Origin of the sequence: Leisingera sp. XS_AS12, assembly GCF_041224635.1 — a bacterium.
Classification (GTDB): Bacteria; Pseudomonadota; Alphaproteobacteria; order Rhodobacterales; family Rhodobacteraceae; genus Leisingera.
Genome location: NZ_JBGFGM010000107.1, coordinates 1 through 110,710, shown reverse-complemented (window position 1 = coordinate 110,710; position 110,710 = coordinate 1). Strand labels below are relative to the sequence as shown.

Here is a 110,710-nt window from a genome sequence, read left to right as displayed (position 1 = left end):
GTCGAGATCACCACCCATGGCCATCTCGATAATATCCGTCGCGCCGGTCAGGGCCGCATAGGTCTCATTGAGCGTGTCGAGTTGCTGCTGCACCAGATCGAGCTGCTCGAGAAGCGTGTCGAGCTGGTCGGTCTGGATCCCGAAATCCTCCAGCATCTGCTGCAGTTGGCGAATTTCCTGCGCGATGTTGCGCGTGTCGACCGTGGGGACACCTTGGGCAAATAGGGGTGAGGCAACCAACAGCGCGCAAGTGGCAACGGTAGTAAGAAAGCGGATCATCGGAATGCCTCCAGATCGAATTGCATGAAGTCTTGTTCGCGGGCCTGCGCGGCCGCCATGGCCAGCTCAGTCGCGCTAAGCGGGCGGGTATGGGCGGCTTTGAGGCGCGTGCGGATCGCGATCAGGCGAGCGAGCTCGGCCCGCGCATAGGTGTTGAGCGACATGGCCGCGTGAATGTCATCTGTCTCACCAATGCGGGTGATGATGTTCTGCACGCGCAGCGCGGCTGCTTGCACTGAGACCAAGGAGTAGTCGCCATAGATCCCTGCGCCGAACGAGGTCAGGCTCATGGTGGAATCGGCGAGCAGAACTGAGTCGATGGTGCCAAGCGCATCAACGCCGCCGACGCGGGCAAGGTAGAGATTGTAGCGCTCGGGGATCACCTGAACGTAGTGCTGGGTTTCGGCAAACGGCGGCACGCCGCCGTAGCGCTGCACATTGCCGGGACCGGCATTGTAGGCCGCGAGCCCGTGAATGATGTTGCCGTCAAACATGGCAAGCATCTGCGCCAGATAACGCGCGCCACCGATGACCTGGATGTAGGGGTTTTCATAGTAGGCCGGGTAAATCCCGAGATCCTGCGCTGTGCCGGGCATGATCTGGGTCAGGCCGAATGCGCCGACCGGGGACCGTGCGCCGATTGTGAAGCGGCTTTCTTGCCAGATCAGCGCCTGCAACAGGCAACGCCATTGCTTGGGCGAGAGACCCGCCGCGCGCACGCCAGACATGTGGTGCGTTTCCTGAGCCGCGCGAATGATCAGCTCTTCAATCGATCCCGAGGCATCGCCGAACATCTGGGCTGCGCCTGGGTTTGGGTCGACCGAACCATAGAGCGTGTCTGCAGCGCTCTCAGGCGATGAACCAGCTTCCAGGCTTGCGACCAGTGCGCCTGAGTTCCCGCTGGCAAGCGTCGAGGCATCGAGAATGTCTTCTAGCGCTTGAAGTTGTTCATGTTCGAGCTCTTCGAGCTCTTCTTCTTTGGTCAGCCGATCTCGCTGCAGAGCCAGATCTTGTTCGCCCTGCTGCAGCACGCGCTCGCGCTGCAAGAACATGCCCGCATCAAAGGTCGGCACGCCTTGGGCATAGGCAAATGGCGCGGCGAGCGACACCAAGCCTGCAAAGATATGCAGGCAATGCTTACTCACCGAGACCACCAATCGGTCCGAGCAGCTCGAAATTGCAGTTACTGCGGCTGACTTCGGCAAACGAATTGAAGCATTTTGCTTCCGACGGCCGGTATTCCGCGCAGGCTGTCAGAGTCAAAAGGGTGAGGGTAAGCACGCAAAGTCTACGCATCAATCGTTCTCCAAAAATCGAGGTTCTGGCGGTAATCCGCGCCGACCAGCGCTTCGCCTTTTTCCATGCCGCCAAGGATCGTGAGGTAAGGGCCAAGGGCGCTGAGATCAGCGTCAATCACCACCGAGCCTTGATCATCGCGCACCAGCGCCAGACGGGAGTTGCTGCCGGTGCCGAGCAATACGCTGAGCTCTTTTTCAGCGAGGCCCAACATGGTGTAATCACCGGCCGAGGCGCGGATGTTGGGCAGTAGGAGCTGCGTCGGCACGGCCTCGACAATCGTCTTGCCGGTGCGGGTTTTTTCAAGCTGGCTTGCGTATTGGGTCATCATCACGACAACCGCGTTCTGTTTGCGCGCCGTGACCAGCCAGTTGCTCAGCCGGTCCGCAAAATACGGGTTGTCGAGTGCTTTCCAGGCCTCATCGATGATGATCAACGTCGGCTTGCGGTCCTCGATTACACGCTCCACCCGCCGAAACAGATAGGACAGGACCGCCATGCGTTCTTTCTCGCTTTCACTGTCGAGAATGCCGGTAAGGTCGAACCCGACGACATCACCATCGAGCGAAAAAGTATCCTCAGAGCTTTGCCCGAAAATCCAACCGTAGCGGCCGTCTGCGGTCCATTCCTGGATCCGCTCGAACAGATCCCCTTCATCCGCCCCGGCCACAAAGAGGGAGGCCAAATCCTGCCAGTTGCGCAGCGTGGCATCGCTGGCTCCGGCGTTCTGGCGCACCACTTCTTGGATGCGATTAATTTGAACTGGGCTCAGGGGCTTGTCGGAGCGATGCAAAAGGGTGGCCAACCAATCGGAGAGCCAGGCTTGCCCGCGCCCGTCGATTTCTGTGCGCAGTGGGTTGAGGCCAGTGGCTTCACCTGCCTTGATGGCGCTGTAGCGCCCGCCATTGGCGCGTACGGCCATTTCCATGCCAGCGCGATAGTCGAAGACAAACACGCGTGCGTCGCAGCGCCGGGCTTGGGTCATGAGGAAGGCTGACAACACCGACTTGCCGGAGCCAGGACGACCGAGGATCAAGGTGTGCCCACCGGTCGGCTCTTTGTCCGGCTGACCTGTCTCATGGTAGTTGAACAGGAAGCCCGAACGCTCCGGCGTCGGGAAGAGAGTGATCGGCTTGCCCCAAGGCACTTTGTGTCCGGGTTTGCCCAGTTGACCGCGATGCAGCGCTGCGAGATCAGCAAAATTCGTGTTGGTGATGGCGGCCTTGCGGCTGCGCATCTGCCCATTGCCCGGATGCTGCGCGAAATAATGCGTCCGAGTTGCAAAGCTCTCATTGACAAGATTGACGCCTTCACTGGCCGCGATGTTGCGTACCTCGGAAGCGATGGCTTCCAGCTTTTCCTCGGTCTCGGCGAAAACCGTCACCGTCATGTGATGGTCGCCAAAACTGAGGCGCTTGGATTCCAGATCGTCCAGCGCGTCTACCAGTTCTTCGGCGAGTGAAATCGCGCCGTCATCGCTGGCCTTCATTAGGCGCTGTTGGCGCTTGATCCGGCTGGCCATGATGTTGCTGTTGATCGGCGTGAAGGAGTGTGTGACCACCATGTCGACGGGCAGGTTCAGCTCATCGAACATGGTGCAGTTGGTTTTGGCCGGATAGGTCTTGATCGCAAAGCTGGTGCCAAACCGCTTTCCCGCTGTCCCGTCGTCGAGCGCAAAGCCGCGCCCCTGAAACGTGACACGCGTATTGGCCACATCATCGGCAATGACGCCAAAGCGGGAATTCGCGAAGAGCGGTCGCTCTTGGCCAATATTGAGTGCCCCGAGGAACCCGAGTAATTCGCCGCTTTCAGCGCCGAGCAGGCGCGGGTTCATCTCTGAAAATGACGATAGTAGGAACCCGACGACCTCGCTGAGCTTGCGCAATTGCTTGGCGGTCTGGTCTTTGAGCTGGGCGATCGAGTCTGAGCGTTTCAGGCGCAGCCGCGCGCCCATGGGAGGGCGTTTCAGCACCGTGAGCGTGAGTGTCTTGTCCCGCAGACCCGCCTGCGCCATGGCCACCTGCCAGCGGGTGTCCAGCGCTTGCGCAAACCCTTCCTCGCGAACCGGTGGCAAAGCAGTCTCGATCGCTTTTGAAACCTTGTGCACGTAGAAACTGTACTCCGGCCCGATCTGCGCAATGATCGCTGCAAAAAGCGCGCGGATCTTCTCCAAGTGCGCGTCATCGCTGGTCATGCTGTTGACGCCATCAAGGCGGATGCACTGGAACAGGGCATTGCCGCGCGTGCGGATCGTCACGTCATTCACGAGGCTGACATAGGGCAGCATGCTGGCCATAGGGCGCTCTTTGCGCGCCCAGTCCGGTAGCGTCGCAAGATCATCCGAGGGGTTATGGAGCATAGCTGTCCCCCGAATGGATCTTGCGGTTCGGGGTGGGCGGCGTTTCCTGCAGGGTGGTGACCATCACCTCAAGAAAGGCAGGATCCCAATCGGCCGCTTTCCAAAGTGCGGGATAGGCCAGAGCGGCGATGATGATCACCGGCCAGCTTTGGACCCAAAGAAACAGCAACACAAACCCGAAGAGCCAAACCATTGCATACATGATTGGTAAGCCGATGAGCTTTGGCGGCCGGATCAGGCCCAGGAAGAGGCGGGTTTGCGTTGCCATGCCGGATTTATGCGCCCCAGATGGCGGTCACGATGGTCGGCGCAGCTGCGATGCCTGCGATAGCGACCAGCACCCAAAGAGCCTGGCGGAAATCCAGAATGCCAAAGAGCCAGGAGAGGAACACGCCAATCAGGGCCAGGGTGCCGATCACAATGCCCAAGGGGCCGGTGATCGTGTCGACAATGCCTTGAAGAAGGTTCTGCACCGGGGAGAGATCGATGCTCTGTGCAAGGGCCGGGTTGGCAATCATCAAACTGGCCAGAGCCAGCGACAGGATCGTGCGGAGTTGTGTGTGCATCAGGAGGCTCCAGTCAGTCGGTCACGCACGGCCATGACCCGGCGCACGTGATTTTGGGTTTCTCGGTAGGGAGGGATGCCGCCATAGCGCGTGACCGCGTCTGGTCCCGCGTTATAGGCAGCGAGCGCGAGTTCGGGCGTGCCGAACTGCGCCAGCATCATCAGAAGGTAGCGGGCTGAGCCGTCGAGGTTGGCCTGCCAGTCATGCGGATCCACGCCGAGCTGCGCGGCCGTCGCGTGCATCAGCTGTCCAAGGCCAATCGCGCCTGCGGAACTGCGCGCATTTGGGCGATAGGCGCTTTCGATCTCGATATTGGCTTGGAACAGCGCCTGCCATTCGGAAACGGAGAGGCCAGCACGGCGCAGCGCGGGGTGCCCGCCATAACGATGCGCCGTGCTTTCAATGGCTGACAGGACTTCGGGGCGGGGAACGGCGCGGGCGGGTGCAGGAGGCGGAGCTTCAGGCTCAGGCACTGCAAAAACGATCAGCTCTGGCGGGTTTTCACCAATCCCGTCGACATAGCTTTGCGCAAAACCTGATTGGGGGGATTTGGTCTCCAGCTGGCCATCGGCTCGCATGGAAAGCACGAAGCCTTCGGAATAGGCCGGGGCAGCTAGGAATGCTGCGAAGACGGCAAGTGGCTTAGCCCGCGTCGTCCAACTTGTGAGAGGCGATCTTGCCTTCGAACATGGGGATCGAGACGATCGAAACACCAAGCCCGGCGAGGAAGCTGGATAAGCCGTTGATTGTCTTAAACTCTCGGGCCGCCATGTTGTTACGCGCGGTGACGAGCAGGCGACGCGTCTCGCCATCTGGCGAGACGCAATGCACGGTCCAAACTCCGGACCACTGAGCACCTGTACGTTTGGGCGTAACCCGGCACACAACATCCGCCGAATGACCCTCGGCAAGTAGTGTGCGCAGCCCGTCTTCACTGACAACATTAGGGGCGTCTTGCATCAAATTCATAGGATCGAGCCTTGCAGAATTGTGCATTGGCCCGGCAGTCCCTCATGGACTACCGAACCGATACAATATTATAATCTTGCAATCAATAGGTGCAATTTGAGTTGTTGCGCCCTTCATGCGTTGAAACAAATTTACTGCAACGGAGTGGCTGAGCCAAGATAATATGGGGCTTTTGAAACAAACATGCGTGGCTATGGTCGTTCTGAGCTGGGGATCTGCCGCGATCGCGGGCAGTTGTTTGCCGCCTGCGCCGCCGTGGATGCCGACCGATGCCGATGACGTGCAGGCCTATGCGGATCTGTTGAAGCGCGATGCGGAGGCTTATTTTGCGGATGTCGAGAATTATTTCCGTTGCCTAGATCAGCAGAGGCGAGAGGTCTTCGAGCAAGCGCGCGTGGTCAGTGGAGACTATGCGCGCGTTCTGGAATTCCTGAACGACATGAGGAAATGATACCCGTCCTCAAGTAGAGAAAACTGCCGTTCAACAAAGCTGCCGCGAAGGTCGCCAACGCGGACAAAGCCGACCTTGGATTTTAGGCCTTCGCTGACGCAGTATCCCTTCGCGCGTGCGGCGTACTTGTTGCTGCGGTGCAGTGCATTTCACTCGAACGGTCGTTCACAGATATCAGATTTTCCCGTTCCGATATCGTGCTTTCGCGGCTGCTCATTCCGATCATCCAGATGCGGACTATGCGACTCAGTTCTGCCGCGGAGATATACCCTAACCGATCGTATGATGCAGCTCAGATCGGTCGAAACGATTTTGATCTCGCGCAACGGGTCATCTCGACCTCCAAGTCGAGAGGCACCTTTGAAAGTTTGCGAGCAGAGCTATCAAGGTCGTAGCCGGTCAAGGTCAGTCGGGCTTGTCATTGGTCACAGCCAGTTCGCCAAGCGATATTTCTGGCTTCATGATGTGCAGTTTTTCCATTTCGGCAGCAGAGTGTTCCAAAGTCTCAAGGATCGTCCGAGCGGCTTGCTCGCCAATCTGTTTGCGCGCTGTCCGCGAAGTTGCGATCTTGCCGGGAAACCCTTCGATGAGACCCAAACCGTTGAAACCCGCTAGCGCGACGTCACCTGGAACGTCGATGCCTTCGGCAATGCAGTGACAGAGGCCGCCAAACGCAAGATCATCGTTTGAAAAGTAGATGCAATCAAGATCGGGCTGTCGTTTCAGAAGGTCGGCAGTCAAACGGCGACCGCAATCGACAGCTGAAAGCGCAGTCACATCGACCGGCAAATCCGATCCATCAATAATGCCGGCGAAGGCGAGTCCATGTTCGCGCAGTGCGCTTTGGAAACCTTGTTTCCGTTTCGCGGCCCTAAGGTCCTTGTCGAGGTTGCGCCCCACGTAGCCAAAGCGCCGTAAGCCTGTCTCAAACAGGGCGACAGCAATGTCATGGCCGGCCTCGCTATGCGAAAATCCGACACAGGCGTCGACAGGATGGCCGTCGATATCCATGATTTGTACGATCGGAACGCCTGCGTCTTTCAGCAGCTGGCGGGTTTCGGGTGGTTGGTCAATCCCGGTCACGATCAACCCGGCAGGGCGCCAAGACAGCATGTTTCGCAAGGTTTCGTATTCCGTTTCGGGGTCATAGTCGGTGACCCCGAAAACCGGCTGTAGCAAGGTGCCCTTCAACGCATTGGTTACCCCGGACATGACTTGGGGAAACACGATGTTTGACAGGCTGGGCACCACGACGCCGATCAGGTCGGTGTGTTTGCTCGAGAGGGAGGAGGCAAACTGATTCCCATAATAGCCTATCTCGCGCGCAGCCTGTTTTACCCTTTCAATGTTTGCCTGCGAGACGTCCTTGTCGCCACGAAGCGCGCGTGACGCTGTCATTTTACTGACACCGGCAGCGGCGGCGACGTCGGCTAAAGTTTTTCTGCTTTTCATAGGCTTGCCTTCCTTCTGTCTGCCGGCAGGTGGCCCATCGCCAGCAAAATCCGAACCTCTATTCACGCGTCTGTATCGCAAAGTCGACGTCGAAGCATTGACAGAATAGGTCGAATCGGACACTGGTATCAATACCGGTATCGGTACCGGTTGCGATACCGGTGGGTTAATCCGGGCATTGCCGTGGTTTCGGAGGAGGCCACGATCAACTGAAAATTAGCGCTATTTCGGCGCTGTGGGAGGAACCATGACACACTACACTTTCAAATCGCTCGTCCTGAGCGGCATCGCCGCCGCATCAACCCTTGTCGCGACGTCGGCGCTGGCCCAAGACTACCAATGGACGTTCCAGACATCGGCGCAGGCCGGAGACAACTTCTTTCCAATCGAAGAAGCATGGGCGGACCGCGTCAAAGAACTGTCCGACGGGCGCATCGAGATCACTGTTGTTCCGGTTGGGACCGTGGTGGCGCATAATGAAACGCTCGACGCTGTTGGTGCGGGCATCTTGCAAGGCCACATCACCGATCCGTCCTACTTCTCGGGCAAGGATCCTGCATTCGCCATGTTGGGCAACCTCGTCGGCGCATGGTCTGCACCTGAGCAGATGTTCGACTACATGGAAAACGGCGGCGGCAAAGCGCTGTTCAACGAGTTGGTAAACCCCTACGGGCTGCAGTTCCTTGGCGCCTCTGCAACGGGGGTCGAGGCCTTCTTGTCGACAGTGCCGATCTACGGTGTTGATGACCTCAAAGGCATCAAAATGCGCGCACCAGAAGGCATGGTGCAAGAAGTCTTCGCCGCAGCCGGTGCGTCGCCCGTGAACCTGCCCGGTTCCGAGGTCTACACCTCGCTGGAAAAAGGCGTGATCGACGCAGCCGACTACACCGTTTTCTCGACCAACCATGCCCAAGGCATGCACGAGTTCGCCAAATACCCGCTGTATCCCGGCTTCCACTCGATGCCTGTGATCGAAGTGTCAGTAAACAAAGACATCTATGATGGCCTGCCCGAAGATCTTCAGACCATCCTGAACGAGTCTGTTTCCGTCTTTGCGCGCGATATGGTCAGTCAGCTGGACGAGCAGAACGAGGTCGCCGTTGCAGAAGCGATGGCCGATCCAGACATCACCGTGATTAACTGGTCTGACGAAGAGCGTGCCCGGTTCCGCGGTATCGCTAAGTCGCAGTGGGCCAACTGGGCCGAGCGATCTGACATGGCTGGCAAGGCCTATGAAAGCGTTACGTCCTACCTGATCGAAGCCGGTCTTCTGGCCGAGTAAATCCACACCATGAAACGTTGCGAAGGGGCCAGAACCGGCCCCTTCGCCCCACGCATTCGCTCACGTTCCGGGAGGGGACAATGGCACAGTATGAAACGGCGATGACCGAAGCCGAAGTCGAGGCGCAGCTCGAAGCGCTCAAACGGGCGCACGACGAAGACACCGCCGGCCCCCAGAACGTTCTGGATCGCGGTATTGTCTCGCTCGGGACCGTCTTTAGTTTTCTGTTTGCACTCGCAACATTGATTTCACTGTATGAAATCGCCGCGCGGTATTTCTTCAATGCTCCCACGATCTGGGCGCATGAAACCGTGATCGCACTGATCGCCGTTTGTTACCTGTATGGCGGGATGCAATGTCTTGCCGCTGACAAACATATTCGCATCGGGCTGATCTATTTTGGCACCAGCGGCGGCACGCGCAGATTGCTGGACGTGGTCAACGGCATGCTTGCCTTGTTCTTTGCGCTCGCCATTGCCTACGCCGCCTATACCATGGTCGAAAAGTCGTGGTGGACGCCGCAGGGCGACATCCGACTTGAACGCTCGGGCTCGGCTTGGAATCCCATCACACCGGCCCTCATCAAAATGATGCTTTTGATCACGGCGATCGTCTTGGCGGTGCAATCTGTCGGCCATATCTGGACCGCATGGAAGGGCACCGGCTATCGCCAAAGCGCAGGCGAGGCGCCAAGCAAATGGGCCATCATCGGAATTGGCATCGTTTTCGTCATCCTCGCCACTGGCGGCTACCTGCTGTTTTCGCAAGGACGCGGCCTTGGCATTCAAACCGGCTCGCTGCTGCTTGTCGGCTCGATCATGGTGCTCATCTTGACGGGCATCCCGCTGGCCTTTGTCACCGGCCTGATCGCGATCCTCTTCACCATTGCATGGTTCGGCCCGTCCGGCGTGCCGCTGGTATCGAGCCGGATCTATTCCTTCGTCAATGAATACGTCCTTGTGGCCATTCCGATGTTCGTCTTGATGGCGTCGCTGCTGGACCGCTCGGGCATGGCGCGCGACCTCTACGATGCGATGCGCCTTGTGGCCGGTCGCATCAAAGGCGGTGTTGCTGTTCAAACACTGGTTGCAGCCGTGTTCCTTGCTTCCATCTCGGGCATCATCGGGGGCGAGATCGTCCTGCTGGGCCTGATCGCCTTGCCGCAAATGTTGCGGCTTGGGTACAACCGCGCGCTGGCCATTGGGACGGTCTGTGCCGGTGGGTCGCTGGGCACGATGATCCCGCCCTCCATCGTCTTGATCGTCTACGGTCTGACGGCCAGCGTCTCAATTGGCGATTTGTTTCTGGCCACCGTGACACCGGGCCTGATGCTGGCATCGTTTTACATCATCTACATTCTTATCCGCTGTTACGCGAACCCAGAGATGGGCCCGCCCATTTCGGACGAGGAGCTTAACATCCCGATGTCCGAGAAACTGCGCAAGATGCGCGGCGTGATCTTGCCCATCGGCGTCGCGGTCACCGTGTTGGGCTCGATCTATGGCGGCATCGCCTCAGTGACCGAGGCCGCGGCAATGGGCGTGGTCGGCGTGTTCGTCTCGGCCTTGATCCGCCGCGAAGTCACATGGGCCCTGATCCGCGACAGCCTGAAACAAACGCTTGAAACCTGCGGCATGATCATCTGGATCGGCCTGGGTGCGGCAGCTCTGGTGGGTGTCTACAACCTGATGGGCGGCAACCGGTTCATCGAAAGCACCATCCTCGACAGCGGGGCCTCACCCATGGTCATCGTGTTGATCATGATGGGCATCTTGATCGTGTTGGGCCTGTTCATGGATTGGATCGGCATCGCGCTTCTGACCATGCCAATCTTCGTGCCGATCATCATCAAGCTTGGCATGGACCCAGTATGGTTTGGCATCCTCTTCGCTATGAATATGCAGGTCAGCTATCTCTCGCCGCCATTTGGCCCTGCTGCCTTCTACTTAAAATCTGTCGCGCCTAAGGACATGAGTTTGTCCGAGATCTTTCGCGCGCTGATCCCCTTTATCTGCATCCAAGTCGTTGCGCTTGCTATCGTGCTGTTCTTCCCTGACGTTGCACTGTGGCTGCCGAACTGGGTGAAGGGAGGTTAAAATGACCATAGATACCAAGAACTCTACAAATGTCGCGATTATCGGCCTTGGTTCGATGGGGTATGGCATGGCCGCTTCAGCACTGCGTGGTGGGCACAAGGTCTGGGGCGTTGATATCAACCCGGACCAGATCGCCAAGTTTAAAGCCGAGGGGGGGCAAGATGCTCCTCTTTCTGAGGTCGCCGAAACGCTGGATGCCATTGCGGTGGTGGTATTGAATGCCGCCCAAACCGAAAGCGTTCTGTTCGGAGAAGACGGCATCGTTGCGAAACTGAAACCTGGCGCGGTTGTGCTGGCCTGCGCGACCGTCCCTCCGGCCTTCGCTAAAGACATGGCCACAAGGTGCGATGAACGCGGCGTTCACTATCTTGATGCGCCGATTTCCGGGGGGTCGATCAAAGCCGCCAGCGGTCAACTTTCGATTATGGCGTCCGGCTCCGTGCAGGCATTTTCTTCCGCGCGCCCGCTGCTGGACAGCATCGCCGAAACGGTTTTCGAGCTTGGTGACGAAGTTGGGGCTGGTAGCGCGATGAAAGCAGTGAACCAGCTTTTGGCTGGCGTCCATATCGCCACCATGGCTGAGGCTCTGACCTTTGGCATGACCCAAGGCGTGGCTCCTGAGAAGTTTGTTGAAGTTATCAGTAAATGCGCCGGAACCAGTTGGATGCTCGAGAACCGCGCGCCACATATCGTGGCGGGGGACTACACGCCGCATAGTTCGGTCAACATATGGCCCAAGGACCTTGGCATCGTGCTCGATATCGCAAAATCAGCACAGTTCAGCGCACCCATTACTGCGGCGGCGCTACAGCAATTCGTTGCAGCTGCCGGAATGGGACATGGGCAAGAAGACGACGCCGCAGTCGCCAAGGTGTATGCCCGCAACGCTGGATTGACCCTGCCGGGAGAGGACGCATGACCACCATCCTTGGCTGCATCGCCGATGACTTTACGGGCGCAACCGATCTTGCGGGCTTGCTCGCACGAAGTGGTGTACGCGTCTCCCTGCGCATCGGTGTTCCCGATAGCCCGCCTTCTGACACTGCCGCATTCGAAGTCATCGCACTAAAGTCTCGTACTGCACCGGTTGATGAGGCCCTCGCCGAGACCCGAGCCGCGTTGAAGTGGTTGCAGGCAGCAGGGGCGCAGAGGTTTTTCTGGAAATACTGTTCCACCTTCGACTCGACAGCGGAAGGCAATATTGGCCCCGTCGCCGAGGCGCTGATGGCCGACCTTGGCACTGACCAGACGATCTATTGTCCGGCTTTCCCCGAAAACGGGCGCGCCATCTTTATGGGCAATCTGTTTGTCGGACAGCAGCCTTTGGCAGAAAGCCCGATGAAGGATCACCCGCTGACCCCGATGCGTGACAGCAACCTGATGCGGCTTCTGCAGCCGCAGGTCACCCGCCCGGTCGGTCTGGCCGACAGGTTGACCGTGGCGCAAGGAACCGACGCCCTTCGAAATGAACTTGACCAACTCAAAGCCAAAGGCGTGGCGCATGTGGTGGTTGATGCCGTTGCCAATTCGGATCTGGGGATCATCGCCGAAGCCTGTCGTGATATGCCGCTTATGACGGGCGGAAGTGCCGTGGCTATGCCGCTTCCGGCGCTTTATTTGGCCGATGGAACCCTGTCGGCGGACGCCCGCAAGGCGGAGGCGCCTGAACTGGGGGCGGCAACGATTGTGCTGTCCGGCAGTTGCTCCGCCATGACAAACAAACAGGTGGCCGACTACACAAGTCGCGGCGTTCCGGCGTTCCAGTTGGACCCGCTGGCTTTGGCCGAGAACGGCCCGCAAAAAGCGCTTGATTGGTTGTCCAGGCAAGATCTCGACCAAGCTCCGATCATCTATGCAACAGCCAACCCGCAAAGCGTTCGCGCAGCACAGGAAAAACTGGGCGTGGCAGGTGCCGGAGAGATTGTAGAGGCCACCCTATCAGCTTGTGCTGTGGCGGCACGGGATAAAGGTGCGCGCCGTGTCATCGTTGCGGGCGGTGAGACGTCGGGGGCCGTGACCAAGGCGCTTGGTGTGACCCAGCTTGATATTGGGACAGAAATTGCACCGGGTGTCCCTTGGACCTATTGCCAGTCGGGCGGGCATCAGATTGCCCTGACTCTCAAGTCCGGCAATTTCGGGACAGAAACCTTCTTTACCTATGCCCAAGAAAAGCTGGACGCAGTATGACAAGCGAAGCAAAACTGCGCGAGCAAATCTGCCTGCTGGCAAAGTCGATGTTTGATCGCGGCCTGACCGGTGGCAGCACCGGCAACATTTCTGCCCGAACAGAAGACGGCGGGCTTCTGGTCTCCCCTACCGGGACAAGCTTCGGTAGGCTCGATCCTGGTAGACTCAGCCGATTTGACGCGATGGGAAACCACATCGACGGCGACAAGCCGACGAAGGAAATGCCACTTCACACGGCATTCTACGACACACGCAGCACGGCAGGTGCAGTGGTGCACTTACATTCCTGTCACTCGGTCGCGCTGTCGCTTATGCCGGACACCGATGAAGACAATTTCTTGCCCCCATTAACGCCTTACGGAATCATGAAGCTGGGGAAGGTCAAGTTGCTGCCGTTCTTCTTGCCCGGGGATCCGGCAATGGGGGAGGCAGTGCGTGGGCTTGCCGGTAAGCGTAGTGCGGTCATGCTGGCCAATCACGGGCCGGTTGTTGCGGGCAAGGATATCGAAGCCGCCTGCAATGCCATCGAAGAGCTCGAAGACACCGCGCGACTGGCCATGCTCACGCGTGGCATGAACCCGCGGATGCTGACACAGGCGCAGCAGCAGGCCTTGATCACAAAATTTGATGTGGAGTGGGACCAATGAGATTTTCTGCGAACTTGGGGTTTCTGTGGGCGGACCGGCCTTTGCCTGACGCGATCCATGCGGCCAAGGCAGCAGGGTTTAGCGCCGTGGAATGCCATTGGCCCTACGATGTGCCCGCCGGGGATGTGACGGCGGCCCTGCAAGAAACCGGCCTGCGCATGTTGGGGCTCAACACCCGGCGCGGGGATTTAGCGAGCGGCGAGAACGGATTGTCTGCGTTGCCCGGGCGCGACAAAGACGCGCGCGCCGCCATTGATGAGGCGATTGCCTATGCGGTCGCGATCAACACGCCCAACATTCACGTCATGGCCGGGTTTGCGGAGGGCCGCGATGCCCATGAGACCTTCGTCGAAAACCTGCGCTACGCTTGCGAAAAGGCGGCCCCCTACGGGATCACGATCCTGATCGAGCCGTTGAATAGATATGACGCACCGGGCTATTTCCTGACCACGACCGATCAAGCGCTGGCCGTGATCGCCGACGTCGGGACCACGAACCTGAAACTAATGTTTGATTGCTACCACGTGCAGCTGATGGAGGGTGACCTGACCCACCGGATCGAAGCGCTCCTGCCCTCAATTGGTCATATCCAGTTCGCCTCTGTCCCCGATCGGGGGGCTCCGGACAACGGCGAGGTCAACTACGCCCACATCTTCAGCACCATCGCGCGGCTGGGATATGACGCGCCCCTGGGAGCCGAATACAAGCCCGGCGGCGGCACGGATGCGACGCTGAGCTGGATGAACGACGCCTGACACTTGGGCGTCTGTGTCGCCCCTTCAAAGAAAAGGCCTGTACCATGAACGCCAATCAGATCACCTTTCGCGAATTTCTTTTGTCCCAGCGAAGTCAGCACCAACTGGACAAGGATCTGATCTTCCTTATGGAAGACATTGCGACCTCTTGTCGGATCATCTCTCACCAAATTCGCGGCGGGGCGTTCGCTGGCAGGCTGGGAGCTACGAAATCAACTAATGTTCAGGGGGAGACGCAAAAGCAGCTCGATGTGATCGCCAACGATGTCTTCGTACGACACTGTTCGAACTGCGGGCGCGTTGCTGCGCTGGTTTCGGAAGAGGTCGACGAGGTTTATTGGCTGAAAGACAAGCCTGAAGCCGGGGATTACCTCGTCTATTTCGACCCGCTTGATGGGTCTTCAAACCTCGACGTGAACCTCTCCGTCGGGTCGATCTTCTCGATCTCGCAACTTCCCACAGCTATTGATGCCACCGACGACCGGTCCGTGCTGCGCGCCGGCGCGGAACAGATCAGTGCCGGTTATGCGATCTATGGCCCTTCGACGGCTCTCGTCATCACGACTGGCAATGGCGTGCATGGTTTTACGCATCAGCAGGGCACCGGAGAGTTCCGCCTGACCTTCCCTGATATGGTTATCCCCGAGGCCACGGGCGAATTTGCAGTCAACGCCTCTCGTTACTCACTCTGGGATCAGCCGGTGAGGCGCTATTTCGACGAGTGCATCCAAGGTAAAAACGGCCCCCGTGAAAAGACCTTCAACATGCGCTGGACCGCTTCGATGGTCGCTGAAGTGCACCGGATCCTGATCCGTGGTGGCGTATTTCTCTATCCACGGGACGCAGGCAATAATGCCGACGGCGGCAAGCTACGCCTGATGTACGAGGCCAACCCGATGGCGTTGGTTGTCGAACAGGCAGGTGGTTCCGCGTCTACGGGAACCGAACGCATTTTGGATGTGCAACCCAACGCGCATCATCAACGTGTTCCCGTGATCCTTGGTTCGAAAGAGGAAGTAGCCGTTCTGGAGCGATATCACCGCGAGAGCTAACCACAGCCCCCTTGAGCCGCTTTCTTCAATTTTTCTGGCGCGTTGCGCCGCAATGGAGCGCTTGAAATGCCCCTGATTTCCCTTCGCCAACTTCTTGATCACGCCGCCGAGCATGACTACGGCCTCCCGGCATTTAACGTCAATAATATGGAACAGATGCTGGCCATCATGAAAGCGGCCGACAAAGCGAACAGCCCGGTCATTATGCAGGCCAGCCGTGGGGCGCGGGCATTCGCCAACGACATCGTTCTCGCACACCTTATTCGTGCTGCGATTGAGATGTATCCGCATTTGCCGATTTGCATGCACCAGGACCATGGAAATTCTCCGCAAACTTGCCTTTCGGCACTTGTGAACGGCTTTTCCTCGGTCATGATGGACGGGTCTTTGACCGATGATGGCACCACGCCTTCGGACTTCGAATACAACGTAAACGTGACAGCAAAGGTCAGCGAAATGGCCCACCTTGTCGGTGCTTCAGTAGAGGGCGAGATCGGGCATCTAGGCTCTCTGGAAACCGGCAAGGGTGAGGCGGAAGACGGTCATGGATTCGATGGAGAATTGAGTCGGGACCAGCTCGTGACGGATGCAGATGAAGCTGTAGAATTTGTGCGGCGCACCGAGGTCGACGCCCTCGCCGTCGCCATCGGGACCAGCCACGGGGCCTACAAGTTCACCCGCAAACCGGATGGCGATATCCTCGCCATGGACGCGCTCAAGTCGATCCACGCCAAACTGCCGGACACGCACCTTGTAATGCACGGCTCCTCCTCTGTTCCGCAAGAACTGCAGGACATCATCAACGAACATGGGGGTGAAATCGCCCCAACCTGGGGCGTGCCCTTGGAAGAGATAGAACTGGGCATCAAGCATGGGGTGCGCAAGGTGAACATCGACACCGACCTGCGCATGGCCCTCACCGGCGCGATCCGTAAGGTGTTTGCCGAGGACAAGGGGCAATTCGATCCCCGGAAATATCTGGCGCCGGGCGTGGAAGCCATGTCGGCGGTCTGTTTCGACCGGTTTGAACGGTTTGGCTGCGCCGGAATGGCGTCAAAAATCTCGTCCATTCCGCTCTCGGACATGGCCCAACGATACCAATCCGGAAGCATGAAACCCTCTTTAGGACGCTGAGACCTCACCCTTTCGTCTTGATCTCCATTGCCTGCTTCGGGCGCGCAACGACTGCAGGCACGCGACGAGACCATATAGTGCCGCCTATTTTTGTATCAGGATATCCACTCCGTCTGCTTACAACTAATTCGGTATTGTAGGCTGTTTTCGCAAAGAGTTTCGGTTGTCCGCCCTACTTCTAAGTACTTCAGCCGCTGCAGCGATGACCAAGCAGGCACGACGAACGGCAGATTGGTTCGCGACTTGAACTTGGTCGTTTGATATTCACTTCGCCAAGCACGAACAACCGGTGTCCCCCGCCGCTTCGCAGCAGAGAAATTTTTGCACGTGCGGAACCTTTCCTGCCGCGAGCGCATGCAGCAAGATGTCCATAGGTCTGGTATGGGCTCGCTGTCAGCTTTCGCTGCTGCGAGGTCGTAGGTCTGTTCTAAATTGGCGAACGGCGAGTGCCGTCCGCCAACATGGGTCAGATGTCGATCCGCTCAGCGATGCTCAGCGCATCTTCCAGTTCAACACCAAGGTAACGAACTGTGCTATCGACCTTCGTATGGCCAAGCAAAAGCTGCACAGCGCGAAGGTTGCCCGTTTTGCGGTAGATTTCCGAAGCCTTGGTCCGGCGGAGTGAATGAGTGCCATAGGCGCTCGGCTCCAACCCAATCGATGTCACCCAATCACGGACGAGCCGACCGTATTGCCGAGTTGAGATGTGTGGTCGATCGTGGAAACGGCTTGGAAACATGAACCGGCCAGCAAACATCTCCGGCGATTTAACCCATGCCAAGACTGAATCGCGCGTGTTTTCAGTCAGTTCGAACTGCACCGGCTTTTTGGTTTTGCTTTGGATCACCGATACCCGTTCGCGAACGCGATCTTCTTTCACTAGGTCCGTGACGATGAGTTTGACCAGATCACAACCGCGAAGTTTGCTATCAATCGCAACGTTGAACAGCGCAAGATCGCGGGGATAGCTAGCAAGTTCAAGGCGTGCGCGGATCGCCCAGACCTGTTTGGGAAGCAGCGGTCGTTTCTGTCCGATGATCCGCCCTTTGTTCCAGGCTTTGCGCTTAGGGGTGACTGCAGGAAGTTGGACTCTTGGCATAACATGCCCTCCAATCCTCCCTCCAAACCCAGACGTCAGCACCGCGCTGACGCCAAAAACATAGCATCGGATTGAATGACCGGTGTCAGAAGGAACTAATACAGGCCATCTCTGCGAGCGCATTAGGCTGCTCAGAGCCCAATCAAACCGATACTGCGCACTGCATTAATGTCTGCTATAGACAGATTGATCCGCCTGTCGCGAGCAAAAGTTAAGAACGTTTAAGGGACCTGCTACGGATGCTGAAGTTATTCAAAAATTTCAAATACATACTTCTAATGACTATTGTCGGATGCGACACGGTCGGCCCTCTGCAAAACATCGCACCCTTTCCTGATCGCCCAACTGAAATCTATACATTTCAATACACTGCCGTACGCGTCTCGGGCGTCGTTTGGGGATTTGAGCGTAACGGCAGCCCCATTATTTATGGTGGTCCTGTCGGGCTGATTTATGAAAACAGTATAGAGCCTGCTGTTATGATATCCGGGACAGGCATAGACCTTCTGACCGCCTCTGATGTGACTAACACAAACCCCGAACAAATTAATGCTTTTGCGAGGGCAGCGGTTACGTTTTGCGCCAAGGAGAGCTTTACTGTTCGAGGAAGTGGCGCTGTTAACATTTACACGGATCAAGGTGCGTTATACCTCGTCGACTTCTGTGTTCCCGAAACCTGAATATTGCGGCTTCCTGAGTAAGAGCAGCCGTTTGCCAAAAATCAACCAAGGTCAGGAAAGTCCGCAACCTGTGAATCTGCTGTTTTATAATTGCCGCGCTTAGGACGAATGGCCGGAAACGACGCTGCACCGCATCGTGGAAAGTTACGCTTGCGCAGAAAATTTGGTGCTGCGAGCGCATGCAGCAAGATGTCCATAGGTCTGGTATGGGCTCTTTCCGGCCGTTAGCTGCGTTTTCCACCAATGTCTGGTTCAGTGGTAAGCTCTGAGTTGTGTTGCGCTATAGGCTCGCCGTCATTGTGCAACGCAGCCTGCGTCTCGCCGTTGTCCCAGCGATACAGAAGGCCGATTTCTTCACCTGTTTTGATGCATGAAATACGGCCGATGGCTTCGGCCGTTGTGCGAACACTCGTAATTTCGGGCAATATCAGCCCCTCTTGTTTAATAACTCTTGTGGGTCGATTTCGAGAGCAAGTGCGATCCGCTCCAGAACATCGATTGATGCTGAATTTTTGGCGAGTTCGATCTCGCTGATATAGCTGCGATCTACATCCGCAGCCAAAGCTAGCTGTTCTTGGCTCAATCCTCTGGAATTTCTTAGATTCCGGACATTTAACCCTACTCGTTCCCGTAATTTCATGGCCTCTATTCGGCCAGATCACAAGAACCGCTCTACGGAATATATTCCACAAAACGCGCGCGAGCATCACAAACACTATGCTCGCATATGGTGTAAAGGTCGGGATTTCAGGTAGCTTAACAATAATGCAGCAATGTAGTCGAAAGGCATTTATTGATATGTGGTCCAGACTTATCAGAAATTGGAGCGCTGGAGCTGTCGTGGCTCTGCTCTCAGCTGTGGCTCCGCAGGCGGCTAAGGCCTATCAGGTTGACTGCGCCATTCTGCTTTGCCTGGCTGGTGGGTGGCCCGCGTCAGCAGAATGTGCCCATGCCCGTGCCGTGTTTATCCGTCGGATCACGCCCTGGCCGATTGAGCCGCCGTTGCAAATCTGGCGTTGTCCGATGGGTGTTTCTGAGCGTGTGCCTTTGCAAAGCACGGCCCCGAAAATCTGGGAGGCCAGCAACCAATCAGGTCAGCAGCTCGCACAAGTCATTCTGGCACAGGTAGTCGAAGGTGGTGCCGATATCGACATCAGTGGTCTGGAATTCGATTTCGTACGCTCGATTCGTGTCTGGGATGTTCGGCACTACAGCCATCGCGAACGCGGTCGCGACGATGATTGTTCTGAGAGTTACAACATGCGCCTCGGGACCTATGGCACGCAGGGCGAATTCGGCTGGCAAAGCACGACACCAGCGGCCGCCCCGCAATGGGTTCTGCCGTCACGGCGCTGTTCATCATCGAATTGGCGACGAGGAGTTGGCGTGGAATGGGAAGATCACGAGGGCAACCACGGATATGAGTGGGTGGCCTACTAGGGTTATTCGCCGATGTCTTTCATGCGTTCCGCGATATCGCCCGCAATGCGTTCATATAGCGCGGCTTGTTTGTCCCTTGGCGTCCCAGGCTTTGGGTTTCTTCGACGGATGCGTTTGGCGAGCCAGAACAGCATACGGGCCGCTGGATCGGATGTCGCATCCGGTTCTGCGGCCGGATACTTCTCCTCTAGGGCGACGACGATTTCCTGAGACAGGCTGCGCCGGTTCAGTGTGGCATGCGTTTCCAGACGCTTCTTGAGCGCGGCAGGAAGCAAGAGTTTGAATTGGACCAAGGCTTCTTCTTTCATGATTGCATGATGGACAATATTTGTCCTCAATGATATGGACATTTTATGTCCTTTTGTTGAGGTGTAAATATGAAGACAACCCAGTTCAAACTTAACCTTCCAGCGGACGTGAAAGCCTGGCTCGAAGAGGAGGCTGTGCGCAACTTACGCTCACAGGGCGCTCAGGTGGTGTCTTGTTTGCGGGCAGCCATGTCGCGGCAAGAAGCCGTGGGTGAGAGGGCTGAAAAATGAGCCCAAGCCATATTCAGCTGATTCCGACCCCAGAGCTTGCGCTTCTCTTCGGCTACAGTGAGCCGAGCGCGTCCTTCTATGACTTCTGCCGTAGGACGGGTATCGCTCCGGTGCCAGGGCGGCGCGGGTGGTATGACCCGAAACTCATTCGCGCGCGATTGGATGCTGTTCAGGGCATCAGCGCGGCAGAACGCGAGGCCACTTCGCAACCGAGCCTCGTTGCACAGCGGAGAGCGCGCCGTGCCCAGAAGTAACCTTCCCAAGGGCGTCCACCGTGTCCGGCGCAAAGTTGTGTCTGGTGTTCGCTACCATTTCTATGCCTGGCGGGGCGGCCCCAAATTTTGGGAGGGGACGGACCCGAACCCCAAAGAGCCCGAATTCTTCCATGCGTTTTCACAGTGCGGTACGCCCGTGAGCCCGGCTGAATATCTGACGACTCACTTGGTCGACGATTTTCTGTCCAGCGCGTCCTTGCCCAAGGCTGAGCGTTCAAAGGCTGATATCCGCAAATGGCTGGAGCTGTTTCGCGAAGAATTCGGTGCAGATCCTGTCGCGATGTTCGAAGAACGCGCCTCGCGGGGCGAGGTCAATAATTGGCGCAAGAAGTGGCTCCATTCGCCCAAGCAGCACGACATGGCGGGCACCCATGCGACACGCGTTCTGAATTGGGCGGTGGAAGAGGGAAAGCTGAAAGAGCATCACTGTCACAAGCTCAAGAAGCTCTACCAATCGAACCGGACTGAGATCATTTGGACGAGTGGCGACATAGCGCAGTTCAATAAGCACGCGCCGAAATGGGTGCAGAGGATCCTGACCGCAGGATGCGAAACCGGCTTGCGAGCGGCCGATCTGGTTCAGGTTAAAATGGACCAATTCGAAGACACGCCGCACGGCAAGCGCCTTCGCTTCAGGACCAGTAAGCGCGGCCAGATCGCATATATCCCGGCCACATCGGCACTTGAGAAACTGATCGCAGAGACGCCGGAGGGCCAAGATGTGCTGCTGGTATCAGAGCTTGGCAGGCCTTTGACGGCCCGTTGGGCATCGAACCAGATCACCAAGTGGCGGCGCGAAGCTCAGATCCCCCCTTGGATCGATGGCAGGGAGAAGACTCTGTCTGATACGCGCGGGACGGCGGCGACAAGATTGCTAAATGCCGATCTGTCTCTGCGCCAGATTGCGGTGCTGATGGGGTGGTCGGTTCGCTACGCGGCGCAGGTTATCGAGCATTATGCGCAGGTTAGCCCGGACGAAAGCGATGCGGTTCTGCGCAAGCTCAATCGAGCGAAATCACTGTCTCAAGACACAAAAATGTAAACGCCCCTGTAAACGCAGGGCCTCAAGCACGGCAAGGAGTGATGTAAGTGATTGTTTTTAAATGGAGGCGAGTACCGGAATCGAACCGGTGTACACGGATTTGCAATCCGCTGCGTCACCACTCCGCCAACTCGCCTTTTGCCTTATTTCTAAGGTCCTTGTGGTGTGTAGCGGGGAGTACCGTGATTCACGGCGCAGTACAAGCCTAAACATGCACAAAGCGTCGGCGTTTCATCTGCTCCTAAGCGCGTACTTGGGCAAAGCACCTCGCCAGCCGGGGCTCTCAGCGGCGGGGCATTATGAGCGCGCAGCAGGGCAAGTCGTCATGCGTCTTGGTTTTCAAGGGCGGTGCGCTCGATGGCTTTGGCAATCAGTTGCGGCACCCCGGTCAGGGCGCCGGTCACCGGCAGCACTTGGCCGGAGAAACCCGCGTCTTCCAATGCTTCGGGGATGTCCTGTCGCACGTGGTCACCGGCCTGCGCGAAAAAGGGCAGGCAAAGGCTGCCGGGGGGCAGCTGCCGTGCCGCCTCGGCGAGCCGGGGGGCCTGTTCGACATAGCCGATCGACACCGTCCAGCCGGGCAGGTGGGGCCGCAACTGCGCGGCGAAGGCCTCGGCCGCCTCGGCCGCCTTGGGACCGCGGGCGGAGCCATGGGCTGCGAGCAACAGATGCAGATCCTCTGTCGCTGGCCATGCCAGCTCTTTGGCAGACTGCAACACCGCCTGCGCGGCCAGCTGCGGCAGCGCGGGATCGAGCCCGAACGGTGACGCGACGTGGCAGGGGATGTCTGAGAGCCGCTCTGGCAACACCTTGGACGTGAACCAGCCACGGGACATGAAGAAGGGGTAAATGATCGCGCCCGGCGTCACTGTCGCTTCCAGCTGACCGGGGCTGGCGAGGGTGGCGGAGCGGACGTCCCAGTCGGGCAAAAACGCGGAAACAGCCTGCGCCACGGCTGCCAGGTCGGCCTCGGCCGGGGCGGGTGCGGAGGGCTGGCCGTGGGCGGTGATGACGGCGGTGCGCTGGGATTGGCTCACGGTCGCTTCCTTCAGGTTCGCCGGTCGACAGGCGTTGGGCAGGGCGGGTTTATCGTGATATCTGACGGGTTTGGCGGCTCGGGCGCAAGGTGAAACTCACTTTTTGGCCGTGGCGGAAAAATCCCTGTTACAAGGTGGTTGACCTTCCCGAACGCTTCCCATAAATCAGCAAATACTCCGAGCGGGTATGGTGAAATGGTATCATAAGAGCCTTCCAAGCTTAAGGTGCGGGTTCGATTCCCGCTACCCGCTCCAAACTCTCCCTGATCTTCGCAGTCTACCGTTTGGCGGATATCCCCGCCTGTTGCCTGGGCGGTGGCCCTCGGCCTTTGCGTGACACGGTGATACAGTGTGACGCGCCCGGAAACGGGCCAGAAGAGGCATTTGCACGGGCTGTGCGCTTGACCTGCCGGGCCGAGAGGGCCATGAACCCTGACGAATGTGCGGGGGTCGCTCCCCCGCCTGCCCACAGTGCAAAAGGAACCGGCATGGCGCGCAAACCGGCAGCCCCGAACTCTGAACAGGAGCGGGCAACCTCACGCAAGATCGGGGTACTTGCAGCCCTGTGGCCCTTCATGCGGCCCTACCGGTTGCTGATGTTTGCGGCGACCTGTGCGTTGGTCATGACGGCCGGGCTGTCATTGACGCTGCCGTTGGCGGTGCGGCGGGTGGTCGACAATTTCCGGGTGTCGGATTCGGAGCTGTTGAACCTGTATTTCAGCGCGGCCCTGGTGATCGCGGCCTTGCTGGCGGTGGGCACCGGGTTGCGTTACGCGCTGGTCACGCGGCTGGGTGAGCGGGTGGTTGCCGACATCCGCAAGGCGGTTTTCGACCGGGTGATCGGCATGAGCCCCGCCTTCTACGAGCGTATCATGACCGGCGAGGTGCTGAGCCGGATCACCACCGATACCACCCTGATTCAGTCAGTTCTGGGATCCTCCGTATCAATTGCCCTGCGCAACCTGTTGATTTTCCTTGGTGGCATGGTGCTCATGCTACTGACCTCGGCGAAGTTGACGCTGATGGTGTTGTTGATCGTGCCGGCGGTGATCGTGCCGATCCTGTTCCTGGGGCGCCGCCTGCGCGGCATCAGCAAGGAAAATCAGGATTGGATCGCGGCCTCTTCCGGCAACGCGGGCGAAGCCCTGGGGGCGGTGCAGACGGTGCAGGCCTTCAGTCACGAGGACCGGAGCCGGGCGGACTTTGCCCGCATGACGGAGACCGCGTTCGAAGTCTCGCGGCGCCGCATCCGTACCCGCGCGCAGCTGACCGTGATCGTGATTTTCCTGGTGTTCTCGGGCATCGTGGGCGTCTTGTGGATGGGGGCCAACGACGTGCGTGCCGGGGTGATGAGCGAGGGCACGTTGATCCAGTTCGTGATCTACGCGGTGCTGGTGGCAGGGTCGGTTGCGGCGCTGTCGGAGATCTGGAGCGAGTTGCAGCGCGCTGCCGGCGCGACCGAGCGGCTGGTCGAACTGCTGAATGCCGAGGACACGGTGCGGGACCCGGTTTCCTCGCGCCAGCTGCCGCAGCCGGTGCGCGGGGGCATTGAGTTCGAGGATGTGTCTTTCCGCTATCCGTCGCGGCCGGATGTTCCGGCGCTCGACGGGGTGTCGCTGACGGTCGCGCCGGGCGAAACCGTGGCCTTTGTCGGCCCGTCCGGGGCAGGCAAGACCACCATCATCCAGATGCTGCAGCGGTTCTACGATCCCAACAGCGGCGCGGTGAAGCTGGACGGCGTGCCGCTGACCGATCTTCGGCGCGACGAGTTCCGGCGTCACATCGCGCTGGTGCCGCAGGATCCGGTGATCTTTGCCGCCTCGGCGCGTGACAACATCCGATTTGGTCGCCCCGATGCCACCGATGCCGAGGTGGAAGCGGCGGCGCAGGCGGCAGCAGCGCATGAGTTCATCCAGAAGCTGCCGGAAGGCTACGACAGTTTCCTCGGAGAGCGCGGCGTGATGTTGTCGGGCGGTCAGAAGCAACGCATCGCCATCGCCCGCGCCATTCTGCGTGACGCGCCGGTGTTGCTGCTGGACGAAGCAACCTCGGCACTGGATGCCGAGAGCGAACGCCTGGTGCAGGCCGCGGTTGATGAGCTGAGCCAGGGCCGTACCACGCTGATCGTGGCGCATAGGCTGGCGACGGTGAAGAAGGCAGACCGCATCGTGGTGATGGATCAGGGGCGCATCGTTGCCACCGGCACCCACGATGAGCTGGTGGCCGAAGGCGGGCTTTATGCGCGTCTGGCCCGGTTGCAATTCACCGAAGGCATGGCCGCGCAGTAATCCGCAGGGCATCGAGGAACCGCGCCGGGTTAGGTCCCGGCGACCGACCGCGCGGCGCGCGCGGCGGGTGTTCAGGCGCGGGCGGAGAGAAATGGCGTGACGTCACAGCGCAAGGTGACTTTGCGTGAACCGCCCCGACGCTTGCGCCAAATGCGGTTTGCAATAATCTGGCAGAACAAGAACACATCCCGCGATGCATCGGGGGACAAGGGAGGAGTTTCATGGTTTTTTCCGGCAAGGCGGACAGAGACGCGCTGCAGGCAGAGATGCCGTTTGAGGAGCGCGGCCTGCCAGCCACGCTTTATGGGTTGCTGTCGCGAACTGCGGACAAGTTTCCGAACCGCAACGCGGTCAGCTATCAGATATTCTCGGGTCCGCAGGACAAGGCGGAAACGCTGACCTGGTCCACGCTGAAGGATCAGGTCAGCCAGGCCGCCAACCTGTTCCGAGCGTTGGGCGTGGGCGAGCAGGACGTGGTCGCCTATGTGCTGCCCAACTGTAACGAGACGCTGGTGACCATGTTGGGCGGGGCCGTCGCGGGGATCGTCAACCCGATCAACCCGCTGCTGGACGCAGAGCAGATCGCCTCGATCCTGCGCGAGACCGGCGCCAAGGTCGTCGTCACGCTGCGCCCTTTCCCCAAGACCGATGTGGCCCAGAAGGTGGCGGAGGCGGTGCGCCATGCGCCGGATGTCTCGACGGTGCTGGAGGTGGATTTGAACCGCTACCTGACGCCGCCGAAGTCCTGGATCGTGCCGTTGATCCGGCCCAAGCTGGCCGCCGATGCGCGTGCGCCGCAGGCGAAATACCTCAGCTTTGCCAAGGAGATGGCGAAACAGCCCAAAACGCTGGCCTTTGCCGATTCCGCGGGCGACCGGGTTGCGTGCTATTTCCACACCGGCGGCACCACCGGCATGCCCAAGGTGGCGCAGCACAAGTATTCGGGCCTGATCTACAACGGCTGGCTGGGGCATACGCTTTTGTTCAGCGAAGAGGACAACATCATGTGTCCTTTGCCGCTGTTCCATGTGTTTGCCGTGCATGTGATCGTAATGGCGGCAATCGCGTCGGGCGCACATGTGGTGTTCCCGACCCCGCAGGGCTACCGCGGCGAAGGCGTGTTCGACAACTTCTGGAAGCTGATCGAACGCTGGAAGATCACCTTCATCATCACCGTGCCGACCGCGGTTTCGGCGCTGATGCAGCGCGAGGTCGATGCGGATATCTCCACCGTGAAAACCGCCTTCTCCGGGTCGGCCCCGATGCCGATGGAGCTGTTCAAGCGATTCGAGGCCGCCTCGGGCGTGGCCATCGTCGAGGGCTACGGGCTGACCGAGGCGACCTGCCTTGTGTCCTGCAACCCGCCCGGTGGCGAGAAGAAGGTCGGCTCCGTCGGTATTCCCTTTCCCTATACGGATGTGCGCATCGTGCAGCAGAACGGTGCGGGCGCGCGGGAATGCGGCGTGGACGAGGTGGGCGAGATTTGCGTCTCGAACCCGGGTGTCTATGCCGGGCATACCTACACCGAAGCGGACAAGAACGTGGGGTTGTACTACCAGGACAAGTTCCTGCGCACGGGCGACCTCGGGCGGATCGATGCGGATGGCTATCTCTGGATCACCGGTCGCGCCAAGGACCTGATTATCCGCGGCGGCCACAACATCGACCCGGCGGAGATCGAAGAGGCGCTTCTGGGGCATGAGGCGGTCGCCTTTGCCGGGGCCATTGGCCAGCCGGATGCCCATTCGGGCGAACTGCCCTGCGCCTATGTCGAACTGGTCGATGGTGCCAGCGTGTCCGAGAAGGAGTTGCTCGACTATTGCGCGACTCATGTCCATGAGCGCGCGGCGATCCCAAAGCATCTGACGGTGCTGGACGAGCTGCCAAAGACCGCGGTCGGCAAGGTGTTCAAGCCGGACCTGCGAAAGATGGCCATCACCCGCGTCTACAATGAGGCGCTGGAGAAGGCCGGGGTGGCGGCACGGGTCACGTCCGTGGTCGATGACAAGAAACGTGGCTTGGTGGCACAGGTTGCCGCCAATGGCAGCTCCGAGGCGGAGGTTGCGGGGGTGCTGAACAGCTTCACGCGCCCGTGGGAGCCTGCTGCGGCAAGCTGACCGCTGCACAGGTCATGCAGGCACGATTGGCCATCATCTCGGCCACACGGGGCGTCCCTTCTTGGGGCGCTCTTTTTTTTCAACCATTCCATTTGCGGCCAAGCCCGCCTAGGCTCAGGAAAACTCTGGCCACCGGGAGGCACGGATGGATTACGAAAGGCTGATCGACGAGGAAACCTGGGAGTTTATCCAGAAGACCGGGGAACTGTATCCCGATGACGCCGTTGAGCTGCCGATCACCGAGCAACGCAAGATCTATGACGCGATGGCGCGCGAGTTTCGCATGCCCCGGCCGGATGTGGTCGCGACGCAGGACGAGACCGCCCACGATGTGCCGGTGCGGATATATACCGCGGGCGATCCCACCCGCACGGTGCTTTACTGTCACGGTGGCGGCTTCGTGGTCGGTGGGCTGGACAGCCATGACGATGTCTGCGCCGAAATCTGTGCCCAGACCGGCTACCGCGTGGTCTCGGTTGATTACAGGTTGGCACCGGAACACCCGCACCCGGCGAGCTTTGATGACGTCTGGGCGGTGCTGACTTGGGCGGGCACGACCTTTGGCCGCAGTATTGTCCTTGCGGGGGACAGCGCCGGGGCGAACCTGTGTGCGGCGGTGGCGCATCACGCCCGGGGCCGTTGCGAGGTGGTTCTGGGGCAGGTGCTGATCTACGGGGCGCTTGGCGGCGATATGGACGAAGGATCTTATGTCGAACACGCCCATGCGCCGATGCTGACGCGCGAAGACATCCTCTATTACACCAAGCTGCGCGCGGGGGGCGCGGTGCCGGCGGGAGACCCCCGGTTTTCGCCCCTGCAGGACAGCGATTTTGCGGACCTGCCGCCGACGGTCCTGGTGACGGCGGATTGCGACCCCGTGCGCGACGACTCGCGCCATTACCGTGATCGGATCCAGGCCGCGGGCGGCAAGGCGCACTGGATCAACGAGTCCGGGTTGGTTCACGGGTATCTGAGGGCCCGCCACAGCGTCAGCCGTGCGCGCGACAGTTTCGAGCGCATTTCGATTGCGATCGAAGCGCTTGGTCAGGAGATCTGGTCTTTCGAGGATTGATAGGGCTCCGCCGTTACGATCCCCGCGCGATGGCCTGGGGCGATGACCCTGCGTACAGGCCACCGCCAGTTGGGGTTACTGCAAAAAGGAGGCGGCGGTCATGGTGTCCGCTACCGGGGCGCCCAGCCGGGTCAGGATGGTGGGCGCCAGCTGGCGTTGATCGATGACATCATCGCGCGCAGGCCCTGCAGCCTCGCCAAAGTAGTAGAGCGCCGTTTCCTGTTGCAGGGGATCGCGACCGCCGTGGTGGCCGCGTTCATCCTGGCCGTGATCCGCGGTCACGATCACCTCATATCCCATGTCCCGCCAGCGGTGGATGAAGGGCGCCAGCATTTCGTCCATCACGAAACAGGCGTGGTCCATCTCCTGGCAGTCGTGGAAAAAGCGATGCCCCATGCTGTCCAGCGTGCACGTGTGCAGCATGCCGTAATCCAGGCCGAAGCGCATGCACAGGTTGGTCAGCGTGGCAAACAGATCGACGTCGCAGGGCGTCATCTGGTTGTCCTTGCCATAGCCGGTCATGCTGTGAAACCGGCCGTGGTTGATGGTGGCGCTGTCCGGTTCGTCATACTCGATATCGCGCACCGGATCGAAGGGGTGGCGATTGAAGAAGGACGACCAGTAGCTGTGCGCCACGGCCCCGGTCACACCCCCGGCGGCACGCACCTGCGAGAACACGTCCTTTTCCTTCAGGCGGAAGACATTGGCGTTGCCGGTGCAGCCATGGACCGCTGGCGCCACGCCGGTGTGGATCGAGGCATAGCAGCTGGCCGATATCGACGGCAGCACCGAGCGCAGCTTCCAGACGCGGGCGTCGCCGCTGTCGACCCATCCCTCCAGATTTCCGAACAGACGGCGAAAATTGCGCCAGGGCACGCCGTCCAGAATGATGAGAAGAAGCTTGCTATTCATGGATGCTCCTTTGGGGATCAATTCGCCTCACGGCCATCATGCGGACAAGGAGCAGCCGCGCCGGTCCAAACCCGAAGAATGATGTCGCAAATGCGCTGTTTCACTGGAAAGGTCTCTTGATGCGAAGGGGGCGAAACCGCGCAAGGTGCAGTGGGTTTCCTCATCCGGCACGGCCCGGCATCGCAGGTCAGAAAAAGGCCCCCGCCGCGCAAGCGGGGCAGGGGCCATCAGCCTGAATTCCTGCTGGCGGCGTCAGTTGCCGGCGCTCTCCATTTTGCGGTTGGCGATGACCTCTTCCAGCCAGCCCAGCCGCATTTCCGGCACCGAGTTGAGCAGCAGGTCGGTGTAGTCGTCGAACGGCGGGCTGAGCACCTGGCTCTTGCCGCCGTAGCGCTGCACCTTGCCCTGGTACATCACCGCGATGTTGTCGGAGATCGCCCGCACCGTGGCCAGGTCGTGGGTGATGAACAGGTAGGCGACATCCTCGATTTTCTGCAGCTCCAACAGCAGCTTGAGGATGCCGTCCGCCACCAGGGGGTCCAGCGCCGAGGTGACCTCGTCGCAGATGATCATCTTGGGCTTTGCCGCCAGGGCGCGGGCGATGCAGACACGCTGCTTCTGGCCGCCGGAGAGTTCCGCCGGGTAGCGATCAATGAATTTTTCGCCCAGCTCGATCTCGTCCAGCAGTTCGATGATCCGCTTGCGCTTTTCCGCGCCGCGCAGGCCAAAGTAGAACTCCAGCGGTCGGCCGATGATGGTGCCCACCGTCTGGCGCGGGTTCATCGCCACATCGGCCATCTGGTAGATCATCTGCAGCTCGCGCAGGTCCTCGCGGGTGCGGCCCTTGAGGTCGGGCGACAGGACGCGACCGGCGAACTCGATTTCCCCCTCGCGCGGCGGCAGAAGGCCGGTAATCACCCGGGCCAGCGTCGATTTGCCGGAGCCGGACTCCCCCACCACGGCCAGGGTCTGGCCGGGATACAGGTCGACGTTCACGTTGTGCAGCACGTCGAACTGGGTGCCCTTGTAGCGCGCGGTGATGTTGCGCACGCTCAGCACCGGCTCCTCGGTTGGCGATTTTTCCTCGTGCTCGATGGAACGGACGGAGACCAGCGCCTGCGTGTACTCCTCCTGCGGGTTGTTGATGATCTGGTCAACAGGGCCGTATTCGACCGTGTTGCCCATCTTCAGCACCATGATGTCATCGCTCACCTGCGCCACAACCGCGAGGTCATGGGTGATGTAAAGCGCCGCAACGCCAGTGTCGCGGATGGCTTCCTTGATCGCCATCAGCACGTCGATCTGGGTGGTCACGTCCAGCGCCGTCGTCGGCTCGTCGAACACCACCAGGTCCGGCTCGGGACAGAGCGCCAGCGCCGTCATGCAGCGCTGCAGCTGGCCGCCCGACACCTGGTGCGGGTAGCGGTCGCCGATGTTGTCCGGATCCGGCAAGCCCAGCTTGGCAAACAGCGCGCGCGCACGGGCCTCGGCCTCCTTGCGGGAGAACTTCTTCTGCTCGACGGCGGCTTCCACCACCTGGTCCATGATCTTCTTGGCCGGATTGAAGGACGCGGCCGCCGATTGCGACACATAGGTGACCTCGCCGCCGCGCAAGCGGCGGATATCGCCGAGCTTGGACTTGAGGATGTCGCGGCCGTTCACCCAGACCTCGCCGCCGGTGATCTTCACGCCGCCGCGGCCATAGGCCATGGAAGCAAGGCCAATGGTGGATTTGCCGGCCCCGGATTCACCGATCAGCCCCAACACCTTGCCGGGCGCGAGGTCAAAGCTGACCCCGTGCACGATCTCGATGTCGCGGGGCTTCTCCCCCGGCGGGTAGACGGTCGCGCCGATCTTCAGGTCGCGGACTTTCAACAGGGTATCGCTCATCCGCGGCCTCCTTTCAGCGAGGTTGTCCGGTTCAGCACCCAGTCGGCGACCAGGTTCACCGAGATCGCCAGCGTGGCGATGGCAAAGGCCGGGATCAGCGCCGCCGGGATGCCATAGACGATGCCTTCCTTGTTCTCCTTCACGATGCCGCCCCAGTCAGCCTCGGGCGGTTGCACACCCAGGCCCAGGAAGGACAGGGTGGAGACGAACAGCACCGCGAAGATGAAGCGCAGGCCCATCTCGGCGATGAGCGGCGACAGCGCGTTGGGCAGGATCTCGCGGAAGATGATCCAGGCGGTTTTCTCGCCGCGCAGGCGGGCTGCCTCGACAAAGTCCATGACCTCGATATCCACCGCGACGGCGCGGGCCAGACGGTAGACGCGGGTGGAATCCAGAAGGCCCATCACGATGATCAGCATCGGAATGGTCACCGGTGCCACCGACAGCACCACCAGTGCGAAGATCAGCGTCGGGATGGACATCGCCAGATCGACGAAGCGCGAGAGCATCTGGTCGACCCAGCCGCCCATCACGGCGGCAAAGAAACCCAGCACGGAGCCCAGTGTGAACGACAGAACCGTCGCGGCAGAGGCGATGAAGATGGTGGTGCGGCCACCGTAGATCATCCGGCTCAGCAGGTCGCGGCCGATATTGTCGGTGCCCAGCAGGTAGTCGGCGCTGGAGGGCTCCCAGACGTCGCCGACAATTTCGCCGACTCCATAGGGCGCCAGCAGCGGAGCAAAGATGGCCCCGAGAAAATAGAGGGCGGTGAAAAACAGCCCGACGAGTGCGGAAATGGGGATATTCTTCATTTCGGATGCCTCAGACGCGGGTTGCTCAGGATGGCGACGATGTCGGCAATCATGTTGAGGCCGATATAGACCGCGGCAAAGATCAGGCCGCAGGCCTGCACCACGGGCACGTCACGCTTGGAGACATGGTCGACCAGATACTGGCCCATGCCGGGGTAAACAAAGACCACTTCGATCACCACGACCCCGACCACCAGATAGGCGAGGTTCAGCATCACCACGTTGACGATCGGCGCGATCGCGTTTGGAAAGGCATGACGGAAGATCACCTGAAAGGCATTGAGGCCCTTCAGCTCGGCGGTCTCGATATACGCCGACTGCATCACGTTGAGGATCGCGGCGCGGGTCATGCGCATCATATGCGCCAGCACCACCAGCGTCAGCACGGCGACGGGCAGCGCGATCGCGCTCAGCTTGTCCAGCAGGCTCATGCTGTCGTTGATCATCGCGACCGAGGGGAACCAGCGCAGTTTCACCGCGATGAAATACATCAGCACATAGCCGATCAGGAATTCGGGGATCGAGATCGAGGCGAGCGTGACGGCAGAGATCAGCTTGTCCGGCCAGCGGTCCTTGTAGCGGACGGCCAGCAGGCCGAGAAAGATGGCCAGCGGCACCGCAACCACGGCGGCCCAGAAAGCCAGGAACAGGGTATTCCAGAACCGGTTGCTCAGTGCTTCGGCAATGTCCTGTCCGCTGGTCAATGCGGTGCCGAGATCGCCTTGGATCGCACCGAACAGCCAAGAGAAATAGCGCTCAACCGGCGGGTCGTTGACGCCCAGTTCGGCGCGCAGGTTGGCCAGGGCTTCAGGGGTTGCGGACTGGCCGAGAATGGACTGGGCCACATCCCCCGGAAGGACGATGGTCCCGGCGAAGATCACCGCCGAGATGAGCAACAGAAGAAGTAGGCTCAGCGCGATGCGCTGAGCCAGAAGTTTCACGATTGGGGACATCTTAGGCTTTGACCCACATCTTGCTGGCGGCGTAGCCGTTCATCAGAACCTGCCCCGGCATGCCTGCCACGAACCCGTCCACGCGGTCGCCGGTCGCTTCGACGAAGTCGTTGAACATCGGGCAGATCAGACCGCCTTCGTCGCGCAGGATCGTCGACATGTCGGCGTACATCTGGGTCCGCTTGGCCACGTCCAGCTCGCCGCGGGCGGCGATCAGCATCTGGTCGAACTGCTCGTTGTTGAAGCGGGTGTCGTTCCAGTCGGCAGTCGACAGATAGGCGGTGGTGAACATCTGGTCCTGGGTCGGACGGCCGCCCCAGTAGCTGGTGCAGAAGGGCTTGTTGTTCCACACTTCCGACCAGTACCCGTCATTCGGCTCGCGCTTGACGTCCAGCTTGATGCCGGCGCTGGACAGCGACTGCTGGAACAGTGCCGCCGCATCCGGCGCACCGGGGAAGGAGTTGTCGGAGGTCCGCAGCAGGATGGAGCCGTCGTGACCCGACTTCTTCAGGTGGTGCATCGCCTTGTCGGGATCGAAGGTGCGCTGCTCCAGCTCGGTGTACATCGGATAGGAGGCGTTGATCGGGGTGTCGTTGCCGACGGTGCCGTAGCCGTTCAGGATCTTGTCGACCATTTCCTGACGGTTGATGCCGTATTTCAGCGCCATCCGCAGGTCGTTGTTGTCGAACGGGGCCGTATTGCAGTGCATGATGAACACGTAATGGCCTGCCGCCGAGGTCGAATGCACGGTGATGTTGGGCGCGCGGTCGACCAGTTTCGCGGTGCGCGGCGGCACCCGGTCGATGACGTCCACCTGGCCGGACTGCAGTGCCGCAACACGGGCGGTGTCGTCGTTGATGACGATGATTTCCACGGTCTCGGCATAGCCCAGATCGCCCCAGTAGTTGGGGTTCTTCTCGGCCACCACGCGCACGCCCATGTCGGCGGACTTGATGATGTAGGGGCCGGTACCGATGGCTGCGGCCGGGTCATCGACGCCGCCACCCGGTTGGATGATCAGGTGATAATCGGCCAGCAGATAGGGCAGGTCGGCATTCGGGCTGTCCAGTTCGAAGACCACGGTGTCACCGTCCGCGCGCACATCCTTGATACCGCGCATGATGCCCAGGGCGCCAGACTTGGTGTCTTCGCCGCTGTGGCGCTCCATGGTTTTGACCACGTCGTCAGCGGTCACGTTCTGCCCGTTCGAGTAGGTCACGCCGGGGCGCAGTTTGAAGGTCCAGGTCTTGGCGTCCGCCGAAGCCTCGTAGCTTTCGGCCAACTTGCCCTCGATGCCGCCGTCCTCGGCCAGTTCGACCAGGGTTTCGCCCCAGAGGCGGGTGATCATCAGGCCAGCGGTGTTGGTGACCAAAGCCGGATCGAGGCTGTCCGTGGTCGAGCCGCCTTGCAGACCCATACGCAGGGTGCCGCCTGTCTGGGGACCGGCCGCGCGGGCGCTGTTGGCGAGGACAAGATTGGCGGACACGGCGGTAAAGCCCAGAGCCGCGGCCTTGCCCAGGAATTCGCGACGCGACAGCTTGCCTGCCACGGCCTGGCTGGCCAGATACTGGATGTGTCTGTTCATGAGGATCTCCCGGTTTGATTAGGTGCTGTAAACACCCGTTTTTTAATTGATGGTTCAAGATTTGCGCATTTGCCGCAGCCTCGCAAGGATTATTCGCGGCGGCCCCGGAGGGGGCGCACATGCAGAGTCATGGCGAAATCGCAGCGCGTCGCCTTTGTGTGGTTAGGTGCCGTATTCAGATTGTCGTGCGGCGTGTAAATCAAATTTCCGGCCGGAATGCGACCAGAATTTTTTTACCCTACGGAGCCGCAAACGCTTAATTTAATTGCGCTGACGTCGCCAGCTCGCAACCTGGGGTTGCCAAAATGTTGCCGCAAACATGGGCGCGCCACGCCTGAACCCGACCTGTTGACCCCGACGCGAGTCACCTTGCTTCGATCCGGTCACAGCGGCCACCGGGCGGTTCAGCGCTGTGCGGTATCCAGCCAGATGGTCACCGGCCCGTCATTGACCAGCGCCACCTTCATGTCGGCGCCAAAGCGGCCGGTGGCGACGGTCAGGCCCTGCTGCCGCACGGCTTCGGCGAAATGCAGGTAGAGGCGTTGGCCCTCCACCGGCGGGGCAGCCTGCGAAAAGCCGGGACGGTTGCCGCTGCGGGTATCCGCTGCCAGGGTGAACTGGCTGACGACCAGAACGCTGCCGCCGGTGTCCAGCACCGAGCGGTTCATCCGTCCGGCCTCGTCCTTGAAGATGCGCAGCTTGGCGATTTTCGCAGCCAGTTGCTCGGCCGCCGCCTCATCGTCGCCGTGCATGGCGCAGACCAGGACCAGCAGGCCGGGGCCGATTTCGCCGCAGACCTCATTGTCTACCGTGACCGAGGCTTCTGTAACCCTTTGTATCAAAGCGCGCATGCTCAGGCTCTCTGTGTTGGTGTCCCGGGCTTTGTGGCGAGACGATCTACTGTTGTCCAGCCAAATAGGCGACCGCTGCAACCACGATCGCGGCCGCCAGCGCAGCAAGGGCAATCTTGATGGCGGAATAGGGGCGTTCGCCCTGAACCTTGCCGGATTGGCCGTTGACGACAAAGCGATAGGTCTTGCCACGGTACTTGTAGGCGGCCAGCCAGACAGGCAGCAGGATATGTTTGAAGGTGACGTCCGAGACCTGCGTGTCGATCGCGTGGATGCGCTGGCGGTCGCCGCCGATGTCAAACCGCACGTCCCGCTCGATCACCCGGTCCATCCGCTGGCGGGCTTCGGCAAAACCCGTTTCCAGGTCCACGCCATAGGCCTCGGCCCGGAACCCGGCCAGGTATTGCGGCTGGTAAGGCTCCAGTTGCGACAGGTCCCAGGGATCCAGCGCGTCGGTGTAGCGTTTCGGCAGGCTTCGCGAGGCGAGGACCAGAACATCGTCAAAGAAGCGCTGTACCCGTCCCGCCACGGGGCGCCAGCGCACCTTGGCGATCTGGCGGGTTTCGGTGCGGCCATTGCGCTGGACACGCTCGGTGACGTAATACACCGTGCCGTGCTCTCCGCGGTAGGTGCTGCGGGTCTGGGCGTCATAGGTCCAATAGGGCACATAGATGCCCTGCATGCGCCGCCCCTTGCGGGCATATTGCTTCAGCCCGCTGGGCGCGAACCACAGTTGCCTCAGCCAATTGCTCATCGCCTGATGCGCCAGGCGTTCGGTTATGGCGAAGGGCAGCACAGCCTTGGGCTTGATCTGTCGGCTCTCGTCCGTGTCCGTGACCACCGGTGTTGCGCAAAAGGGGCATTCCCGGGCGTGGGTCTGAGGGTCGAACTCTACCTGGGCGGCGCAGTTGGGACAGGTGCTGACCCGGGTGACTTCGGTTTCGATCTCGGGCAGCTGCTCCGCCACCGCGGCGTGAAAATCCAGCTCCTTCAGCGCGGACCCCTTCCAGGGGCCGCTGCGAATGCGGTCGGTATGGCCGCAATGCGCACAGGTCAGCTGGCCGGTGGCCGGATCATAGGTGTAATCCGCGCCGCAATTCTCGCAGGGAAAGCGGTGGGTGGTTTCGGCGGCGGTTTCGGGCGCAATCGGCGGCGGCGGCATCGTCACGGTCGGGCGTACCTGTCAGGCAAGGGGCAGTCGAAAGTCGGGCAGGGGCAGCAGCAAGATGGCGAGGGTCAGCCCGCGGGTGGCGGCGGAGGCGGGGGCGGCGGCAGAATGGTGAACAGCTGTGCCAGTTCGATCACGTCCCCGGCCCGCTTCCAGCCATCCTGCCCGGGCGTCCACACATGGGTGTCGCGGGTCAGGGTGCCATCCTGCGCCATGCGCCCCATGCGGGCCTTGGAGAACGGCCCGGAGGTCTGACCGTCGACAGCGATGTGCCAGACGTGCTCCACCGGGGGCGGCGGCGGTGCCACCGGGGCGGTTTGCGGCCTTGCGGCAGGCGCGGCCTGGGCCGCCGCAGCGGGGGCGGGACGGGCGCCCCAGGGGCCCGAAGGCTGACCCGCTGCACCCGGTGCCATCTGTTGCGCCATCTGCTGGGCCATCGCCATACCCATGCCCATACCCATTCCGGCGCCCATGCCGCTGTTTGGAGTCCGGGCAGCCGCCGTCATCGCCTCTGCGGCAGAAAACTGGGTGTAGCGGCCCAGATCGCCGAGCACGCCCATCTGGGTGCGCTTGTCCAATGCCTCCTCCACTGCCGGCGGCAGCGAGATGTTCTCGATGTAAAGCTCGGGCATCATCAGGCCGTATTCTGCCAGCGTACCGGAGATCTCTGCCGCCACCAGCTTGCCCAGATCGGCGGTGTTGGCGGCCATGTCGAGGACCGGGATACCGCTGCCTGCCACCACGCGGGAGAACTCCTGCACGATGATGTTGCGGATCTGAAAGGAGATCTCGTCCATGGTGAATTCACCGTCGGTGCCGACGATCTCGGTCAGGAAGCGGGCAGGGTCCGCCACCTTGATCGTGTAGGTGCCATAGGCGCGCAGCCGCACCGGGCCGAATTCGGGGTCGCGGCAGATGATCGGGTTCTTGGTGCCCCATTTCAGATCGCTGAAACGGGTGGTGTCGACGAAATAGATCTCGGACTTGAACGGCGACTGGAAGCCGTGGTCCCAGTGCTGCAGCGTCGTCATGATCGGCATGTTGTTGGTCTCCAGCATGTAGAGACCGGGGGTGAAGACATCCGCCAGCTGGCCCTCATGCACGAAAACCGCCGCCTGGCCCTCGCGCACCGTCAGCTTGGCGCCATATTTGATCGCGTGGCCTTCGCGCTCGAACCGCCAGACCATCGTGTCATGGGTATCATCCACCCAGTGAATGACATCGATGAATTCACCCTTGAGAAAATCGAAAATACCCATCAGTCAGGTCCTCTTGATGTGGCGGCCTACAGGTCGCGGCCGGTCGCCTCGCGGGCGAGGATGCGAACGATCGGGCGGGCGTCCTCGGCACGCATGCCCGTCTTCAGTCTTGGATCATACAGCATCTGCAGCAGCTTCTCGTCGAAACTGGTCAGCAGGGCGAATTCGTCGTCATCGTTGAAGATCGAAGGCCGTGCCCGCGGGCTGTCGTTGCGAAGACCCAGGCCTTGTGCGACTTCCTCATGCACGCAGCTTTTGCGCACCAGGTCGGGGTGCTCGGCGCGGATCAGGGCCACGCCGTGGCTGTAGGAGAGCGGGTCCTCTTGCGGCCCACCGGCAATCACCAGGCAGTAGTAGTTGCGCGGCGGGGCGGCCAGCAGCGACAGGTCCTTGGCGCTGATCGAGGGCAGCAGCTCGCGCACCCGCTCGGCGACAAAGGCGCTGTCGTCGAGGCTGGCGAAGATCACGTGGAAATTGGCGCGGCTGCTGACCATGCTGATCGGGTGCCGGGTGATCCGCGCCAGCCGCGCCGCATAGTCGCCCAGCATCTGCTGGTCGGCGTCGCGCTGGGACATCGGAACCGAGGGGCCGAACTCGGCTGCGATGCGCACGGGCTTGTCCCAGCGCCCCAGTTCCCCGGCCACGTCGGAGCCACCGTATTCATCGTAGAAGGCCAGCGCTTCAAAGCTCTCGGCCAGATCCTCGGCGTCGTAGGGGGTGTCCGGCCCGCCGCCATCGGTGCGCAGCAACCCGCGGGTCAGCAGGTCCCGTTGCAGGGTCTGGTAGTAATAAGCCAGCTGGGCGCTGTCGGCGGAGGGTTCGTAGACCGCCGGTTGCAGCGTGGCCGGGCGCGGGCGCGGTACCAGCGACTCCGGTTTTGACATCGGAAGACAGCCCGCCGTCGCAACCAGAGCGCCAAGGGCGGCGCTGCGACCGAGCACAGACCTATGTGCCGCGACCCGCCGCATGGCTCAGCCCGGCACCGCGGTGCCGGCATTGTCGCCCACCCCGTCCCGACGGGCCTTGGCGGCGGCCAGCGTGTCGCGCAGCTCGGCTTCCATCTTCTGCAGCTCGGCCTCGGCGGCGGCGCGCTTGGCCTTGCCCTCGTCGGCGATCTTGAGACTGTCCTGGATGGTGCCGATCAGATCCGCGTTGGCCTGTTTCACCGCTTCGATGTCAAACACGCCGCGCTCCATCTCCTGCCGGATCATCTCGTTCGACTGGCGCAGGTTGGCGGCGTTCGAGGTCAGCAGTTCGTTGGTCAGGTCGTTGGCATCGCGCACGGCAGCGGCTGCCTGCGCCGAACGCTGGATGGTCAGCGCCTGCGCCAGCTGGGTCTCCCACAGCGGCACGGTGTTCACCAGGGTCGAGTTGATCTTGGTCACCAGCGACTTGTCGTTCTCCTGCACCAACCGGATCGAGGGCAGCGACTGCATGGTGACCTGGCGGGTCAGCTTCAGGTCATGCACCCGGCGCTCCAGGTCGTCGCGCGCGGCCCGCAGATCGCGCAATTCCTGCGCCTTCATCACCTGGTCGCCTTCGGGCGCCGCCTGCACCTCGGCCTCCTTGGCGGGGATGGCGGTGCCGTCCAGCTCGGCTAGCTTGGCCTCGCCCGCGGCGATGTAAAGCGCCAGCTCGTCGTAGAACTCCAGCGTCTTTTCATACAGCAGGTCCAGCGACTTGATGTCCTTCAGCAGCGTGTGTTCATGGCCCAGCAGGTCATCGGTGATCTTGTCGATCTGCTCCTGCACGGTTTCATAGCGGGCGGTGAACTTGGCAAAGGGCGCGGCGCGGCCCAGCAGGCGCTCCCAGAAGGAGGGCTTGCGGCGCATGTCCAGTTCCGACACCGAGAAGCCGCGAATGGTGGTGACGATGTTGCGCAGGCTGTCGCCAGCCGGGCCCACGTCCTTGTTGCGCACATCCGCCAGCATCGCCTGACTGATGGTCTGCAACTCCGCCTGCGCGTCGGAGCCGAAGTGGATGATCGAGTTGGTATCGGCCATATCGATCTGGTCCATCCGCTTGCGGATCGCCTCGGAGGTTTCGGCATCGGCCTCCTCCAGCCTCTGCACCTCGGCCTTGGGCTCGGGCAGTTGGGTGGCGGTGACTTCCTGAACCAGAGTTTCGGCCTCAGCGGCCTTGGTTTGAATTGCTTGGGACATAAATGGCTTCCTCACTCATCAGTTCCGGTCCAGGTGGACCCCTTCACGCTGCAGGCGGTCGCGCAGCACGTCGATTTCAACGGTCAGATCCGTGCGATCCTCAACCAGCAGCTTGCGGGTGCGGGCGGCGAAATTCTGTTCCAGATCGTCCAGCAGAGCCAGGTAATCGATGCGGGCCTGCTGATCGCCGCTGCGGTCATAGATGTCGGCGAATTTCACAGTAGCATCCTTTGCGCCCCGCAAATAGACGGTCAGATACTTGCGCGCGGCGGTGAGATCGCGCGGGTCCTCTTCGACGGTGCGGAACAACTCGCGGGCAATGGCCTGGAACTGTTCCACCCGTGCTTCGAGCTGCCGGTCGCGGGTGCGCTGCACGGCCTGCGTCATCGCCGACAGGTTGGCTTCGGCCTCGTCGACGGCACGGGCCACGCGGGAGCGTTGAAACTCGTCAACCCCCTCGGCGCCCTTGTCCTGCAAGGGGTCAAGGCCAAAAGCCGCGAGATGCAGCCCGGCGGCCGCGAGGCCGTAGAGCGCCATTGTCACGATGCTGGGATCGCCCTTGGCCGCGGCCAGCGCCGCGCCGCCGCCGGACAGGACCGCGGCCAGAATCTTGCGGGGCAGGGCGGGGCGGCGCGCGACCTTGCGTGCCTGGTAAGCGGCTTCGGCTTTCAACCCCTCGCGCAGCAGCAGCGCCGCGCCGGTCCACGACAGCGCGCCCACCAGCCCGAGTGCGAGCCCGGTGGCGCCGTCGGTCAGGGACAGCAGCGTCAGCAGCGCCGGTGGAACAAACATCAGGTTGGCACGCAGACCGACGGGATCGACCTGCACCCGTGCCGGGCGTCGCGCCGCAGGCGTGCCCTTGGGCTGGGACGCCTCCGTGGTTTTCGTATCGGGACTGTATTTGCCGCCGTAGCGCTGTGCCATCCGATCAGCCCCCCACGATCCAACCGGTGCCAAGCCCCAGCAGAAGGATCAACAAGGCGACGAAGGCAATTTTCTGCACGCGAGCATCCCCCAAAGCAGCCAAAAGCGATTAACTAATTGGAAACCTAGGGGATAGGTTGCGATCTTGCTAGGGGGAAGTCTGCCGCAATTGTCTCAGCGCCGGGGTTTCTTGCCACCCGGGGGCTTTGCGCCGCCGGGGTGCGCCGGGCGTCCTGTGCCTTTGGGGGTGCCGCGGCCGCCGGGGGCCGGACGGCGGCCGGTCGATGGCGCGGCGGGTTTTCCGCCCGGGGCGCGCACCGGTTTGTCGCCCCGCTTGCCGTCGGGGCGTCCGCCCGGTTTGCCTGCGCCACCAGTTGCCTTGTCCTGGGGCGCGCTGCCCGGCCTGCGCCCCGGTTTGGCGCCTGGCTTGCCACGGGCGCGGGTCGGACGCGCGGTCGGGGCGGCCTCCTCCGGTTCCAAGCCCAGTTGGTCGCGCACCACGCGCGGGCGCAGCTCCTCGACCTCGCCGGGTTTCAGCTCGCCAAGTTGAAATGGCCCGTAGGACACCCGCAAAAGCCGGTTCACGGTGAAACCCACATGTTCCATCGCGCGGCGGATTTCACGGTTCTTGCCTTCGCGCAGTCCCACCGTCAGCCAGGCATTGGCGCCTTGCTGGCGGTCCAGCGTCACCGTCATCGGTTGGAATTTTTCCCCGTCGATCACCGCTCCTTTGCGCAGCGGCGCAAAATCTTCGTCGCGCGGACGGCCATTTATGCGCACCCGGTAGCGCCGCATCCAGCCGGTCGAGGGCAGCTCCAGCTTGCGCTTGATGGCCCCGTCATTGGTCAGCAGCAGCAGCCCTTCCGAGTTCAGGTCCAGCCGCCCGACCGTCATGACCCGCGGCATATCCTCGGGCAGTTCGTCGAAAATCGTCTTGCGGCCCTTTTCGTCGCTGGTCGTGGTCACCAGCCCGATCGGCTTGTAATACAGCCACATCCGCGGCGCCTCCGCTTCGGGCAGGGGCTGGCCGTCGACGCTGATGCGGTCTCGTGCCGTCACGTTCAGCGCCGGGCTGTCGATCTTCTTGCCGTTTACCGACACGCGCCCTTCGGCGATCATCCGCTCGGCCTCGCGGCGCGAGGCCACGCCAGCGCGCGACAGCACCTTGGCGATGCGGTCGCCCTCGGCAGCTTTGCCGTCAGTCGGATTTGCAGCGGGCGCTTTGCCTGCTGCGGCTTTCGGGGCCGGTTTGCCCTTCGGGGATGCGGGTGTTTTGCTCATAAGGCTGCCATAGAACATTCCGCCGCCTTGCGAAAGCGCGCAATCGCGGGCAGGAAGAGGCATGACGTTCAAATCGCATATGGACAAGGCGCTGGAGCAGGCGCGGGCCGCCGCGCGCCGGGGCGAGGTGCCGGTGGGGGCCGCGCTGATCGCGCCCGACGGGCAGGTGGCCGCGCTGGCCGGCAACCGCACGCGGGAGCTGAACGACCCCACCGCCCATGCCGAGATCCTGACCATCCGCGAAGCCTGCGCCCAGCTGGGTAGCGAGCGGCTGACCGGTTTTGACCTTTATGTGACGCTGGAACCTTGCGCGATGTGCGCCGCCGCCATTGCTGCCGCGCGTATCCGGCGGGTGTACTACGGAGCCTCCGACCCCAAGTCCGGCGGCGTGGCCCATGGCGCCTGCGTCTTCTCGCACCCGCAGGCGCATCACGCCCCCGAGGTCTACGAGGGCATTGCCGAGGCCGAGGCGAGCGCCTTGCTGAAGGATTTCTTTGCCCGGAAGCGCTGAACGCGAAACCAGCGGGTGGGCTCGGCAATGGCCATTCCTGTTGTGGACTGTTGTGGCATGGGGTTGTTTGCCCTATCGAGACCCATGTCGCGTGCCTTGGGAGCTGTCGTGGCGCCGCCAGCGGCCAGGGCGTCCTGAAACCGCATCCCCGAGGCTGCGGGCGGCTGTTGCAGGGGCGCAGCCCGATGCGCGTGCGCTGCACCTGTCGGCTCGCGATCAGCAGTCGCGCCGACGCAGTGCCGGGGGCGGGGGGAGGATACGCCAGCGCTGTGCCCCGATTGGTTCACATCACAGGAGACACATATGTATTTCATTCTGCTCTCATTTGCCGCCCAGAAGGATCGGCTGGCCGAGTTTCTTGAGGCGCACAAGGCCTGGCTTCAGCAGGGGTTCGAGGACGGGGTCTTCCTCGCGGCCGGCTCGATGACGGATGGCGAGGGCGGCGCGATCCTTGCCGTTGGTGAAACCGAGGACGAGCTTGCCGCCCGCATCGCAAAGGATCCCTTCGTGACCGGAGGCGTGGTGGAGCCGGAAATCATCGGCGTGGCACCCACCATGATGGATCCCCGGCTTGATTTCCTGCGGGGCGGCGAGTGAGCCGGATCTACACCGCGCCCGATGGTCAGCCGCGCTGCGGCTGGGCTGCGTCGGCGCCGGATTTCCTGCGCTACCATGACGAGGAATGGGGCTATCCCGTGGGCGATGACATCCGCCTGTTCGAGAAAGTCTGCCTTGAGAGTTTCCAGTCCGGCCTCAGCTGGCGCACCATTCTGGACAAGCGCGAGAATTTCCGCGCCGCCTTCGCCGGGTTCGATTTCAACGTGATGGCGGGTTTCGGCGCGTCGGATGTCGCGCGGCTGTTGCAGGACAAGGGCATCGTCCGCCACCGCGGCAAGATCGAGGCGGTGATCAACAATGCCGCCCGCGCGCAGGAACTGGTCTCCGAGGCAGGCTCGCTGGCCGCGTTTTTCTGGAGTTTCGAGCCCGCCCCCGAGGATCTGCCGGAACCGCAGACGGTTTCGACCACGCCGCAGTCGGTCGCGCTGGCCAGGGCGCTGAAGAAACGCGGCTGGAAATTTGTCGGCCCCACCACCGCCTTTGCATTCATGCAGGCGATGGGGCTGGTGAATGATCATGCCTGCGGCTGCATCTGCCGCGAGCGGGCTGCGGCTGCCCGCGCGGCATTCACGCCGCCGCAACTGAAGTCCGCCGACTGACACAGGTGCCGCGCCGGGCCGCCAAGGCCCGGCGCTGGGCCCAACGGGCGCGGATCTGCCCTGCAGATCCAGCGCCGGGCGGGAGGGCGCGCGCCCTTGGCGGTCCCGCGCGTTCTGCGGCAGGCCCGGTTCAGATCTCGATGGGCGTCATCACCTCTGGCTCGATCACCTCGACGCCCGGCAGCCCGTCGATCAGCGCCTTGGCGTCCTGCTCCAGGATCGGGAAGCTCTTGTAATGGCAGGGGATCACCGTTTTGAAATTGAAATAGCGCCTGGCCGCATAGGCCGCGCCCTTCATGTCCATGGTGAAATGCCCGCCTGCCGACAGGATGCCCACCTCCGGTTTGTAGAAATCGCCCATCCAGTCCATGTCTGCCATGATGTCGGTATCGCCCGACAGGTAGATGGTCTTGCCCTCGGCGTGGATCATGTAACCCACTTCGCTGCCGCCGGTGCGCAGCCCCTCGGGCGTCGAGAAGGTCGAGCTGTGCGAGGCGGGCACCATCGACAGCTGCACACCACCCAGGTCCACCGTGCCGCCCTTGTTGAAGCCGATGGTCTCAACCCCTTCGGTCTCCGCCCACAGCCCCATCAGGTCGTATTGCCCGACCACCGGCACCCCCAGCCGCCTGGCCAGCGGCAGCACGTCGACCACGTGGTCGAAATGCACATGGGTCAGCACGATATGGGTGGCGCCCGCGATCGCCGCCTCGTGCTGGTCTTCGGGCAGCACCGGGTTGCCGGTCAGCCACGGGTCCACCAGCAGCACCAGGCCTGCGGTTTCCATGCGAAAGGAGCCATGCCCCAGCCAAATCACTTTCATTGCCAAAATCCTCTTGCTGTCGGAGGTTGCGAAATCCGGCGCCAGCCTATCAGGCCGCGCCGCAAATGGAATGCGCAAGGGCTGCGAAATTCACCGTTGCGCCGGGGAGATGTGCCGCTGCGCCCTTGCAGGCTTGCGGCGCGCCCCTTGCGGCGGTAAATGCCTACCCAACACGAGATGAGGGTTTCCATGTCGATTGACCAAAGCACCGCCGCCAAGGTGGCCAAACTGGCCCGGATTAAGGTCGAGGATGACGCGCTGCCGGCGCTGGCAGACGAATTCAACAACATCCTGGGCTTCATCGAGCAGCTGAACGAGGTGGATGTCGAGGGCGTTGAGCCGATGACCTCCGTCACCCCGCAGCGGCTCAAGCGTCGCAAGGATGAAGTGACCGACGGCAGCCAGCAGGACAAGGTCCTGGCCAATGCGCCGGACGCCCGCGAAGGCTTTTTCGCAGTGCCCAAGGTTGTGGAGTAAGAGACATGAGCGATCTGAACAAACTGGGCCTGGCAGAGGCCCGCGACGCGCTGCGCAAGGGCGACACCACCTCCGTCGAGCTGACCGAGGCCTGCCTGAAGGCCATCGATGCAGCCGATGCGCTGAACGCTTTCGTTCACAAGACGCCGGACATTGCGCTGGAACGCGCCCGCGCGGCGGATAAGCGCATCAAGGCGGGCGCCGCGCCGTCGATGTGCGGCCTGCCGATTGGCATCAAGGACCTGTTCTGCACCAAGGGCGTGGACAGCCAGGCGGCGTCCAACATCCTCAAGGGGTTCAAGCCCGAGTATGAATCCACCGTTTCGCAGCAGCTGGTTGACGCCGGCGCGGTGATGCTGGGCAAGCTGAACATGGATGAATTCGCCATGGGCTCCTCGAACGAGACCTCGGCCTATGGCAACGCGGTCAGCCCGTGGCGGCGCGATGGCGACGACGCCCAGCTGACCCCGGGCGGCTCCTCCGGCGGCTCGGCTGCTGCCGTGGCGGCGGACCTGTGCCTCGCGGCCACCGGCACCGACACCGGCGGCTCGATCCGCCAGCCTGCGGCCTTTACCGGCACCGTCGGCATCAAGCCCACCTACGGCCGCTGCTCGCGCTGGGGTGTGGTGGCCTTTGCCTCCTCGCTTGATCAGGCCGGGCCGATGACCAAATCGGTGCGCGACGCGGCGATCATGCTCGAGGCGATGTGTGGCCACGATCCCAAGGATTCGACCTCTGCCGACCTGCCGGTCCCGGATTTCGAGGCGATGCTGACGGGCGACATCCGCGGCAAGAAGATCGGTATCCCCAAGGAATACCGCATGGACGGCATGCCCGAGGAAATCAGCAAGCTCTGGGCCGATGGCGCCGAGATGCTGAAGGCCGCCGGTGCCGAGATCGTCGACATTTCCCTGCCGCACACCAAATACGCCCTGCCTGCGTATTACGTGATCGCCCCGGCGGAAGCCTCCTCGAACCTCGCGCGCTACGACGGTGTGCGCTACGGCCATCGCGCGACGCTGGAAGCAGGTGACGGCATCACCGAGATGTACGAGAAGACCCGCGCCGAAGGCTTCGGTCCCGAGGTGCAGCGCCGGGTCATGGTTGGCACCTACGTGCTGTCGGCCGGCTTCTACGACGCCTACTACAACCGCGCCCGCAAGGTGCGCACCCTGATCAAGAAGGACTTCGAGGAGGCCTTTGCCGCCGGTGTCGATGCGATCCTGACCCCGGCCACCCCTTCGGCTGCGTTCGGCCTCGGCGAGATGACGGAAGCGGATCCGGTGCAGATGTACCTGAACGACGTCTTCACCGTGACCGTGAACCTGGCTGGCCTGCCCGGTATCGCAGTGCCTGCGGGCCTGGATTCCAAGGGCTTGCCGTTGGGTCTGCAGCTGATCGGCAAGCCGTGGGAAGAGGGCGATCTGCTGAACACTGCCTATGCGCTGGAGTCTGCGGCGGGCTTTGTAGCCAAGCCTCAGCAATGGTGGTAAACCTCCGCCTCAGCAATTGAGCAGAGCAGACAGGTAACCCCATGCGCGCATTCGCATCTCACGCCGTTGCAGGCAGCCTTCTGGTCATGGCTGCCTGTTCCCCCCAGGTTCCCGACAGCGCCGCAGGCGTTGGCATCGATGGTGATCCCTTCGCGCCACCGCCTGCCGTCGGCACCACCATCAACGGCGATCCGCTGGTGCCGCCCGCGCGGGTGTCCAGCACGCCCTACGAGGCGGGGGAGGGGCAGACCGGCGGCGGCGTGGCGGCCGTTGACGACGCGAGCAGCAGCGACGCCGACCTCGCCCGGGAGACAGCCGCGGCCCTGGCTGCAAGCCGGGCCAACTCGGGCGTTGCCCCGCTCGAGGCCAGCCCGGCCAACCCGGCGCCGCCATTGGCGGGGAATGGGGGGATCTCGGATGAAAATGATTTCGAGGCCGTCGCCGCGCGTCAGACGATCGAAAGCGACGCGGCCCGGCTGGAACGCCAGCGGGCGCAGTACCGGCTGGTACAGCCCACGTCGTTGCCCGAGCGGGATGCGGATACCGGCCCCAATATCGTGCGCTACGCGCTCAGCACCTCCAACCCCAAGGGCGTGCGTGTCTACAGCCGCTCCGGCCTGAATCTTGCCGCGCGACATGAACGAAACTGCGCGGCCTTTGCCTCGCCGGATCAGGCCCAGATCGCCTTTCTCGAAGGCGGTGGCCCCAAACGCGACCGGCAGGCGCTGGACCCGGACGGCGATGGCTATGCCTGCGACTGGGATCCGGCCCCGTACCGGCAGGCGGTGCAGAACTGACCTGCCGGGCCGACGCCGAGGGGGCGCTGTGGTGCCCCAGTCCCAACTTCGGCCCGCGTCGGGGCGGCCTGAAGCCGTCGCTGATCGTGCTGCATTACACCGCGATGGAGAGCGCTGAAGCGGCCCTGCAACGGTTGTGCGATCCCGCGAGTGAAGTCTCGGCGCATTATCTGATCGCGGCAGATGGCAGGATCTGGCAGCTGGTGGCCGAAGCCGAGCGTGCCTGGCATGCCGGTGCGGGCGAATGGCGGGGGCAGGACGATGTAAATTCCCGCTCCATCGGGATCGAGCTCGACAACCGCGGCAATCATCCGTTCAGCGCCGTCCAGATGGACCGGCTGGAGGCGCTGATGCGTGGCATCATGGACCGTTGGCAGATTCCGGCGGCGGGGGTCATCGGCCATAGCTGTATGGCGCCTGGGCGCAAGTCTGATCCGGGTCCGCGATTTGACTGGGCGCGGCTGGCGCGCCAGGGTCTGGCGGCTCCGTTCGGTGGCGGCGGCGCAGCGCCGACCAGCGCAGACATGACCGCCTTTCGCGCCGCTGCCCGGGCCGTGGGCTTTACCGCTCCGGTGCAGGACGAGGCACTGCTGCAGGCGGTGCGCCTGCGTTTCCGCCCGTGGGGCAGGGGTGCGCTGGCGGCAGAGGACTTTGCTGCACTTCCCGGCACGTCTGGCGTCGCCTGACCGCTGCGCGGCTCTGCGCTCCGCGGGCGGTCGCCCGCAGGGGCTATCGGGGCGCGCCCGCCATGCCGAACTATCCGCTTGACGCCACGGGGCATTGTTTCTACCCCTCGGAGCGCACAGAAGGCTGGATGGCCGCGTGGGGTGCAAACCCCGCGAGGAAAGTCCGGACTCCATGAAGCAACGGTGCCGGGTAACGCCCGGGCGGGGAGACCCGACGGAAAGCGCCACAGAAAACAGACCGCCCGCCGGCCCTGCGGTTCGCCAAGGGATCAGCCCGCGCGGGTAAGGGTGAAACGGTGGGGTAAGAGCCCACCGCGCCCCTGGCAACAGGGGCGGCACGGCAAGCCCCACCGGGAGCAATGCCAAATAGGGTCCCCGCGCGGGCAGGTTCCGGGTTTCCGGAAAACCGCCGCTAGGTTCGCTTCAGCCGAGAGGGACCGGGTTGGCAGCTAGAGCGGCGCAGCAATGCGTCGCCCAGATGAATGGTCATCGAGCCCTGCCTTTCGGGGCAGGGGGGACAGGATCCGGCTTATAGGCCTTCTGTGCATAAATCCCCCGACGCCGGGGAGAATCCTATTGACTTGGGGGCTGGGGCGGGTAAAAGCCGGGCTTCAGACAGGAATTTACCGAGAGGCTTGCAGCCTTTCCGGACGCAGGAGAAGCACCATGGCGAAGCCGACCACCATCAAGATCCGCCTGAACTCGAGCGCGGGCACCGGCCACTTCTATGTCACCAAGAAGAACGCCCGCACCATGACCGAAAAGATGGTCGTGCGGAAGTACGACCCGGTTGTCCGCAAGCACGTCGAGTACAAGGAAGGCAAAATCAAGTAAGCCTTCCCCTCGGGACGATTTTTCAGAACGGGTCGCGGTTGCCGCGGCCCGTTTTGCGTTTGCGGTCTGTTAAACTTGTCCGCAAGTTCTCCGCCCCTGGCCCGTGTCGGCCACGGCCGTCGGCATCTTTGTGCCGCATTGTCCGCCTAACGTCTGCCTTGTGGGATGTTGAGCAGACTGGGGGTGGGCTGTGCGAGTTTTCGTTTTTGCAGTGGCGATAGGTGGGATCGGCGCGCCGGTGTCCAGCTCTTTTGAGCCGGGGCAGAGCGTGCCTTTGCCAGCCGCGATTGCGGTCCAGCCCTTGGCCGCGGACGGGGGCACGGGGCCGGTCAGCTCTCGCCCGGCGTCCGTGGCCGCTGAGCAGCGCCGTCAGCGGCGGCAAATGTGGCTGGAGGGGTACAGGGGCTGATCGCCCTGCCTGTGGCGTTGCAAGGCGGCTCAGGGCGACTGTTTGGTGGGTCTGCTCAGGCGCGCCATTCCGCAAGGGTCAAAACCGGCTCCAGCCCCATCGAACGCATCAGCCCGGCAGAGGCCGTGTTGAAGGGCGCATAGGTGGTTGCAACGACGGTTGCGCCAGCCTGTATTGCACGCGCCTTCACCGCGGCCACCAGCGCCTGGCCGACGCCCATCCGGCGCCAGTTCTTGCGGACGGCGATATGGTGCAGCATGGCGCGGGTCTCCGCTGGACGTACCGGCAGCATGGGGCGTGTTTCGATCTGATACAGTGCGTAGCCCAGCAAGCTGCCCTGCGGGCTTTCTGCCGCCACTGCGGTGACGCTGTCGTCAGCCAGCCAATCCGTCAGCCAGGCTTCGAGATCCGCCTCGGCAGGGGCGGCGGTATGGCGATCGGGCTGGTGGGTGGCGTGCAGGGTGTGCAGGTCCTGCAACAACGGGAGCAGGCGTTTTGCTCCGGCTGGTGGGATTTCGATGAGCTGCATCTGAAATTACTTTCTGACTGTCGCGTTGTTGAAAATAAAAAAAGGGGCGGATCGTTTCAGATCCGCCCCCGCTGTTGTGGATTGTGCCGGTCGCTTATTCGCGATTGCCCAGCAGCTGGAGCAGCATCATGAACATGTTGATGAAGTCCAGATACAGGCTCAGTGCGCCCATGATCGCGGATTTCGCCAGCCACTCCTGGTCGCCCATGTGGGCGTGCTGGATGTACTCGTTCTTGATGCGCTGGGTGTCATAGGCGGTGAGGCCTGCAAAGATCAGCACGCCGATGACCGAGATCGCGAACGCCATGGCCGAGGAAGCCAGGAAGATGTTGACGATCGAGGCCACGATCAGGCCGATCAGACCCATGATCAGGAAGGCACCCATGCCGGACAGGTCCTTCTTGGTGGTGTAGCCGACCAGCGACAGCCCTGCGAAGGCGATCGAGGTGACCAGGAACACCTGCACGATGCTTTCACCGGTGAACACCAGGAAGATCGAGCTGATCGACAGGCCCATCACGGTTGCAAAGGTGTAGAACAGCAGCTGCACGCCGGCTGCCGACATGCGGTTGGCCGCGGCTCCGATGCCGAACACGAAGGCCAGCGGCGCAAACATAATGACCCACTTCAGCGGCGAGGCGTACAGCGCATAGCCGAGGTTGGTCAGGTACTTGTCGCTGCTCAGCTGGGCCACGGCATTGGCCGGATCTGTGGTCACGGCGAGCCCGGAAATGGCCCAGGCGGCCAGGAAGGTGATGAACGTGCCGACGGACATGGTGCCGTAGACTTTGTTCATGTGGGCGCGCAGGCCCTCATCGATCTGCGCGGTGCGGACGCCCGCGGCAGAGCGGATGGTGTCGAATTGTGCCATCTCAGGTGGTCTCCGTAATCTACTCCCTCGCTGCGGGCGCGGGTCCGGGGACACAGGCCGCAGCTTTCCCCGTGAATATCGGGCCTGAAGCGTTGCGGTTCAAGTATTTCCGGTGAGGATTTGCAGGAAAAAACAACAAATACGGGTCACCTTGCGGCGACCCGTATCTGCTTGTGCGTATTGAGGGTGAGGCTGGCAGTCGTGACTCAGCGGTGCCAGTGGTCCGGTGCGTGCCAGAGGCCCCGGCTGGCTTCGGTACGGGCCTCCTCGGCGCTGATGCCGATGTCGTCAAGCTGCGTGGCGTCCAGCTGTGCGAGCTGGCGGCGCTGACGCCAGAGGGCAAACCGCTGCACGATGCGCAGCGACAGGCTGGGCCGGGCGGGCGGGCAGCAGGCGGAAGAGCGGGCAGGGGTGACGGTCGGCATGGCGCGGATCCTTTGGTGTGGGTTTGTGATGCTTACCTTCGGGGCAATCAATTATGTTGATATATATGACGGCTTATGGCACATTTTCAAAACGAATGTTTTTGATGGCAAGCATCAGGTGTTGTGATGGCTAGAAATCTCGATGTGACCACCCTGCGCTCCTTTGTGGCGGTGGCGGACCATGGCGGTGTGACGCGGGCGGCGGGCTTTCTGCACCTGACTCAATCCGCCGTTTCGATGCAGCTGAAGCGGCTGGAGGAGGTGTTGGGGCTGGATCTGCTGGACCGGTCGGGTCGCAGCATCGCGCTCACGGCCTCGGGCGAGCAGCTGCTGGCCTATGCCCGCCGCATGGTGGCGCTGAACGACGAGGTGATCGGGCGGCTCACCGATCAGGCGTTCGAGGGCGAGGTGATCCTCGGCGTGCCGCATGACATCGTCTACCCGGCGATCCCGCAGGTGCTGAAGCGGTTCAACGCCAGTTTTCCGCGGGTCAATGTCAACCTGGTGACCTCCAACACCCGCGAGCTGAAGGACGGGTTTTCCCGCGGCAAGCTGGACCTGATCCTGACGACGGAAACCGGCGAAGAGCCGGGCAGCGAGACAATCCACAAGATGCCGCTGCGCTGGGTCGGCGCTGTCAATGGCTCGGCCTGGCGGCAACAACCGCTGCGGCTGGGGTTCTGTCGGCAGTGCATCTTCCGCGGCGTGGCCACGGCCGCGCTGGATGCGGCCGGGCGGGATTGGGAAATGGCACTGGACAGTGAATCCGACCGCACGGTGGAGGCCACGGTCAGTGCCGATCTGGCGGTGGGGGTCCTGCTGGAGGGCACTCAGCCGCCGCATCAGGAGTTGATCGACCACGGTGGCGCCCTGCCGGAACTGCCGGGCCAGCACATCAACCTATACGGCGGCGACAAGGTGCGCGCGCCCTATGTCGAGGAGCTGGCCGGCTTGATCCGACAGGGCTTCTCCAACCTGCGTTCGGTGCCGCTGCGGGTCGCCAGCTGAGCGGCAGAGCGGGGCGGCGCGGGGTGGCCGCCCGGCTTGTGTTGGTGCGCGTCAGTCGGCGGCGTTCATGGTGATGACGACCTTGCCGGTGGACTTGCGGTCGCGCAGCAGCTCCAGCCCCTCCGCGGCCCGCTCCAGCGGCAGGCAATGGCTGATGTGCGGTTTGATGCGCCCCTCGCCGTGCCAGGCGAACAGCGTCTCGAAGGATTGCCGCACCACCTCGGGGCGGATTTTCATGTAGCCTCCGAGGTAGAAGCCGATCACGGTCAGGTTCTTGACCAGCAGGTGATTGGCGGGGATCTGCGGCACGGCGCCTCCGGCAAAGCCGATCGGCAGCAGCCGCGCGCCGGGATTGGCAGAGCGGAAGGCGGCCTGCCAGACCTCTCCTCCGACCGCGTCATAGACAACGTCGGCACCGCCCAGGGCCTTGACCGCGCTGCGCAAATCCTCACTGGCGTCAATCAGGTGGTCGGCCCCGGCAGCGGCGGCCACTTCCAGCTTGGCGGCGTCACGCGCCTGGGCGATCACTGTGGCGCCCATCAGTTTACCGATCTCCACCGCGGTCAGCCCGACCCCACCCGCGGCGCCGGTTACCAGCAGCGTTTCGCCCGGCTGGAGGCGCGCGCAGTGGTCCAGGGCCATGTGGCTGGTGCCATAGGCGATCTGCATGGCGGCGGCATGTTCAAAACTCATGGTCTCGGGAATGTGGATCACCCGGTCGGCATCGAACACCCCGATTTCCGCAAGACCGCCTGATCCGGCAAAGACAGCCACCCGGTCGCCCGGCGAGAACTCTGCCACCTCCGGCCCGCAGGCGATGACCACGCCCGCCGCTTCCAGCCCAAGGGTGAAGGGCGGCGTCGGCGTGTCCTGATACGTGCCTTTCTGCATCAGCAGGTCCGCGAAGTTCAGCCCGCAGGCGCGCAGGGACACCGCAACCTGGCCGGGACCGGGTTCGGGCGCGGCAAGTGTGGTCAGGGCGGCGCGGTCGTCAAAGCTGTTAACCTGAAAGGCCTGCATGTCGTCTCCTCAGCTTGTGCGGGAATCGAAGCGATTCGCCGGGCTACACTGGGTAGGTATCACAGGGGGCTGCACCTCGCTATTTTTGGGGAGGCGCGGCTTCTACAGTTACTTGTCAATAAAACGTTTGAAAAATGGTATGGGAAATCAACTATTTGAATGTGCGCGTTGCGCACAGGGCGTTTACGGCCTTGCATTCAATCGCAATGGTTGTAGACTTTTTCTTGGAGGTTGAGCTTGGATCGCCCTGATGGGGAACCTTGTTCCGGCGGCATTAGGACGCTGGACGGTCAGGTTTGATGGAAGCGGCGATCCGGGGGTGACCGGATTTACAGTTTTAGGAGAGACGCATGGCTCATCCCGTAGACGTGCATGTGGGAAAGCGCATTCGCCACCGTCGGTGGCTCATTGGCATGACACAGCAGCAGCTTGCCGAACAGGTCGGTATCAAGTTTCAACAAATTCAGAAGTATGAAACCGGTGCGAACCGGGTCAGCGCGTCCCGCCTGTGGGACATCGCAGATACGCTGGACGTCTCCGTCAGCTTCTTCTTCGAGGGTTTGCAGGAAGAGGACAAGGCGGCGTCCGACAAGGTCGCCGTCCCGGAAGATCTGATGGGAGACAAGGAAGCGCTGGATCTGGTGCGGTCCTACTATGCCATCCCTGAAAATCAGCGTCGGCGCCTGTTCGAACTGGCCCGCGTGCTGAGCGACGCAGCCTGATCACCCAGTTGATGACCAGTGACGGGATCATACCCTCGGGTGTCGTCCCGTCCTGAGCATACCGTTTGGCCGCAAACGGTCACGGCACCGGCATAAGCAAGGAGCGGAGCGCTGGCGCGAGCCGGTCATTTTTCCTTGCAATAACGGCCGCCCGGTGGCACCCGTTTGGGCATGACACAGCCCGATATTTCCGATCTCGACGTTGCTCACCGGATGGCAGATGCTGCGCGCACCGCCATCCTGCCACATTTCCGCAGCCGCGGTCTCAACGCTGAAAACAAGTTGGCAGAGGGGTTTGACCCTGTCACCGTCGCCGACCGCGCGGCGGAAGAAGCCATGCGTGCGGTTCTGTCAGAGCTGCGCCCGGAGGATGCGATCCTGGGCGAGGAATTCGGCACGAGGGCAGGGACGTCGGGCCGCACCTGGGTGCTGGATCCGATCGACGGCACCCGTGGCTTTATCAGCGGGACGCCCACATGGGGCGTGTTGATCGCGCTTGGCGACGACAACGGCCCGTTTCTGGGGGTCATCGACCAGCCCTATACCGGCGAACGCTTCTGTGGCGGGCCAGGGACGGCCGTGATGACCGGCCCGTTGGGTGAGCAGCCCCTGCAGACCCGCGCAACGGCCGGGCTGGAGGAGGCCATCCTCTTCACCACCTTCCCCGAGGTCGGCACCCCGGAGGAGCGGGCCGGTTTTGAACGCGTCGCAGCCCGCGTCCGACTGACCCGCTACGGCATGGATTGCTATGCCTATGCCCTGCTGGCGGCGGGGCAGGTGGATCTGGTGATCGAAGCGGGCCTCAACGCCTACGACATCCAGGCCCCCATCGCGGTGATCGAGGCGGCCGGCGGTGTCGTCACCAATTGGCAGGGCGATCCGGTGCACCAAGGCGGCCAGGTGATTGCAGCAGCAAACCCGGACCTGCACCGCGCCGCACTGGAGCGTCTCAACGCCGGTTGACCGGGTTGTAAAGCCCGCGCCAGCGCCTTACATTCGGCACCGGCGCGGTTCTTTCCCGTTTTCCATCGCGCCCCACACATTCCTATGAAGCGGGCTGTCAAAAGGAGTGTGTGATGACGACAGAATTCCTGATTCAAAACGCTGATGCCGTCCTGACCATGGATGAAGCCCGCCGCGTGCTGCATGGCGCCGATGTGCTGGTCCGCGGCGGCCAGATCGCCGCCGTCGGGCAGGGGCTGCAAACCGCGGGGGAGACCGTGTCGGGCCGCGGCTGCGTGGTGACGCCGGGCTTGGTGAACACCCACCACCATCTCTACCAGAACCTGACCCGGGCGGTGCCGGGGGCGCAGGATGCGCTGCTCTTCGGCTGGCTGCAGCGGCTCTATCCGATCTGGGCGCGCTTCACCCCGGACGAGATGTTCGTCTCCGCTCAGCTCGGGCTGGCCGAGCTGGCGCTGTCGGGTTGTACGCTCAGCTCTGACCATCTCTATCTCTACCCCAACGGCGCCCGGCTGGAGGACACCATCCACGCCGCCCACGACATCGGTCTGCGCTTCCACCCGACCCGCGGCGCGATGAGCATCGGCGAAAGCGACGGCGGCCTGCCGCCCGACAGCCTGGTCGAGGACGAGCGCGCCATCCTCGACGACATGATCCGGGTGGTGGACGGCTTCCACGATCCGTCCGAGGGCTCGATGTGCCGCGTGGGTCTTGCGCCCTGTTCGCCGTTTTCGGTCAGCCGGGAACTGATGCGCGATGCGGCGCTGCTGGCACGCGACAAGGGGGTGATGCTGCATACCCACCTGGCCGAGAACGACGAGGACATCGCCTATTCCGAAGCGAAATTCGGCTGTCGCCCCGGTCAATATGCCGAGGAGCTGGGCTGGACCGGCGATGACGTCTGGCACGCCCACTGCGTGAAGCTCGACGCGCAAGAGATTGATCTCTTTGCCAGAACCCGTACCGGGATTGCCCATTGCCCCTGTTCCAACTGTCGTCTGGGCAGCGGCATCGCACCTGTGCGCGCGATGCGCGATGCGGGCGTGCCGGTGGGCCTGGGCGTCGATGGCTCCGCCAGCAACGACATGGCCAGCCTCAGCGCCGAGACACGCCAGGCGATGCTCTTGCAGCGGGTCGCCAACGGTGCGGATGCGATGAGCGCCTACGAGGCGCTGGAGATCGCCACCCGCGGCGGTGCCGATGTGCTGGGCCGCCCGGATTGTGGCCGACTGGAACCGGGCAAGCGGGCTGACATCGCGATCTGGGACACCACCGGCATCGCCTCCAGCGGCAGCTGGGATCCGGCAGCGATGCTGCTGGCGGGGCCGACGCAGGTGAAACACCTGTTTGTCGAAGGAAAGCAGATCATCCGCAGCGGCGAGATCACCACGCTCGACCTGCCGCGCCTGATTGAACGCCACGGCGAGATGGCCCGCGCCCTGGCTTCATCTTTCTGAAAATACTCAAACCGCCGCAGGCGGAGGCGCTTCAGCGCCTCTCCTGCACCCGCCTGCCGCCGATCCAGACCTCGGCAATGGCACGGTCATCGCCCATCATGATGGTCGGGAACACCGCCTCCCACAGGTCTTCGGCGCGGGCGCTGCGCTGTGCGATCGCCGGGGTGGATGCCAGGTCCAGCACCACCAGATCCGCCTCCATGCCGGGGGCGATGTTGCCGATCTTGTCCTGCATCCGCAGCGCCGTGGCCGAGCCCTGGGTCGCCAGCCACAGAAGCTGCGCCGCGTGCAGCGGCGTGCCGCGCAGCTGGCCGACCTCATAGGCCGCGGCCATGGTGCGCAGCATCGAAAAGCTGGAGCCGCCACCGGTATCGGTGGCCAGCCCGATCCGCTGCCCTTCGGCCATCAGCCCGGCCATGTCGAACAGGCCGGAGCCGATGAAGGTATTGGAGGTCGGGCAATGCACCAGCGCCGCACCATATTCGCGCAAGCGATGGCGCTCCCGCTCGGTCAGATGGATGGCGTGGCCATAGAGCCCGCGCGCGCCCAACAGGCCGAACTCCTCGTAGGTATCCAGATAGTCGCGCGCTTGCGGAAACAGCTCCTGCACCCATTCGATCTCGTCGGTCTGCTCGCTCAGATGGGTCTGCATCAGGCAGCTGGGGTGCTCGGCCCACAGCGCGCCCAAGGCCTCCAGCTGCTCTGGCGTCGAGGTGGGCGAGAACCGCGGCGTGATGGCGTATTCCAACCGGTCGACCCGGTGCCAGCGGGCAATCAGCGCCGCCGAGTCGTCATGGGCGGATTGCGCGGTGTCGCGCAGGCCGGGGGGCGCGTTGCGGTCCATGCAGGTCTTGCCCGCAACCACCCGCTGGCCGCGGGCCTGCGCGGCGGAGAAAAACGCATCGACGCTTTCGGGATGGATGGTGCAGTAGCTGCACACGGTGGTGGTGCCATGGGCGGTGGTCAGATCCAGGTAGCGGGCGGCGATCTCATCCGCATAGGCGCGGTCGCCAAAGCGCTCCTCCTCGGGGAAGGTGTAGCTGTTCAGCCAGTCGATCAGCCGCTTGCCCCAGCTGGCGATGATCGCCGTCTGCGGGTAATGCACATGGGCATCGACAAAGCCGGCCAGGATCAGCCGCGCGCCATGGTCGGCGACCTCGGCCTGCGGCATCTGGGCACGCAGCTCTGCCAGCGGGCCAACCGCGGCCACCTGGCCGTCGCGCAGCGCCACCGCCTCTGCAATCCGGCAGGCATCCTCGGGCCGACCCGCGTCAAATGGCGAGCGCTCAAAGCTCAAAACCTGTCCTTTCAGGATCATTTCCGCGCCCATCTGTTTAGCCCTTTCTTGCCAAATTGGCCATGGCAGGTTACCCGGCACACAAGCCCCGGTAAATTATGCCACGGACATTGTTTTCCGGTAACCGCTTCTTCTATTTTGCAGATATTCACAAGAGTTCTGGGGGTGCCAGATGAGCAGCGGCGACAACATCACCGGCGAAACGCCCGCCGAGGACGCCTATGAGCTGGACCGTCAGCTGGTTTCCCAGGTCCTGGAGGCGGTGGAGCAGGGCGATCAACAGCAGTTGACGGAGCTGCTGGAGCACCTGCACGCGGCCGATATCGCCGACCTTCTGGAGCAGGTCGACTCAGCCGAGCGGGCCCGGTTGATCCGCCTCTATGACCGCGAGTTCGACGGCGAGATCCTGTCGGAACTGGATGAAAGCATCCGCGAAGAGGTGATCGGCATGCTCGCCCCCGCCGTGCTGGCAGAGGCGGTGCGCGAGCTGGAAAGCGACGATGTGGTCGACCTGCTCGAAGATCTCGAGGAGCCCCAGCAGGAGGCCATCCTCGAAGTGCTGGAGGTTGCCGACCGGGTTGCCGTTGAGCAGTCGCTGAGCTTCCCGGAGAACTCCGCGGGTCGCCTGATGCAGCGCGCGGTGGTGATGGCGCCGGAGCATTGGAACGTCGGGCAGGCGATTGATTTCATGCGCGAATCCGACGACCTGCCGGAGCAGTTCTACCATGTGGTGCTGGTCGATCCGCGCACCCACCCGGTGGGCAATGTCACCCTGGGCCGGATCATGGGCTCCAAGCGCGACGTGCCGCTTGCCGATCTTCTGGAGGACACCTTCCAGGTCATCCCGGCGGATCAGGACGAGGAAGACGTCGCCTATGCCTTCAACCAGTACCACCTGATCTCGGCCCCGGTGGTCGATGGCGAGGGGCGGCTGGTCGGGGTCATCACCATCGATGACGCCATGGCGGTGCTGGACGAGGAACACGAGGAGGACATCCTGCGCCTTGCCGGCGTGGGCGAGGAAAGCTCGCTGGCCGACAAGGTGGTGGAGACCACCAAGCGTCGTTTCCCCTGGCTGGCGGTGAACCTGGTCACCGCGGTGCTGGCCTCGCTGGTGATCGCCCAGTTCGAGGCGGCGATTGCCCAAGTGGTGGCGCTGGCGGTCCTGATGCCGATCGTCGCCTCGATGGGCGGCAATGCCGGCACCCAGTCGCTGACCGTGGCGGTGCGCGCCATGGCCACCCGCGACCTCACCGGATCGAACGTCTGGCGGGTGATCCGGCGTGAGGTGCTGGTGGGCCTGGTCAACGGGCTGATCTTTGCGCTGGTGATGGGGGTGGTCGGGCTGGTCTGGTTCGGCTCGCCCGCGCTGGGCGGCGTGATCGCCGTCGCGATGGTGGTCAATATGGTCGTCGCGGGGCTGGCGGGCACGGTGATCCCGGTTCTACTGGAGAAGATCGGAATTGACCCGGCCCTGGCCTCGGGCGCCTTCGTCACCACGGTGACCGATGTGGTGGGCTTCTTTGCCTTCCTCGGCCTGGCCGCCGCCGTCTTGCTGTAGGAGCGCGCAATGACCACCCCCGCTGATCTCACTGAAATCAAGGCCGCCGCCCGCAAGGCGGCCTTTGCCCGCCGCAAGGCCGCGTTCGAGCGCAACATCCCCGGCGCGGCGGGGCGCCTGTCGGAGGTTCTGGCGGGATATCGGGGCGTGCCCTTGTCGGGCTTCCTGCCGATCCGCACCGAGATCGACCCGCGCCCCGCCATGGCCGAAGCCGCAGCGCACGGACCGGTCGGAGTGCCGGTTATCCTCGGGGCAGGGCAGCCGCTGAAGTTCAGCCGCTGGCAACCGGACGGACCGCTGCGCGATGGCCCCTTCGGCGCGATGGTGCCCGAGGTCGATGACTTCTTCGAGCCGGAGATCCTGGTGGTGCCGCTGGTTGCCTTTGATGCCAATGGCGGACGACTGGGCTATGGCGGCGGTTTCTATGACCGCACGCTGGAACTGTTGCGCAGCAAGCGTGCGACCCTCGCGATCGGCTTTGCCTTCGACGCGCAGGAGGCCGAAGACCTGCCGCTGGAGCCGACCGACCAGCCGCTTGACATTGTGGTCACCGAAAGCCGCGTCCTGCAGTTTGACCGCTGATCTCCCCACCGGGCTGCCTGCGCCGGTCCGGTTCACGGTAAAAAACTGTGGCAAAACCATCCTGAATGGTTTTGCTCGGCCGTCGCGGCCCTTGTTCCGCGGTCGGCTTCAGCGTACCAACCCGACATGCGAATTCTGTTTCTTGGCGATGTGATGGGCCGCGCCGGGCGCCGCGCCATCACCGAAACCCTGCCGCGTCTGCGTGAGGAATGGCGGCTCGATTTTGTAGTGGTGAACGGCGAAAACGCCTCCAATGGCATGGGGCTGAGCGGTGAACACGCAAAGCTGCTGCTGGATGCGGGCGTCGACTGCCTGACGCTCGGCGATCATGCCTTCGACCAGAAGGACATGCTGCAGTTCATCGAGAAGGAGCCGCGCCTCATCCGGCCTCTGAACTTTGCCAAGGGCGCGCCGGGCCGTGGCTATCGGCTGTTTGACGCCCCCGGAGGGCGCAAGGTGCTGGTGCTGCAGGTGCTTGGGCAGGTGTTCATGAAACGGGCCTTTGACGACCCGTTCGGGGCGGTCGAGGCGGTGCTGAAATCACACCCCCGGGGCGGGCTGGCGCAGGCGATCATCGTTGATGTGCATTGCGAAGCGACTTCCGAGAAGATGGCCATGGGCCACTTCTGCAATGGTCGTGCGTCGCTGGTGGTGGGCACCCATACGCATGTGCCGACGGCGGATGCGCAGATCCTCTCCGAAGGGACGGGCTACCTGACGGATGCGGGCATGTGCGGTGACTACAATTCGGTCATCGGCATGGACAAGGCCGAGCCGATGCGCCGCTTCCTGACCGGCATGCCGAAGGCGCGCTTCACCCCGGCCAATGGCGAGGCGACCTTGTCCGGTGTGTTTGTCGAGACCGATGACCGCACCGGCGCGGCCAAGCAGATTCGCATGGTGCGCAACGGTGGGCTGCTGCAGGAGGCGACCCCCTGATCGCCGCCTGGCGGATCAGCGGACCGGATTTGCGCCGCTGCCGCCGCTTCTGTCCTGCAGGGGTAAGGAAATCTTGAAAAAGATCCTCAATACCAGCACTTGGCTGCGTGGCATGCTGATGACCTTGCTCCGCCACCCGGTTTCGGGGAAACTGCGCAACGGTGCGCGTGGTCGCGGCGCGGGCGCCGACAACAAAATGGGCATAGTCACGGTAGATGCAACTTTTCCTCTCTGGTGATTCCGGCAGCGCCGTGGTGGCGATTGTGATCGTCCTGGCCATGTTCCTGGCCTTCCTGCGTGAGACCTACCCGACAGAGGTGGTTGCGATGACCGGTGTGGCGGCGATGCTGGCAACCGGGGTGCTGCCCTACGACCAGGCGCTGCCGGTGCTGTCCAACCCGGCGCCCTGGACCATTGCTGCCATGTTCATCATCATGGGCGCACTGGTGCGCACCGGGGCGCTTGATGCCTTCACGCAAATTGCCAAGCGCAAGGCCGAGGTCAGCCCGCGGCTGGCGGTGGCGCTGCTGATGGCTTTCGTGGTGGCGGCTTCGGCCGTGGTGTCCAACACGCCGGTGGTGGTGGTGATGATCCCGGTGTTCATCCAGATCGCCCGTACCTTGAATGTCTCTGCCTCCAAGATGTTGATTCCGCTGAGCTACGCGGCGATCCTCGGGGGCACGCTGACGCTGATCGGGACCTCCACCAACCTGCTGGTGGATGGTGTGGCGCGCGCGCAGGGGCTGGCGCCCTTCACCATCTTCGAGGTGACCCCGCTGGGGTTGATCCTGGTGGCCTACGGCATGGTCTACCTGCGGTTTGTCGCGCCACGGCTGCTGCCCGAGCGCGACAGCATGGCCGCGATGCTCAGTGACAAGTCGAAGATGAAATTCTTCACCGAGGCGGTGATCCCGCCGGACAGCAACCTGATTGGCCGCGAAGTGACCGGCGTGCAGCTGTTCAAGCGCCCCGGTGTGCGTCTGATCGACGTGATCCGTGGCGACGAGTCGCTGCGCCGCAACCTGAAAGGGGTCGAGTTGCAGGTTGGCGACCGGGTGGTGCTGCGCACCAAGATGACCGAATTGCTGAGCCTGCAATCCAACAAGGAACTCAAGCGCGTCGACCAGGTGTCCGCGGTGGAGACCCAGACCGTCGAGGTGCTGATCACGCCGGGCTGCCGCATGGTGGGTCGCAGCCTCGGGGCGATGCGCCTGCGGCGCCGTTACGGCGTCTACACGCTGGCGGTGCACCGACGTAACCAGAACATCGGCGTGCAACTCGACGACCTGGTGGTGCGGGTCGGCGACACCCTGCTGCTGGAGGGCGCGCCCGCCGACATTCAGCGGCTGGCTTCGGACATGGATCTGGCCGATGTGTCGCAACCGACCCAGCGCGCCTACCGCCGCAGCCATGCGCCGATTGCGATGGTGGCGCTGCTGTCCATCGTGATCCTGGCGGCCTTCGGCGTCGCGCCGATCCTGATGCTCTCGCTGTTCGCCGTGACGCTGGTCTTCATCACCCGCTGCATCGACGCGGATGAGGCGTTCTCCTTCATCGACGGAAGGCTCCTTGCCCTGATCTTTTCGATGCTGGCCATCGGGGCGGCGCTGGAAAGCTCCGGCGCGGTCAGCCTGATTGTCAACGCCCTTGCCCCCGGCTTGTCGATGCTGCCGCCGTTCCTGCTGGTCTGGGCGGTCTACCTGCTGACCTCGATCCTGACTGAGCTGGTTTCTAACAACGCCGTTGCCGTGGTGGTGACGCCGATTGCCATCGGCCTTGCGCAGGCGATGGGGGTGGATCCCCGGCCGCTGGTGGTGGCGGTCATGGTCGCGGCCTCGGCCAGTTTTGCCACGCCGATCGGCTACCAGACCAACATGCTGGTCTATGGTCCCGGTGGTTACAAGTTCACCGACTTCCTGCGTGTCGGCATCCCGCTGAACCTCACCGTGGGCCTGCTGGCCTCGCTGCTGATCCCCTTCATCTGGCCGCTCTGAGCAGGCCTTCGGCAGGGCGACGGAACTTTCTGCGCCCCGGCGCGTTGAGCTGCAAAGCAAGATACGTACAGGGACGCGGCAGTGAATTTCAGGAATATCTTTTTGGTTACCGTTCTGGTGGGCTCAACGGCGATCGCCTTGGGCTCGCGGGCGTTGCAGGTCGAGAGCGTCGAGGCCGGCCAGCCCGCCGCAACAACGCCGCAACCGTTCTGGACTTGGGTGTCTGCTCTCAACCTTGGCGATGGCCGCGTGCACGTGGCGCATAGGTTCGCTGACAGGTTGGCTCACAAGGGCCAGAACAGCAGGATCGCCGGGATCGACACGGCGATGACCAGCACTTCCAGCGGCAGACCCATGCGCCAGTAATCCCCAAACCGATAGCCCCCCGGACCCAGCACCAGCGTGTTGTTCTTGTGCCCGATGGGGGTCAGGAACGCGGCCGAGGCCGCCACCGCCACCGCCATCAGGAAAGGATCGGGCGAGACCCCCAGGGTATCAGCCATCTGGATCGCCACCGGGGCCGCGACAATCGCCGTGGCCGTATTGTTCAGCACATCCGACAGGGTCATCGTGACCACCATCAGCACCGCCAGTACGGCCCAGGCTGGCAGGCCCGCGGTCAGCCCGGTCAGCGCGTTGGCGATCAGCAGCGTGCCCCCCGAGGTCTCCAAGGCTGCGCCCAGCGGGATCATCGAGCCCAGCAGCACCACCACGGGCCACTCCACATGATCATAGATCTCCGCCACCGGCAGGATTTTCAGCAGCACGTAGCCAATGGCCACCAGCCCCAGCGCCACCGGCAGATACAGCAGCCCGACCGAGGCGGCCAGCACGGCGGCACCAAACAGGCCGATCGCGGCCCAGGTCTTGTCGTTGGCCGTCACCGACAGCCCGCGTTCGGCCAGTGGCAGGCAGCCCAGCCACTCGGTGACGTCGCTGCTGCGCCCGCGTGGGCACAAGAGCAGCAGGATGTCGCCCGCCTCGATCTGGCTTTGGCGGACATGGCGGGTCAGCCGCTTGCCCTGCCGCGAAATACCCAGAAGCACCGCGTTCTGACGCCAGGCCAGCCCGATCGACTGGGCGCTGCGGCCATTTATGCGGGCGGTTTCCGGCACCACCAGCTCGACCAGCTCCAGGCCTTCGCCCGCGGCCGTCAGCTTTTCCTGCCGGGCGGCATCGGCGAAATCCAGTTTCAGCGCGCTGCGAAACTCGTCCAGCGCTTCCGGTTCGGCCTCAATGACCAGCGCATCCCCCGCCCGCAGGGTGGCCGCCGCCGCCCGTCCGTACTGCCGCTTGCCGTCGCGGATCAGCCCCAGGATGGCGACATCCGCCTTTTCGGCCTCCTCGTCCAGGGTGCCCAGTCGCTGACCGATCAGTTCGGACTCGGCGCCGACCGTGAGCTCGGCGATATAGGGGGCGAGCTGCGCTTCGGTGGCGCCGGCCGCATTCTGCCGCTCCGGGATCAGCCGCCAGCCCACCAGCGCCACAAAGGCCAGACCGGCAATCGCCGCCGTGGCCCCGACGGGCGCAAAATCGAACATGCGGAAGGGCGCGCCCAGCTGTTCCTCGCGGATGGTGGCGATGATGATGTTGGGCGGGGTGCCGATCAACGTCACCATGCCGCCCAGGATGGTGGCAAAGGACAGCGGCATCAGGCTCAACCCCGGGGCGCGCCCGGCCTTGCGGGCGGTCTGGATGTCCACCGGCATCAACAGCGCCAGCGCCGCCACGTTGTTCATGAAGGCCGACAGCACCGCGCCAACGCCGCCCATCAGTGCGATATGGGCGCCAAGGCCCCTGGCGCTGTCCACCAGCGTGCGGGTGATCAGGAACACCGCGCCCGAGCGCACCAGCCCGGCAGAGACGATCAGCACCAGCGCCACCACCAGTGTCGCCGGGTGGCCAAAGCCCGAGAAAGCCTCAGCCGCGGGCACCACCCCCAGCACCACACCGACCATCAGCGCCGCAAAGGCCACGAGGTCATAGCGCCAGCGCCCCCAGATCAGCAGGGCAAAGACAGCGGCAAAAAGGGCGAAGAGAACGGCTTGATCGAATGTCATTCCGCCACCTTAGCCGCTCCGCGTGTGCCGACAAGGGCTGTGACGCTTGAAAGCAGGGCGAGGCACGGGCTATATGAGCGCCAATTCTGATATTCAGCAGCAAGGATGCACCATGGCAGGCCACTCTAAATGGGCAAACATTCAGCACCGCAAGGGCCGTCAGGACGCGGCGCGGTCCAAATTGTTTTCCAAACTGGCCAAGGAGATCACCGTGGCCGCCAAGATGGGCGACCCGGACCCGGAAAAGAACCCGCGTCTGCGCCTGGCGGTGAAAGAAGCCAAGAGCCAGTCGGTGCCCAAGGACGTGATCGAACGTGCGATCAAGAAGTCCCAGGGCGGCGACGCCGAGAACTACGATGAGATCCGCTACGAAGGCTACGGGCCCAACGGTGTTGCGGTGATCGTTGAGACGATGACCGACAACAAGAACCGCACCGCCTCGAACGTGCGCTCCACCTTCTCCAAGAACGGCGGCAATCTCGGCGAGACCGGCTCTGTCGGGTTTATGTTCGAACGCAAGGGCGAGGTGACCTATCCCGCCTCGGTGGGCGATGCCGACACCGTGATGATGGCAGCGATCGAAGCCGGGGCCGAGGATGTCGAAAGCTCCGAGGACGGCCACATCATCTATTGCACCGACACCGACCTCAACGAGGTGGCAAACGCGCTGGAGGCCGAGCTGGGTGAATCTGAATCGACCAAGCTGGTCTGGAAGCCCACCACCACCACCGAGCTGGACCTTGAAGGCATGCAAAAGCTGATGAAGCTGGTCGAAGCGCTGGAAGATGACGACGACGTGCAGCGCGTCACCACCAACTTCGAGGCCTCCGACGAGGTGATGGCGCAGCTTTGATCCGTGCCCGCGATTGACGAGACCCAAAGGCAGCCCCGGTGGCTGCCTTTTTCATTTCAGGGCGCGTGAGGAGCGCGGCACAAGCAGGCTGTCGCGCCAAGGGGCCCGCTGACCTGCCAAGGAGCAGGACGATCAGGTGAGATATCCAGCGAGCCACCGCCTCGCGTCAGCGACCGCTCTGCGTCACCACCCCCGCCGCCAGCAGCTCGGCCAGGGTCGGTCGCCACAGGCTGCGATGATCGGTTGCCAAGGCCCGGCGCGCGAAGTCCGCGTGGATGCCTTGCTGTTGCAGAAATTCCAGATCCCGCTGCTGCTCGGCGATCAGGTTCACCTGCGGCAGCCCGCCCGGAAACATCAGGCCATAGCCGTGAAACCCCAGCGCGCCGTCCGGGGCCAGTCGGCGGCTGTGCCCGGCCGCAAAGATCAGCGTGCAGGCCGATGCGCACAGCCCGGCGGCTTCGGTTTCCAGCCGGTATTGCGCGATCAGCCGGGCGGTGCCGCGCGCTTCGTAGATCAGCCCGCCCGCGCTGGACAGTTGCAGGCGGCGCAGATCGGGGGCGGCGGCCAACTGCGCCTCGATGCGGCGGGTCAGCCCGTGGGTGATCTCGCCCTCCAGCACCAGCGTGCTGCCATCCTCGGACAGGGTCAGCCGGTACAAGGCCTCACGTTTCTGGCGGCGTTGTTCGGCATAGGGCAGGGCGGCTTCTTCCCGGGTGCTCAGCAGAGCCTCCCACCACAGCACCGGCGCGGCAAAGATCGCCAGAAGCACCAGCAGATAGCTGCCCCAGACCGGGGCCATCGCGCCGGTGCTGGCCACATGGGCATCGGTTCCGCGCAGCACCGCGCGGGCCTGCCACAACAACAGCAGCGCGTCGGCGGCGATCAGCGCCAGCACCAGCCCCTTGGGCAGGGCCAGCCAATGCGCCGCCGCCAGCCATCCGATCACCACCGCCGCCCGAGGCAGCAGCAACTGCCGGAGCAGGCAGCGCGACAGGGAGACGGCCGGGGCGCTCATCGCTGCCGCCCGCCGCCGCAGTCGCGGCACGCCGCTGTCTTACGGGCGGCCCCGGGCGATCGGCTCTGGCCGCTGCCCGCCGTGATGCTCTGGCCGTGATTTCCTGTTGGGATGGCACTCCCTCCCGTGGTGCTGCCTCCGGCCTCAGGTCGCGGCCAGATGCTGTCGCGCCGAAGTCTGCACCGCGCGGGTCAGGTCGGCAAGGGCCGGTGCCATCACCCGCGCCACCTGCCAGGTCAGCGGGACCGGCAGGGTGGTGTCTGCGATCAGCGGCACCAGTCGGCCGTCCTGCATGTCCCGGCGCACCATCTCCAGCGGGTTCATCCCCCAACCCAACCCCGCCGCTGCCGCATCGATGAAGGCCTGGGTCGAGGGCAGGAAATGGGCGGGCGGAGACAGCCCGGCGGCCACGTTCCGCTCCAGCCACAGCTGTTGCAGATTGTCCTTGGCGTTGAAGATCAGGCAGGGTGCCCGCGCTGCGGTCTCGGCGGTCACCCCCGCAGCGAACCAGCGCGCCATGAAGGCGGGGCTGGCGGTGGCGACATATTCCAACGCGCCCAGCGGATAGGCCTCAAAGCCGGTCACCGGTCGGGTGCTGGCGGTGACCGCTGCCGAAACCTCGCCGCGGCGCAGCCAGTCGGCGCTGTGGTCCTGGTCGTCCACCACCAGGTCGAACAGCACGCCCTCCACCGCCGCCATCGCGTCGATGAACCAGCTGGCCAGGCTGTCGGCATTGACCGCCACCCGCAGCCGGACCGGGTCCGTGCCGCCTTCCAGGGCCAGTTCGCGCGCCAGCTGTGCCTCCAGCAGGCCGATGTCCTCGGCGTGTTTGGCAATCCTCCGCCCCGCCGCGGTGCCGCTGCAGGGGGTGCCCCGGTGCACCAGCGTGGTGCCGATCCGCTCCTCCAGCGCCTTGATCCGCTGCGAGATCGCCGAAGGTGTCACCGACAGCGCCCGCGCCGCGGCGTCGAACGATCCGAGGCGCAGGACCGTGCTCAGCGCCGCCAGCTGGCTGGGATCCATCTGCATTAGCGTTCCTAATCTGGCCTAAGTTTCTTTAACTGGATTAATCAGCGCGCGCCGGTTAGTCAAATCCCGCGACAACACAGGAGCCCGCCATGCCGCCCAGCCTTTTTGCCGGATTTGCCCTTGGTCTCAGCCTCATCATGGCGATCGGGGCTCAGAACGCCTTCGTGCTGCGACAGGGGCTGCGCCGCCAGCATGTGTTCTGGATCTGCCTGACTTGTGCCGGGTCTGACGCGGTGCTGATTACCGCCGGCGTCCTTGGCTTCGGCTCCCTGGCGCTGGCGCTGCCGTGGTTTGAAACCGCGATGCGGCTGGGCGGCGCGGCTTTCCTGATCTGGTACGGTGCCCGCGCCCTGCGTGCCGCCTGGCGCGGTGGCGCGGCGCTGGAGGCCGAGGGGGAGGGGACTGGCACCGCGCTCTGGCCGGTGCTGGCCACGGTGCTGGCGCTGACCTGGCTGAACCCGCATGTCTATCTCGACACGGTGGTTCTGCTTGGCTCGATCTCGGCGCAATATCCGCAACCCCTGGTCTTTGCCGCCGGGGCGGCCATCGCCAGCTTCACCTTCTTCTTCACGCTGGGCTACGGCGCCAGCCTACTGGCCCCGGTTTTTGCCCGCCCGCGCGCCTGGCAGGTTCTGGATGCTGTTGTCGGCCTCACCATGTGGGCGATTGCGCTCAAGCTTCTGCTGATGTGAATGCTGCACCGGGCGGCGTCAGGCGCGGCTGCAAACTATTTCACATGTGAAGTCTTGATCCTCTGCCCGTTTGGGTGTTCTCTGCCCGCATGAGCCAGACAGCTATTCCCTCCGCCACGGTCCAGAACCCTCTCAGAGGTGTGTTCTGGATGGTCGTGACTGGGCTGTGCTTCGTGGCGGTGACGGCATTGGTCAAATATCTGGGCGACCGCATTCCCCCGGCCCAAAGCGCCTTTCTGCGCTATCTGCTGGGGCTGGTGTTCCTGATCCCCATGGTTGGCGCGCTGCGGCGGGCGCAGCTGACGCCGCGGCTTTGGATGCTGTTCGCCGGGCGCGGCGTGGTGCATACCGCCGGGGTGATCCTTTGGTTCTTTGCCATGACCCAGATCCCGCTGGCCGAGGTGACGGCGATGAACTACCTGTCGCCGGTCTATGTGACGCTGGGGGCGGCGCTGTTCCTGGGCGAGAAGCTGGCCTTCCGCCGCATCTCCGCGATCGCGGTGGCACTGGTCGGCGCGGTGATCATCCTGCGGCCGGGCTTTCGCGAGATTTCGCCCGGCCATATCGCCATGCTGTTCACCGCGATCACCTTTGGGGCTTCCTACCTGATTGCCAAGTTTACCGTCGGCAGCAACAGCCCCGCCGTTGTGGTGGCGATGCTGTCGGTCTTTGTCACCATCGGCCTTGCGCCCTTTGCGCTGGCGGTCTGGGTGACACCGACACTGCCGGAGCTGGGCCTGCTGTTCCTGGTCGCCTGTTTCGCCACCGCGGGCCATTACACCATGACGCTGGCCTTTGCCGCTGCGCCGGTGGCGGTGACGCAGCCGGTCACCTTTTTGCAGCTGGTCTGGGCGACGCTGCTGGGGGCGCTGGTGTTTGGCGAGCCTGCCGACATCTGGGTGGTGTCCGGCGGTGGCCTGATCCTAGCGGCGGTCAGCTTCATCGCGTGGCGCGAGGCGGTGATGAAGAAACGCGCCCAGGCCAGTATCGCCAACCCGCCCGCCGCCTGAGCAGAGCCTGACGCGGCGGCCCGTGGTTCAGGCGGTCGTCACCAGGTCGACAACCCGATGCGCCGCGGCACGGGCGGCCGCCGGGTCGAGCGGTGTCTCCGACTGCGCGGCCTGCAACCAGACCCCATCCATGTAGGATTGCAACGCCTGGCGCGCGGTTTCGATCTGGGTGTCCGGCAGCAGCGCGCGCAGCTCGGCCAGGAAATGGCTGCGCACCCGGGCACGGTTGATTCGATGCAACCGGCTGAGACGCGGCGAATAGGGCGCATTGGCCCAGAACTGCATCCAGATGCTGCATTGCGGCACCGTGTAGAGCCCGTCGGAGAAGTTGGCATCCATCACCGCGTAGAGCCGTTCCCGAGGCGTGTTCGCGGTGGCATAGCCCTCGACCATGGCCTGCCGCAATTTGCCCAGAAGATGGCGCATCGTTGCTTCCATCAGCCCTTCCTTGGAGCCGAAGTAATAGTTGATCGAGGCTGCTGACGCCCCCGCTTCGCGCGCGATTTCCGCCATCGTAACAACACCATAGCCGCGCTTGTGCACGGCGATGATGGTGGCTTCGATCAGCTCTTCGTTGCGGATGTCGCGGATACGTTTTCTGCTCATGTCAACCTTGTGCGGCAAAAGGGGTCTTGTTTCAACTGCTGTTCCGTCAGTCAGAAACTTGAATGGTCATTTAAAAAATCATTGGGCCGTTCATCTGTCTGTGATATGTCACCTTTCAATGACAAGGGGCGCGAACTGCCCCGCAATGGGAGGTCTATATGACGACAATCATCTCGTTCGGGATCCTGCTGGCCTTTGCGCTGGTGGCATTCTGCGTGATCAAATGGTGGAACGTGCGCAATGTCGGCGTGACACCGGTTCACCTTTTCACCTTCATCGCCATCCTGTTCACCTCCGGTCTGGACGTGGGGCTGATCATGTTCCCGCTGGCGTGGGATTTCCCGCTTTATGCGGACACCGCGGCGGAACCGGCCTATGGTTTCACCAACCCGCTGGCGTTGGAGTTCGGCTTCTGGGGCTTCCTGATCTGGGGCTTCTACTTCCTGACGACGTTCTATTTCTGCGTGATCGAGCCGCGGGTGAAGTTCTTTGAAATCCCGCTGGTCAAGCTGCTGAACAACATCGTCATCGTCGGCACCTGCGCCTTCACCGGCGCGCTGTTCCTGATCTATCTGCCCTATTACGCCACCTTCATGGGCGACGGCGAGACGGTGATCCCGGCGTTCTACCTCATCACCTTCCTGGTGATCCTGTTTGCCGCCTTCTCCTCGACCGACATCAAATACGTGCGCATTCTGTCGCTGGGCTCCACCGCGCTGTTCGCGGCGCTGATCCTGGGCATGTGGGCCTATGCCGGCATGGGGCTGGGCGAATTCGCCGACACCGCCTCCAACATCGGCGGCTACTTCGCCAACATTCACAAGTTCATCCTGCCGCTGACCGACTATCACGAGTTCTACCTGTTCTGGTGGTTCGCCTGGTCGATCATGATCGGTCAGTTCACCGCGCGCTTTGTCGGCGGGCTGAAGACCTGGCAGGTGCTGGCGTCGCTCTTGGTGTTCCCCTCGATCCCGCTGGCGGTGTGGTTCTCGGTTCTCTACTACTACCACCTCAACAGCATCGAGACGACGCTGCTCATCAACGTCTCCATGGTGGCCGTGGGCATCATCTTCGTGGTCAACTCGTTTGACTCGCTGATCCGCCTTTACACCGACAACCTCAACCTGACCGTCAAGCGCTTTGGCCTGCTGCCCTATGTCCTTGGCAACTCGGTTGTGCTGTTCGGTCTTACCGTCGCCTTCCAGAGCCAATGGCTGCAGATCCAGTGGATCGGCACCGTGGTGATCGGCATCTACGTCGCCTGCCTTGGCTATATCGTGCTGTTCAAGCGCCGCGAGGTCATGGCGATCACTTCGTCGCCGGAGGAAAACACCCTCGACTTTGAAAAGATCAAACTGGCCCACTGATGCCATTCACTTTGGCCGCCCCCCTGTCTCCCCGATAACGGGGGCGGCCTTCACTGCCTGGCAGCGCCTTCGGGCCTGCCGGGCGCCTTTACAGAAACTGCCCGGTTTGAGAGGTCCGCAATGCGTGCTCCGAATATCCTGATCCTGATGGTCGACCAGCTGAACGGAACCCTGTTCCCCGACGGTCCCGCCGATTGGCTGCACGCGCCGAACCTGAAAAAGCTGGCGGCGCGCTCGGCCCGCTTTGCCAATGCCTATACCGCGTCGCCGCTCTGCGCGCCGGGCCGGGCCTCCTTCATGTCGGGGCAGCTGCCGTCGCGCACCGGCGTCTACGACAATGCCGCCGAATTCCGTTCCGATATTCCCACCTACGCGCACCACCTGCGCCGCGCGGGCTATTACACCTGCCTCAGCGGCAAAATGCATTTCGTCGGCCCCGACCAGCTGCACGGGTTTGAGGACCGTCTGACCACCGACATCTACCCGGCCGACTTCGGCTGGACGCCGGATTACCGCAAACCGGGTGAGCGCATCGACTGGTGGTATCACAACATGGGCTCGGTCACCGGGGCAGGGGTGGCGGAAACCTCCAACCAGATGGAATACGATGACGAGGTCGCCTACAACGCCACCGCCAAGCTCTATGAGCTGTCGCGCGGGCTGGACGACCGCCCGTGGGCGCTGACCGTCAGCTTCACCCACCCGCATGATCCCTACGTGGCGCGCCGCAAGTACTGGGATCTTTACGAGGATTGCGAGCACCTGCTGCCGCAGGTCCCGGCGATGGATTACGAAGAGCACGACAACCATTCCAAGCGCATTTTTGACGCCAACGACTGGCGCAGCTTCGACATCACCGAAGACCATATCAAACGCGCCCGCCGCGCCTATTTCGCAAATATCTCCTACCTCGACGACAAGATCGGCGAGATCCTGAATGTGCTGGAAACCACCCGGCAGGAGGCGATCATCCTGTTCGTCTCCGACCATGGCGACATGCTGGGCGAGCGCGGCCTCTGGTTCAAGATGAGCTTCTTCGAGGGTTCCTCCCGCGTGCCGCTGATGATCTCCGCCCCCGATCTGCCCGCCGGGCGCATCGACACGCCGGTGTCGACCATCGACGTCACCCCGACACTGGGCGCGCTGGCAGGCGTCGACATGAGCGAGATCGAACCCTGGACCGATGGCCACAACCTCGTGCCATTGGCGCAAGGGGCAGAGCGCAGCGACCCCGTCGCCATGGAATACGCGGCCGAGGCGTCCTACGCGCCGCTGGTCTCCCTGCGCTACGGCAAGTGGAAGTACAACCGTTGCGCGCTGGACCCCGATCAGCTGTTCGATCTGGACGCCGACCCGCACGAGCTCACCAACCTCGCAGAGGATCCGGCCCATGCCGGGACCCTGCAAACCCTGCGCGCCAAGTCCGAGGCCCGCTGGAACCTGGAAACCTTCGACGCAGAGGTGCGCGCCAGCCAGGCCCGCCGCTGGGTCGTCTACGAGGCGCTGCGCCAGGGCGGCTACTACCCCTGGGACTACCAGCCGCTGCAGAAGGCCTCGGAGCGCTACATGCGCAACCACATGGATCTCAACACGCTGGAGGAAAGCAAACGCTTTCCACGCGGCGAATAACCTTAGCAACCGTTCAGCATCTCCCCCTGCTGAAGACCCCCGCTGGAGACACACAACATGACACATCCCGCACAGCCCAAGGCCAGCCACTTCATCAACGGCGAATATGTCGAAGACACTGCCGGCACCCCGATCCCGGTGATCTACGCCGCGACGGGTGAGCAGATCGCCACCGTCTACGCCGCAACGCCCGCCATTGTTGAGCAGGCGCTGTCCACCGCCAAGGAAGCGCAAAAGGCATGGGCCAAGATGACCGGCACCGAACGCGGCCGCATCCTGCGCCGCGCCGCAGACATCATGCGCGAACGCAACCACGAGCTGTCGGTGCTGGAAACCTATGACACCGGCAAACCGCTGCAGGAAACCCTCGTCGCTGACGCGACCTCCGGCGCCGATGCGCTCGAATACTTCGGTGGTCTCGCAGGCTCGCTGACCGGCGAGCACATTCCGATGGGCGAGGACTGGGTCTACACGGTGCGCGAGGCACTGGGCCTGTGTGTGGGCATCGGCGCCTGGAACTACCCGACCCAGATCGCCTGTTGGAAAGGCGCCCCGGCGCTGGCCTGCGGCAACTCGATGGTGTTCAAACCCTCCGAGACCACGCCGCTCTGCGCCCTGAAAGTGGCCGAGATCCTGCATGAGGCCGGGCTGCCTGCGGGTCTCTACAACGTGGTGCAGGGCATGGGCGAGGTCGGCAGCGCGCTGGTCACCGACCCGCGCGTCGACAAGGTCTCGCTGACCGGCTCGGTGCCGACCGGCAAGAAGGTCTATGCCGCCGCTGCAGCCGGCATGAAGCATGTCACCATGGAGCTGGGCGGCAAGTCGCCGCTGATCATCTTCGATGACGCCGACATCGACAACGCGGTCGGCGGGGCCATCAACGGCAACTTCTACTCCTCCGGCCAGGTCTGTTCGAACGGCACCCGCGTGTTCGTCCAGAAAGGCATCAAGGAAAAATTCCTCGCCCGCCTGGCCGAGCGCACCGGCAACGCCGTGCTGGGCGATCCGCAGGACGAGGCCACCAACTTTGGCCCGATGGTGTCCGAGAACCAGATGAACATCGTGCTCGGCTACATCGAGAAGGGCAAAGCGGAAGGCGCGCGCCTGATCTGCGGCGGCAAGCGTGCCGACATGCCGGGCTTCTACATTGAACCCACCGTCTTTGCCGACGTGACCGACGACATGACCATCGCCCGCGAGGAAATCTTTGGCCCGGTCATGTCTGTTCTCGACTTCGACACCGAGGAAGAGGTGATCGCCCGCGCCAATGACACCGAATACGGCCTGTCCGCGGGGGTGTTCACCAACGACTTCACCCGCGCGCACCGGGTGATCGGCCAGCTGGAGGCGGGCAGCTGCTTCATCAACTCCTACAACGACGCCCCGGTTGAGGCGCCGTTTGGCGGTGTGAAGGCTTCTGGCGTCGGTCGCGAGAACTCGAAAGAGGCGATCAAGCACTTCAGCCAGGTGAAATCCGTCTACGTCCGCATGGGCGACGTCGAAGCCGCCTTCTGATTGCCCTTTTGGGCAACGCCCACCCACCCGCCCCGTTGCCCAAAAGGGCAAGAGGGAAGGGTTTGCCGAGAGGTCGCTGAGGGCGCTTTGCGTCCTCAGCAGACCACAACAACGATGAGGCAGATTCGGGATGCCTCAAGGACAAGCCGCGCCAGGGCGCGGTGCCGAAGGCATCCTTGACCCACCCCGAATCCGCAATGGAGAATAGAAATGAACGCGGATTACGTGATTGTCGGTGCCGGGTCAGCCGGCTGTGCGATGGCTTACCGGCTCAGCGAGGCCGGAAAATCTGTGCTGGTGATCGAACACGGCGGCACCGATGTCGGGCCGTTCATCCAGATGCCGGGCGCGCTCAGCTACCCGATGAACATGCCGCTTTATGACTGGGGCTACAAATCCCAGCCCGAACCGCATCTGGGCGGGCGTGAGCTGGTCTGCCCGCGTGGCAAGGTGATCGGCGGCTCCTCCTCGATCAACGGCATGGTCTATGTGCGCGGCCATGCGGGCGACTACAACCACTGGGCCGAGTCGGGCGCCGCGGGCTGGTCCTATGCCGATGTGCTGCCCTATTTCAAACGCATGGAAACCTGGGACGGCAACGGCCATGGCGGCGACCCGGACTGGCGCGGCAAGGACGGCCCGCTGCATGTCACCCGCGGCCCGCGCGATAACCCGCTGCATGACGCCTTCGTCAAGGCCGGGGCGCAGGCGGGCTACCCGGTGACCAAGGACTACAACGGCGAGCAGCAGGAGGGCTTCGGCCCGATGGAGATGACGGTCTATAAGGGCCGCCGCTGGTCCGCCGCCAACGCCTATCTGAAACCCGCGCTGAAGCGGGACAACTGCGACCTGATCCGCGCCTTCGCCCGCAAGGTGGTGATCGAGGATGGCCGCGCCGTGGGCGTCGAGGTGGAGCGCGGCGGCAAGGTCGAGGTGATCCGCGCCAATGTCGAGGTGATCCTCGCGGCCTCCTCGCTGAACTCGCCCAAGCTGCTGATGCTCTCCGGCATCGGCCCGGCGGCGCATCTGGCGGAACACGGGATCGACGTGGTTGCCGACCGCCCCGGTGTCGGCCAGAACCTGCAGGACCACCTGGAGTTCTATTTCCAGTTCGCCTCCAAGCAGCCGATCACGCTCTACAAATACTGGAACCTCTTCGGCAAGGCCTGGGTCGGGGCGCAGTGGCTGTTCACCAAGACCGGCCTCGGCGCCTCCAACCAGTTCGAAAGCGCCGCCTTCATCCGCTCCGACAAGGGCGTGGACTACCCGGACATCCAGTACCACTTCCTGCCCATCGCGGTGCGCTACGATGGCCAGGCCGCCGCCGAGGGCCATGGTTTCCAGGTTCACGTCGGCCCGATGCGCTCGCCCTCGCGCGGCCATGTCACGCTGGCCTCCAGCGACCCCAAGGATGCCCCGAACATCCTGTTCAACTACATGTCCACCGAGCAGGACTGGATCGATTTCCGCAAATGCGTGCGCCTGACCCGCGAGGTCTTTGCGCAAGACGCGATGAAACCCTTCGTCAAGCACGAGATCCAGCCGGGTGCCGACGTGCAGACCGACGACGAGATCGACGCCTTCATCCGCGAGCACGCCGAGAGCGCCTATCACCCCTGCGGCACCTGCAAGATGGGCGCGGTGGATGACCCGATGTCCGTGGTCGATCCCGAATGCCGGGTGATCGGCGTCGACGGGCTGCGGGTGGCCGACAGTTCGATCTTCCCGCGCATCACCAACGGCAACCTCAACGGCCCGTCCATCATGACCGGCGAGAAAGCCTCGGATCATATCCTGGGCCGCCGCCTGCCGGCCTCGAACGCCGAGCCGTGGTTCCACCCGAACTGGCAGACCGCGCAACGCTGAAACCGGGAAGGCCCGGATTGCAACTGGCAGAAAGGGGCGTCTCGGGCGCCCCTTTTTCGTGCCGGATGTACAGGGGCAGGGGCGGTGATTCTCGCCGTGTCGCCGCCGGTCGGGCAACAATGTCTGCAAGCGGCGCTATTGTTTCCGGTTTTTGGCACGTTTCCGGGTAATTTCGGCAAATTCGAGGTAAATCCACCGCTTTCCCGGCGAATAGGTTAAATTTGAATTGAAGTGACGCGATGGGCCGCCATGCCACAGCATTCGCGGACCAAGCCAAGGAGACCTCAGATGGAACAGTCTTATCAAGCCGGTGCCGTGCAGGAGATCCAGGGCAAGAGTGTCGAAACCACCGACGCGGAAATCCTGGCCGCGGTGCGTGCGATCCTCACCGCTGAGGAAGTCTCGCATCCCGAGGTCGAGCGCGAGCATCAGGAGGCCGCCAGCCGCAGCCGTATCTGGGCCAGCGCGCCGAAGCCGCAGCGCAATGTTGCCGCCAATGCCGCCGTCAAGCCGTCGCTGGTCACCCAGATTTTCGATCGCCTGCGCGGCTGACCACGCGCTGCGAGCGGCCCGGTACTGGGGTCATGTGCAGGGGTAACGCCGCCGCCGTTTCCAAGTTTTCACTGGCGCCTTTGGTGCTGTAGCGGGCCTTGATGGCCCGCTTTTTTCGGGCAGGGGTCAGCTCACCTCATAGGGCAGCACGCCGCGTTGATCGGTGTTGATGGTCAGCCGACGCTCCAGCGGCGGCACCGAACGCTGGTGGCAGTCCTTGCGCTCGCAGATGCGGCAGGAGATTCCGATCGGCTCATAGGCGCTGTCCTGGCTCACATCCAGCCCGTCGGCATAGACCAGCGCATCCGCGTGGCGCACCTCGCAGCCCAGGGAGATGGCATAGCGGCGCACCGGCGCTCCGAAGGAGCCGCCGGGCTTGGAAACATCCCGTGCCAGCGAGATATAACGCACCCCGTCCGGCGTCTCGGCCAGCTGCCGCAGGAAGCGCCCCGGGGTCTCGAACGCGCGGTGCACGTTCCACAGGGGGCAGGCGCCGCCGAAACGGGCGAATTGCAGCCGCGTGGCCGAGTGTCGCTTGGTGATGGTGCCGGCCTGGTCAACCCGCACGAAGAAGAACGGCACCCCCTTGGCACCGGGCCGCTGCAACGTCGACAGCCGGTGCGCCACCTGCTCGATCGAGGCGCCAAAGCGGATCGCCAGCAGCTCCAGGTCGTGGCGGCAGGATTGGGCGGCTTCGAGGAACCGGGTATAGGGCATCAGCGCCGCGCCGGCGAAATAATTCGCCAGTCCGATCTTGGCGATCGCGCGGGCTTCCTCGCTCTGGAACTTGGCAAAATCCAGCGTCGCTTCCAGCAGCGTGTTTTGCCGCAGCAGCGCCACCTGCAACAGCATCTGGAACAGCTGCGTTTGCGGCGCCGAGCGGTTCGACAGATGCAGCACGCCCGCCTCGGCATCAAAGTGGCGCAGGCCTTCGATCTCGCTCTGGCGCACGCTCACACCGGCCCGTTCCAGCTCCGCCAGCGCCGCGGCGCGGATGTCACCGGTGGCTGCGAAATGCTCCGCCGCGTGGTCCACCGCGTCGATGTAATTGTCGCAGTAATGGAAGAAATCGCGCACCTCCTCCCACGGGGAGGCCTGGATGCGCGCATCCTCGCGCCCCAGCGCCTCATCCAGCGAGGCCAGCCGCTCATGCGTCTGCCGGTAGGCGCGGTGCAGGGTCAGAAAGGCCCGCGCCAGCGCCGGCGCGTTCGAGGCGGTCAGCCGCAGATCGGCCAGCGGCGGCGCATCATCGGCGAACACCGGATCGGCCATTGCCTCGCGCATGTCGCTGACCAGGCGCTCGCTGTCGCCCGCGTTCAGCTCGGTCACATCCATGCCGAATTCCTGCGCCAGCGCCAGAACCACCGTGGTCGAAACCGGGCGGTTGTTGTTCTCCATCTGGTTTAGGTAAGGCAGGGAAACCCCTAATTTTGCTGAGAAATCCTTTTGTGTCAGCTCCAGTCTCTGGCGCATTTCGCGCAGCTTGGCGCCAGCGTAAAGTTTCTGAGTGGCCATGAGGCAAGCCTTTGCAAATCCATTTCCTCGCAATGGTATAATTGCAAAGTCGGCCGTGGCAAGTCCGCAGATTGGCCTATGCGCGGATCTGCCGCTCCCGCACAACCACCAGCAGGATCGCGGCCAGGCCGCACATCGCGGTGACGAACATGATGGTCAGCAGCGGCACCGCGGTGGAGCCGGGCACCAGCAGCCAGCCGGCAAAGGCGCTGAGGGCCGCGCCGGCGCCGATCATGATGGCGCCACTGAGGCCCGAGGCGGTCCCCGCCAGATGCGGCCGCACCGAGATCGCGCCGGCGGTGGCATTGGGGATCGACATGCCGTTGCCAAGACCGACAAAGCACATCAGCCCGAAGAAGGAGTAAACGCTGTCAGCGCCTGCAAGGGCGATCATCAACGACAGCAGCACGCCGCCGCCGTTGATCAGGCAGCCCCACAGCACCATGCGGTTGACCCCGATGCGGGTGGAAAACCGCCCCGAGATGAAATTGCCGACAAAATAGCCGACCGCCGGTGCCGCGAACCAGACCCCCAGCGCAGCGGCGCTCAGCCCGTAGATCTGGGTGCCGACGAACGGCGCGCCGCCGAGATAGGCAAAGAACGCCCCTGAGGCGAGGCCAGAGGCCAGCGAGTAGCCCCAGAACCGCGGCGAGCGCAGCAGCTCGGGATATTCGCGGAACTGCGCCAGCAGCGTCTTGCCGCTGCGCCCCGCGGTTTCGCCGAAGTCCACGAAGGTGATCGCCAGCGTGGCAGCGGCGACCAGGAACAGCAGCCAGAAATTGGCCTGCCAGCCCAGCCACTGGTCGAGAAACCCGCCGATCGCCGGACCCAGCATCGGCACAACCGCCATGCCCATGGTGACATAGCCGATCATGCTGGCGGCCTGGTCGGTGTCAAACATGTCGCGCACCGCCGCGCGGCTCAGCACCATGGTGGCCGCAACCACGGTCTGGGCAATGCGGAACATGAGGAAGATCTCGGCCGTGGGCGCATAGATGCAGCCCAGCGTTGCCAGCAGGAACAGCACGATGCTGCCCATGATCACCGGCCGTCGCCCCATCTGGTCCGAGATCGGGCCGACCAGGATCTGCACCACCGCGTTGCCCGCCAGATACAGCGCCACCGACAGCTGCATCAGCCGGTAATCGGTCTGGAAATACTCGGTCATGCTGGGCAGCGAGGGCAGGTGGATGTTCATGCCGAGGGCCGAAAGCCCCGCCAACAGGATCAGAGTGAAAATGCGGGGCGGCGTGCGCTGGCTGGCCGCGCTGGAATTGTATGCTGACATACCATTTCCTGTATCCCGCTTCTGCGGTTTTGTCTATCGCGCAAGCTGCGCGGCGGGCCTGTGCGAAAATTCAGGTTATTTGCTGGTTCGCAGTTATTCAGTTGCGATATGCAAACGATTTGCAAATTTGCCACAAACCCCTTTGGTCGGCGCTGCACCCGCGTTAGGATCGCGCAGAAACTGACAGGGGACATGCCATGAAAGACATTCTTTCCGAGCTCGAGGACCGCCGCGAGAACGCGCGGCTGGGCGGCGGCCAGCGCCGCATCGATGCGCAGCACGCCCGCGGCAAGCTGACCGCCCGCGAGCGCATCGAGCTGCTGCTGGACGAGGGCAGCTTTGAAGAATTCGACATGTTCGTCAGCCACCGCTGCACCGATTTCGGCATGGAGGACAACAAGCCCGCGGGCGACGGTGTCGTCACTGGCTGGGGCACCATCAACGGCCGCCAGGTCTATGTCTTCTCTCAGGATTTTACCGTTCTGGGCGGTTCGGTCTCGGCCACCCATGCGCAGAAGATCTGCAAGATCATGGATATGGCGGTGCAGAACGGCGCGCCGGTGATCGGCATCAATGATTCCGGCGGTGCCCGCATCCAGGAAGGCGTCGACGCGCTGGCCGGCTACGCCGAGATCTTCCAGCGCAACATCATGGCCTCCGGCGTGGTGCCGCAGATCTCCGTCATCATGGGTCCCTGCGCCGGTGGTGCGGTCTACTCGCCTGCGATGACCGACTTCATCTTCATGGTGAAGGACACCTCCTACATGTTCGTGACCGGTCCCGACGTGGTGAAAACCGTCACCAACGAGGTCGTCACCGCCGAGGAGCTGGGCGGTGCCTCCACCCACACCAAGAAGTCCTCTGTCGCCGACGGTGCCTTTGAAAACGACGTCGAGGCGCTGGCCGAGGTCCGCCGCCTGGTCGACTTCCTGCCGCTGAACAACCGTGAAAAGCCGCCCGTGCGGCCCTTCTTCGACGATCCTGCCCGCATCGAGGACAGCCTCGACACGCTGGTGCCGGAGAACCCGAACACGCCCTACGACATGAAAGAGCTGATCACCAAGATCGCGGATGAGGGCGACTTCTACGAGATCCAGGAAGATTTCGCCAAGAACATCATCACCGGCTTTGTCCGCCTCGAAGGGCAGACGGTCGGCGTCGTGGCCAACCAGCCGATGGTGCTGGCAGGCTGTCTCGACATCGACTCCAGCCGCAAGGCCGCGCGTTTCGTGCGCTTCTGCGACTGTTTCGAGATCCCGATTCTGACCTTCGTCGACGTGCCGGGCTTCCTGCCGGGGACCAGCCAGGAATATGGCGGCGTCATCAAGCATGGCGCGAAGCTGCTGTTCGCCTATGGCGAGGCCACCGTGCCGAAGGTCACCGTGATCACTCGCAAGGCCTATGGTGGCGCCTATGACGTAATGGCGTCCAAGCACCTGCGCGGCGATTTCAACTATGCCTGGCCGACCGCCGAGATCGCGGTGATGGGGGCCAAGGGGGCGACCGAGATCATTCATCGCGCCGATCTGAACGACCCCGAGAAGATCGCCCAGAAGACGGCCGAGTACGAGGACCGCTTTGCCAACCCCTTCGTGGCGGCCGAACGTGGCTTCATCGACGAGGTGATCATGCCGCATTCCACCCGCAAGCGGGTGGCCCGGGCCTTTGCCTCCTTGCGGGGCAAGCAGTTGAAGAACCCGTGGAAGAAACACGACAACATTCCGCTGTAATTGCGGCTGTTGCAGCGGGGGCTGTCTGCCCCCGCACCCCCGAGAGTATTTTTCGGAAAGATGAAGAGAGGGTCTCCTCCTTGCCCCGCAGCCCCTGGCATATCACCCGCACCGACGACGCGCTGACCCTGTCGCGACGTCTGCCTGCGCGGTTCGACCTTGTGGTCGAGACCACGCTGCCGGGCGGCGACCCGCTACGCCTGGCGCATCAGATTCGCCAGGACATGTGGCGCGCGCTGCAATCCCTGCGCGGGTTTGCCCCCGCGGTGGAAATCGCCGCGGCAGGTGAGGGGCTGCGGGTGCGTGCCGGCGGGCAGGTGGCCGGGCAGGCGCCCGGCAATGCCGCCGGACGGATCGCCGAGGTGCTGGACAGCCGGGCCAACCGCGCGCGCTGGCTGCGCCACGCCGGGTTTCGCCCGGACACGAATCGCTTCGAATCCGGCGCAACCGTGAAAAATGCGCACAAAATTGCAGCGGAAATTGACAAGACGGACGAATCAGCGCCATGATCCGCGTCAGCCAGATACCCACAGCGCGCGCTTTACGTGCAGCGCCTGCAACCCTGGCCGGAGGAGCCCGAACTGACGGGGGCCGGGGTTGCGGTTATCTGAAAGCTTTCATCCCGCTATTGTTTGCCTGTTGTGCCAGCACTGAACTGGCCGCGGTGGAACCCATGGCAGTGTCCGTGCCCTCCGGCCAGCAGGTGAGCCTTGCCGAGGTGCTTCTGGATGACAGCCAGGGCGAGACCTGGGCGCGTTTTCGCTTCCTGGCCCCACAGATCGCCCGCGAGGGCGGCAGCGTCAGCCATGAACAGGCCGCGCCCGACATGGACCACCTCTGCGCGGACCTGGCGCTGCCCTATCTGGCGGCCCAAGGTGTGCGGCCTGCACGGGTGGTGATCTCGCTGGCGGACCGGCCGCTGCCCTTTGGCCTGCAGGACGCCACGGTCACGCAGTTCTTCGAGGTGTATCGGCCCGACGGGGCATCCTGCATCTGGGAGGCTTTTTGATGCGACCACAAGATCTTGAGGGCATTGGCAGGGATCGGCGGTTTCTTGCGGCATTGCAGCCACAATGTCGCCAATTGGCGCGATTCAGATGTGACTCCGGCGCAAACCCGGCTATCTTTGATGCCGGTGGCCCTCGGGCTGCCTTTACTTTGAGGTTGAGGCACGCGGGTGGCCTGGCCCCCGCTGGTTTCACATTTGCAATCAGGAGACAGAGATGTCCAAGAGCATCAAGCTTATCACCCTGGCCGGCCTGCTGGCCGCCGTCGCCGCCTGCGCTCAGCAGGAAGAAGAGTTTGTCGTGGTCGAGCCGGTTTCGCAAGAACCCGTCTACACCGGCAAGTACAAGTAAAAATCACAGGGGTCCGGCCCTGCGGCCGGCCCTCGCCGCCCCGTGGGGTGCCGGACCGGAGGCACCCAGATGTTGAAACACCGCGGGTTCCCCGGCCGCATGCCGGGGACAGATTTCCAGTTCACGATCCGTCGCCCCAATCCCAAGGGAGTGACGCCGCTGACCCGGCGCGAGCGCTACCGCGACCGCAAGAACGTCGACAAACGCGTCGATTCCATGTTCATGCAGGCGCTGTGGGAACACTTCGGCGACCAGCCCTTCGAGCGCGGCAACCTTGATGCCGGTCGGCTCAGCTGGCTGTTCGGACGCGAGGTGATCCCGGCCGAAGATCCCTTTGATCCCGCCAGCTACGAAGCCCTTCTCGTCATCGACGAGGCCGTTGCGCGGGCTTCTTTCCCGGAAGCCTTCGAATGATGCGGGCGCCCCGCATAGCTGCGTCCGCCGTGTCCCTGCGGCGGCATCACCGGGCGGCAATCGCTGCCCGGCAGGCGTCGGGGCGCAATTTCGGCGTGAATTTGCACAGCGGCTCTCCGTTTCAGCGGGAAGTTGCCCAAACCGCCGGGGGCGGCTCAGAGGGGCTTACATGGGGCAGGGGAGCAGGCATGCTGGCTGCGGCGGTGCCGATGCGCCGCCACGCCGAGCATTTGTTCCGGCCCCTTCGCCTGAACGGGCAGGTACGCGCCCCCATCCGCGGCCTGCCCGTCTTTTGTCCCTCTCAGGCATTGGCGGAAGCTTGCCGTATCCCCCCAGTTTTGCGGCAAGCCTCCGCCCATCTTTTTTCCGCCCGCCTGCCTGTCTTGCACGGTCGTGGTTTGTGGGCACATTGCCCCGCGACAGTGAATGCCTCAACAGAAGGACAAGAAACATGCGGGCAAGAACACTTCTGGCGGCGTTGCCGCTTTGCGGGCTGCTGGCAGCCTGTGGCGACACCACCGGCGAGCAGATCATCTATGGCGGCGGCGCAGGCGCGGTCGGCGCGGTCCTGCTGGATGCCAACCCGGTCACCGGTGCTGCGGTCGGCGTCGCCGCAAACCTGGTCTATTGCCAGCAGAATCCCCGCAGATGCTGAGGCTGCCGCCGCAGCCCTGATCCGCCGCCCCGCCGGGGCCGCTTTTGAAATCGCGCAATCGCCGTGTCCGGGTCTGCCCCGGGCGCGGCGTTTTGCATTCCGCACTACCAAGGAACAAGGGACAGCCTATGTTTGACAAGATCCTGATCGCCAACAGGGGCGAGATTGCCTGCCGTGTCATCAAGACCGCGCGCAAGATGGGCATCAAGACCGTCGCCATCTACTCCGACGCCGACAAGCAGGCGCTGCACGTGCAGATGGCGGATGAAGCTGTCCACATCGGCCCGCCGCCCGCCAACCAGTCCTATATCGTCATCGACAAGGTGATGGAGGCAATCCGCCAGACCGGCGCCCAGGCGGTGCACCCGGGCTATGGCTTCCTGTCGGAAAACTCCAAGTTCGCCGAGGCGCTGGAAGCCGAGGGCGTTGCCTTTGTCGGCCCCCCGAAAGGCGCGATCGAGGCGATGGGGGACAAGATCACCTCCAAGAAGATCGCCCAGGAGGCAGGCGTCTCCACCGTGCCCGGCTACATGGGGCTGATTGCCGACGCCGACGAGGCGGTGAAGATCTCCAACGAGATCGGCTACCCGGTGATGATCAAGGCCTCCGCCGGCGGCGGCGGCAAGGGCATGCGCATCGCCTGGAACGACGAAGAGGCCCGCGAAGGCTTCCAGTCCTCCAAGAACGAGGCGGCGAACTCCTTTGGAGACGACCGGATCTTCATCGAGAAATTCGTGACCCAGCCGCGCCACATCGAGATCCAGGTGCTGTGTGACAAGCACGGCAATGGCATCTACCTGGGCGAGCGCGAATGCTCGATCCAGCGCCGCAACCAGAAAGTGGTGGAAGAGGCGCCGTCGCCCTTCCTCGACGAAGAAACCCGCCGCGCGATGGGCGAACAGGCCGTGGCGCTGGCCAAGGCGGTGGGCTATTCCTCGGCGGGCACCGTGGAATTCATCGTCGATGGCGACAAGAATTTCTACTTCCTCGAGATGAACACCCGCTTGCAGGTGGAGCACCCGGTGACCGAGCTGATCACCGGCGTCGACCTGGTCGAGCAGATGATCCGCGTCGCCGACGGCGCCGAGCTGCCGCTGCGCCAGGAAGACGTCAAGCTGACCGGCTGGGCGATCGAAAACCGGCTTTATGCCGAAGATCCATACCGCAACTTCCTGCCCTCGATCGGCCGCCTGACCCGCTACCGCCCGCCGGCAGAGGTCGCGGCCGGCCCGATGGCCGAAAATGGCACCTGGCATGGCGACGCCCCCGCAGGCGACACCGCGGTGCGCAACGACACCGGCGTCTACGAGGGTGGCGAGATCTCGATGTATTACGACCCGATGATCGCCAAGCTCTGCACCTGGGGCCCGACCCGCGACGCGGCGATCGAGGCGATGCGCATCGCGCTCGACAGTTTCGAGGTGGAGGGCATTGGCCACAACCTGCCGTTCGTGGCAGCGGTGATGGACCATCCGAAATTCGTCTCCGGCGACATGACCACCGCCTTCATCGCCGAGGAATATCCCGACGGTTTCGCCGGGGTCGAGCTGCCCGAGGCGGACCTGCGCAAGATCGCGGCCTCCTGTGCGGCGATGCACCGGGTGGCTGAGATCCGCCGCACCCGCGTCTCCGGCCGGATGGACAACCACGAGCGCAAGGTCGGCACCGACTGGGTGGTCTCCCTGCAGGGGCAGTCATATCCGGTGGTGATCGACGCCGACCGCGACGGGGCCACCGTGCGCTTCGAGGACGGCGAGGCGCTGCGGGTCAGCTCCGACTGGACGCCGGGCGACCAGCTGGCCACCGTCGATGTCAATGGCGAGACTTTGGTTCTGAAGACCGGCAAGATCACCCAGGGCTTCCGCATCCGCTCGCGCGGGGCGGATATCCGGGTCCACGTGCGCACGCCGCGGCAGGCGGAGCTGGCGCAGCTGATGCCCGAGAAACAGGCGCCCGACACCTCCAAGATGCTGCTCTGCCCGATGCCCGGCCTGATCGTGAAGGTCGACGTCGAAGTGGGGCAGGAGGTGCAGGAAGGCCAGCCGCTGTGTACCGTCGAGGCGATGAAGATGGAGAACATCCTGCGCGCCGAGAGAAAGGGCGTGGTCTCCAAGATCAACGCCAGCGCCGGTGACAGCCTGGCGGTCGATGACGTGATCATGGAGTTCGAATAACAATGGATCTGCGGGCAGATATCAGCGCGGGCTGGGGGGCGGCAGACGCCCTCCCGGTCGGCGTATCTGCCCGCAGGCGTTTGTCGGCATGCACGAAATCTTCAGGAATTTCTGCGATAGCTGCGGTGTTTGACCCCCTGAAGGTGCCGCATGTTCCGTCCCGCCCTGTGCCTGCTCTCGACGCTTCTGGTGCTGTCCGCCTGCGCGCTGGACAAGGAAGAGGCGTTGCGCAGCCAGCTCTCCGCCTGGGTGGAGCTGGGCGAGACCTTCTTCTTCGAAAGCTCGATGAGCTGCACCGCGGCGGTGTTCCACACCTCCGAAAGCCCGCGCCTCACCTCGCAGCTGGCGCGCGCGCGCTCGCTCAACACCGGCATGCAGATGCTGGAAGCCGGGACGCCGGTGGTCTTTGCGATCTCGGGCAAGTCCCCCAACGCGGTGACAGAGGACATCATGTCGCGCGACCTGCCGCAGGGGCTTGGGGTGCTGAACTCCGGTCTGGCCGGGGTCAGCTGCATGTCGGACCTGGTCAAGTCAATCTATTACCAGGCCATCCGCAACCCGACGTCGAACCTGCTGTTCGTGCCGGACAGCGGTGCCATGGTGGTGCTGGACAAGCAGGCGATGGCGCTGATCTACGTGCGCGGCAACGGCTAGGCAGCTCCGGCGCAGCCGCTGCGCGCAGGCCTCAGCCGCCGCGCCGCTCTTCCACTTCGCGCAGCCGCTCGGGGAATTTGTCGATGCTGCGCGACAGCTCGCGCACCGTCCAGGGGTGCGGCTTGCGCAGCTTCACGCCGCCGTCCTTGCCCACCAGCACCAACATGAAGCCGCGCGGACGCAGTTTCTGGCGCAGGGCGGATTTCGCCGCGGGGTCCGTGTCGGTCAGCACGATGACGTCGCGCTCGCGCAGCGCCTCGATACCGTCCATCAGCCGTTGCAGCTGTTCGTGGAAGCGCGGGTCCTCGGGGCTGTCGGCAAACACCACAACCGGGCGGTGGGTCCATTGGAAGTCGGACAGCTGCACATCGTATCCAGGCTGGATCAGCTCATCCGTGCTGCTGTCGGCAGCCATGGCGGTCAGCGGCAGAAATCCTGCCAAAACAACGGTTAGGATTGCTTTCATGGTCTCTCCTGTTGGGTTGAATATATGTGCAACCGCGGCAATTGCGACCGTCAATTCCATGGCAGGGGCAAAAAACGTTCCCATTAACGGGATAATCAGGGGTTGGCAGTCATGATTGTTCATCCCCCCGTGACCGGGCTGCGGCCCGCGGCCCTCCCAGAGAGGTCCCGCACCATGATGAACGTGATCCTGCATGTCGGCGCCCATCGCTGCGCCACCACGTCGTTCCAGGAATACCTGCGCCAGAACAGCCCCGCGCTGACCGCCGAGGGTATCGGCTTCTGGGGGCCGCGCCGGACCCGGCGTGGCCTGTTTCACGGCATCCAGCCGGGCCCGGCAAGGGTGACTGGCCGCAACCTTGCCGACCGCGCCCGCGGGCGGTTGCAGATCCAACTGGAATACAGCCGTGCGGCCGGGGTGCAGCATCTGATCGTCAGTGACGAGAACATGATCGGCAACATCCGCGACAACCTGCGGCACGGCGGGCTTTATGGCGGTGCCGGAGAACGCATGGCCCGCTTTGCCCGCGCCTTCGAGGGCGGCGTCAGCGATCTGGCGCTGAACATCCGCAGTCTCGACGGCTACTGGACCTCGGCGCTGGCCTATGCGGTGGCGCGCGGCCACCGGCTGCCGACGCCGGCGCAGCTGGATCGGCTGGTGCGCGCGCCGCGCAGCTGGCGCGACGTGATCACCGACATCGCCGCCGCCATGCCCGGCGTGCGCCTGCATGTGCTGCCGTTTGAAATCTTCGGCGCCCGCCCCGAGGCCCAGCTGAAGGCGCTCACCGGCCAGACCGCCCCGCGCGCCCATGCGCGCGTGCGGCTGAATGCCTCGCTGTGCCTGGCCGATCTGCGGGCCAGCCTGCCGCAGCGCGTCGCGGATCAGCTGCCCCAGGGCAGCGGCCGCTGGCATCCCTTCGACGAGGCCCAGGCCGCCGCCCTGCGCGAGGTCTACGCCGACGACATGATGTGGCTGGCAGGGGGGGCGGATGGCCTCGCCACGCTGGTCGAAGACCCCGAAAAACTGGCGGCGGGCCTGAACCCGCCCCGCACCCGACTGACGAGAGGAAGACCTGATGACAAACAAGGACGAATGGCGGGCTCTGGCTGAGAAAGAGCTGCGCGGACGGGCGGTCGAGGACCTCAACTGGCAGACGCTGGAAGGCATCGAGGTCAAGCCGCTCTATACCGAGGAAGACACCAAGGACCTGCCCCACATGGGTTCGCTGCCGGGCTTTGGTCCCTTCACCCGCGGGGTGAAGGCCACCATGTACGCCGGCCGCCCCTGGACCATCCGCCAGTATGCGGGTTTCTCCACCGCGGAAGAGAGCAACGCCTTCTACCGCCGCAACCTGGCCGCCGGCCAGCAGGGCGTCTCGGTCGCCTTCGACCTCGCCACCCACCGCGGCTATGACAGCGACCACCCGCGCGTGGTCGGTGATGTCGGCAAGGCCGGCGTGGCGATCGACAGCGTCGAGGACATGAAGGTGCTGTTCGACGGCATCCCGCTGGATCAGGTCTCGGTCTCGATGACGATGAACGGCGCGGTGATCCCGGTGCTGGCGAATTTCATCGTCGCGGGCGAGGAGCAGGGCCACGACAAGTCGCTGCTGGCGGGCACCATCCAGAACGACATCCTGAAGGAGTTCATGGTCCGCAACACCTATATCTATCCGCCCAAACCCTCGATGCGGATCATCTCGGACATCATCGAATACACCTCGAACGAGATGCCCAAGTTCAACTCGATCTCGATCTCCGGCTACCACATGCAGGAGGCCGGCGCGAACCTGGTGCAGGAGCTGGCCTACACGCTGGCGGACGGGCGCGAATACGTGCGCGCGGCAATCGACGCCGGCATGGACGTGGACAAGTTCGCCGGCCGCCTCAGCTTCTTCTTCGCGATCGGCATGAACTTCTTCATGGAGATCGCCAAGCTGCGCGCCGCGCGCACGCTCTGGCACCGGGTGATGACCGAGTTCGGCGCCAAGAACGAGCGCTCCAAGATGCTGCGCACCCACTGCCAGACCTCGGGCGTGTCCTTGCAGGAGCAGGACCCCTACAACAACGTCATCCGCACCGCCTATGAAGCGCTGAGCGCGGTGCTCGGCGGCACCCAGTCGCTGCACACCAACGCGCTGGACGAGGCCATCGCGCTGCCGACCGATTTCTCGGCCCGCATCGCTCGCAACACCCAGCTGGTGCTGCAGGAGGAAACCGGCATCACCAACGTGGTCGACCCGCTGGCGGGCTCCTACTACGTCGAAAGCCTCACCAACGAGCTGGTCGAGAAGGCCTGGGCGCTGATGGAAGAGGTCGAGGAAATGGGCGGCATGACCAAGGCAGTCGAAAGCGGCATGCCCAAGCTGCGCATCGAGGAAAGCGCTGCCCGCCGCCAGGCGATGATCGACCGCGGCGAAGAGGTTGTCGTCGGCGTCAACAAGTACCGCAAGGACAAGGAAGACCCGATCGACATCCTGGATGTCGACAATGTCGCGGTGCGCGAAAGCCAGATCGCGCGGCTGAAGCAGCTGCGTGAAACCCGCGACGAGGCTGCCTGCCAGGCGGCCCTGGAGGAACTCACCCGCCGCGCCAAGGAAGGCGGCAACCTGCTGGAGGCCGCGGTGGAAGCGGCCCGTGCCCGTGCGTCAGTCGGAGAAATCAGCATGGCGATGGAAAAGGAATTCGGCCGCCACCGCGCCGAGGTAAAGACCCTGGCCGGCGTCTACGGCGCCGCCTACGAGGGCGACGAGGGCTTTGCCGCGATCCAGAAGTCGATCGAGGATTTCGCGGCCGAGGAAGGCCGCCGTCCGCGGCTTCTGGTGGTCAAGATGGGCCAGGACGGCCACGACCGCGGCGCCAAGGTGATTGCCACCGCCTTTGCCGACATCGGCTTTGACGTTGATGTGGGGCCGCTGTTCCAGACCCCCGAGGAAGCCGCGCAGGACGCCATCGACAATGACGTGCACGTGGTCGGGATCTCGTCCCAGGCGGCGGGTCACAAGACGCTGGCCCCGCAGCTGGTCGACGCGCTCAAGGCCGCAGGCGCCGAGGACATCATCGTGATCTGCGGCGGGGTGATCCCGCAGCAGGATTACGAGTTCCTCTACAGCAAGGGCGTCAAGGCGATCTTCGGCCCCGGCACCAACATTCCCGAGGCAGCCCAGGACATCCTGAAGTTGATTCGCGAAGCGCGCGCCTGACGTGACCTGAACCCCTGCGGGCGGAGGGCTCCCGCGCCCGCAGGGGTCCGCCCCTCGGGCGGATCCCTTGGCGGCCTTGGGCCGGGCAGCCGCCCCTGTCGGGGCGCCTGCCGCCGCGCCGAGATCCCAGCAATACTTCTGCCAGCCCCCGCACGGGCGCAGGGCGCCCAGGTCGCGAAGCTGGTCAAGTTATTCCCAACAAACGATTCATTCCGGTGGTGTCCGAGGCTCGGCGACGGCCCCAAGGACATGTGCCGACGCGGTCCGGCCAGGCCACGGCATCAAACAGCGGCCTGTATCTCTTTAAAGTTGTTCGTTAATTTTAGTTTATGCAACTAAAGATTGCAAAAACCTGCGGCAAGCGGCAAGATGATCGTGGTTTAACTGTATTCTTCTTCTCGTTTGCGGGGTGTTGCAATGACCGTTCTCCTGAGAATTTGCCGGTTTGGCGCCTTTGGCGTTTTTCATGCGGACGGCCGCAGCATTCCACTGGGCGCCAAGCACCAGGCTCTGCTGGCCCTGCTGTCAACGGCAGAGGGTGGCATTCGCACCCGCGCCTTCCTGGAAAAGACGCTCTGGTGTCTCGCGCAGCCGGAGCAGGCCAAGGCCAGCCTGCGCACGGCGCTGTCAACCCTGCGCCGCCACCTGGGGCCGGAGGCGGCCAAGCTGTTGTTCGCCAATCGCGAGCGGGTGATCCTCGACCTCACCCGGATCGAGTTGGACAGCGGCGTCAGCGGCGGGCCGACCTTCATGGAAGGCTTTGAGCTGCCGCACGAGGAGGTGTTCCGCAGCTGGCTCAGCGAGACGCGGCAGGAACTGGCGCGCATCGCGCCGCAGGCCGCCGCGACCGGCGCACCGCACCGCGGCCGCGTGGTGCTGGACGGGCTGCTGCCGACGGTGACCGTCCTGCCGTTTGCCCAACGCCACCCGACCGAGGACAACGGCGTGCTTGGCGACCTGATCGCCGAGGAGCTGTCGCGCCACCTGTCGCGCAGCTGGGCGTTTTCGGTGACCTCGTATCTTGCGTCGCGGCAGCTGGATCCGCAGCGGGTGCGCCCGGCCGAGGTAGCTGGGCTGGCGCAGGCGGGCTACCTGGTGACCGGCAGCATAACCACCGACGGCAGCCGTTTCCGGGCCCAGATCGACCTGCATGATGCCCCGCGCGAGAAAGTCGTCTGGTCGCGCAGCTTTGAAGGCAGCCAGCGCAACCTGCTGGAGGGGCGCAGCACCGCGCTGCGCAACGCGACCCAGCAGATTGGCCAGACCGCGGCCGGAGAGGCGGTGCGGCTGGTCGGCTTCCAGCCGCTGCGCGACCTTGAAAATCACACGCTGCTGATGGCCGCCATCGCCCAGATGCAGGAAATGGAGGCGGAAAAATTCCAGCAGGCCCATGATCTCCTGATGCACCTGCTGGAACGGGAACCCGATCACGCCTTGCCGCTGACCTGGATGGGCTTCTGGCACGCAATGCGGGTGGAGAAGGGGCTGTCGCCGAACCGTGAGCAGGATTGCCGCCTGGCCACCCGCATGGCCGAGGCCGCCATCGCAGTCGCGCCGGGGTTCTCGCTGGCGCATACGCTGAAGGGGCTGATTTCCAGCCATCTGCTGTTCCGCTTTGACCTTGCGCAGGATGCCTATGACCTGGCCTTGCGGGACAACCCGAACGAGGCGCTGGCCCTGCTGCTGAAAGGCGCGACGCTGGCCTATCAGGACGTGCCGGACGAGGCGGTGGCGCTGACCGATGCGGCCCGCCGACTGTCGCCGCTGGGGCCGCAAAGCTATTATTTCGATGCGATCTCGGCGCTGGCCAACCTGACCGCGCGCGACTTCGGGCGCGCGATCGAGCTGGCGGACCGCTCGCTGCGGTCGAAACAGGCCTTCCCGGTGCCGCTGCGCTCCAAGGCGATTGCGCTGCAGATGTCGGGCCGTGACGCCGAGGCGCGCAGTACCGTGGACCGTTTGTTGCAGGCGGCACCGCGATTCAATCTTTCGCAGTTCCAGCGTGACAATCCCGCCGCGATGAGCCCGGCGGGCCAGGAATGGGTCAGCGCCCTCCGCGCGGCGGGGGTGCCGGACTGACCCCAAGGGGTTGCACAGGCAGGCAAACGCCGGGCTCGTTAAAAAGCGAAGCGTTTGTTTGCCCGCGCACCCGGACGATCTTACGGTTTGTTTACGCTCTTGCGGTCCATTCGGGGCATGGAACAGGCGGCCGGCTCGTGGTCGGCCTGTATTCGCCAGAGCGCGGTCCTGCGGGGCGGCATCTTCCCATAGGCCATCGGCGGCCCGGGGGATCTGGCGGCTGCCACGGAAGAGATCATGACCGCACGCAAAAAAAACGGATCCGCAAAACGATATTTTCGGCCTTTTTCCAGCATTGGCGCCAAGATCACGCTGATCCTCATGGCGATGGGGGCCGCGGCCGCAGCAGTTGGATTGCTGGTGTCGCTGGTGTTCGCGCAGGTGGGCAGCCAGATGCGGGTGCTGACCGATGAAAAAGTGCCGGAGCTGGAGCTGAGCCGCCAGCTGACCGACGCGGCGGCCCGCACCAAGGACGTGATGATCGCGGTGTTGCAGGCCAGCGACGCGACCGAACTCTCCGCCGCCGAGGAGGAGGCCGCCGCCGCAATCGCCCATCTGAACGCCAGCGCGGCAGGGTTGGGCGGCGACCACCAGGCGCAGTTCCAGGCCGAGGCGGCAACGGCCGCCGAGCGGCTCAACAGCCTGATCGCGGCCCGCAGCGGGGCCTTCCGCAATCAGGTGATGATCGACATTCGCACTTCCAGCCTGCAGATGATGGGAGAGACCGTGCAGATGCGGCTGGCAGATGTGGCCGGTGCGGCCCGCAGCGGCCTGGTCGAGGGCGGCGAAGCCACGATCACCCAGGTGGATGCGGCGCTGAAAACGCTGGTCGAGCAGCAGTTTGGCGACCTGCAAACGCTGCTGGAAGCGCGGGCGGACATCAGCATTCTCTCCGGCGCGGCGCTGGCGCTGGGGCATGTGCGCGACGTCGCCACCAAGCGCGAATTAAAGAAGATGGCCAAGACCGCCGGTTCCCGGCTGAAGCCGGTTCTGGCGCGGCTGGAGGACTTCGGCGTGGACGCCGGGTCGCGTCGCGAGATCAGCGCCGCGGTCGCCCTGTTCCAGTCGACGCTCTCGGCCAGCCGCAAGGAGTTGAAGGAAAGCCGCGGGCCGGTGCTGGCGGCGCGCAGTGCCAGCCTTGGCCCGCTCACGGCTGCGATCGAAACGATGACCCTCAGCCTTTCGGAAGCGGCCGCCGGGGCCAGCGCCGGCAACCGTGACACCATCCAGCGGCTGCTGGATAACCAGGTCGGCGTGTTGTTGCAGCTGCTGGAGCTGACCCGCTGGATCAACGCCTTCCAGGTCGCCGCGTTGGACATGGCGGCCGCCTCGGATCTGGATGCGGTGGAGATTGCGACGGGGTCGTTGCAGGCGGCGGCGCAGGCGCTGGAAGGGTTCTACGCGTTCGAACAGGGCGTGTTCCGCACCGAGCTGGAAGCGATGATCGCCATGGCCGATCCGGCCAACGGTCTGCCGCTGTTCAAGGCCGCGGCGCTGCGTGCCTCGGACGAGGCCGCCGAGGCGGCGCAGGCGACGGTTGCCGCCGTGCTGCGCTTTGCCGATAGCGCAGGCAAGCTGGGCGCCGACAGTCAGTTGGAAATTTCGTCTATTGCCAAGGGGTTGTCTGGCGAAGTTCACGCGGCGCAACGGCAGATGCAGATGCTGATGGGCGTGGCGGCAGCGGTCTTTGTGGCGGCGCTTGTGCTGACCCGGGTGCTGATCCTGCGTCCGCTGGCCAACATCAGCGCCACCACCGAGCGGCTGGCGGCGGGCGATCTGCGCCCGGTCACCGGCTACGAGCGGGCCAGCGACGAGATCCGCCGCATCGCCACCGCCTTGCGGGTGTTCCGTGACGGGCTGGTCGAAAAGGCCGAGGTGGAGGCCACGGCCGAGGCCGAGCGCAACGCCCGGCTGGCCGAACAGACCGCCGCCGTGGGCGCCATCGGCGCGGGTCTTGAGCGGTTGTCGCAAGGTGATCTGACCGTGCGGATCGAGGAGGAGATGGGCGAGGGCTATGCCAAGCTGCGCGATGATTTCAACGCCGCGGTGGACAAGCTGGAAGCCTCGATCCGCAGTCTCAGCGCCAATGGCCTGTCGATCGCGGGCAGCAGCACCGAGATCTCCGCGGCCTCACATGACCTTTCGGGCCGCTCGGAGCGCACGGCGCAGACGCTGGCGGGCACCGCCGCCGCGGTGAACCAGCTGTCGGTGTCGATCAGCGGCACCGCCAAGGCCTCGGGAGAGGCCTCTGCCTCGGTCGAGACGGCGCGGCGCAACGCTGACAACAGCATCGAGGTGGTGGAACAGGCCTATGGCGCGATGGAGGCGATCAAGGAAAGCTCGCAGAAGATTTCGCAGATCATCGGGCTGATGGACTCGATCGCACAGCAGACCAACCTTCTGGCGCTGAACGCCGGGGTCGAGGCCGCGCGCGCCGGGTCGGTTGGCAAGGGGTTTGCCGTCGTCGCTTCCGAGGTCCGCACCCTGGCGCATCGCTCAAAGGAAGCGGCGACCGAAATCGCCACCCTGGTGGCCGAGGCGAGCGAGAACGTCGACCTCGGGGCGGGCCTGGTCGATCAGACCCGTGCGGCGATCGACGAGATCTCCACCTCGGTGACCAGCGCCGCGGACCTGATGAAAACCATCTCCCAGGCGGCCAGCGAACAATCCGGCAGCCTGCAGGAAATCAATGCGGCGATGGCCAGCCTGGATGATGCCACCACCCGCAACGCGGGCCTGTTTGAAGAGGTCACCGCCTCCAGTCAGGGGCTGTCGCGCGAGGCGCAGGCAATGGCCGAGGCGATCGGCGCGTTCCGCACCCATGATGACCCGGCAGCGCCGCCGTCGCAGGCGGAGGTCTACGAGGAGGTTGACGAGCCCTGGGCGCGGTCGGCCTGACGCGGCGCAGGGGCGCAATCGCGGCTTGCGCCCGGCCGCGGCTTGGCTAGTCTCTGCCCTGTCGGCGGCAGAGGGAGCGCATGATGAGACTGGATCACCTGGCCGTGGCGGGCGCCACCCTGGCGGAGGCCACCGCCCATGTGGAAGAGGCTTTGGGGGTCCGGCTCGAGCCAGGCGGCAGCCACGCCCGCTTCGGCACGCACAACCGCCTGATCGGGCTTGAGGACGGCCTCTATCTGGAAGCGATCGCCATTGATCCCGCACAGCAGCCGCAGCAACGGCCCCGCTGGTTCGACCTCGACAATTTCAGCGGCCCGGCGCGGCTGGCGCATTGGATCCTGCGGGCCGAGGATCTGGCGCAGGAGCAGGCGCTGCTGCCGAAGCATGCGCAGTCTCCGGTGCAGATGCAGCGCGGCGACCTGCGCTGGCTGATGACGGTGCCCGTGGATGGGATTCAGCCCTTTGACAACGTCTTTCCGTCGGTTCTGCAATGGCAGTCGCCGCCGGCGGCTGCCAGCCTGCCGCAATCGGGGTGTCGGCTGCGGCGGCTGACGGTCAGCCACCCGGAGGCCAGCGCCCTGCGTGCCGCACTTGCGCGGGTGTTGGAAGATCCGCGCGTGGTGGTTGAGCCGGGCCATCCCGCCCTGCAGGCCGAGTTCGACACGCCGCACGGGCCGAGGCTGCTGGCATGAAGATCCGCCCTGCCACCGCCGCGGACGCCGAGCCCTGCTGTGCCATAGCCAACTGGGTGATCCGCGACACGCTGGCCACGTTCAACACCGAGGAGAAAACGCCCGAGCAGGTCCGGGCGCAGATCGCGGCGCGGCCCGGTGGTTACTTTGTCGCCGAGCAGGCGGGCCGGGTGCTGGGCCATGCCTATTACTTCCCGTTTCGCGCCGGTCCCGGCTATCGGTTTACCGCCGAACACACCATCCATCTGTTGCCCGAGGCCCAGGGCCAGGGGGCCGGGCGCTTGCTGATGCAGGCGCTGGAGGCGGCGGCGCGCCAGGCGGACATCCACGTTCTGGTGGCCAGCGTCAGCAGCGCGAACCCGGCCGCCATCGCCTTTCACGCCGCGCTGGGCTATGTGGAAACGGCGCGCATGCCGCAGTTGGGCTGCAAGTGGGGGCAGTGGCTTGATACTGTTTTCATGCAGAAAATCCTGACGCCGGGCATTCCTGCCCCTGACAGCGCCGCCAATCCCCGCTAGGCTGGAGCCATGTCGCTTTGGTCTCGCATATCTGACGCGCTGGCAGCGCTTGCCAATGGTGAAAGCCTGACGCAGGTGTTCGACCGGCTGCGTGCCCCGCCCGAACGCACCGTGGGTTTTGCCATCGCGGTGATCGCGCTCGGGGCCAAGATGGCCAAGGCCGATGGCCAGGTCACCCGCGACGAGGTCACAGCCTTCCGTGAGGTGTTCCAGATCGCCCGCGAGGATGAGGCCGGGGCGGCCCGCGTGTTCAACATCGCGCGCACCGATGTGGCCGGCTATCGGGAATATGCGGCCCGCATCCAGCGGATGTTCGCGGATGACCCCTCGACCCTCAACGACCTGATGGAGGGGCTGTTCCACATTGCCATGGCCGATGGGTTCTACCACCCCGGCGAGAACGAGTTTCTCGAGGAGGTGAGCCGCATCTTCGGGCAGACGCCGCAGCAGTTCCAGGCGCTGCGGGCGCGCTTCGTGCCGGACGCCCCGAAGGATCCCTATACCGTTCTTGGCGTCAGTCCCGACATGGACAAGGACGAGATCCGCAAGCATTGGCGGCGGCTGGTGCGCGACACGCACCCCGACGCGATGATGGCGCGCGGCGTCCCCGAAGAGGCGGTGCGGCTGGCGGAAAAGCGGATGATCGACATCAACCGCGCCTGGGACCAGATCAACGGGTGCTGCGGCAATGCGGCTGGCAACCTATAACATCGAATGGTTCGCTTACCTGTTTGACAGCCAGGACCGCCTGCTGCTGGACGCGGCGCCCTCGGGACACCACGGCACGGATCGCTATACCCAGGGGCGGGCGATCGCCCATGTGCTGCGCCGCATCGACGCCGATGCGGTGATGATCGTCGAGGCACCCAACACCGGCAAGACCCAGCGCAGCGCCCGGGCGCTGGAACATTTCGCGGCCGAGGCGGGCCTGCGCACCTGCGAGGCGGTCAGCGGTTTTGCCAATGACACGCGGCAGGAGATTTCCGTGCTGTATGATCCCGCGGTGCTCTCGGCGGTGCATGATCCGCAGGCCGCACCGGATGCGCCGCGCTTTGACGGGGTTCTGCCGATGGATCTGGACGTGGATGCGCAGGCGGATGCGGTGCGTTTTTCCAAGCCGCCGCTGGAGCTGGCGGTGACCACCCGGGGCGGCACCGCGTTGCGGATGATCGGCGCGCATCTGAAGTCCAAGGCGCCGCATGGAGCGCGCACCCCGGCCGCCGCCACCGCCCGGTCGATCGCCAATCGGCGCAAACAGCTGGCCCAGGCCATCTGGCTGCACCGCCGGGTGGCCGCCCATGTCGCTGCCGGCGATCACGTGGTGGTGATGGGCGATCTCAACGATGGTCCGGGCCTGGACGAATACGAAAAGCTGTTCGGCCGATCCTCGGTCGAGATCGTGATGGGGGATTTGCTGAATGACCCGCACGGGCTGGCGCTGAGCGGCGCGCAGCGCGACCCGCTGCCCAGCACGTCACGGTTCTATAACCCTGAAACGAAACGCTATTTCTGTGCCTTGCTGGACTACGTGATGATCTCGCACAGCCTGATGCAATACCAGCCACACTGGCGGATCTGGCACCCTTTCGAGGATGCCGAGTGCCGCGGTGACGCGACGCTGCACAGGGCGCTGCTGGATGCCTCGGATCATTTTCCGGTCACGCTGGACCTGCAGCTGGACTGACCAGCCTGCCGGTGTGAATGGCACTGTTTCTCTGCGCTTCCCCCTGTTTTCGCCCCGGCGCGTGACCTATATTGACCGCATGAAACAGATCATCCTGCCCGTGGCCCTGATCGGCCTTCTGTCCACGCCCCTGCTTGCGCAGGAGGACGCCGAGCGCACGCCGCCCGACGGCACCGGGTCCAGCCTGATGGAACGCGGGGCCGAGCTGTTCTTGCGCGGGCTGCAACAGGAGATGGCACCGGCGCTGCAGGATCTGCAGGGCTTCATGCAGGACATCGGGCCTTCGATGGGCGCGTTCCTGTCGCAGATGGGTCCGGCGCTGGCGGATATCGCCCGCGAGGTCGAGGATTGGAGCGTTTACGAGATGCCCGAGATCCTGCCCAATGGCGATATCATCATCCGCCGCAAGCCGGACACGGAGCCCCCCGAAGACGCCCCTCTGGACACCGTGCCGGACGGCGAGGCAATCGACATCTGACACCCGCCCCGACGGCGCTGCACTGCTGATACGGGCCTGAAAGCACTGGCCAAAGCGTACTGGCCAAGGCGCAGGGGCCCGATCACACGGGCCAAACCGCACGGGCCTGCCGACACGGGGCAAATTTCTCCGAGGTGATGTCTCCGGCTCGAACGATACGCGCGGGCCTCTCAGGTCCAGCCGCCGCGCGATTACCCGCGCGGTGTGGCCGGTGCCGTGGTCGTATCCGCCGGGACCTCGGCGGTTTGGACGGCCTCTTCCTTGGGGCTTTGCGGCTTGGTGAAGCTCAGCACCACTTCGGCGTCCAGCGCCTTGGCCAGGGCTTTCAGGCGGTTCTCGGCCACCTCGCCATACAGTGGCCGGGCGGCATCGGGCAGGGCGGCATGCAGCACGCGTTTGCGCGGCTGCCAGCGCAGCTTGCCGATGTCGCCCTTGTCAGACACCATCAGCATCGCGCCGAACCGCATCGCGCGGCCCAGCACCTCGGCCTCGTGCTGGCCCTTCTCGTCGAGCAGCCCGTACAGATGGTCAAAGGCGCTGCCCTGGCGCTTGTTGCTGTAGCGGTGCAGCAGCGCCAGCCCCAGGAACACGCGTTCGGAATGTTTCAGCCCGCCCAGATTGGCGCGCGTGGCGTTGTCGAAACAGACCTCGGCGCGGTAGTCGGGATGCGCCCGCCAGCTGACGTCATGCAGCAGGCAGGCGGCCTTGACGAGTCGGCGCTTGCTGTGCGGGGCGCCGTTGAAGAGGGGGCTGACGAAGTCATAAAGCGTCTTGCCAAAGCCGGGGATGCGGGCGTCCTTCATCTCGGCAAAGCGCGACGCCTCGATCAGCGGATCACGCTCGCGCAGGCGCTGTGGCATCTGCTCATACAGCAGCCCCTCGCGGATGCCGTAGCTGGACACCGCGATGTCCTTGGGCTTGAAGGTCTTGACCAGGCGCGTCAGCACGTCGATCGCATAGGGAACCAGCGCCATCCGGGTCGAGGAAATGCCGCAGGCGTTGCGCAATTTGCCGAGGTCGCTGTTTTCGATGAAGCGGGCGGTCTCGCGCATGTCGCGGGGAGACATGCGGTATTCATGCAGCACTTTCAGCGGGTAACCGCGGCGGTGCATGTCGATGCGCGCAATCGCCCGCCAGCTGCCGCCCACCAGGAACAGGCGGTCGCGCTGCGCGCCCATCTCTTCCTTCAGCTGGTCGATCACCTCGGCGATATAGGCCTTGCGGCCCCGGCGGCCGCCCTTGATGTCGCGCAGTTTCAGCGGCCCAAGCGGCGAGGTCACCCGGCGTCCGACGGTGTTGTGGTGGATCTCCGCCAGCTCCATCGAGGAGCCGCCGATGTCGCAGACCAGCCCATAGGCCCCGGGCCAGCCCAGGAGCACGCCCTGCGCCGACAGCCGGGCTTCCTCGCGCCCGTCGATGACGTGGATCTTGAGGCCGGTCTCGCGCAGCACCTCCTCGCAGAACTCCGGCCCGTCGGAGGCGTCGCGCACCGCCGCGGTGGCCACCGCCGACAAGGGCGGCAGGCCCATGCCCCGCGCGAGATGCTGGAAACGGCGCAGCGCCGAGAGCGCGCGTTTGCGCCCCTCGGGGTTCAGCCGACCCGATTCCGACAGGCCGGCGCCGAGCGCGCACATGATCTTCTCGTTGTAGAAATAGGCCGGGCTGCGGGCGGCGCCGTCAAACACCACGAGGCGCACCGAGTTGGACCCGACGTCGACCACGCCGACCCGGGACAGCGCCCGCGCGCCGGGATCGTCAAAGAGCGGTCGGCCGAAAGGGCCCCAGTCGGTGTTGGCGGCGGCGGGGGCATCAGTCATGGGCATCGGGCCTTCGTCTTGCAGTCCGCGGTCAGGATGGGCCAAGGCAAGGGCGGGGTCAACCGCCTGCCTAGGCGGCGTTTTCCGTGCTTTCCTGCCGGATTTCCGACAGCGCCCGCACGGCCAGCGGCCGGGTCAGGCTGCGTTTTTCCGCCAGTGACAGGTGATCGAGGCGCCCGACGATCTGCGCCGCGGCGGCAAAGGAGCGGTGCATATGCGCCACCAGGTAGGGGATCACGTCGGGCTTGGGGGTGATCTGGCGGTCGGTAAAGAGCTTGGCCAGCACCACCGCCAGCAGCTGGTCGTCCGGCGGTTGCAGCTCGGCATGGGTTGCCGCCTGTACCCGGCTTTGCAGGTCCGGCAGGCTGAGCCCCCAGAGATTCGGGGCCATCTGCCCGGTCATCACCAGCGCGTGCCCCTGCGCCAGCACCAAGTTGTGCAGGTGGAACAGCAGGTTCTGGCGCTCGCGGTCGGCACGGATGTCGGGCACGTCCTCGACCACCACGGGGCCTTGCGACAGCTCCGTGAGCTGTGCCTCGGTCAGCGCCGTTGCGGGCAGGATGCGGGCCCCGGTCTGGCTGGCCCAGACATGCGCCAGGTGGGTCTTGCCGGCGCCGGCGGGGCCGGTCAGCACCAGCTTGCCGCTGGGCCAGGTGAACTGCGGATCCAGCAGCGCCACGGCCATCGCGTTGGAGGGGGCCACAAAGAAATCATCGCGCCCCAGGGCCGGTTTGGACGGTAGATCGAAACTCAGCTGTTGCGCCATCGGATCACTCGGCCCCCGCGTCGCGGTGCCCCTGTCCCTGGTAGAGGCGACTGTTGAGATACTGCTCGGTCAGGAAACGCGCGATAACCCCCAGGGCGGCGGCCACCGGCACGGCGACCAGCATGCCGACGAATCCGAACAGCGCGCCGAAGACCGACAGCGCCAGAAGCAGCCACACCGGGTGCAGCCCGACGGAATCCCCGACCAGCTTGGGGGTGAGGAAGTTGCCCTCGACGATCTGGCCGATCACGAAGATCCCGGCCACCAGCCCGATCGAGACCCAGTCGCCCCAGAACTGGAACAGCGCCAGGCCGATGGCCAGGGCGCCGCCGATCAGCGCGCCCAGGTAGGGGATGAAGGTCACCAGCCCGGCGATGAAGCCCACCGCAAGGCCGAAGTTCAGCCCCACCAGCATCAGGGCCACCGCGTAGTAGCTGCCCAGGATCAGGCAGACCGTGCCCATTCCGTGGATGAAGGAGTGCATCACCTTGTCAATTTCCGACGCGATGTGGCGGATCACCGGCTGGTGGTCGCGCGGCAGCAGCTCGTCGATGCGGGCGATCATCCGGTCCCAGTCCAGCAGCAGGTAGACCGCCACGACCGGAACGATCACCAGGAGAACCACGATGTTGAGCAGCGAAACCGCCGATCCCAGCGCGGTCTGCAGCAGCTCCATCGCGCGCGATTGCAGGGTTTCGCCCAGGGTGCTGACGGCCTTGTGGATGCGGGTGTCCTGTTCGAACAGGGACGGTACGTGCTCCACCGCGAAGGCGCGGGCGTCACGCACCAGTTGCGGCAATACGTTGATCAGGTCGATCAGCTGGTAGATCAGTGTCGGCACCACCACCAGCAGCAGCAGCAGGAACACCAGCAGGGCGGCGATGGTAATGGTGGCGGTGGCCCCGGTCCGGCTCATGCCCCAGGCCTCGAGGCGATCGGCAATCGGGTCGATCATATAGGCAATCGCCGCGCCCAGGATGAAGGGCAGCAACACGTTCCCGAGCGCCCACATCACCACGGCAAAGACAACTGCGGCAAGGCCCCAGAATTTGAACTGTTTCTTCGCTGGTAGCGCCATGGTCCGTCTGCCCGTTCGCGTCCGCATTGTTCAGGATCTTGGTCGCCAGTCTTCCCTGATGCGCCCAGCCCATGCAAGGGGCTGGGGGCAATCGCCTGTGGGCAAGGCGGGGATAAGCCGCAAAAGGCCGGGGGCAAGTCAAGGAAATCTTGCCCCGCAAGGCGAGTGGTGCTGCCGCCTTGCGGGTGGTCATTGCCGGGTCAGAAGATGAAATCGTCCGCCGTCAGGTCACTCGCCGAGACGTTGTCGACGGTGATGCTGCTGCCGCGGTAGCTGACCAGGGCCGCGCCATCGCCGGTGTCTTCGATGGTGAGCTGGGAAAACCGCTTGGCATGCAGGATCTCGATCATGTCGACGCCGTCCTCGAAGTCGCGGATGGTGTTGTCGCCAAAGCTCTTGCTCTTGAACTGGAACACATCGGCGCCGCTGCCGCCCTCGAGGGTGTCATTGCCGTTGTTGACGCAGATCACGTCGTCGCCGTCACGCCCCGACAGCCAGTTGTCGATGCCGGAATCCTTCAGCACGTCATCGTAGTTGGAACCGCGCACGCCCTCGATGCTCTTGAAGGTGTCCCGGTTGCCGAACCCGTCGATGGCGGTGCCCTTGCCGAGGTTCACCATGACGCCCTCGAACCCGCCCTGGCGGTCGTCGCGGTCGTAGCGGATGGTGTCAAATCCGCCCCGGCCATGGAAGAAATCATTGCCCTGCAGGCCGGTGAAACGGTTATCGGCGCCGTTGCCCTTCATCACGTCGTCCATGAAGGAGCCGCGAACGTTCTCGATGTTGCTGACCTGGTCGGTCAGACCATCGGTGCCGACAATAGTGCCCGCCTTCAGATCTGCTTGGATGCCTTGCTTGGCTAAAAAAATATTGTAGAAGCTGTCGCTGTAGTTGAGCGTGTCGCGCCCGGCACCGCCGTTGTAGGTATCGGTGCCGCCCTGATCGCTGATAAAATCACCGCCGTCATTGCCTTTGACCGTGTCGTCGCCGGATCCGGTCCTAATGTCGTCGCCGTCCCAGTCCGGCCCCATGCTGTCATCGGAACCGACAAAGCGGTGGCCGCCGGACCAGATAAGATCATCCAGCAGGTACGCCCTGTCCGTAGCTGTCATGGCGGACACCACCGGCAGGCTGACGTTCAGCCCGGATGCCTCCAGCACCTTGTCGCCGCTGCTGTTGAACCAGATGATCTTGGTAATCGTCCCCTCGCTGAAGCGCCGGTCGCTGAGGCTGGAGCCCGGGTTGAGAGCCACCGCATCCTTGATCACGACCTTGATTCGGGCCGGCTGCCGGGCGTCGTCCTGAGGACCATCGCTGCCGTTGTATTCGGCGATGATGGCGTTCGATGTGATCCTTGTGATGTCGTAGTCGCCGAAGTCCTGGTAGCCGAAGTTGCCTTGGTTGCCGTTGAACCATCTGAAAGTCGCCATGATTTTCCCCTATTTCGCTAGAACTGGTTAAACAACTGAAAGGCCGATAGGCGATAATGCGCGGCCCTGCATCGTGACCTTAGCATCCATAGCGTGTCTTTTTAACAATTTTTAGCGGAGTTGGTCCGGCAGCTTTCCCGCACGCGCCTGATTGCCTGTGGCGCAGCGATGGCTTAGACCGCATGGGAACCTGAATTCGTGAACCCGTTTGCTAGAATGAGACCGCCATGCGCCTGTCCCGCTACTTCCTGCCTGTTCTGAAGGAAAACCCCTCGGAAGCCCAGATCGTCAGCCACCGGCTGATGTTGCGCGCCGGGATGATCAAGCAATCCTCCGCCGGGATCTACTCCTGGCTGCCCCTGGGCTTCAAGGTGCTGAAAAAGATCGAAAGCATCGTCCATGACGAGCAGATCCGCGCGGGCCACATCCCGATGCTGATGTCGACCATGCAGCCGGCCGACCTGTGGCGCGAGTCGGGCCGTTATGACGACTACGGCCAGGAGATGCTGCGCATCCGCGACCGCCACGAGCGCGACATGCTGTTCGGCCCGACCAACGAGGAGATGATCACCGACATCTTCCGCGCCCATGTCAGCAGCTACAAGGATCTGCCGCTGACCATGTACCAGGTGCAGTGGAAATTCCGCGACGAGATCCGCCCGCGTTTTGGCGTGATGCGGGGCCGCGAGTTCTACATGAAGGACGGCTACAACTTCGACCTGACCAAGGAAGACGCGCTGCACGCCTACAACCGCCACCTGGTCAGCTACCTGCGCACCTACGAGCGGATGGGCCTGCAGGCGATCCCGATGCGCGCCGATGGTGGCCCGATTGGCGGTGATTACACCCATGAATTCCTGGTGCTGGCCGACACCGGCGAGTCGGAAGTCTTCTATGACAGCGCGGTGACCGACCTCACCTTTGGTGATCGCGACATCGACTATGACAACGTCGAACAGTGCCAGAGCGTGCTGGAGGAGTTCACCTCGAAATACGCCCGCACCGACGAGACCCACGACGAAGCCCTGTTCAACCAGATCCCCGAGGAGCGTCGCCGGGTGGCGCGCGGCATCGAGGTGGGGCAGATCTTCTACTTCGGCACCAAGTATTCCGAAAGCATGGGCGCCACCGTGCAGGGGCCAGATGGCAAGAACGTGCCGGTTCACATGGGCTCGCACGGGATTGGCGTCAGCCGTCTGCTGGGCGCGATCATCGAGGCCAGCCACGACGACAAGGGCATCATCTGGCCCGAGGGCGTGACCCCGTTCCACTGCGGCATCGTCAACCTCAAGCAGGGCGACGACGAGGCCGATGCGGCCTGCAACCAGATCTATGCGGCGCTGACCGCGGCGGGTCTGGATCCGCTTTATGATGACCGCAAGGAACGCGCGGGCGGCAAGTTCGCCACCATGGACCTGATCGGTCTGCCCTGGCGCATCACCGTTGGCCCGCGCGGGCTGAAGAACGGCGTGGTCGAGCTGACCTCGCGCCGCACCGGCGAGAGCGAGGAGCTGAGCCCGGAAGAAGCCGTGCGCAAGGTTGCGGCGGTCTACGAAAAGCACCGCACCGGCCGCGGCTTCTGAGCTGCGTCGGCACTCGTGATACCTTTCAAAGAAGGGCGCGGTTTCGCGCCCTTTTTCGCTGCCTCCATCCGGGGGCGCGGGCAAGTCGCCGGGCAGGCCGTCGCCGTGAAAAAGGCGCGGGCACATGCAGGCGGCCGGTTCCTGCCGGTGAGCGCGGATTGTTCGTGCGCCGTGCAACCAAACCTTGACCCGGGGCGTTAGGCAGCACAGTTTGCAGGCAAAATTTCCGGGCAGGACCACACATGGCCACCACACCTCCGCCGTTTTCACGTTTTGAATGGATCATCGCCTGGCGCTACCTGCGCGCCCGCAAGGCCGAAGGCGGCGTCAGCGTGATGACCTGGATCAGCCTCATCGGCATCACGCTGGCGGTGTTCGCGCTGATTGCGACGCTGGCGGTGCGCTCGGGTTTCCGGTCGGAGTTCGTGGGCACCATCCTGGGCGCCAACGCCCATGTCACCGTCTATTCCTACGGCGAGGTGAACGCCGCCGGGGCGCTGGACCGGTCGCTGAAGGATTACGAGGCGCTGGCCGACCGGGTGGCCGCGGTCCCCGGCGTGGTGCGGGCGGCGCCGCTGGTCAAGGGCCAGGTGATGGCCAATCTGCGCCAGCGCAACGCCGGGGTCGAGGTCTTTGGCATCTCGGCCGAGGACATTCGCGGCATTCCCGGCGTCGCCCAGAGCGACGAGGCCCAGGGCGACCTGTCGCGTTTCGAGGATGGCATCGCCATCGGCTCGGGCATCGCGCGGGAGCTGGGGGTGAGCGTCGGCGACAAGATCAAGCTGATCTCGCCGAACGGGATCAAGACCGCCTTTGGCACCAGCCCGCGGGTGAACGCCTATGAGGTGGTCTATATCTTCACCGCCGGGCGCTGGGACATCGACCGCACCCGCGTCTACCTGCCGTTTGCCGAGGCGCAGGCCTTCTTCAACCGCGAGGGTGTGGCCGATGAGATCGAGGTGATGGTGGAGGACCCCGAGAACCTCGACGGGGTGACCAATGCCATCCTTCAGGCGGCGGGTGGCAATGCCGGGGTGTGGACCTGGCGTGATGCCTCGGGCGGGTTCCTGCGGGCGCTGGAGGTCGAGGACAACGTGATGTTCGTGATCCTGTCGATCCTGGTGCTGATCGCGGCTATGAACATCGTCTCCGGGCTGATCATGCTGGTCAAGAACAAGGGCCGCGACATTGGCATCCTGCGCACCATCGGTCTCAGCGAAGGGTCGGTGATGCGGGTGTTCTTCATCTGCGGCGCGTTCACCGGTGTCATCGGCACCGTCTGTGGCGTGGTGCTGGGGTGCCTCTTTGCCATCTATATCGACCCGATCTTTTCCTTCGTGAACTACGTGATGGGCGGCGGTGTCTGGGATCCTTCGATCCGCGGCATCTATGCGCTGCCGGCCGAGCTGCGGCTGACCGACGTCATGTCCGCGGTTGGCCTGTCGCTGGGCCTGTCGTTTTTCGTGACCATTTTCCCGGCCCGCCGCGCGGCGCGGCTGAACCCGGTGGAGGCGCTGCGCTATGAGTGAGATCACGTTGGAGCTGAAGGGCATCAGCAAGTCCTATCTGCGTGGCGAACCGGGCGAGGTCCAGGTGCTGCGCGGTGCCGATCTGGCGCTGCACGCCGGGGAGGTGGTGGCGCTGGTGGCACCCTCGGGCGCGGGCAAGTCCACGCTTTTGCACATCGCCGGGCTGCTGGACACGCCGGACGAGGGCGAGGTGCGCGTTGCGGGCGAGGACGTCAGCGGCAAGGGCGACCGCCGCCGCACCCGGGTGCGGCGGCAGGAGGTGGGGTTCGTCTACCAGTTCCACCACCTGCTGCCGGAGTTCACCGCCCTTGAAAACATCGTGCTGCCGCAGCTTGCCAACGGCACCTCGCAAAAGGCGGCGGCGGCGCGGGCGGCGGAGCTGCTTGACACCGTGGGTCTTGCGGCGCGCGCAGACCACCGCCCGGCAGCGCTGTCGGGCGGCGAGCAGCAGCGGGTCGCCTTCTGTCGTGCCCTGGCCAACAGCCCGCGCATCCTGCTGGCCGATGAGCCGACGGGCAATCTCGATCCGGCGACCTCGGACCAGGTTTTTGCCGCGCTGATGACACTGGTGCGGGGCACCGGCCTGTCGGCCCTGATCGCGACCCACAACCTGGAACTGGCCGCCCGCATGGACCGGCAGGTGAAGCTGGAGAACGGGGTGCTGGTGCCGCTTTGACGGCAGACTGGCATTCCGCTGCGCACCGCCGGGAAGGCTGGTGGTCAAATTGCGACTTCCAAGATAGATTTGGCAGGACAAGTCTGCCGGACAATGAAGAAAAGGTGTACCCGTGGTGAAATCCATTATCGAAGAAGACGTGACCGTGGAGGGGAACCTCAGCTCCAGCAAGGGCAGTGTCGAGGTCCGGGGGCGCGTCGTTGGTGACGTGTCGGCGCAGTCTGTGACGGTCCATGCCGGCGGTCGGGTCGATGGCGCGCTCAGCGCCCAGCAGGTTGCGGTCGAGGGTCGTTACAGCGGTCGGATCGCCTGCGATGATCTGCGGCTGTCTGCCAGCGCGCAAGTGACGGCGGATGTCGAGGCCAAGGCCATGGCCACCGAAAGTGGCGCCCAGCTGCAGGGCAATATCCGCATCACCGGCAAGGGCTGAGCCGGATATGGGCACCGGCGCGGGCGTGTCGTAGACCTGCGTCGGACCTGCCAGTTGAGGCTGGCAATCACCCTGCGAACGGTCTAGGGCCAAGGCATGAGTGATCTTCTGCCTCCGTGCCCCGCCTGTGCCTCTGCCTACAGCTACCAGCAGGACGCCCTGCTGATCTGCCCGGAGTGCGGGCATGAGTGGGCGGCCTCCGAGGCGGGCGCTGGCGAAACCGCGGCCGAGGTGCGCGACAGTGTCGGCAACCTGCTGCAGGACGGGGACACGGTGACGCTGATCAAGGATCTGAAGCTCAAGGGCGCGTCCTCCACCCTGAAGGTTGGCACCAAGGTGCGCGGCATTCGCCTGGTAGAGGGCGATCACGACATCGATTGCAGGATCGCCGGTGTCGGCGCGATCGGGCTGAAATCACAATTCGTGAAGAAGGTGACCGGCTAGGCCGCCTGCCGGTGCGGCCGGGCCCGCGCCTGCGTGCGCCGGTTCGGTGACGCGGGCGTCAGTCGCAGATCCCGCGCAGTTCGACATCCTTCCAGGGCAGGTAGACGTCGCTTTCGCGGCTTTGCGGCAGCGGACGGACCGGCATGTGGCGCGCCAGCATCGCGTGCAGGCGGTGGGTGCGCGGCGCCTGTGGCGCGAGGGCGCGGCAGCAGACGTATTCTTCGACGATGGCGCCCTGCTGTTCATAGCCGTAGCTGAGGAAATCCGGCGTTTCCCCTGTCATTTCGAACAGATAGGGATCGCGTCGGCTGCCGTGCTCGGCGGCGGCGCGCAGCGGGTGATAGCCGGTGCGGCGGCGGTTCTGCCATTGCCAGACATGGGTGGCCTCATGCGCAAGCAGCATGGTTTCGACCAGGTGCAGGCGCTCGGGGTATTCCGGCAGGTAGTCGTCGGCGTACCAGATGCGGGCAAAGAAGACCCGGTTGAACAGCGCCACCGCCGCAGGCGAGGAGGTCACGATCTCGTCCTTGACCGGCGGCAGGATGCGTTCGCGGCAACTGAGCCGGGGGCGCGGGCTGCGGCGGAAGGTGACCGCCGCCACCGGCGCGCCGCGCACCAGGCGGACCCGGTCGAGGTCCAGGGTGCTGCCGTGCAACCCCGAGAGATAGCTGCGCTCGGCCTCTGTCAGCGGTCGGCCACAGGCGGCAGGCAGTAGCGCGAGGATCAGAAGCAGGAGGCGGATCACGGGCGTTGGGCTCCGGAAGCGGTGGCGGCAGCTTCGAGACTAGCCGTGGCGGCGCAGCTCGACAATGGATTTGCCAAGGCGGAACGGGGCCGCAAAGCTGACCAGGCAGAGCGCGATCACTTGCAGCGCGAGGATATGGGCATTGGCCTGGAGGTAGTCCCATTCGTCCTTGAGCTTGGCCACATGGGCGATCAGATCATCATAGGCGCGCGCCAGGATCAGGAAATCGCCGACGATGGCGGGCACCTTGCGGCGCAGGGTGTCGACCGCCGCCTGCGCGGGCGCGTCAAGGGCGGTAAAGACCAGAAACGCCTGCGGATCGAAGGCGCTGGCCGTGGCTGTCATGTCCTGCATCTGCTGCGCGGCAGCGCGGCCGCCGAACAGCAGGCTGAGCCCGCGCAGAGGCGCGACCTCATCCGTGACCGCGATGAACAGCGGCAGCTCGGCATTGCCCGCGGTGGAGGCGGAGAGGAATTCGACCTTGTCGCACAGGACCGCGATGTCGGCATCATAGGCGGGGTCGCAAAAGCGCAGGCGGAAGCGGGCGGCGTCGCGGTCAAAGGCGGCGGTGGCGGCATAGGCGATGTCGATCTGGCGCTCCAGCCGCGAGCTGTCGGCGGCGTAGATGCCGGAGATCACCGCCGCCAGCGCGCCGAAGCCGCCGAGCACCACCCAGACGAGATCCGCCAGCCGCCAGGCGCGGTGGCCTGCGGGCTTGCGAAACAGGAAGGCGGTCCCGATGAGGCCCGCGAGAAAGAACAGCAGAAGCAGGGGCAGTTGGTTGTCCGCGATGAAGGCCATGGCTTGTGTCCCCGCAATGATCGGCTGACCTGAGCTTAGGAAGGGAACGCGGGGGCAGGCAACAGCCCTCACGAAGCTGTCACCGGATGCGCGGGGGTGGCCGGGCAGGGGGAAGACCTTGTCCGGGGTTGTGCCTGGGCCGCGTTCGGGGCGGTGGCCGTTATGATTGCAGGGCCGTGTCGTGCTGGCCCGTGGAAAGGTGGCGGCGCCGCCAGGGGCCCCGGAGGGGCCTGAGGCGGAGGGCCGGGCGGGGGCGTGTCAGACCCCGTTGTCCGCTCGAAAGCTTCCGTTTTGCGGAGAACCCCTGCACCCGATTAAGAGGTGGTCTTTGGGGTCCCCGTATCTCCTGTGGGTGCGGGGTGTCAGTCCGCACCTTGTGTCGCGACGGGTTGGAGTATGGCATGCCGGGGTTAAGGGCGCGCGAGCGGGGCGTGCGCTGGTTTGGGATTTGGCGCAACGGCCGGGGGCCGCGCCTGCCTGCGGGTCATACCAGAGGTTGGCCTTCGACAAAATGAACTGGCGCAGTCGCGTCCCGCACAGGCAGGCGCAGACCGGGAGGTGGGAAGCCTCCGGCGGGAGTATTTTTGAAAAGGTGAAGGTGTTGGCGGTTTGCCCCCTGGGGGGTGGCGCGCAGCGGCACGGCCCGCGCCTTGGGCACCGCCCGTTCAGGCCTGAAACGCTCCCCCGGAGCGTTTCCGAGACGGTCCTCACTCCCCCCAAGAGTTCACACTGGTCCGCGAAGCGGCGTAAGCGCTGTCTGCGCCCCACGCGGGATCAGCTTGACGTGGTGAAGTTCCAGGGCAGCAGCTCGTCGATCTTGCTGGCCGGGTGACCGGAGGCGATCGCTTCGAGGGTCGCCTTGAGGTAGGCGAAGGGCTCCACGCCG

Annotated in this window: 107 protein-coding genes, 2 tRNA genes, 1 other RNA gene and 1 pseudogene (1 of these 111 cut by a window edge); 65 read left to right on the top strand and 46 right to left on the bottom strand. The window is 63.9% G+C overall.

Features of this window, described 5'->3' with window-relative positions; genetic code table 11:
• The 7 genes from AB9K35_RS14600 to AB9K35_RS14570 all read right to left on the bottom strand — a co-directional run.
• Window positions 1–279: the beginning of a type IV secretion system protein gene (locus AB9K35_RS14600; RefSeq protein WP_369927134.1), read on the bottom strand. 501 nt of this gene lie to the left of the window's left edge; 279 of the gene's 780 nt are visible here — the first part of the coding sequence; it begins with the start codon at window positions 277–279; its stop codon lies off the left edge, out of view.
• Complete coding sequence (locus AB9K35_RS14595) at window positions 276–1,331, bottom strand: lytic transglycosylase domain-containing protein (RefSeq protein WP_369411441.1); 1,056 nt, start codon at window positions 1,329–1,331, stop codon at window positions 276–278. The genes AB9K35_RS14600 and AB9K35_RS14595 overlap by 4 nt, the downstream gene beginning before the upstream one ends.
• A 236-nt stretch (window positions 1,332–1,567) precedes the next feature.
• A complete protein-coding gene (locus AB9K35_RS14590; RefSeq protein ID WP_369927132.1) occupies window positions 1,568–3,934 on the bottom strand; it encodes a type IV secretion system protein B4 in 2,367 nt (788 codons plus the stop codon).
• Window positions 3,924–4,202 carry a type IV secretion system protein VirB3 gene (locus tag AB9K35_RS14585; RefSeq protein WP_058260733.1) on the bottom strand — a complete coding sequence of 93 codons (279 nt, stop codon included), beginning with the start codon at window positions 4,200–4,202 and terminating at the stop codon, window positions 3,924–3,926. The genes AB9K35_RS14590 and AB9K35_RS14585 overlap by 11 nt, the downstream gene beginning before the upstream one ends.
• 7 nt (window positions 4,203–4,209) lie before the next feature.
• Complete coding sequence (locus tag AB9K35_RS14580; RefSeq protein ID WP_058260734.1) at window positions 4,210–4,500, bottom strand: TrbC/VirB2 family protein; 291 nt, start codon at window positions 4,498–4,500, stop codon at window positions 4,210–4,212.
• Window positions 4,500–5,078 carry a lytic transglycosylase domain-containing protein gene (locus AB9K35_RS14575; RefSeq protein WP_192966082.1) on the bottom strand — a complete coding sequence of 193 codons (579 nt, stop codon included), beginning with the start codon at window positions 5,076–5,078 and terminating at the stop codon, window positions 4,500–4,502. The genes AB9K35_RS14580 and AB9K35_RS14575 overlap by 1 nt, the downstream gene beginning before the upstream one ends.
• A 64-nt stretch (window positions 5,079–5,142) precedes the next feature.
• Window positions 5,143–5,469 carry a hypothetical protein gene (locus AB9K35_RS14570; protein WP_058243064.1) on the bottom strand — a complete coding sequence of 109 codons (327 nt, stop codon included), beginning with the start codon at window positions 5,467–5,469 and terminating at the stop codon, window positions 5,143–5,145.
• 163 nt (window positions 5,470–5,632) lie between these two features.
• Here AB9K35_RS14570 and AB9K35_RS14565 point away from each other — a divergent pair, with 163 nt between their 5' ends.
• Window positions 5,633–5,920 carry a hypothetical protein gene (locus AB9K35_RS14565; RefSeq protein WP_058260736.1) on the top strand — a complete coding sequence of 96 codons (288 nt, stop codon included), beginning with the start codon at window positions 5,633–5,635 and terminating at the stop codon, window positions 5,918–5,920.
• A gap of 405 nt (window positions 5,921–6,325) precedes the next feature.
• Here the strand turns inward: AB9K35_RS14565 and AB9K35_RS14560 are convergent, their stop codons facing one another.
• The gene (locus AB9K35_RS14560; RefSeq protein ID WP_369927129.1) at window positions 6,326–7,372 is read right to left on the bottom strand and encodes a LacI family DNA-binding transcriptional regulator; all 1,047 of its coding nucleotides are present in this window, start codon (window positions 7,370–7,372) and stop codon (window positions 6,326–6,328) included.
• 247 nt (window positions 7,373–7,619) lie between these two features.
• Between AB9K35_RS14560 and AB9K35_RS14555 the strand changes: the two genes are divergently transcribed.
• The 9 genes and pseudogenes from AB9K35_RS14555 to fba all read left to right on the top strand — a co-directional run bounded on the left by AB9K35_RS14555 (window position 7,620) and on the right by fba (window position 16,525).
• On the top strand, window positions 7,620–8,654 hold the full coding sequence (locus tag AB9K35_RS14555) for a TRAP transporter substrate-binding protein (protein WP_369835325.1): 1,035 nt from the start codon (window positions 7,620–7,622) through the stop codon (window positions 8,652–8,654).
• An 80-nt stretch (window positions 8,655–8,734) separates the two neighbouring features.
• Window positions 8,735–9,298 (top strand): annotated as a pseudogene (locus AB9K35_RS14550) (TRAP transporter small permease subunit); the annotation flags it as partial.
• A 174-nt stretch (window positions 9,299–9,472) separates the two neighbouring features.
• Window positions 9,473–10,750: a TRAP transporter large permease subunit gene (locus AB9K35_RS14545; protein ID WP_369835335.1), complete on the top strand. Its 1,278-nt coding sequence runs from the start codon at window positions 9,473–9,475 to the stop codon at window positions 10,748–10,750.
• Window position 10,751: 1 nt separating this feature from the next.
• Window positions 10,752–11,669: an L-threonate dehydrogenase gene (gene ltnD, locus AB9K35_RS14540; protein ID WP_369835324.1), complete on the top strand. Its 918-nt coding sequence runs from the start codon at window positions 10,752–10,754 to the stop codon at window positions 11,667–11,669.
• Entirely contained in the window at window positions 11,666–12,937 is a 1,272-nt protein-coding gene (otnK, locus tag AB9K35_RS14535) for a 3-oxo-tetronate kinase (RefSeq protein WP_369835323.1), read from the top strand. The genes ltnD and otnK overlap by 4 nt, the downstream gene beginning before the upstream one ends.
• Window positions 12,934–13,584: an aldolase gene (locus tag AB9K35_RS14530; protein ID WP_369835322.1), complete on the top strand. Its 651-nt coding sequence runs from the start codon at window positions 12,934–12,936 to the stop codon at window positions 13,582–13,584. The genes otnK and AB9K35_RS14530 overlap by 4 nt, the downstream gene beginning before the upstream one ends.
• Complete coding sequence (locus tag AB9K35_RS14525) at window positions 13,581–14,339, top strand: hydroxypyruvate isomerase family protein (protein WP_369835321.1); 759 nt, start codon at window positions 13,581–13,583, stop codon at window positions 14,337–14,339. The genes AB9K35_RS14530 and AB9K35_RS14525 overlap by 4 nt, the downstream gene beginning before the upstream one ends.
• A 44-nt stretch (window positions 14,340–14,383) precedes the next feature.
• Window positions 14,384–15,391 carry a class 1 fructose-bisphosphatase gene (locus tag AB9K35_RS14520; RefSeq protein ID WP_369835320.1) on the top strand — a complete coding sequence of 336 codons (1,008 nt, stop codon included), beginning with the start codon at window positions 14,384–14,386 and terminating at the stop codon, window positions 15,389–15,391.
• Between the two features lie 66 nt (window positions 15,392–15,457).
• Window positions 15,458–16,525, top strand: coding sequence for a class II fructose-bisphosphate aldolase (gene fba / locus AB9K35_RS14515; RefSeq protein ID WP_369835319.1), 1,068 nt, complete (start codon window positions 15,458–15,460; stop codon window positions 16,523–16,525).
• 466 nt (window positions 16,526–16,991) lie between these two features.
• On the opposite strand, the gene AB9K35_RS14510 is transcribed toward fba, so the two are convergent.
• Window positions 16,992–17,624: a tyrosine-type recombinase/integrase gene (locus AB9K35_RS14510; protein WP_369835318.1), complete on the bottom strand. Its 633-nt coding sequence runs from the start codon at window positions 17,622–17,624 to the stop codon at window positions 16,992–16,994.
• 239 nt (window positions 17,625–17,863) lie between these two features.
• Between AB9K35_RS14510 and AB9K35_RS14505 the strand changes: the two genes are divergently transcribed.
• Complete coding sequence (locus AB9K35_RS14505; RefSeq protein WP_369835317.1) at window positions 17,864–18,304, top strand: hypothetical protein; 441 nt, start codon at window positions 17,864–17,866, stop codon at window positions 18,302–18,304.
• A 224-nt stretch (window positions 18,305–18,528) separates the two neighbouring features.
• Here AB9K35_RS14505 and AB9K35_RS14500 read toward each other — a convergent pair whose 3' ends face one another.
• Entirely contained in the window at window positions 18,529–18,729 is a 201-nt protein-coding gene (locus tag AB9K35_RS14500) for a hypothetical protein (RefSeq protein ID WP_058260737.1), read from the bottom strand.
• A 2-nt stretch (window positions 18,730–18,731) separates the two neighbouring features.
• A complete protein-coding gene (locus AB9K35_RS14495) occupies window positions 18,732–18,944 on the bottom strand; it encodes a helix-turn-helix domain-containing protein (RefSeq protein WP_058260738.1) in 213 nt (70 codons plus the stop codon).
• A 158-nt stretch (window positions 18,945–19,102) separates the two neighbouring features.
• Between AB9K35_RS14495 and AB9K35_RS14490 the strand changes: the two genes are divergently transcribed.
• Complete coding sequence (locus tag AB9K35_RS14490; RefSeq protein WP_082638137.1) at window positions 19,103–19,744, top strand: hypothetical protein; 642 nt, start codon at window positions 19,103–19,105, stop codon at window positions 19,742–19,744.
• A gap of 2 nt (window positions 19,745–19,746) precedes the next feature.
• Here the strand turns inward: AB9K35_RS14490 and AB9K35_RS14485 are convergent, their stop codons facing one another.
• Window positions 19,747–20,094, bottom strand: coding sequence for a hypothetical protein (locus AB9K35_RS14485; protein ID WP_170349194.1), 348 nt, complete (start codon window positions 20,092–20,094; stop codon window positions 19,747–19,749).
• Window positions 20,095–20,523: 429 nt separating this feature from the next.
• Here AB9K35_RS14485 and AB9K35_RS14480 point away from each other — a divergent pair, with 429 nt between their 5' ends.
• On the top strand, window positions 20,524–21,600 hold the full coding sequence (locus AB9K35_RS14480) for a tyrosine-type recombinase/integrase (RefSeq protein WP_192966064.1): 1,077 nt from the start codon (window positions 20,524–20,526) through the stop codon (window positions 21,598–21,600).
• Between the two features lie 62 nt (window positions 21,601–21,662).
• On the opposite strand, the gene AB9K35_RS14475 is transcribed toward AB9K35_RS14480, so the two are convergent.
• Both AB9K35_RS14475 and AB9K35_RS14470 read right to left on the bottom strand, forming a co-directional pair.
• Window positions 21,663–21,736: transfer RNA gene (locus AB9K35_RS14475), tRNA-Cys, on the bottom strand.
• A 187-nt stretch (window positions 21,737–21,923) separates the two neighbouring features.
• Window positions 21,924–22,637 (bottom strand): CbiX/SirB N-terminal domain-containing protein, encoded by a 714-nt coding sequence (locus AB9K35_RS14470; protein ID WP_369927122.1) that lies wholly within the window; start codon window positions 22,635–22,637, stop codon window positions 21,924–21,926.
• Between the two features lie 181 nt (window positions 22,638–22,818).
• On the opposite strand from AB9K35_RS14470, the gene AB9K35_RS14465 reads away from it, so the two are divergent.
• The 4 genes from AB9K35_RS14465 to AB9K35_RS14450 all read left to right on the top strand — a co-directional run bounded on the left by AB9K35_RS14465 (window position 22,819) and on the right by AB9K35_RS14450 (window position 28,114).
• Window positions 22,819–22,892, top strand: a tRNA-Gly gene (locus AB9K35_RS14465).
• 233 nt (window positions 22,893–23,125) lie between these two features.
• Window positions 23,126–24,925: an ABC transporter transmembrane domain-containing protein gene (locus tag AB9K35_RS14460; protein WP_369927120.1), complete on the top strand. Its 1,800-nt coding sequence runs from the start codon at window positions 23,126–23,128 to the stop codon at window positions 24,923–24,925.
• A gap of 221 nt (window positions 24,926–25,146) precedes the next feature.
• A complete protein-coding gene (locus tag AB9K35_RS14455; protein WP_369927118.1) occupies window positions 25,147–27,042 on the top strand; it encodes an acyl-CoA synthetase in 1,896 nt (631 codons plus the stop codon).
• A 145-nt stretch (window positions 27,043–27,187) separates the two neighbouring features.
• Complete coding sequence (locus AB9K35_RS14450) at window positions 27,188–28,114, top strand: alpha/beta hydrolase (RefSeq protein WP_369927116.1); 927 nt, start codon at window positions 27,188–27,190, stop codon at window positions 28,112–28,114.
• Between the two features lie 75 nt (window positions 28,115–28,189).
• On the opposite strand, the gene AB9K35_RS14445 is transcribed toward AB9K35_RS14450, so the two are convergent.
• The 12 genes from AB9K35_RS14445 to AB9K35_RS14390 form a co-directional block, all read right to left on the bottom strand.
• Window positions 28,190–29,026 carry an alkaline phosphatase family protein gene (locus AB9K35_RS14445; RefSeq protein ID WP_369927114.1) on the bottom strand — a complete coding sequence of 279 codons (837 nt, stop codon included), beginning with the start codon at window positions 29,024–29,026 and terminating at the stop codon, window positions 28,190–28,192.
• A gap of 252 nt (window positions 29,027–29,278) precedes the next feature.
• Window positions 29,279–30,916, bottom strand: a complete 1,638-nt coding sequence (locus tag AB9K35_RS14440; protein WP_369927112.1) for an ABC transporter ATP-binding protein — start codon at window positions 30,914–30,916, stop codon at window positions 29,279–29,281.
• Window positions 30,913–31,728 (bottom strand): ABC transporter permease, encoded by an 816-nt coding sequence (locus AB9K35_RS14435; protein ID WP_222454000.1) that lies wholly within the window; start codon window positions 31,726–31,728, stop codon window positions 30,913–30,915. Before AB9K35_RS14435 ends, AB9K35_RS14440 begins: the two co-directional genes overlap by 4 nt.
• Complete coding sequence (locus AB9K35_RS14430) at window positions 31,725–32,681, bottom strand: ABC transporter permease (RefSeq protein ID WP_369927110.1); 957 nt, start codon at window positions 32,679–32,681, stop codon at window positions 31,725–31,727. The genes AB9K35_RS14435 and AB9K35_RS14430 overlap by 4 nt, the downstream gene beginning before the upstream one ends.
• Window position 32,682: 1 nt before the next feature.
• Entirely contained in the window at window positions 32,683–34,266 is a 1,584-nt protein-coding gene (locus AB9K35_RS14425; RefSeq protein WP_222453998.1) for an ABC transporter substrate-binding protein, read from the bottom strand.
• 404 nt (window positions 34,267–34,670) lie between these two features.
• Window positions 34,671–35,117, bottom strand: a complete 447-nt coding sequence (gene dtd, locus AB9K35_RS14420) for a D-aminoacyl-tRNA deacylase (RefSeq protein ID WP_369927108.1) — start codon at window positions 35,115–35,117, stop codon at window positions 34,671–34,673.
• Between the two features lie 46 nt (window positions 35,118–35,163).
• Complete coding sequence (locus AB9K35_RS14415) at window positions 35,164–36,279, bottom strand: primosomal protein N' (replication factor Y) - superfamily II helicase (protein ID WP_369927314.1); 1,116 nt, start codon at window positions 36,277–36,279, stop codon at window positions 35,164–35,166.
• Between the two features lie 74 nt (window positions 36,280–36,353).
• Window positions 36,354–37,544 carry an SPFH domain-containing protein gene (locus tag AB9K35_RS14410; protein ID WP_369927106.1) on the bottom strand — a complete coding sequence of 397 codons (1,191 nt, stop codon included), beginning with the start codon at window positions 37,542–37,544 and terminating at the stop codon, window positions 36,354–36,356.
• A 26-nt stretch (window positions 37,545–37,570) separates the two neighbouring features.
• The gene (locus tag AB9K35_RS14405) at window positions 37,571–38,428 is read right to left on the bottom strand and encodes a DUF2927 domain-containing protein (RefSeq protein ID WP_369927104.1); all 858 of its coding nucleotides are present in this window, start codon (window positions 38,426–38,428) and stop codon (window positions 37,571–37,573) included.
• Between the two features lie 87 nt (window positions 38,429–38,515).
• Entirely contained in the window at window positions 38,516–39,706 is a 1,191-nt protein-coding gene (locus tag AB9K35_RS14400) for a toxic anion resistance protein (RefSeq protein ID WP_369927102.1), read from the bottom strand.
• Window positions 39,707–39,724: 18 nt separating this feature from the next.
• Complete coding sequence (locus AB9K35_RS14395; protein ID WP_369927100.1) at window positions 39,725–40,630, bottom strand: 5-bromo-4-chloroindolyl phosphate hydrolysis family protein; 906 nt, start codon at window positions 40,628–40,630, stop codon at window positions 39,725–39,727.
• Window positions 40,631–40,804: 174 nt separating this feature from the next.
• Window positions 40,805–41,911, bottom strand: a complete 1,107-nt coding sequence (locus AB9K35_RS14390) for a pseudouridine synthase (protein ID WP_369927098.1) — start codon at window positions 41,909–41,911, stop codon at window positions 40,805–40,807.
• Between the two features lie 61 nt (window positions 41,912–41,972).
• On the opposite strand from AB9K35_RS14390, the gene AB9K35_RS14385 reads away from it, so the two are divergent.
• The 3 genes from AB9K35_RS14385 (at window position 41,973) to AB9K35_RS14375 (ending at window position 43,639) form a co-directional block, all read left to right on the top strand.
• Complete coding sequence (locus AB9K35_RS14385; RefSeq protein ID WP_369927096.1) at window positions 41,973–42,422, top strand: nucleoside deaminase; 450 nt, start codon at window positions 41,973–41,975, stop codon at window positions 42,420–42,422.
• Between the two features lie 303 nt (window positions 42,423–42,725).
• Window positions 42,726–43,019, top strand: coding sequence for a YciI family protein (locus tag AB9K35_RS14380; RefSeq protein ID WP_222453989.1), 294 nt, complete (start codon window positions 42,726–42,728; stop codon window positions 43,017–43,019).
• Window positions 43,016–43,639: a DNA-3-methyladenine glycosylase I gene (locus AB9K35_RS14375; protein WP_369927094.1), complete on the top strand. Its 624-nt coding sequence runs from the start codon at window positions 43,016–43,018 to the stop codon at window positions 43,637–43,639. Before AB9K35_RS14380 ends, AB9K35_RS14375 begins: the two co-directional genes overlap by 4 nt.
• A gap of 130 nt (window positions 43,640–43,769) precedes the next feature.
• Here the strand turns inward: AB9K35_RS14375 and AB9K35_RS14370 are convergent, their stop codons facing one another.
• A complete protein-coding gene (locus AB9K35_RS14370; protein ID WP_369927092.1) occupies window positions 43,770–44,462 on the bottom strand; it encodes a metal-dependent hydrolase in 693 nt (230 codons plus the stop codon).
• 189 nt (window positions 44,463–44,651) lie between these two features.
• On the opposite strand from AB9K35_RS14370, the gene gatC reads away from it, so the two are divergent.
• The 6 genes from gatC (at window position 44,652) to rpmG (ending at window position 48,749) form a co-directional block, all read left to right on the top strand.
• Window positions 44,652–44,939 carry an Asp-tRNA(Asn)/Glu-tRNA(Gln) amidotransferase subunit GatC gene (gatC, locus tag AB9K35_RS14365; protein ID WP_019295734.1) on the top strand — a complete coding sequence of 96 codons (288 nt, stop codon included), beginning with the start codon at window positions 44,652–44,654 and terminating at the stop codon, window positions 44,937–44,939.
• 5 nt (window positions 44,940–44,944) lie between these two features.
• Complete coding sequence (gene gatA, locus AB9K35_RS14360; RefSeq protein ID WP_369927090.1) at window positions 44,945–46,432, top strand: Asp-tRNA(Asn)/Glu-tRNA(Gln) amidotransferase subunit GatA; 1,488 nt, start codon at window positions 44,945–44,947, stop codon at window positions 46,430–46,432.
• Window positions 46,433–46,473: 41 nt separating this feature from the next.
• The gene (locus tag AB9K35_RS14355) at window positions 46,474–47,229 is read left to right on the top strand and encodes a hypothetical protein (RefSeq protein WP_369927088.1); all 756 of its coding nucleotides are present in this window, start codon (window positions 46,474–46,476) and stop codon (window positions 47,227–47,229) included.
• A complete protein-coding gene (locus AB9K35_RS14350) occupies window positions 47,226–47,915 on the top strand; it encodes an N-acetylmuramoyl-L-alanine amidase (protein ID WP_369927312.1) in 690 nt (229 codons plus the stop codon). The genes AB9K35_RS14355 and AB9K35_RS14350 overlap by 4 nt, the downstream gene beginning before the upstream one ends.
• 116 nt (window positions 47,916–48,031) lie before the next feature.
• An RNA gene (gene rnpB / locus AB9K35_RS14345) (RNase P RNA component class A) lies at window positions 48,032–48,463 on the top strand.
• A 118-nt stretch (window positions 48,464–48,581) separates the two neighbouring features.
• Entirely contained in the window at window positions 48,582–48,749 is a 168-nt protein-coding gene (rpmG, locus tag AB9K35_RS14340) for a 50S ribosomal protein L33 (protein WP_008554190.1), read from the top strand.
• 464 nt (window positions 48,750–49,213) lie between these two features.
• Here rpmG and AB9K35_RS14335 read toward each other — a convergent pair whose 3' ends face one another.
• From AB9K35_RS14335 to AB9K35_RS14325, 3 genes are all read right to left on the bottom strand, one after another.
• Complete coding sequence (locus AB9K35_RS14335) at window positions 49,214–49,687, bottom strand: N-acetyltransferase family protein (RefSeq protein WP_369927085.1); 474 nt, start codon at window positions 49,685–49,687, stop codon at window positions 49,214–49,216.
• A gap of 94 nt (window positions 49,688–49,781) precedes the next feature.
• On the bottom strand, window positions 49,782–50,558 hold the full coding sequence (locus AB9K35_RS14330) for a Bax inhibitor-1/YccA family protein (protein ID WP_222453983.1): 777 nt from the start codon (window positions 50,556–50,558) through the stop codon (window positions 49,782–49,784).
• A gap of 206 nt (window positions 50,559–50,764) precedes the next feature.
• The gene (locus AB9K35_RS14325) at window positions 50,765–50,983 is read right to left on the bottom strand and encodes a DUF1127 domain-containing protein (RefSeq protein WP_369927082.1); all 219 of its coding nucleotides are present in this window, start codon (window positions 50,981–50,983) and stop codon (window positions 50,765–50,767) included.
• A gap of 126 nt (window positions 50,984–51,109) precedes the next feature.
• On the opposite strand from AB9K35_RS14325, the gene AB9K35_RS14320 reads away from it, so the two are divergent.
• Complete coding sequence (locus AB9K35_RS14320) at window positions 51,110–51,991, top strand: LysR family transcriptional regulator (protein WP_222453981.1); 882 nt, start codon at window positions 51,110–51,112, stop codon at window positions 51,989–51,991.
• A gap of 51 nt (window positions 51,992–52,042) precedes the next feature.
• Here the strand turns inward: AB9K35_RS14320 and AB9K35_RS14315 are convergent, their stop codons facing one another.
• On the bottom strand, window positions 52,043–53,011 hold the full coding sequence (locus tag AB9K35_RS14315) for an NADPH:quinone oxidoreductase family protein (RefSeq protein WP_369927080.1): 969 nt from the start codon (window positions 53,009–53,011) through the stop codon (window positions 52,043–52,045).
• A 350-nt stretch (window positions 53,012–53,361) separates the two neighbouring features.
• On the opposite strand from AB9K35_RS14315, the gene AB9K35_RS14310 reads away from it, so the two are divergent.
• The 3 genes from AB9K35_RS14310 (at window position 53,362) to AB9K35_RS14300 (ending at window position 56,153) form a co-directional block, all read left to right on the top strand.
• Window positions 53,362–53,733, top strand: a complete 372-nt coding sequence (locus AB9K35_RS14310; protein ID WP_222453979.1) for a helix-turn-helix transcriptional regulator — start codon at window positions 53,362–53,364, stop codon at window positions 53,731–53,733.
• 171 nt (window positions 53,734–53,904) lie between these two features.
• A complete protein-coding gene (gene hisN, locus AB9K35_RS14305; RefSeq protein ID WP_369927077.1) occupies window positions 53,905–54,696 on the top strand; it encodes a histidinol-phosphatase in 792 nt (263 codons plus the stop codon).
• Between the two features lie 113 nt (window positions 54,697–54,809).
• Complete coding sequence (locus AB9K35_RS14300) at window positions 54,810–56,153, top strand: 8-oxoguanine deaminase (protein ID WP_369927075.1); 1,344 nt, start codon at window positions 54,810–54,812, stop codon at window positions 56,151–56,153.
• A 31-nt stretch (window positions 56,154–56,184) separates the two neighbouring features.
• Here the strand turns inward: AB9K35_RS14300 and guaD are convergent, their stop codons facing one another.
• A complete protein-coding gene (guaD, locus tag AB9K35_RS14295) occupies window positions 56,185–57,483 on the bottom strand; it encodes a guanine deaminase (protein WP_369927073.1) in 1,299 nt (432 codons plus the stop codon).
• A 139-nt stretch (window positions 57,484–57,622) separates the two neighbouring features.
• Between guaD and mgtE the strand changes: the two genes are divergently transcribed.
• The 5 genes from mgtE to AB9K35_RS14270 all read left to right on the top strand — a co-directional run bounded on the left by mgtE (window position 57,623) and on the right by AB9K35_RS14270 (window position 62,526).
• Window positions 57,623–59,011, top strand: coding sequence for a magnesium transporter (gene mgtE / locus AB9K35_RS14290; protein ID WP_369927071.1), 1,389 nt, complete (start codon window positions 57,623–57,625; stop codon window positions 59,009–59,011).
• A gap of 9 nt (window positions 59,012–59,020) precedes the next feature.
• A complete protein-coding gene (locus AB9K35_RS14285; protein ID WP_369927069.1) occupies window positions 59,021–59,593 on the top strand; it encodes a 5-formyltetrahydrofolate cyclo-ligase in 573 nt (190 codons plus the stop codon).
• Between the two features lie 126 nt (window positions 59,594–59,719).
• Complete coding sequence (locus tag AB9K35_RS14280; RefSeq protein WP_369927067.1) at window positions 59,720–60,532, top strand: TIGR00282 family metallophosphoesterase; 813 nt, start codon at window positions 59,720–59,722, stop codon at window positions 60,530–60,532.
• A gap of 73 nt (window positions 60,533–60,605) precedes the next feature.
• Complete coding sequence (locus tag AB9K35_RS14275) at window positions 60,606–60,770, top strand: hypothetical protein (RefSeq protein WP_222453972.1); 165 nt, start codon at window positions 60,606–60,608, stop codon at window positions 60,768–60,770.
• On the top strand, window positions 60,748–62,526 hold the full coding sequence (locus AB9K35_RS14270; RefSeq protein WP_369927064.1) for an SLC13 family permease: 1,779 nt from the start codon (window positions 60,748–60,750) through the stop codon (window positions 62,524–62,526). Before AB9K35_RS14275 ends, AB9K35_RS14270 begins: the two co-directional genes overlap by 23 nt.
• Window positions 62,527–62,810: 284 nt before the next feature.
• Here AB9K35_RS14270 and AB9K35_RS14265 read toward each other — a convergent pair whose 3' ends face one another.
• The gene (locus tag AB9K35_RS14265; RefSeq protein WP_369927062.1) at window positions 62,811–64,586 is read right to left on the bottom strand and encodes an SLC13 family permease; all 1,776 of its coding nucleotides are present in this window, start codon (window positions 64,584–64,586) and stop codon (window positions 62,811–62,813) included.
• 112 nt (window positions 64,587–64,698) lie between these two features.
• Here AB9K35_RS14265 and AB9K35_RS14260 point away from each other — a divergent pair, with 112 nt between their 5' ends.
• The gene (locus tag AB9K35_RS14260) at window positions 64,699–65,439 is read left to right on the top strand and encodes a YebC/PmpR family DNA-binding transcriptional regulator (protein WP_222453969.1); all 741 of its coding nucleotides are present in this window, start codon (window positions 64,699–64,701) and stop codon (window positions 65,437–65,439) included.
• Window positions 65,440–65,605: 166 nt separating this feature from the next.
• Here the strand turns inward: AB9K35_RS14260 and AB9K35_RS14255 are convergent, their stop codons facing one another.
• Window positions 65,606–66,454, bottom strand: coding sequence for a hypothetical protein (locus AB9K35_RS14255; protein WP_369927060.1), 849 nt, complete (start codon window positions 66,452–66,454; stop codon window positions 65,606–65,608).
• Window positions 66,455–66,598: 144 nt separating this feature from the next.
• On the bottom strand, window positions 66,599–67,483 hold the full coding sequence (locus tag AB9K35_RS14250) for a LysR family transcriptional regulator ArgP (protein WP_369927058.1): 885 nt from the start codon (window positions 67,481–67,483) through the stop codon (window positions 66,599–66,601).
• An 89-nt stretch (window positions 67,484–67,572) separates the two neighbouring features.
• Here AB9K35_RS14250 and AB9K35_RS14245 point away from each other — a divergent pair, with 89 nt between their 5' ends.
• Together AB9K35_RS14245 and AB9K35_RS14240 are read left to right on the top strand one after the other, a co-directional pair.
• On the top strand, window positions 67,573–68,175 hold the full coding sequence (locus AB9K35_RS14245) for a LysE/ArgO family amino acid transporter (RefSeq protein ID WP_222453966.1): 603 nt from the start codon (window positions 67,573–67,575) through the stop codon (window positions 68,173–68,175).
• An 89-nt stretch (window positions 68,176–68,264) separates the two neighbouring features.
• Entirely contained in the window at window positions 68,265–69,185 is a 921-nt protein-coding gene (locus AB9K35_RS14240; RefSeq protein ID WP_222453965.1) for a DMT family transporter, read from the top strand.
• Window positions 69,186–69,212: 27 nt separating this feature from the next.
• Here AB9K35_RS14240 and betI read toward each other — a convergent pair whose 3' ends face one another.
• Window positions 69,213–69,791 carry a transcriptional regulator BetI gene (betI, locus tag AB9K35_RS14235; RefSeq protein WP_369927055.1) on the bottom strand — a complete coding sequence of 193 codons (579 nt, stop codon included), beginning with the start codon at window positions 69,789–69,791 and terminating at the stop codon, window positions 69,213–69,215.
• Window positions 69,792–69,949: 158 nt separating this feature from the next.
• Between betI and AB9K35_RS14230 the strand changes: the two genes are divergently transcribed.
• The 5 genes from AB9K35_RS14230 to AB9K35_RS14210 all read left to right on the top strand — a co-directional run bounded on the left by AB9K35_RS14230 (window position 69,950) and on the right by AB9K35_RS14210 (window position 76,720).
• Window positions 69,950–71,158 (top strand): BCCT family transporter, encoded by a 1,209-nt coding sequence (locus AB9K35_RS14230; RefSeq protein WP_369927053.1) that lies wholly within the window; start codon window positions 69,950–69,952, stop codon window positions 71,156–71,158.
• Window positions 71,159–71,278: 120 nt separating this feature from the next.
• Entirely contained in the window at window positions 71,279–72,787 is a 1,509-nt protein-coding gene (gene betC / locus AB9K35_RS14225) for a choline-sulfatase (protein WP_369927051.1), read from the top strand.
• 57 nt (window positions 72,788–72,844) lie between these two features.
• Window positions 72,845–74,302, top strand: a complete 1,458-nt coding sequence (gene betB, locus AB9K35_RS14220) for a betaine-aldehyde dehydrogenase (protein WP_222453961.1) — start codon at window positions 72,845–72,847, stop codon at window positions 74,300–74,302.
• Window positions 74,303–74,512: 210 nt separating this feature from the next.
• Complete coding sequence (gene betA, locus AB9K35_RS14215; protein ID WP_369927048.1) at window positions 74,513–76,168, top strand: choline dehydrogenase; 1,656 nt, start codon at window positions 74,513–74,515, stop codon at window positions 76,166–76,168.
• 288 nt (window positions 76,169–76,456) lie between these two features.
• Entirely contained in the window at window positions 76,457–76,720 is a 264-nt protein-coding gene (locus tag AB9K35_RS14210; RefSeq protein ID WP_369927046.1) for a hypothetical protein, read from the top strand.
• Between the two features lie 126 nt (window positions 76,721–76,846).
• Here AB9K35_RS14210 and AB9K35_RS14205 read toward each other — a convergent pair whose 3' ends face one another.
• Both AB9K35_RS14205 and AB9K35_RS14200 read right to left on the bottom strand, forming a co-directional pair.
• Window positions 76,847–78,235, bottom strand: coding sequence for a short-chain fatty acyl-CoA regulator family protein (locus AB9K35_RS14205; protein WP_369927044.1), 1,389 nt, complete (start codon window positions 78,233–78,235; stop codon window positions 76,847–76,849).
• A gap of 76 nt (window positions 78,236–78,311) precedes the next feature.
• Window positions 78,312–79,523 carry a multidrug effflux MFS transporter gene (locus tag AB9K35_RS14200; protein WP_369927042.1) on the bottom strand — a complete coding sequence of 404 codons (1,212 nt, stop codon included), beginning with the start codon at window positions 79,521–79,523 and terminating at the stop codon, window positions 78,312–78,314.
• A 197-nt stretch (window positions 79,524–79,720) separates the two neighbouring features.
• Here AB9K35_RS14200 and AB9K35_RS14195 point away from each other — a divergent pair, with 197 nt between their 5' ends.
• The 8 genes from AB9K35_RS14195 to AB9K35_RS14160 all read left to right on the top strand — a co-directional run bounded on the left by AB9K35_RS14195 (window position 79,721) and on the right by AB9K35_RS14160 (window position 86,508).
• Window positions 79,721–81,253: an acyl-CoA carboxylase subunit beta gene (locus tag AB9K35_RS14195; protein ID WP_222453956.1), complete on the top strand. Its 1,533-nt coding sequence runs from the start codon at window positions 79,721–79,723 to the stop codon at window positions 81,251–81,253.
• A gap of 80 nt (window positions 81,254–81,333) precedes the next feature.
• Complete coding sequence (locus AB9K35_RS14190; RefSeq protein ID WP_369927039.1) at window positions 81,334–81,762, top strand: hypothetical protein; 429 nt, start codon at window positions 81,334–81,336, stop codon at window positions 81,760–81,762.
• 119 nt (window positions 81,763–81,881) lie between these two features.
• Complete coding sequence (locus AB9K35_RS14185; protein WP_369927037.1) at window positions 81,882–82,262, top strand: DUF6497 family protein; 381 nt, start codon at window positions 81,882–81,884, stop codon at window positions 82,260–82,262.
• Window positions 82,263–82,476: 214 nt separating this feature from the next.
• Entirely contained in the window at window positions 82,477–82,611 is a 135-nt protein-coding gene (locus AB9K35_RS14180) for a hypothetical protein (RefSeq protein ID WP_369927035.1), read from the top strand.
• A gap of 69 nt (window positions 82,612–82,680) precedes the next feature.
• Window positions 82,681–83,025, top strand: a complete 345-nt coding sequence (locus AB9K35_RS14175; RefSeq protein WP_369927033.1) for a hypothetical protein — start codon at window positions 82,681–82,683, stop codon at window positions 83,023–83,025.
• Between the two features lie 451 nt (window positions 83,026–83,476).
• Window positions 83,477–83,680, top strand: a complete 204-nt coding sequence (locus AB9K35_RS14170; RefSeq protein WP_222453952.1) for a hypothetical protein — start codon at window positions 83,477–83,479, stop codon at window positions 83,678–83,680.
• Between the two features lie 128 nt (window positions 83,681–83,808).
• A complete protein-coding gene (locus tag AB9K35_RS14165) occupies window positions 83,809–85,854 on the top strand; it encodes an acetyl-CoA carboxylase biotin carboxylase subunit (protein WP_369927031.1) in 2,046 nt (681 codons plus the stop codon).
• Window positions 85,855–86,004: 150 nt separating this feature from the next.
• Window positions 86,005–86,508: a hypothetical protein gene (locus AB9K35_RS14160; protein WP_222453950.1), complete on the top strand. Its 504-nt coding sequence runs from the start codon at window positions 86,005–86,007 to the stop codon at window positions 86,506–86,508.
• Between the two features lie 31 nt (window positions 86,509–86,539).
• Here the strand turns inward: AB9K35_RS14160 and AB9K35_RS14155 are convergent, their stop codons facing one another.
• On the bottom strand, window positions 86,540–86,974 hold the full coding sequence (locus tag AB9K35_RS14155) for a DUF4174 domain-containing protein (protein ID WP_222453949.1): 435 nt from the start codon (window positions 86,972–86,974) through the stop codon (window positions 86,540–86,542).
• A gap of 177 nt (window positions 86,975–87,151) precedes the next feature.
• Between AB9K35_RS14155 and AB9K35_RS14150 the strand changes: the two genes are divergently transcribed.
• From AB9K35_RS14150 to AB9K35_RS14110, 9 genes are all read left to right on the top strand, one after another.
• Window positions 87,152–88,084 carry a hypothetical protein gene (locus tag AB9K35_RS14150; RefSeq protein WP_369927310.1) on the top strand — a complete coding sequence of 311 codons (933 nt, stop codon included), beginning with the start codon at window positions 87,152–87,154 and terminating at the stop codon, window positions 88,082–88,084.
• Complete coding sequence (gene scpA, locus AB9K35_RS14145; protein ID WP_369927029.1) at window positions 88,050–90,176, top strand: methylmalonyl-CoA mutase; 2,127 nt, start codon at window positions 88,050–88,052, stop codon at window positions 90,174–90,176. Before AB9K35_RS14150 ends, scpA begins: the two co-directional genes overlap by 35 nt.
• Window positions 90,177–90,593: 417 nt before the next feature.
• Complete coding sequence (locus AB9K35_RS14140; protein WP_369927027.1) at window positions 90,594–92,255, top strand: transcriptional regulator; 1,662 nt, start codon at window positions 90,594–90,596, stop codon at window positions 92,253–92,255.
• Between the two features lie 237 nt (window positions 92,256–92,492).
• Window positions 92,493–95,153, top strand: coding sequence for a methyl-accepting chemotaxis protein (locus AB9K35_RS14135; protein WP_369927025.1), 2,661 nt, complete (start codon window positions 92,493–92,495; stop codon window positions 95,151–95,153).
• An 83-nt stretch (window positions 95,154–95,236) separates the two neighbouring features.
• On the top strand, window positions 95,237–95,845 hold the full coding sequence (locus tag AB9K35_RS14130) for a VOC family protein (protein WP_369927023.1): 609 nt from the start codon (window positions 95,237–95,239) through the stop codon (window positions 95,843–95,845).
• The gene (locus tag AB9K35_RS14125) at window positions 95,842–96,363 is read left to right on the top strand and encodes an N-acetyltransferase family protein (protein WP_369927021.1); all 522 of its coding nucleotides are present in this window, start codon (window positions 95,842–95,844) and stop codon (window positions 96,361–96,363) included. The genes AB9K35_RS14130 and AB9K35_RS14125 overlap by 4 nt, the downstream gene beginning before the upstream one ends.
• Before the next feature lie 9 nt (window positions 96,364–96,372).
• Window positions 96,373–97,071: a molecular chaperone DjiA gene (locus AB9K35_RS14120; RefSeq protein WP_222453942.1), complete on the top strand. Its 699-nt coding sequence runs from the start codon at window positions 96,373–96,375 to the stop codon at window positions 97,069–97,071.
• The gene (locus AB9K35_RS14115; protein ID WP_369927019.1) at window positions 97,052–98,047 is read left to right on the top strand and encodes an endonuclease/exonuclease/phosphatase family protein; all 996 of its coding nucleotides are present in this window, start codon (window positions 97,052–97,054) and stop codon (window positions 98,045–98,047) included. The genes AB9K35_RS14120 and AB9K35_RS14115 overlap by 20 nt, the downstream gene beginning before the upstream one ends.
• Window positions 98,048–98,126: 79 nt before the next feature.
• Window positions 98,127–98,525: a hypothetical protein gene (locus AB9K35_RS14110; RefSeq protein WP_369927308.1), complete on the top strand. Its 399-nt coding sequence runs from the start codon at window positions 98,127–98,129 to the stop codon at window positions 98,523–98,525.
• Window positions 98,526–98,716: 191 nt separating this feature from the next.
• Here AB9K35_RS14110 and AB9K35_RS14105 read toward each other — a convergent pair whose 3' ends face one another.
• The 4 genes from AB9K35_RS14105 to AB9K35_RS14090 all read right to left on the bottom strand — a co-directional run bounded on the left by AB9K35_RS14105 (window position 98,717) and on the right by AB9K35_RS14090 (window position 103,616).
• The gene (locus AB9K35_RS14105) at window positions 98,717–100,348 is read right to left on the bottom strand and encodes a Ppx/GppA family phosphatase (protein WP_369927017.1); all 1,632 of its coding nucleotides are present in this window, start codon (window positions 100,346–100,348) and stop codon (window positions 98,717–98,719) included.
• A 64-nt stretch (window positions 100,349–100,412) separates the two neighbouring features.
• Entirely contained in the window at window positions 100,413–101,108 is a 696-nt protein-coding gene (locus AB9K35_RS14100; RefSeq protein ID WP_222453938.1) for a DnaA ATPase domain-containing protein, read from the bottom strand.
• Between the two features lie 4 nt (window positions 101,109–101,112).
• On the bottom strand, window positions 101,113–102,186 hold the full coding sequence (locus AB9K35_RS14095) for an AI-2E family transporter (RefSeq protein WP_369927014.1): 1,074 nt from the start codon (window positions 102,184–102,186) through the stop codon (window positions 101,113–101,115).
• Window positions 102,187–102,386: 200 nt separating this feature from the next.
• The gene (locus AB9K35_RS14090) at window positions 102,387–103,616 is read right to left on the bottom strand and encodes a hypothetical protein (protein WP_369927012.1); all 1,230 of its coding nucleotides are present in this window, start codon (window positions 103,614–103,616) and stop codon (window positions 102,387–102,389) included.
• A gap of 227 nt (window positions 103,617–103,843) precedes the next feature.
• Between AB9K35_RS14090 and proS the strand changes: the two genes are divergently transcribed.
• The 5 genes from proS (at window position 103,844) to AB9K35_RS14065 (ending at window position 108,278) form a co-directional block, all read left to right on the top strand.
• Window positions 103,844–105,199: a proline--tRNA ligase gene (gene proS / locus AB9K35_RS14085; RefSeq protein WP_369927010.1), complete on the top strand. Its 1,356-nt coding sequence runs from the start codon at window positions 103,844–103,846 to the stop codon at window positions 105,197–105,199.
• 242 nt (window positions 105,200–105,441) lie between these two features.
• Window positions 105,442–106,728 (top strand): lipoprotein-releasing ABC transporter permease subunit, encoded by a 1,287-nt coding sequence (locus AB9K35_RS14080; protein ID WP_369927008.1) that lies wholly within the window; start codon window positions 105,442–105,444, stop codon window positions 106,726–106,728.
• Window positions 106,721–107,404: an ABC transporter ATP-binding protein gene (locus AB9K35_RS14075; protein ID WP_369927006.1), complete on the top strand. Its 684-nt coding sequence runs from the start codon at window positions 106,721–106,723 to the stop codon at window positions 107,402–107,404. The genes AB9K35_RS14080 and AB9K35_RS14075 overlap by 8 nt, the downstream gene beginning before the upstream one ends.
• 115 nt (window positions 107,405–107,519) lie before the next feature.
• Window positions 107,520–107,834 (top strand): polymer-forming cytoskeletal protein, encoded by a 315-nt coding sequence (locus AB9K35_RS14070; RefSeq protein WP_369927004.1) that lies wholly within the window; start codon window positions 107,520–107,522, stop codon window positions 107,832–107,834.
• Window positions 107,835–107,930: 96 nt separating this feature from the next.
• The gene (locus AB9K35_RS14065; protein WP_369927002.1) at window positions 107,931–108,278 is read left to right on the top strand and encodes a zinc ribbon domain-containing protein YjdM; all 348 of its coding nucleotides are present in this window, start codon (window positions 107,931–107,933) and stop codon (window positions 108,276–108,278) included.
• A 58-nt stretch (window positions 108,279–108,336) separates the two neighbouring features.
• Here AB9K35_RS14065 and AB9K35_RS14060 read toward each other — a convergent pair whose 3' ends face one another.
• The 3 genes from AB9K35_RS14060 to AB9K35_RS14050 all read right to left on the bottom strand — a co-directional run bounded on the left by AB9K35_RS14060 (window position 108,337) and on the right by AB9K35_RS14050 (window position 110,706).
• Window positions 108,337–109,023 carry a hypothetical protein gene (locus AB9K35_RS14060; protein WP_369927000.1) on the bottom strand — a complete coding sequence of 229 codons (687 nt, stop codon included), beginning with the start codon at window positions 109,021–109,023 and terminating at the stop codon, window positions 108,337–108,339.
• Window positions 109,024–109,062: 39 nt separating this feature from the next.
• Window positions 109,063–109,824 carry a hypothetical protein gene (locus tag AB9K35_RS14055; RefSeq protein WP_369926998.1) on the bottom strand — a complete coding sequence of 254 codons (762 nt, stop codon included), beginning with the start codon at window positions 109,822–109,824 and terminating at the stop codon, window positions 109,063–109,065.
• A 774-nt stretch (window positions 109,825–110,598) separates the two neighbouring features.
• Complete coding sequence (locus AB9K35_RS14050) at window positions 110,599–110,706, bottom strand: transposase domain-containing protein (protein ID WP_369923920.1); 108 nt, start codon at window positions 110,704–110,706, stop codon at window positions 110,599–110,601.
• Window positions 110,707–110,710: the final 4 nt, after the last annotated feature.

What these genes read in the sequence shown, in the direction of transcription:
- AB9K35_RS14580 (WP_058260734.1), bottom strand. Translation starts at nt 4,500, where the DNA reads ATGCACACACAACTCCGCACGATCCTGTCGCTGGCTCTGGCCAGTTTG.
- AB9K35_RS14570 (WP_058243064.1), bottom strand. Translation starts at nt 5,469, where the DNA reads ATGAATTTGATGCAAGACGCCCCTAATGTTGTCAGTGAAGACGGGCTG.
- AB9K35_RS14430 (WP_369927110.1), bottom strand. Translation starts at nt 32,681, where the DNA reads ATGTCCCCAATCGTGAAACTTCTGGCTCAGCGCATCGCGCTGAGCCTA.
- AB9K35_RS14335 (WP_369927085.1), bottom strand. Translation starts at nt 49,687, where the DNA reads ATGCAGCTCATCGAAATCCCACCAGCCGGAGCAAAACGCCTGCTCCCG.
- AB9K35_RS14135 (WP_369927025.1), top strand. Translation starts at nt 92,493, where the DNA reads ATGACCGCACGCAAAAAAAACGGATCCGCAAAACGATATTTTCGGCCT.
- AB9K35_RS14090 (WP_369927012.1), bottom strand. Translation starts at nt 103,616, where the DNA reads ATGGCGACTTTCAGATGGTTCAACGGCAACCAAGGCAACTTCGGCTAC.
- AB9K35_RS14595 (WP_369411441.1), bottom strand. Translation starts at nt 1,331, where the DNA reads ATGTTCTTGCAGCGCGAGCGCGTGCTGCAGCAGGGCGAACAAGATCTG.
- AB9K35_RS14125 (WP_369927021.1), top strand. Translation starts at nt 95,842, where the DNA reads ATGAAGATCCGCCCTGCCACCGCCGCGGACGCCGAGCCCTGCTGTGCC.
- AB9K35_RS14410 (WP_369927106.1), bottom strand. Translation starts at nt 37,544, where the DNA reads ATGGGTATTTTCGATTTTCTCAAGGGTGAATTCATCGATGTCATTCAC.
- AB9K35_RS14255 (WP_369927060.1), bottom strand. Translation starts at nt 66,454, where the DNA reads ATGAGCGCCCCGGCCGTCTCCCTGTCGCGCTGCCTGCTCCGGCAGTTG.
- AB9K35_RS14590 (WP_369927132.1), bottom strand. Translation starts at nt 3,934, where the DNA reads ATGCTCCATAACCCCTCGGATGATCTTGCGACGCTACCGGACTGGGCG.
- proS (WP_369927010.1), top strand. Translation starts at nt 103,844, where the DNA reads ATGCGCCTGTCCCGCTACTTCCTGCCTGTTCTGAAGGAAAACCCCTCG.
- AB9K35_RS14485 (WP_170349194.1), bottom strand. Translation starts at nt 20,094, where the DNA reads ATGTCCATATCATTGAGGACAAATATTGTCCATCATGCAATCATGAAA.
- AB9K35_RS14155 (WP_222453949.1), bottom strand. Translation starts at nt 86,974, where the DNA reads ATGAAAGCAATCCTAACCGTTGTTTTGGCAGGATTTCTGCCGCTGACC.
- gatA (WP_369927090.1), top strand. Translation starts at nt 44,945, where the DNA reads ATGAGCGATCTGAACAAACTGGGCCTGGCAGAGGCCCGCGACGCGCTG.
- AB9K35_RS14525 (WP_369835321.1), top strand. Translation starts at nt 13,581, where the DNA reads ATGAGATTTTCTGCGAACTTGGGGTTTCTGTGGGCGGACCGGCCTTTG.
- AB9K35_RS14400 (WP_369927102.1), bottom strand. Translation starts at nt 39,706, where the DNA reads ATGTCCCAAGCAATTCAAACCAAGGCCGCTGAGGCCGAAACTCTGGTT.
- AB9K35_RS14495 (WP_058260738.1), bottom strand. Translation starts at nt 18,944, where the DNA reads ATGAAATTACGGGAACGAGTAGGGTTAAATGTCCGGAATCTAAGAAAT.
- AB9K35_RS14240 (WP_222453965.1), top strand. Translation starts at nt 68,265, where the DNA reads ATGAGCCAGACAGCTATTCCCTCCGCCACGGTCCAGAACCCTCTCAGA.
- dtd (WP_369927108.1), bottom strand. Translation starts at nt 35,117, where the DNA reads ATGCGCGCTTTGATACAAAGGGTTACAGAAGCCTCGGTCACGGTAGAC.
- AB9K35_RS14285 (WP_369927069.1), top strand. Translation starts at nt 59,021, where the DNA reads ATGACCACCCCCGCTGATCTCACTGAAATCAAGGCCGCCGCCCGCAAG.
- AB9K35_RS14055 (WP_369926998.1), bottom strand. Translation starts at nt 109,824, where the DNA reads ATGGCCTTCATCGCGGACAACCAACTGCCCCTGCTTCTGCTGTTCTTT.
- betA (WP_369927048.1), top strand. Translation starts at nt 74,513, where the DNA reads ATGAACGCGGATTACGTGATTGTCGGTGCCGGGTCAGCCGGCTGTGCG.
- AB9K35_RS14180 (WP_369927035.1), top strand. Translation starts at nt 82,477, where the DNA reads ATGTCCAAGAGCATCAAGCTTATCACCCTGGCCGGCCTGCTGGCCGCC.
- AB9K35_RS14565 (WP_058260736.1), top strand. Translation starts at nt 5,633, where the DNA reads ATGGGGCTTTTGAAACAAACATGCGTGGCTATGGTCGTTCTGAGCTGG.
- AB9K35_RS14075 (WP_369927006.1), top strand. Translation starts at nt 106,721, where the DNA reads ATGAGTGAGATCACGTTGGAGCTGAAGGGCATCAGCAAGTCCTATCTG.
- betC (WP_369927051.1), top strand. Translation starts at nt 71,279, where the DNA reads ATGCGTGCTCCGAATATCCTGATCCTGATGGTCGACCAGCTGAACGGA.
- AB9K35_RS14150 (WP_369927310.1), top strand. Translation starts at nt 87,152, where the DNA reads ATGAACGTGATCCTGCATGTCGGCGCCCATCGCTGCGCCACCACGTCG.
- AB9K35_RS14195 (WP_222453956.1), top strand. Translation starts at nt 79,721, where the DNA reads ATGAAAGACATTCTTTCCGAGCTCGAGGACCGCCGCGAGAACGCGCGG.
- guaD (WP_369927073.1), bottom strand. Translation starts at nt 57,483, where the DNA reads ATGGGCGCGGAAATGATCCTGAAAGGACAGGTTTTGAGCTTTGAGCGC.
- AB9K35_RS14280 (WP_369927067.1), top strand. Translation starts at nt 59,720, where the DNA reads ATGCGAATTCTGTTTCTTGGCGATGTGATGGGCCGCGCCGGGCGCCGC.
- AB9K35_RS14095 (WP_369927014.1), bottom strand. Translation starts at nt 102,186, where the DNA reads ATGGCGCTACCAGCGAAGAAACAGTTCAAATTCTGGGGCCTTGCCGCA.
- AB9K35_RS14110 (WP_369927308.1), top strand. Translation starts at nt 98,127, where the DNA reads ATGAAACAGATCATCCTGCCCGTGGCCCTGATCGGCCTTCTGTCCACG.
- AB9K35_RS14435 (WP_222454000.1), bottom strand. Translation starts at nt 31,728, where the DNA reads ATGAAGAATATCCCCATTTCCGCACTCGTCGGGCTGTTTTTCACCGCC.
- AB9K35_RS14560 (WP_369927129.1), bottom strand. Translation starts at nt 7,372, where the DNA reads ATGAAAAGCAGAAAAACTTTAGCCGACGTCGCCGCCGCTGCCGGTGTC.
- AB9K35_RS14445 (WP_369927114.1), bottom strand. Translation starts at nt 29,026, where the DNA reads ATGAATAGCAAGCTTCTTCTCATCATTCTGGACGGCGTGCCCTGGCGC.
- hisN (WP_369927077.1), top strand. Translation starts at nt 53,905, where the DNA reads ATGACACAGCCCGATATTTCCGATCTCGACGTTGCTCACCGGATGGCA.
- AB9K35_RS14130 (WP_369927023.1), top strand. Translation starts at nt 95,237, where the DNA reads ATGAGACTGGATCACCTGGCCGTGGCGGGCGCCACCCTGGCGGAGGCC.
- AB9K35_RS14140 (WP_369927027.1), top strand. Translation starts at nt 90,594, where the DNA reads ATGACCGTTCTCCTGAGAATTTGCCGGTTTGGCGCCTTTGGCGTTTTT.
- AB9K35_RS14265 (WP_369927062.1), bottom strand. Translation starts at nt 64,586, where the DNA reads ATGACATTCGATCAAGCCGTTCTCTTCGCCCTTTTTGCCGCTGTCTTT.
- AB9K35_RS14355 (WP_369927088.1), top strand. Translation starts at nt 46,474, where the DNA reads ATGCGCGCATTCGCATCTCACGCCGTTGCAGGCAGCCTTCTGGTCATG.
- AB9K35_RS14100 (WP_222453938.1), bottom strand. Translation starts at nt 101,108, where the DNA reads ATGGCGCAACAGCTGAGTTTCGATCTACCGTCCAAACCGGCCCTGGGG.
- AB9K35_RS14230 (WP_369927053.1), top strand. Translation starts at nt 69,950, where the DNA reads ATGACGACAATCATCTCGTTCGGGATCCTGCTGGCCTTTGCGCTGGTG.
- AB9K35_RS14160 (WP_222453950.1), top strand. Translation starts at nt 86,005, where the DNA reads ATGTTCCGTCCCGCCCTGTGCCTGCTCTCGACGCTTCTGGTGCTGTCC.
- AB9K35_RS14260 (WP_222453969.1), top strand. Translation starts at nt 64,699, where the DNA reads ATGGCAGGCCACTCTAAATGGGCAAACATTCAGCACCGCAAGGGCCGT.
- AB9K35_RS14380 (WP_222453989.1), top strand. Translation starts at nt 42,726, where the DNA reads ATGTATTTCATTCTGCTCTCATTTGCCGCCCAGAAGGATCGGCTGGCC.
- AB9K35_RS14250 (WP_369927058.1), bottom strand. Translation starts at nt 67,483, where the DNA reads ATGCAGATGGATCCCAGCCAGCTGGCGGCGCTGAGCACGGTCCTGCGC.
- AB9K35_RS14405 (WP_369927104.1), bottom strand. Translation starts at nt 38,428, where the DNA reads ATGTCAAAACCGGAGTCGCTGGTACCGCGCCCGCGCCCGGCCACGCTG.
- AB9K35_RS14080 (WP_369927008.1), top strand. Translation starts at nt 105,442, where the DNA reads ATGGCCACCACACCTCCGCCGTTTTCACGTTTTGAATGGATCATCGCC.
- AB9K35_RS14300 (WP_369927075.1), top strand. Translation starts at nt 54,810, where the DNA reads ATGACGACAGAATTCCTGATTCAAAACGCTGATGCCGTCCTGACCATG.
- AB9K35_RS14175 (WP_369927033.1), top strand. Translation starts at nt 82,681, where the DNA reads ATGTTGAAACACCGCGGGTTCCCCGGCCGCATGCCGGGGACAGATTTC.
- AB9K35_RS14270 (WP_369927064.1), top strand. Translation starts at nt 60,748, where the DNA reads ATGCAACTTTTCCTCTCTGGTGATTCCGGCAGCGCCGTGGTGGCGATT.
- AB9K35_RS14065 (WP_369927002.1), top strand. Translation starts at nt 107,931, where the DNA reads ATGAGTGATCTTCTGCCTCCGTGCCCCGCCTGTGCCTCTGCCTACAGC.
- AB9K35_RS14440 (WP_369927112.1), bottom strand. Translation starts at nt 30,916, where the DNA reads ATGAGCGATACCCTGTTGAAAGTCCGCGACCTGAAGATCGGCGCGACC.
- AB9K35_RS14165 (WP_369927031.1), top strand. Translation starts at nt 83,809, where the DNA reads ATGTTTGACAAGATCCTGATCGCCAACAGGGGCGAGATTGCCTGCCGT.
- AB9K35_RS14170 (WP_222453952.1), top strand. Translation starts at nt 83,477, where the DNA reads ATGCGGGCAAGAACACTTCTGGCGGCGTTGCCGCTTTGCGGGCTGCTG.
- AB9K35_RS14325 (WP_369927082.1), bottom strand. Translation starts at nt 50,983, where the DNA reads ATGCCGACCGTCACCCCTGCCCGCTCTTCCGCCTGCTGCCCGCCCGCC.
- AB9K35_RS14530 (WP_369835322.1), top strand. Translation starts at nt 12,934, where the DNA reads ATGACAAGCGAAGCAAAACTGCGCGAGCAAATCTGCCTGCTGGCAAAG.
- AB9K35_RS14415 (WP_369927314.1), bottom strand. Translation starts at nt 36,279, where the DNA reads ATGCCGCCGCCGCCGATTGCGCCCGAAACCGCCGCCGAAACCACCCAC.
- AB9K35_RS14575 (WP_192966082.1), bottom strand. Translation starts at nt 5,078, where the DNA reads ATGCGAGCCGATGGCCAGCTGGAGACCAAATCCCCCCAATCAGGTTTT.
- AB9K35_RS14330 (WP_222453983.1), bottom strand. Translation starts at nt 50,558, where the DNA reads ATGGCACAATTCGACACCATCCGCTCTGCCGCGGGCGTCCGCACCGCG.
- AB9K35_RS14115 (WP_369927019.1), top strand. Translation starts at nt 97,052, where the DNA reads ATGCGGCTGGCAACCTATAACATCGAATGGTTCGCTTACCTGTTTGAC.
- rpmG (WP_008554190.1), top strand. Translation starts at nt 48,582, where the DNA reads ATGGCGAAGCCGACCACCATCAAGATCCGCCTGAACTCGAGCGCGGGC.
- AB9K35_RS14545 (WP_369835335.1), top strand. Translation starts at nt 9,473, where the DNA reads ATGGTGCTCATCTTGACGGGCATCCCGCTGGCCTTTGTCACCGGCCTG.
- AB9K35_RS14390 (WP_369927098.1), bottom strand. Translation starts at nt 41,911, where the DNA reads ATGAGCAAAACACCCGCATCCCCGAAGGGCAAACCGGCCCCGAAAGCC.
- AB9K35_RS14200 (WP_369927042.1), bottom strand. Translation starts at nt 79,523, where the DNA reads ATGTCAGCATACAATTCCAGCGCGGCCAGCCAGCGCACGCCGCCCCGC.
- mgtE (WP_369927071.1), top strand. Translation starts at nt 57,623, where the DNA reads ATGAGCAGCGGCGACAACATCACCGGCGAAACGCCCGCCGAGGACGCC.
- AB9K35_RS14315 (WP_369927080.1), bottom strand. Translation starts at nt 53,011, where the DNA reads ATGCAGGCCTTTCAGGTTAACAGCTTTGACGACCGCGCCGCCCTGACC.
- AB9K35_RS14310 (WP_222453979.1), top strand. Translation starts at nt 53,362, where the DNA reads ATGGCTCATCCCGTAGACGTGCATGTGGGAAAGCGCATTCGCCACCGT.
- AB9K35_RS14450 (WP_369927116.1), top strand. Translation starts at nt 27,188, where the DNA reads ATGGATTACGAAAGGCTGATCGACGAGGAAACCTGGGAGTTTATCCAG.
- AB9K35_RS14490 (WP_082638137.1), top strand. Translation starts at nt 19,103, where the DNA reads ATGTGGTCCAGACTTATCAGAAATTGGAGCGCTGGAGCTGTCGTGGCT.
- AB9K35_RS14105 (WP_369927017.1), bottom strand. Translation starts at nt 100,348, where the DNA reads ATGCCCATGACTGATGCCCCCGCCGCCGCCAACACCGACTGGGGCCCT.
- betB (WP_222453961.1), top strand. Translation starts at nt 72,845, where the DNA reads ATGACACATCCCGCACAGCCCAAGGCCAGCCACTTCATCAACGGCGAA.
- AB9K35_RS14505 (WP_369835317.1), top strand. Translation starts at nt 17,864, where the DNA reads ATGCTGAAGTTATTCAAAAATTTCAAATACATACTTCTAATGACTATT.
- AB9K35_RS14120 (WP_222453942.1), top strand. Translation starts at nt 96,373, where the DNA reads ATGTCGCTTTGGTCTCGCATATCTGACGCGCTGGCAGCGCTTGCCAAT.
- betI (WP_369927055.1), bottom strand. Translation starts at nt 69,791, where the DNA reads ATGAGCAGAAAACGTATCCGCGACATCCGCAACGAAGAGCTGATCGAA.
- AB9K35_RS14370 (WP_369927092.1), bottom strand. Translation starts at nt 44,462, where the DNA reads ATGAAAGTGATTTGGCTGGGGCATGGCTCCTTTCGCATGGAAACCGCA.
- fba (WP_369835319.1), top strand. Translation starts at nt 15,458, where the DNA reads ATGCCCCTGATTTCCCTTCGCCAACTTCTTGATCACGCCGCCGAGCAT.
- AB9K35_RS14205 (WP_369927044.1), bottom strand. Translation starts at nt 78,235, where the DNA reads ATGGCCACTCAGAAACTTTACGCTGGCGCCAAGCTGCGCGAAATGCGC.
- gatC (WP_019295734.1), top strand. Translation starts at nt 44,652, where the DNA reads ATGTCGATTGACCAAAGCACCGCCGCCAAGGTGGCCAAACTGGCCCGG.
- scpA (WP_369927029.1), top strand. Translation starts at nt 88,050, where the DNA reads ATGACAAACAAGGACGAATGGCGGGCTCTGGCTGAGAAAGAGCTGCGC.
- AB9K35_RS14585 (WP_058260733.1), bottom strand. Translation starts at nt 4,202, where the DNA reads ATGGCAACGCAAACCCGCCTCTTCCTGGGCCTGATCCGGCCGCCAAAG.
- AB9K35_RS14455 (WP_369927118.1), top strand. Translation starts at nt 25,147, where the DNA reads ATGGTTTTTTCCGGCAAGGCGGACAGAGACGCGCTGCAGGCAGAGATG.
- AB9K35_RS14555 (WP_369835325.1), top strand. Translation starts at nt 7,620, where the DNA reads ATGACACACTACACTTTCAAATCGCTCGTCCTGAGCGGCATCGCCGCC.
- AB9K35_RS14245 (WP_222453966.1), top strand. Translation starts at nt 67,573, where the DNA reads ATGCCGCCCAGCCTTTTTGCCGGATTTGCCCTTGGTCTCAGCCTCATC.
- AB9K35_RS14510 (WP_369835318.1), bottom strand. Translation starts at nt 17,624, where the DNA reads ATGCCAAGAGTCCAACTTCCTGCAGTCACCCCTAAGCGCAAAGCCTGG.
- AB9K35_RS14210 (WP_369927046.1), top strand. Translation starts at nt 76,457, where the DNA reads ATGGAACAGTCTTATCAAGCCGGTGCCGTGCAGGAGATCCAGGGCAAG.
- AB9K35_RS14320 (WP_222453981.1), top strand. Translation starts at nt 51,110, where the DNA reads ATGGCTAGAAATCTCGATGTGACCACCCTGCGCTCCTTTGTGGCGGTG.
- AB9K35_RS14385 (WP_369927096.1), top strand. Translation starts at nt 41,973, where the DNA reads ATGACGTTCAAATCGCATATGGACAAGGCGCTGGAGCAGGCGCGGGCC.
- ltnD (WP_369835324.1), top strand. Translation starts at nt 10,752, where the DNA reads ATGACCATAGATACCAAGAACTCTACAAATGTCGCGATTATCGGCCTT.
- AB9K35_RS14520 (WP_369835320.1), top strand. Translation starts at nt 14,384, where the DNA reads ATGAACGCCAATCAGATCACCTTTCGCGAATTTCTTTTGTCCCAGCGA.
- AB9K35_RS14425 (WP_222453998.1), bottom strand. Translation starts at nt 34,266, where the DNA reads ATGAACAGACACATCCAGTATCTGGCCAGCCAGGCCGTGGCAGGCAAG.
- otnK (WP_369835323.1), top strand. Translation starts at nt 11,666, where the DNA reads ATGACCACCATCCTTGGCTGCATCGCCGATGACTTTACGGGCGCAACC.
- AB9K35_RS14460 (WP_369927120.1), top strand. Translation starts at nt 23,126, where the DNA reads ATGGCGCGCAAACCGGCAGCCCCGAACTCTGAACAGGAGCGGGCAACC.
- AB9K35_RS14395 (WP_369927100.1), bottom strand. Translation starts at nt 40,630, where the DNA reads ATGGCACAGCGCTACGGCGGCAAATACAGTCCCGATACGAAAACCACG.